The organism is Streptomyces sp. NPDC037100, assembly GCF_055606225.1.
Genome location: NZ_JBVJSX010000005.1, coordinates 149,216 through 261,162 on the forward strand (window position 1 = coordinate 149,216; position 111,947 = coordinate 261,162).

Sequence of the window (111,947 nt, forward strand, 5' to 3'; positions counted from 1 at the left end):
GAGGTGACGGGTCACGGGGACGTGACCGGTACGCAGGAGGTGACGGGTCACGGGGACGTGACCGGTACGCAGGAGGTGACGGGTCACGGGGACGTGACCGGTACGCAGGAGGTGACGGGTCACGGGGACGTGATCGGTGCGCGGGACGGAACCGGGGACGCGGAGGTGCGGCATGCGGACTGACCTCGCCGTGATCGGCGCCGGACCGGCCGGACTCGCCGCCGCTCTGGCCGCCTCCGCGCGCGGTGTACGGGTCGTGCTCGTCGACGCCGCGACGCAGCCCGGCGGCCAGTTCTACCGACAGCCCGCCGCGGGACTCGGCGCCGGGCGGCCCGAGGCGCTGCACCACCGGTGGCGGACCTGGAAGCGGCTGCGGGACGGAATCGCCGGCAGTGCCGTGCGGGTCCTGACGGAACACCACGTGTGGTGTGTGGAGCGGACCCCGGAGAGTTTCACCGTGCACGCCCTGCTCGGGCCGGACCAGGAGGAGCCCGTCGAGGTGCACGCCCGGGCCGTGCTGCTGGCCACCGGCGGCTACGAGCAGGTGCTGCCCTTCCCCGGCTGGACCCTCCCGGGCGTCGTCACGGCCGGGGGAGCCCAGGCCATGCTCAAGGGCGGGCTCGTGGTGCCGGGGCGCCGAGCGGTGGTGGCCGGGACCGGGCCGCTGCTGCTGCCCGTGGCGACCGGGCTCGCCGCAGCCGGTGTCGAGGTCGCCGCGCTCGTCGAGTCGGCCGGCCCCGGGCGCCTCGCCCGGCACGCCCCCGCCCTGGCCGGCAAGCTCCCCGAGGGCGCCGGATACGCGGCCGGGCTGCTGCGCCACCGCGTCCCCGTCCTCACCCGGCACACCGTGGTCAGCGCCCACGGCGACGACCGGCTGACCGGCGTCACCGCCGCCGCCCTCGACACCGAAGGGCACGTCCGGCCCGGCACCGAACGGCGCCTGCCCTGCGACACCCTCGCCGTCGGCCACGGCATGCTCCCGCACACCGACCTCGCCGACAGCCTCGGCTGCCGTCTCGACGGACTCGCCGTGGCCGTCGACACCGAACAGCGCACGGACGTGCCCGGCGTGTGGGCGGCCGGCGAGGCCACCGGCATCGGCGGCGCCCCCCTCGCCCTCGCCGAGGGGCACATCGCCGGCTGCTCCGCGGCCGCCCACCTGCGCGGCACCGCCCCCGCCCCGGCGCCCGCCGCCCTCAAGGCCCGCACGAAGCTCGGACGTTCCGCCGCCGCCCTCGACTCCGCCTACGCACCCCCGGGGCACTGGCCCGAGCAGATCACCGACGACACCGTGATCTGCCGCTGCGAGGAGGTCACCGCCGGGGCCGTGCGCGAGGCCCTGGACCTCGGGGCGGGCGACGAACGCACCGTGAAGCTGCTCAGCCGGGCCGGGATGGGCTGGTGCCAGGGCCGGATGTGCGGCACCGCGATCGCCGCTCTCGCGGGCTGCGCACCCACCCCGGCCAAACGCCCGTTCGCCCGTCCCGTGCCGCTCGGCGTCCTCGCCCGGCAACACTCCCAGGAGGGACCGTCATGACCGAACACCGCCCCTGGCGCGGCGTCCTCGTCGCCACCGCGCTTCCGTTGAACGACGACCTCTCGGTGAACCACGACCGGTACGCCGAGCACTGCGCCTGGCTGGTCGACAACGGCTGCGACGGTGTCGTACCCAACGGCTCCCTCGGCGAGTACCAGGTGCTCACGCCCGAGGAGCGGGCCCGGGTCGTCGAGACGGCCGTCGCCGCGATCGGCGGGGAGCGCGTGATGCCCGGCGTCGCCGCCTACGGGGCCGCCGAGTCCCGCCGCTGGGCCGAGCAGGCCGGCGAGGCGGGCTGCCGCGCGGTGATGCTGCTGCCCCCGAACGCCTACCGCGCCGACGAGCGTGCCGTCCTCGCCCACTACGCCGAGGTCGCCCGGGCGGGCCTGCCGGTCGTCGCGTACAACAACCCGATCGACACCAAGGTCGACCTCGTGCCCGAGCTGCTCGCCCGGCTGCACGGCGAAGGGCACATCCAGGGCGTGAAGGAGTTCTCGGGCGATGTCCGCCGGGCCTACCGGATCGCCGAACTCGCCCCCGAACTGGACCTTTTGATCGGAGCGGACGACGTCCTGCTGGAGCTGGCCGTCGCCGGAGCCAAGGGCTGGGTCGCGGGCTACCCGAACGCGCTGCCCCGGTCCTCGGTCGAGCTGTACCGGGCCGCCGTCGGCGGCGACCTGGACACCGCGCTGCCCCTGTACCGGCAGCTGCATCCGCTGCTGCGCTGGGACTCCCGGGTGGAGTTCGTCCAGGCCATCAAGCTGTCCATGGACCTCGTCGGCCGCCACGGCGGCCCCTGCCGCCCGCCGCGGGTGCCGTTGCTGCCCGAGCAGGAAGCCGCCGTCCGAGCCGCCACCCAGAAGGCCGTCGCGGCCGGATCGAGCTGAGGACCATGCGCAGCAGACTCGTCCTGCACGCCGTCGACTCGCACACCGAGGGCATGCCGACCCGGGTGATCACCGGCGGCATCGGCACCATCCCGGGCGCCACCATGAACGAACGACGGCTGTGGTTCCGTGAACACCGCGACGACATCAAGCAGTTGCTGATGAACGAGCCCCGCGGCCACTCCGCCATGAGCGGCGCGATCCTCCAGCCGCCGACCCGGCCCGACTGCGACTGGGGCGTCGTCTACATCGAGGTCTCCGGCTATCTGCCGATGTGCGGGCACGGCACCATCGGTGTGGCGACCGTCCTCGTCGAGACCGGCATGGTCGAGGTCGTCGAGCCGGTCACCACCATCCGGCTCGACACCCCGGCGGGCCCCGTCGTCGCCGAGGTGGCGGTCGAGGACGGCGCCGCCCGGGCGGTCACCCTGCGGAACATTCCCTCCTTCGCCGTCGGCCTCGACCGCGAGGCCACCGTCGCCGACGGCCGGACGGTGACGTACGACCTCGCGTTCGGCGGCAACTTCTACGCCATCCTGCCGCTGGAGCGGTTCGGCCTGCCCTTCGACCGGTCCCGCAAGGACGAGATCCTCGCCGCGGGCCTGTCCCTCATGGCAGCCGTCAACGCCGAGGACCCGCCCGTCCACCCCGAGGACCCCTCCATCCGCGGCCTCCACCACGTCTACCTGGCCGCCCCGGGCTCGACCGCCCGCCACTCCCGGCACGCCATGGCCATCCACCCGGGCTGGTTCGACCGTTCGCCCTGCGGCACCGGCACCAGTGCCCGCATGGCCCAGCTGCACGCGCGCGGCGAACTCCCGCTGCACACCGAGTTCGTGAACGAGTCCTTCATCGGCACCCGCTTCACCGGCAGACTGCTCGGCACGACCGAGGTCGCCGGCCGCCCGGCCGTGCTGCCCAGCTTCACCGGTCGCGCCTGGGTCACCGGCACCGCCCAGTACCTGCTCGATCCGGAGGACCCGTTCCCGGCGGGATTCGTCCTGTAGACACCCCCACAAGCGCACACGAGAGGAACACCGACCGTCATGGCTCCGCAGCACACCCCCGCCCTGCCCGTGCTGGGCAGCAGGAAGCCCAGCCACCGGGAGCGGGTCGCGGACGCGCTGCGGGCCGCCCTGATCGCCGGTGAACTGCGGCCCGGCGAGGTCTACTCGGCCCCCGGCCTCGCCGCCCGCTTCGGCGTCTCCGCCACGCCGGTGCGCGAGGCCATGCTCGACCTGGCCAAGGAGGGTCTGGTCGACACCGTGCCCAACAAGGGCTTCCGGGTCACCGCCGTCTCCGAGCGGCAGCTCGACGAGTACACCCACATCCGGGCGCTGATCGAGATTCCCACGACGGCGGAACTGGCCCGCACGGCCGACCCGGCGGCCCTGGAGGCGCTCCGTCCGGTCGCCCGGGAGATCGTCGCCTCCGCAGCGGCCGGCGACCTCATCGCCTATGTCGAGGCCGACCTGCGCTTCCACCTCGGCCTGCTGGCCCTCGCAGGCAACGGCCACCTCGTCGACGTCGTACGCGACCTCAGACGCCGCTCCCGCCTCTACGGCCTGACGGCGCTCGTGGAACAGGGGAGGCTGGAGGCGTCGGCCGAGGAGCACCTGGAGATCCTTGAAGCGCTGCTCGCCCGCGACGAGGAGGCCGTACGCGCCGTGATGTCCCGGCACCTGGGGCACGTGCGGGGCCTGTGGGCGGCACCCTGAACAGCCGGACGCCACCCTGAACAGCCGTGCGCCACCTGTTCAACGGCCTCGTTTCGCCGCCTGGACCTGCTCGTACACCCGGGTCCGCAGCTCGGCGAAGCGCGGGTCCACGCGCGTGTGCAGCTGGTCCCGCTCGGCCGGCAGATCGACCTTCATCTGCTCCTGGACGACGGTGGGGGAGTCCGACAGCACGAGCACCCGCTCGCCGAGGTACACGGCCTCGTCGATGTCATGGGTGACGAACAGGATCGTGATCCCGCGCTCCCGCCACAACCGCCTCACGAGGTCCTCCAGTTCGGCCCGGGTCTGGGCGTCCACCGCCGCGAACGGTTCGTCCATCAGCAGCACCTCGGGCTCGTACGCCAGCGCCCGCGCGATGGCCACCCGCTGCTGCATGCCGCCCGACAGCTGCCACGGATATGCTCCGGCGGCGTCCGCGAGCCCCACCGACTCCAGCGCGTCCGCGACCAGTGCGCGGCGCCGCTCCCGGCCGAGCCTCTTCTGCTTCAGGGGCAGTTCGACGTTCTGCCCGACCCGCATCCACGGGAACAGGCTGCGGCCGTACTCCTGGAACACGAACGCCATGCCGGGCGGCGGCCCGTCCACCGGGCGGCCCGCGAGCCGCACCTCACCGGCCGTGGGGGCGAGCAGACCGCCGACGCACTTCAGCAGGGTCGTCTTGCCGCAGCCCGACGGCCCGACGAGACAGACCAGTTCCCCCGCGGCCACGCTGAAGGTCAGATCGCGCACCGCCTCGGTCCGCCGCCCGGAACCCTCGTAGACCTTCCCCAGGCCGTGTACGTCGAGCATGGAGCGCCCTTTCGCGAGGTTCACGGGGACCGCCGGCCGGACTCGCGCAGGCCGTGGTACCAGCCGAGGACCCGCCGCTCGGCCAGCCCGAAGAGCACCGAGAGGAGGAAGCCGAGCAGACCGAGCAGCAGGATCCCCGTCCACATGTCGGGGATGGCGAAACCGCGCTGGAACTGCACGATGGTGAAGCCCAGGCCGTTGCTGGCCGCGAACATCTCGCTGATCACCATCAGGATGATCCCGATCGACAGCGCCTGGCGCAGGCCCGCGAAGATCTGCGGGCTCGCCGAGCGCAGCACCACGTCCCGCAGCCGGGCCACGCCCGTGATGCCGTACGAGCGGGCCGTCTCGGCCAGCACCGGGTCGACCGCGCGGACGCCCTCGACCGTGTTGAGCAGAACCGGCCAGACACAGCCGCTCGCGATCACCGCGACCTTCATCGTGTCGCCGATCCCGGCGAACAGCATGATGACCGGCACCAGGACCGGCGGCGGCACCGCCCGCAGAAACTCCAGCACCGGCTCGCACAGCGCCCGCACCCGCCGCCAGGAGCCGATGACGGTGCCGAGCGCCACCCCCGCGACGGCCGCCGCGGTGTAACCCGCCGCGAGCCGCAGCACGCTGGGCAGCACGTCCCCGCGCAGCCGCTCGCCCGTCCAGACGTCCGGGAAGGCGCCGAAGACGGTGCGCAGCGGCGGCCAGTAGACGTTCGTGCTGCCGGCCGACGCCACCCACCAGACGGTCACCAGCACCGCGGGCAGGGCGAGTGCGCACACCAGCCGCAGCAGGGCCCTCCGCCAAGCTCTCGACGTCGCTCGACCAGGGGGGACCCCCATCACACCGCCACCTCCCCGCGCACCGACGGGTGCCAGGCCAGCGCCCGCCGCTCCACCGCCCTCGCCCCCACGTTGATCAGCAGCCCGAGCACCCCGGTCACCACGATCAGCGCGTACATCTCCGGCACCGCCTGCGAGGTCTGCGCCACCGCGATCCGGGCCCCCAGCCCCGGGGCGCCGATGACCAGTTCGGCGGTGACGGCGAGGATGAGCGCCACGGCGGCGGCCAGCCGCACCCCGGTCATGACGTACGGCAGCGCCGTCGGCCACAGCAGGTGCCGGATCCGCGCCCAGGCACCCAGGCCGTACGAGCGTGCCGTCTCCTCCGCGACCGGGTCGACGTCCCGCACGCCGTACAGGACCTGGATCAGCACCTGCCAGAACGAGGCGTACACGACCAGCAGCAGGACCGAGCGCAGTTCCGTGCCGTACAGCAGCACCGCCAGCGGGATCAGCGCGACCGACGGGATGGGCCGCAGGAACTCGATCGTCGAGGCCGTCACCTCGCGCAGCCACGGCACCACGGAGATCACCACGCCCGCGACGACACCCGCGCTCACCGCGATCGCCAGGCCCAGCGCCCAGCCGGTGAGGGTGTCGCCGAGCGCCGACCAGAAGGCGGTGTCGGAGAGTTCGCGGCCGAGCGCGCCGGCGATGCGGCCGGCCGGCGGGAAGTGCTCCTCGTCGACCAGGCCGAGCCGCGGCACCGCCTCGCCCAGGAGGACGAACACGGCGAACCCGGCCGCGCCGAGGGCCGCGTCGGAGCCCCTCACGGCAGCAGCTCGTCCAGGTCCGGCGCCCTGTCGAACAACCCGTCCCGCTCGCCGAGTTCGGCCAGCCGCTCGATCGACGGCCGGTCCGGCTCGGCCGGATAGCGCGGCAGGGTCAGCTTCTCCAGCAGGGTGGCGGGGATCTTCGTGTAGGTGGTGAGGATCCGCCGGACCTCCTCGGGGTGGCTGTCGGCGTACTTCAGCGACTCGGCGGTCGCCTCCTGGAACTTCCTCACCAGTTCCGGGTTCTTGCCGGCGAACTGCTCGGAGGTGAAGTACATGGCGACGGTGAGGTCCGGTGACACGTCGTGGAAGTTCGAGGCGATCTCCTTGCCGCCCGCGGCCTTCACGGTGGCCAGGGCGGGCTCCGGGGTGCAGGCCGCGTCGACCTGCCCGCCGTCCAGCGCGGCCGGCATCCGGTCGAAGGGCATCTCGACGAACTCCACCTTCGAAGGGTCGCCGCCGTCCTTGCGCACGGACTCCCTGATCGAGGTGTCGCAGATGTTGTTGAGGGTGTTGACCGCCGCCTTCTTGCCCTCCAACTGTTTGGCGGAGGTGAGGGGGGACCCCTTCCCGACGGTGATGGCGGCGAAGTCGGCACCGCCCCGGCCCGTCGACGCGGCACCGTTCGCCACAGCCTTGACGGGCACGTTCTTGGACCGGGCGACCAGCAGCGACGTGGTGTTGCTGAAGCCGAACTGGAACTGGCCGGACATGACTCCGGGCACGATCGCGGCCCCGCCCTGGGCCGGTACCAGCTCCAGTTCGAGGCCGCGATCGGCGTAGAAGCCCTGCTTCTCGCCCAGGTAGACGGGTGCGACGTCCAGGACGGGAACGACACCGACCTTGACGGTGGTGGTTGCGCCCGACGAGCCGGCCGTGTCCTTCCCGCCGGGGTCGGACGAGCCGCAGGCGGTGACGGCGGCCAGGACGGACCCGGCCATGAGACCGGCGAGCAGGCGACGCATGGCTCCCCCTGTGGGACCGGCTGAGGTGCTCCGACAGGCTGTGCGCAGGCAGTACGGAAGTGCTCAGCGGGAACCTAGAGCCCGCCCGGAGCCATGGTCAATGCACGTGCGGTGAAGGCTTGTTGAAACCAGCACCTTCGGGTCAAAGGTCCAGCACGAGCCGCCCGCCGCGGCAGCGGGACACACAGATGAGCATCGTCTCGCCCGCCGCGCGCTCGTCCTCGGTCAGCACCGAGTCGCGGTGGTCGGGCTCGCCGTCCAGGACGTCGGTCTCGCACGTGCCGCAGGTGCCCTCGGTGCAGGAGTACAGGACCTCGACCCCGGCGCCGCGCACGGCGTCGAGCACGGACACCTCCGGCGCGACGGTGAGCGTTCTGCCGCTCCGCGCCAGCTCCACCTCGAACGCGGTGTCGCCTGCGGTCTCCTGCTCCTTCGGCTGGAAACGCTCGACGCGCAGGACCCCGGACGGGCAGCGGGCCTCGACGGCGTCCAGCAGTGGCCCCGGACCGCAGCAGTAGACGAGCGTGCCCTCGGGTACGTCGTCCAGCACCGAGGGCAGGTCCAGCAGGCCCGTCTCGTCCTCCGGGGCGAACGTCACGCGGTCCCCGTAGCGGCCGAGTTCCTCGCCGAACGCCATGGATCCGCGGGTGCGCCCGCCGTACAGCAGCGTCCACTCGGCGCCCGCCGCCTCCGCCGCCGCCAGCATCGGCAGGAGCGGCGTGATGCCGATGCCGCCGGCGACGAAGCGGTAGCGGGGGGCGGGTTCCAGGCGGAAGTTGTTCCGGGGCCCGCGCACCCGAACCTCGGCGCCCTCGCCCAGCTGTTCGTGCACATGGGCCGAGCCGCCCCGCCCGGCGGGCTCGCGCAGCACCGCGATCCGCCAGGCCGACCGGTCCGCCGGATCGCCGCACAGCGAGTACTGCCGTTCCAGGCCGGGCCCGAGCAGCACGTCCACGTGGGCGCCCGGCTCCCAGGCCGGGAGCGGCTCGCCCAGCGGATGGCGCAGGGTCAGGGCGAGCACTCCCTCGGCGGCCAACTCCCGTCGCTGGATGATCAGTTCGGCCTCGTACACGGTCATGAGCCGGCCCCTCGCGGTTCGTCGTCGCTCACATGCCCCTGCGGGTGGGCGAGCATCCACTCCCACATCTCGACCGGGTCCTGCGCGGTGTGCTCACGGCCGCAGTGGCACGTGCCGTGCAGCACGTCGGTGCCGGGCACCCAGTCGATGCGGTAGATCTCGCCGGTCGGAGCCGTCACCGGACCCCCTCCACGGGCTTGTCGCCCTGTTCCACCAGCCGGGCGAGGATGCGGCGGGCGGCCAGGCCGCCGGTGTCGATGTTGATGCTCAGCTCCTGGTAGCCGGTGCGCTCGGTGCCGAGCGTCCTTTGCAGCAGGTTGAGCGCGGTGACGTCCTGCATGACGACCGTGTGGTTGTTCCCGCGCAGGAACTCGGTGACCTCCGCATCGTCCGTGGCCCAGTCGCGCGAGACGGCCCAGAAGTCGTACACCTTGCCGTCGCCCGACGGCGTGATCGCGTACGTGATCTCGGTGTGGAAGCCGTTCGGATCGCTGCCGTCCGCCTCGGGCAGCACCCCGACCGGGGCGATACGGCTGTGCAGCAGATACAGGCACGGCGCGTGGTACTCGATGTCCTGCCAGCGGGTGATCCGGCCCTCGATGCCGGTGGACTTGGCGTAGAACGGCGGGCACTCGGCGTCGTCCATGTGCCGGCTCACCCGGACGATTCCGGCGCCCTCGTCGACCTCGGTGGTGATCGGCGTCTCGGCGACCTCGGGGGTGCCGATGTATCCGCCGTGCAGATACGTCTCGTGGGACAGGTCCAGGAGGTTGTCGACGAGCAGCCCGTAGTCGCAGTCGATGGGCTCCATGCCGCGCACCGTGACCCAGCCGGGGGAGTCCAGGTGCCGGGCCCGGGGGATGGTCTGCGGGTCGGCGAGCGCCGGGTCGCCGATCCACACCCAGATCAGCGAGTCCTGCTCGACGACCGGGTAGGAGGCGACCCGGGCGGTGCGCGGCACCCGCTTCTGGCCCGGCACGTACACGCACGTGCCGGTCGTGTCGTACGTGAAGCCGTGGTAGCCGCACACGATCCGGTCCCCGTCCAGGCGCGTCGGCGCCTCGGACAGAGGGTAACGGCGGTGCACACACCGGTCGTGCAGGACGACCGGCGTGCCCTCCTCCTCCGTCCGGTAGAGCACGAGCGTCTCACCGAGGATCGTCCGGCCGAGCAACTCCCGCCCGACCTCGTGACTGTAGGCGGCGACGTACCACTGGTTCCTGGCGAAGGCGGTCATGTGAGGCATGGGGTTCCCGTCCCTGTCGGCGGGGCGTCGTCGCCCCGCGTGCCGTGGTTGGACTTAGCGTCCTGACGGCCCCGGTCACCGCGCAAGGCGGCTTCTGCCAGACGGAAGGGATTCGGAAAAAGGGCTGGTCAGGGCGTAGGCCCATCTTTTGGTGATCACCGGTACGGTTAACGGCGTGGCGCTGCCGGCCAGGTCGCTCCCGAGGAATCCGAAGACGGCCCGGGCACCTGGATCACGCTGCTCGTGATCGTCAGCGGCATCGGCGTGGTCTTCCCGGCCGGCATGAGCATCGGCCAGGCGTTGCCGGGCGGCCCGGTGCCGCGTCCGCTCCTGGGCGGCCGGTAGTTCCTCCTCGGGGCCCTCGCCTCAGCGCTGATGGGATTGTTCGGGGAGGACGGAGAAGACCGTCACCTCGCGGGCGTAGAGGACGAATGAGTGTGACCGGTCGTAGAAGCCGCCGGTCTCGGCGGAGTGCTCCCGCAGTGCGCGTTCGTAGGGCGGGAAGTGGGTCAGGGCGTCGTCCGGGGAGTCGTAGTACAGGGCGGCGACTCCTTCGTACGCGGGCCTGTCCCGGCCGCCGAAGTGGCGCAGTGCCTGCTCGGCCCCCGGGGCCCGGCGGTGCTGGACGTAGCCGCGCAGGGCCTTGGTGTGAGGCTCCTCCTTGGAGAGTGCCTCCTCGTGCGCGGACAGCCATCGCTCGGTGAAGGTGTCGAGGTCCAGCCCTTCCGGCCTGCGCAGGAAGTGCAGCACCTTGACCGGGTCCGCGTCCGGGGCGGGTTCCGGCGGGGGCATCAGGACCACGGGGGTGGTCAGCAGCGCCACGGCACTGGGCATGTCGTTGAAGTTGGCGCCGTCGGGGCCGATGACCTCGCGTGAGTACGGGTCGGACATCGTGGCGGCCAGGGCCTCCATGTCCTCGAAGTACAGCTCGGTGACGTTGTCCCGGGCGAAGTCGGTCACGTAGGCCGGGTCCTCCTCGCTGCCGAAGGACGAGTCGAACACGTGGTTCTGGAGGTAGCGGCGAATCTGCAGGGGATTGGCTGCCGCCAGTGATCCGTGGACATCGTGCACGTACCGCAGGAACGCCCGGTGCGTCATGCCTGGTTTGCGGCGGATCGCGGCGATCAGGTTCAGCATGGCTGCTCTCCAGCGGGAAGAGGAGGTGACCGGCATCGCGGGGGGAGGGGAGGAGGTCCGCGATGCCGGCCGCGTACGGGGTTCTCGTGGTGAATCCGGCCGGTCAGCCGGCCGGCTGCTGGATCGGTTCCGCAACGGCCACCGTCCGTCGGCGACGGGCGGCGAGGGCGAGTGCGGCCGCGGCGACCGCCCCGGCGAGGGCGAGGACGCCCATGGCGCCCGCCAGGCCGCCGGCAGCAGGGGCGAGGGCGAGCACCACCAGGGGGCAGAGGAACTGGCCGAGGAAGAAGGAGCCCGTCCACAGGCCGGTGCCCCGGCCGCGGTCGGCGTACGCGAGCTTGGACATGGCGAGGGTGAGCAGGCTCGGCAGCATGATGCCGCCGCCGAGGCAGTTGATCACGGCGCCGATGGTCAGGACGACGGGGTTCGGGGCGAGCCAGACCACCGTGAAGCCGACCGCGCACAGGGCGAAGGCGGTGGGCAACCAGGCCTGCGGGCTGCGGCCGGCCTTGGCGAAGACAACGGCGCCGATCACGATCGCGGCACTGGAGACGGCCGTGGCCAGTCCGATCATGCCGGGGTCGGTCACGCCCATGTCGTCCAGGAGGAAGGCCATCTCCACCTGGAGGGTGTAGAAGAGAACCGCGCCGAACACGGTCAGTGCGCAGGTCCCGGCCAGTGGTCGCCACGGGAAGGGCCGCTTGGCCGTCGGCTCCGGGGCGGAGGGGGAGGGGGTGTGCTCGCGGGCGGCCGGGCGGGGCTGGGGCAGGAAGGCGGCCATGGCGGGGGCGAGCAGCAGACTCACGGCGTACGCCCAGAACGGTGTGCGCCAGCCCGCCGAGCCTGCCGCGCCGCCCAGGACGAAGAAGGCCGTCGCGGAGATCGCGGCGCACATCGTCTGCAGGGCGAGATAGCGATCGCGCTGCCGGCCGGAGTAGTAGTCGCCGATCAGCGTGGTGCAGCAGGTCATGATGGCGGCCTCGACGATGCCGACGAGGGCCCTGCTGACGACGATCGCGCCGAGGGATTCCAGCCACAGCGGGGCGGTGCCGAGGATCGCGTACAGCACGGTGGCGATGATCAGCAGGCGTTTGCGGCCGAGCCGGTCGACGATGACGCCGGCGAAGGGGGCCAGCAGCGCCAGGGAGAGGGCGGGGATCGTCAGGGCCATGGGGACCAGTGCGTCGACGCCCGGCACCTTCGCGAAGTGGTCGTGCATCTGCGGCAGGACGGGGGCGATGAGCACCGCGCCGAGGATGGGCAGGCAACTGCCGGCCATCAGCAAGGTGATGCGCAGCCGGTGTCCGGGACCGGTGACGATGTGCTCGGACGTGTCGTCCGTGACGGCCGCGGCCGGGGACGGGGGCATGGGAGCGGGCATGCTGGAACTCCACCTGGCGTGTCGGACGGGGAAGGGGCGCGGCCACCTTGGTGAGGCCGGCCGGTGCACCGGCAGGATCGGGACCTCGGGCACCGATGACTGTCGTCATGTCGCGAAGGGCCGGTTTGCCGGGCGCCTGCGCCGACCCGGCAGTGGTGAGGAGTGCGGCTCCGGCGCCGGGTTGAGATGACTATGAGGGACGGGGCAGGTCCTGCCTAGCCCTCGTCCGATCGAGATCGAAGATGGGGATCATCCAGGTCCTGGATGCCGCGCGCAGGGAGCGGGTGTCCGCCACGTGTCCGCCATGTCCGTTCCGCGGCGCAACGGCGTCGGAGCTACTCCGTGGCGGAGATACGCCCGGGCGTGGACTCCGCCAGCTCCGCGCCCACCCGCGCGGCGGTCTCGCGCAGCCAGACGTGGGCCGCGTCGTGGGTGTGGACCGGGTGCCACCACATCGCTTCCTGCAGGGGGACCGCTTCGTAGGGCGGGTCCATGACGCGTACGGCCGCCACCCCGTCCACCAGCTCGGCCAGGCGCCGCTGCACCAGGGCGATGCGCCGGGTGCCGGCGACCAGGAACGGCAGCACCTGGAAGCTGTCGACGGAGACCTCGACGAGGGGGTCGACGCCGAGCATGCTCAGCTGGCGGGCGGCCGGGGCGTCGTAGGCGCGCTGGTAGATGACCCAGGGCAGCCGGGCCAGGTCGGCCATGGTCAGCCGCTCGCCGACCTCGTCGTTGTCCTCGGCGACGAGGAAGACCCAGCGGTCGGCGAACAGCTCGACGGTGGGGAAACCGCTGATGACGCCGTACGGCATCAGCAGCCCGTCGGCCGTGCTGAGCAGCGTCGCGGTGTCCTCCGTGACCTCGGGCGGGGTCCGCTGGAAGCGCAGCCGTACCCCCGGCGCCTCGGTGTGCACGGTCCGGGCGAGTTCGGCGCCGAACACGGCGAGGGCGTAGTCGGAGGTGAGCAGGGTGAACTCGTGCTCCTCGCTGCCCGGGGCGAAGTCGGCCCTGCTGCTGAAGACCCTTTCCAGCAGGTCGCAGGCGGTGGCGGTGCGGTCGAGCAGGGCGCGGCCGAGGGCCGTCAGTTCGTACTGTCCGCCGACGCGGGAGAGCAGTTCGTCGTCGAAGTGGCGACGCAGGCGGGCCAGGGCCGCGCTCATCGCCGGCTGGCTGAGCCCGACGCGCTGCCCGGCGCGGGTGACGTTGCGTTCCTCCAGCAGGGCCCGCAGGGACAGGACGAGATTGAGATCGAGGCCGTAGAGGGACACGACGCCTCCAGAACGAGGCCGCACGAGGCAGCGACATTTGCGCGGCGGATGATCAGCATTCAAAGAATCGATTTCTCAGATTACGGGATGCCGGGCCAGATTGGTCCCACCGCAATCTGGAGGACATTCCCGTGAAACCCGCAGCCCCCTCCGCGTCCTTCGCCGGACCCTTTGCCCTCGGCACCCTCTCCGCCCCTGACCAGGCAGCTTTCCCCGGTCTGGTGATCCCTGGGGGACGCGTGACGGACCTTCGCACCGCCCTCGGTGACCCCGCTCTGACGACCCGGGAGATCTTCGAACGCTGGGACGAGGTGCTCCCGCGTCTGCGCGCTCTGGCGGCGGACGCGACCGGCGACACCTGGCAGCCGCTCGACGGACTGGGGGTGCACGCCCCCGTCGAGCCTCGCCAGGTATTCCAGTCCGGCGCCAACTACCGGCAGCACGTGATCGACCTGGAGGTCGCCCACCGCGCGCCCGACGACCCGCGCACGGTGGAAGAGGCGCGGGCGGAGATCGCCGCGGTCATGGACCGGCGGGCGGCGGAGGATCTGCCGTACGTGTTCACCGGGCTGCCGAGCGCCATCACCGGGCCGTACGACGATGTCGTCCTGCCCGGGTGGGCGCGGCAGCCGGACTGGGAACTGGAGTTGGCGGCGGTCATCGCCAGGCCGGCCCACCGGGTGCCGGTCGAGAAGGCGCTGGAGTACGTCGCCGGGTACACGATCGCCAACGACCTCACCGACCGCGCCACCGTCTTCCGCCGGGACATGAAGGCCATCGGCACCGACTGGCTGCGCAGCAAGAACGCGCCCGGCTTCACGCCGCTCGGGCCCTGGATCGTGCCGGCCGAGTCGATCGCCGACCCCGGGGACCTGCGGGTCATGCTGAAGCTGAACGGCGAGACCATGCAGGACGAGTCCACCAAGGACATGCTCTTCGATGTCGCGCGGCTGGTGTCGTACGCCTCGCAGACCGCCCAACTCCTCCCTGGGGACCTCGTGTTGACGGGCAGCCCGGCCGGCAACGGTATGCACTGGGGCCGGCTGCTGCAGGGCGGCGACGTCATGGAGGGCTCCATCACCGGGCTGGGCGTGCAGCGCACCCGATGCGTCAAGGAGACACCGTGAACCGGCACGACCCCGAGGGCTCGATCGCCGAGGCCGCCAAGGCGTACTCCAACTGGGGCCGCTGGGGCGAGGACGACGTGCTCGGCACCCTGAACTTCCTCGACGAGGCCAAGCGCCGTGAGGGTGCCGCACTGGTGCGTCGGGGCGTGAGCTTCTCGCTGGCGCAGCGGTTCGACATGAACGGGCCGCAGAAGGGCTGGCGCAGGCGGACCAACCCCGTGCACACGATGCTCGACACCGGCACCGACGCGGCCCTGGGCAACCAGGGGTTCCCGCACGGCATCGGCGGCGCCGACGACGTGATCGCGATGCCGTTGCAGTGCTCCACGCAGTGGGACGGGCTCGGGCACATCTTCGACCACGGCAAGGCGTGGAACGGGCGGGACGCCGAGAAGGTCGTCACCTCCGACGGCGACCTGGTCACCGGCATCGAGCACATGGCGCCGTACGTCGCCGGGCGCGGGGTGCTCCTGGATGTGGGCCGAGTGGTCGGCTCCGAGGGCGAGTTGCCCGACGGTTTCGCGATCACCGAGGACCACCTGACCGCGACCGCCGAAGCCCACGGAGTAGTGGTCGGCCGCGGTGACATTGTCCTGGTACGAACCGGTCGGCTGGCCCGCGCCCGGCGCGAGGGCTGGGGCGACTACGCGGGCGGCGACTCGCCCGGCCTGTCGTTCACCACGGCCGACTGGCTGCACCGTACCGAGATCGCCGCGATCGCCACCGACACCTGGGGCTTCGAAGTGCGGCCCAACGAGTTCGAGGGCGCCTTCCAGCCGCTGCACCAGGTCGCCATTCCCAACATGGGCCTGCTCATCGGCGAGATGTGGGACCCCGACGCGCTCGCCGAGGACTGCGCGGCCGACGGCGTGTACGAGTTCTGGCTCACCGCCGCGCCCCTTCCCATCACCGGAGCCGTCGGCTCCCCCGTCAACCCGGTCGCCGTCAAGTGACCCGACGCGTGACCCGGCCCACGAAGGAGTTGGCCATGGCAGCACCAGCACCAGCACCACACAGAACCGTCCTGGTCATCGGGGGCGGCACCGCCGGCAACGCACTGACCGTCCTGCTGCGGCGGGCGGGCATCGACGTCGACCTCGTCGAGGTCAAGCCCGACTGGAACGTGCGCGGCTCCGGCATCACCCTCCAGGGCAACGCCCTGCGCGTGCTGCGGGAGCTCGGCGTCTGGGGCGAGGTCCGCGAGCACGGCTTCGGCTTCGACTCCCTGGGCCTGACCACGCCCGACGGCACAGTGCTCCACGTCAACCAGGACATCCGCACCGGAGGGGACGACCTCCCGGCCACCCTGGGCATGCAGCGCCCGGTCCTCCAGCGGATCCTCACCGACGCCGTACGGGCATCCGGGGCGCGCGTCCGGCTGGGCACCACCGCCGAGACGCTCACGCAGGACGACACCCATGTCACCGTCCGCTTCAGCGACCGCACCGAGAGGCGTTACGACCTCGTCGTCGCCGCCGACGGCCTGAACTCGGCGACCCGCGCCGCCATCGGCATCGACGACAAACCCGAGCCGACCGGCATGGCCATCTGGCGAGCCCCGGCCCCCCGCCCGGCGGGCGTCACCCGCAGCGACCTCGCCCACGGCGGCCCCTGCTACATCGCCGGCTACACACCCACCAGCAAGGACACCCTCTACGCCTACCTGGTGGAGCCGGTCCGGGACCGCGCCACGATCCCGCCCGAGTCCTACGCCGACGAGATGCGCCGTCTCGCCGAGAGCTACGGCGGCGCCTGGGACGAGATCCGCGCGTCGATCACCGACCCGGCGCAGGTCAACTACACCTGTTTCGACCGCATGCTGGTCGAGGGCTCCTGGCACCGGGGCCGGGTCGTCCTCGTCGGTGACGCCGCCCACTGCTGCCCGCCCACGATGGCTCAGGGCGCGGCGATGTCCCTGGAGGACGCCTGGGTGCTGTCCCAGCTGCTGGCCGGCGGGGCGGACTGGGACGAGGACCTGCTCAGCCGCTACTACGAACGGCGGATCGACCGGGTCCGGCTGGTCGTCGACGCGTCCGTGCAGATCGGTCAGTGGCAGCTGGACGGCGTGCAGGGCGACCTGCCCGGACTGATCGGCGCCGCCATGACCGCGCTCAAGGAACTCCCGTGACGGCACCCACGGTCGACGTGCACGCGCACGTCCTGCTCCCCGAGGTCGACGCCCTGGTGGCCGACCTGCCCGGCCTGGCGGAGGCGAGGGCGCTGGACGCCCGACGTAACGGCCCAGCCGCCCTCGCCGTCAACGGCCCCATGGTGCGCGAGCGCATCGCCCGGCTGACCGACGTCACGGTACGGCTGGCCGCGATGGACGCGCACGGCGTCGACCTCCAGCTGGTCAGCCCGTCACCGTCGCACTACCTCTACTGGGCGGACGAGAAGACGGCCGAGAAGCTGTACCGGCTGGCCAACGAGGCCACGGCCGCGCACTGCGCCCAGGCGCCCGAGCGGTTGCACGGCCTGGGACTCGCGCCCCTCCAGCACCCGTCGATGGCCGTGGACGCCCTGGAACATGCCCTGGAGCAGGGCCTGTCGGGTATCGAGATCTCCAGCCACGCGCCCGGACGGGAGCTGTCGGATCCGGCGTACGAACCCTTCTGGGCCATGGCGGAGACGACCGGCGCGATCCTCTTCCTGCACCCCTTCGGCTGCACCCTCGACGAGCGGCTGGACCGGTGGTACCTGTCCAACACGGTCGGCCAGCCCACCGAGAACGCCGTGGCGCTGTCCCATCTGATCTTCTCCGGCGTCCTGGACCGCCATCCGGGCCTGAAACTGATCGCCGCGCACGGGGGCGGCTATCTCCCCACCCACATCGGCCGCTCCGACCACGCCTGGCAGGCCCGCTCCGACGCGGGCGCGGGCTGCGCCCAGCTGCCCAGCAGTTATCTCAAGCGCCTGTATTTCGACTCGCTGGTCCACGACCCGTACGTGCTGCGGGAGTTGATCCGCGTCGCCGGTGCCGACCGGGTGCTGCTCGGCTCCGACTTCCCCTTCGACATGGGCACCGAGGACCCGGTCGGCGCGCTGCGGGCCGCGCGGCTGACCGACGCCGACTTCGACGCCGTACGAGGCGGCAACGCCGCCGCCCTGCTCTCCAAGGAGTGACACCATGCGCCTGCTCACCCACCTCCGGCACGTCGACCTCGCCGTGCCCGACTACGACAAGCAGCTCGACTTCTACGCCGGCGTCTGGGGCCTGACCAAGGTCGCCGAGGACTCCGGCATCTCCTTCCTGGCCGCCGAGGGCTCCCCCGAGCAGTACGTCGTACGGCTGCGCAAGGCCGACGAGAAGCGGCTGGACCTGGTCTCCTACGGCGCGGCTTCGGCGGCCGATGTGGACACCCTCGCCGAGCAACTCCTCGCCGGGGGAGTGCGGTTGACCTCTCAGCCGGGCAAGGTCGACACACCCGGCGGCGGCTACGGCTTCCGCTTCTTCGACGTCGACGGCCGCACCATCGAGGTCTTGGCCCAGGTGGACGTACGGCAGCATCGCAGGATCGAGGAGAAGGAGTCGATCCCGGTGAAGCTGTCGCACGTGGTCCTCAACTCCCCTGATCTGAACCGGACTCGGGAGTGGTACGAGCGCCACCTGGGCTTCCGGCTCTCCGACACCCTGTCCTCACCCCACATGGGCGAGGTCATGCACTTCATGAGGATCAGCAACCAGCACCACTCCATGGCCATCGCCCAGGGCCCGCACACCTCCCTGCACCACGTCTCCTTCGAGATGCGCGGCCTGGACGAGTACATGCGCGGCTCAGGACGGGTGATGCGGGCGGGCTTCAAGAAGGTCTGGGGGCCGGGCCGGCACATGGCCGGGGACAATACCTTCACCTACTTCCTGGACCCGCACGGCAACACCGTGGAGTACACGACCGAGTTGGAGGTCCTGGACGAGGACACCTGGCATCCGCACGTCTACGACTTCTCCCGGCCCGAGGTCACCGACCAGTGGGGCACGGCGAACCCGATGAACGAACTCATCGCCAAGGAGTCGTTCAACGACGTCGACCGCGGCTGCTTCGTCGCCCCGCCGGTGTAAGGGGCACACCGTCATGCGCATCGCCACTTATCTGTACGGGGGCCGCCGTCACTGCGGTGTCGTGGAGGACGACGTCGTACGGGCCTTTCCGGACGGCACGTCACCGGTCGAGGCCCCAGGGGTCGCCCCCGTGGGCCCGGCCGTCCCGCTCGCGGACGTGCGGCTGCTCCCGCCGCTCGAGCCACCCACCGTGCGGGACTTCGTCACCTTCGAGGAGCACGTCGAAGGCGTACGGCGATCCGTCGACGGTGTCGGCGCAGGCGGGGTGCCCGAGGCCTGGTACGACGCGCCGACCTTCTACTTCACCAACCCGTACGCGATCATCGGCGCCCACGACGACGTGCCGGTGCCGCCCGGGTCGAACGTGCTCGACTTCGAGCTGGAGGTCGCCGCTGTCATCGGCAGGCAAGGGCGGGACCTCACACCCGAGCAGGCGCGCGACCACATCCTCGGCTACACGATCTTCAACGACTGGTCCGCCCGCGACCTCCAGTCCCGCGAGATGCAGGTCCGCCTCGGCCCGTGCAAGGGCAAGGACACGGCCGCCACCCTCGGCCCGTACGTGGTCACCGCCGACGAGCTGGAGCCGTACCGGGACGCCGACGGTTTCCTGCGCCTGGCCCTGACCGCCTCGGTGAACGGCGAGGTGGTCGGCAAGGACCTGCTGTCCAACATGAGCTGGACCTTCGAGGAGATGGTCGCCTACGCCTCGCGGGGCACGGTGGTACGCCCGGGCGACGTGCTCGGCTCGGGCACATGCGGCAACGGCGGCTGCCTGGCGGAGCTGTGGGGTCTGCGCGGTGAGCAGTCACCGACGCCGCTGAAGCCCGGGGACACCGTCACGCTCACCGTCGAGGGCATCGGCACCGTCTCCAACACCGTGGTCGCGGGGGCCGATCCGGTGCCGCTGCCGGCCGCCCGCCGCCGCACCCGGGAGCGGCCGTGACCGACCCGCACCCCAAGCCGCTCCTCGGCAAGGTCGTCGTCGTCACCGGCGCCGCGCGCGGCCAGGGCGCCGCCGAGGCCGAAGCCCTCAGGCGTGAGGGTGCCCGCGTCATCGCGACCGATGTGGAACCCGTGGGCGACTGCCGCCGTCTCGACGTCACCAGCGACAAGGAGTGGGCCGCACTGGCGGCGGAACTGCGGGAGGAGCACGGCCAGGTCCACGGCCTGGTCAACAACGCGGGCATCACCTGGCGGGCCCGCGTCGGCGAGGTGCGGCCGGAGGACTTCGACCGTGTCCACGCGGTCAACGTCACCGGGCCGCTCCTCGCCATCCAGCATCTCGCCCCGCTGATGCCGCCCGGTTCGTCCATCGTGAACGTCGGCTCGGCCGCCGCCCTCACCGGCCACTACCCGGTCGCGTACACCGCCAGCAAATGGGCCCTGCGCGGCCTGTCGAAGTCCGCCGTCACGGAACTCGGCCCGCGCGGTATCCGCGTGAACACCATCCATCCCGGCTTCATCGAGACCGAGATGACCGCCTCGGCCGCGCCCGCCTTCCGCGAGGCCAATGTCCGTGAGACCCCGCTGGGCCGCACCGGCACGGTCGACGAGGTCACTCCGCTGGTGCTGTTCCTGCTCTCCGACGAAGCCTCCTTCATCACCGGCGCCGAGATCCCCGTCGACGGTGGCCTCACCGCGCACGGCGGCGCCAAGTCCATCTCCGACGCACTGCGTCCGGGGGCATCGTGAGGCGGCTGGACGGCAAGGTGGCCCTGATCCCGGGAACGGCCCGAGGGCAGGATCGGGCGGCGGCTCTGCGTTTCGCGGCCGAGGGCGCGCTCGTCATCGGCGACGACCTGCGGAGCCTGTGGATGCTCTGATGGGGCGCGGCTTCCCGGTACTGCGTTCTTCCCGGGGCCCGGGAAGACGCCGACGCCTTCACAGAACCCTGCTGAACGCGGCAGTCCGAGGCCCGTTCGCCGGTCCGGCACCGGCTCGGTGCGGCTACCCGGTCGCGGCTGAGGCCGGTGCGTCCTCCAGGCCGGGCGCTGCCTCGCCGGGCAGCCGGGCGAGGGCGAGGCGCAGGAACGCCTGGGCGGCGGGTGACGTCGGGGCCGGGTCGCGGTGGGCGAGGGCCAGGGGCTGGAGTGCCTGGGGGTCGTCGAGGCGCAGGACGCAGTCGGCGTGGTCGGCGGGGACGATGGCCTCGGCCACCGGCCGGGGCACCACGGTCACGCCGATGCCCTCGAACGCCAGCGAGGCGAGGTCTCCGGCACTGCGCAGCGCGCACACGCCCCGGCGGCGGGCCCGCGCACGGTCGAACGCGGCGTCCACCTGGGCGCGCAGTCCGGTGTCGGGACCGCACTCGAGGAAGCGCTCGTCGGCCAGTTGTGCCAGGTCCGTGACGCTGGTTCCGCGCAGGCGGTGCTGACGGCCCACCACGGCCACCAGCGGCACCAGGCGCAGCAGGTGGTGGGCGATGCCCGGGGGCAGCTGGTGCTCGTGCAGAGCGATGACGGCGACCTCGAGTTCGCCGGTCAGCAACTGGGCGGCGGCCTCCACTCCGTCGGCGTCGGAGAGGGTGACCTCGACGGCGGGGTAGGCCTCCTGGTAGTCCCTCAGCAGGCCGAGCTGGTCGATGTCGCCGGCCGTGAGGGTGACCGAGCCGATGCGCAGCCGACCTCGCACGGGTCCGTCGAGGGAGGCGATCTCGGCGTGCATCTCCTGCACCGCCTTGAGCACGCGGCGCGCGCAGGCGACGAAGGTCTGCCCGGCCTGGGTCAGCCGGACGCTGCGGCTCGTCCGTTCGAACAGCCGGGCCCCGAGCTCGCGTTCGAGCTGGGTGATCTGGTGGCTGAGTCCGGACTGCCCGATGCGGCAGCGCGCCGCGGCCCGGGTGAAGTTGAGCTCGTCGGCGATGGCAACCGCGTACTCCATCTGCCGCAGATCCATCGCAATCTCCGATCATTGCATGCGTGTTTCAGTGTTGGACGCCGAAGACACACCGGGGACATCATGGCCAGTACGAGCTGATCAGCTCGGTCTCGCTGGATTCTTCGACATCTGGTCTCGCGGCAAAGTGCTACGGCCGAGAGTCATCGATCACATTCTTCGCTTGATCCAACCTTGCCACAGGGGAGACAGTCATGGCCACTGCAGCGACGCAGTACAGCGGAACACCCGGACAGCAGCCCGTGGGCACCCAGGCGCCTCCGGAGACCATGCAGTGGCCGGACACGCCGAAGTTCCGGGGGTTCTTCGCTCCGTCGCGGATCGAGGCGGACGTCTACGACCTGGAGGTCGAGGGCAGTATCCCCCCGGAGCTGTCGGGTGCCTTCTACCGTGCGGCAGCGGACACCCAGTACCCGCCGCGGTTCCCGAACGACGTGTACATCAACGGCGACGGCATGATCCACATGGTGCGGCTCGACAACGGGCACGCGGATCTCAAGACCCGCTACGTCCACACCCAGCGCTTCGAGCTGGAACGCGCGGCCCGCCAGGCCCTGTTCGGTGCCTACCGCAATCCCTACACCGACGACCCGTCCGTCGCGGGTATCGACGACGGCAACGCCAACACCTCGATCATCTGGCACGCCGGCAAGCTGCTCGCGCTCAAGGAGGCGGCCCTCCCCTACGAGCTGGACCCGGTCACCCTGGAGACCCGGGGCGTTTACGACTTCTCCGGCCAGATCCCGGGGCGTACCTTCACCGCGCACCCCAAGCACGACCCGCGCACCGGTGAGCTGATCGCGTTCGCGTACAACGCCAGCGGCCTGCCGGACCGGCAGATCCACATCTACGAGATCTCCGCCGAGGGCAAGGTCACCCGCTCCCAGACCTTCGAGGTGCCGTACTCGTCGATGGTGCACGACTGGCTGGTCACCCGGGACCACCTCGTCTTCACCATCTCGCCCATGGTCGCCGACCCGGAGCAGCTCAAGCGGGAGGCCCAGTACTTCGTCTGGGACCCGAACCAGGAGACGTACGTCGCGATCATCCCGCGTGAGGAGGGTGTGCGCGGCATCCGCTGGTTCCGCAGCGAACAGCTCATGGAAACGCACTCGCTGAACGCCTGGACGGACGGCGACACCCTGATCGCCGACCACTTCACCACCGGGTCCGGGTGGTTCTCCCAGTTCCCGAAGACGACCGTGGGCCCGCTGCAGGAGCTCCCGCCGTTCCTGCACCGCTGGACCTTCGACCTCAAGGGCGGCGCGCCGCACTGGGACGACGCCACCGACACCTACACGAGCGAACAGCTCATCGCCTCGCCCGGCGACATGCCCCGCGTCGACCCCCGCATCCTGATGGAGAAGAACCGGCACGCCTGGGTCGGCGGCATGGACCCAGACGAGCCGATGTGCGAGACCGGGCCCATGGGCCCGCCGTTCAACTCCCTCATCCACCGCGACGACCACACCGGCGAGACGACCTTCTGGGCCCCGGGCGAGCACGCCGCGCCCGAGGAGCCGGTGTTCGTGCCGAAGTCGGCCGACGCCGACGAGGGCGAGGGCTACCTGCTCGCACTGGTCGGCCGCCGCGACCAGAACCGCCACGACCTGGTCGTCCTCGACGCCCTCGACGTCGCCGCCGGCCCGATCGCCACCGTGAAGATCCCCTTCCGGCTCCGGTACGGCTTCCACGGCACCTGGGTCCCCGGCAGCGAGCTGAGCAAGTGAGCGGGACCATGCGACTCACCAGGTGTGGCCATGCCTGCATCCGGCTGGAGCGGGACGGTGTCGTCATCGTCATCGATCCCGGTGTCCACTCCGACCCGCGAACCCTCGACGGTGCCCACGCGGTGCTCGTGACGCACGAGCATGTGGACCACTTCGCCGAGCCCGAGCTGCGCTCGGCGGCCGAGGCCGACCCCGCCCTGCGGATCTGGGCGAACCGTTCCGTGGCGGACCGGCTGGACGGGCTCGGTGGCGGCCGGGTCACCGTCGTGGGTGACGGGGACGCCTTCGACATCGACGGCATCGACGTCGAGGCGCACGGCGAACTGCATGCCCCGACCCACCCGGACCTGCCGCGTGTCACCAACGTCGGCTTCCTCGTGGACGGCCCCCACGGCGGCCTCTTCCACCCGGGCGACGCGTTCACCGTTCCCACGCGCCCGGTCGACACGCTCCTCGTGCCTGTCCACGGCCCGTGGTCCAAGACGGGCGAAGTCATCGACTACGTCCGCGAGATCAGCCCCCGGCGGGCCCTGTCCATCCACGACAGCGGTCTCAGCGAGGACGGAAACACGTTGACGGACGGCCTGCTCACCGCGGGCATACGAGACTCCGCCACCGACTACCTGCGGGTGGCGGCCGGAGCCGGGATGGAGCTCGCATGACGGGCTGGCTGGGACTGGAGGAGCGCCGCGCGCTCGTCATCGGGGCCGGAGGTCTGGGCACCGCCTGCGCCCGGGGCCTGGCCGAGGCCGGAGCACGACTGCTGATCGTCGACGCGGACGAGACCAGGCTCAAGGCCCTGCGCGACGATCCGGCCCTCGCGGGCGCCGACGTACGGACCCTCACCGCGGACCTGACGTCGTCCGAGGCGTGCGAGCGGGTGGTCACGGAGGCGGCCCGCGAACTGGGCGGCCTGGACGTGCTGGTGCACGCCGTCGGAACGAACGACCGGCGCCCCGTCGTCGACACCCCGGACGAGGTGTGGGACCGGATCATCACCCTGAACCTGTCCAGTGCCTTCTGGACCGGGCGGGCCGCGGGCCGGCTGATGCGCGAGTCCGGCTCCGGCCGCATGGTGTTCCTCTCCTCCGTCTCCTCCCTGCTCGCCCACCGCCACCACGCCCCCTACGCGGCGTCCAAGGGAGGCCTGGACCAGCTGGTGAAGGTCATGGCCCGCGAATGGGCCGCCGACGGCGTCACCGTCAACGCCGTGGGCCCGGGCTACACCGAGACCGAGCTGACGCGTGCGTACCTGGAGAAGCCGGGGATGCGCGAGGAGATGACGAGCCTGGTCCCTGCCGGGCGCCTGGGCACACCTCAGGACGTGGTCGGCGCCGTGCTGTTCCTGGCCTCCGCCCGCGCGTCGTTCGTCACCGGACAGGTCCTGTACGTGGACGGCGGCCGGACGCTCGTCTGACGTCCGTGAACCTCCCTTGGAAGGAGCGCCGATGACCGCGCGCCTTGCCGGACTGCTGCCCGGTGAGCTGGACGAGCGGCAGACCGAGGTCTACCGGGCCATCGCCGGAGGACCCCGGGCGGCCGGGCCGCAGGCGTTCGCCCTCACCGACGAGGAAGGCCGGCTGCGGGGGCCGTTCAACGCGATGCTGCTCAGCCCGCCCGTCGGGCTCGCCGTCCAGGCGGTCGGGGCGGCGGTGCGCTACGAGTCGGTCCTGACCGACCGGGTGCGTGAGATGGCCATCCTGGTCGTCGCCGCCGAATGGGGCAGCGCCTTCGAACAGGAGGCCCACGAGGCGGTGGGCCGGGCCTGCGGCCTCACCGAAGCCGAGCTGCACACCCTGCGCGCAGGTGCACTGCCGGACCTCCAGGACCCCGCCGAGCGAGCCGCTCTACGGGCGACGGCTGCCCTGGCCTTCGGCGGTGAGCTGAGTGACCAGGAGTACTTCGACACGGTGGCGGCCTGGGGAGAGCGCGGCCTGTTCGAACTCACCACCCTGGTCGGCTACTACGCCCTGCTCGCCCTCCAACTGCGCGTCTTCGCCGGAGAAGGTCCGTCACCGGACAAGCCCCTCACCCACGACACGCTCGAAAGCGGGACATCATGAAACTGATCACCTTCGACGACGGCCGCGTCGGCCGGCTGGAGCTGGAAGAGCGCCTCGTCCTCCCCCTGGAAGTCGGCTCGACACGCGAGTACTTCGAGCGCGACGGCAGGGTCCTGGAGAGCGGGGAGCGGCTGTCGCTGGACGACGTGACGCTGCGCGCGCCGATCGTGCCGAAGAAGTTCTTCCACACCTCCGGCAACTTCCGTGAGCACGAGGACGAGTCGAAGAACGTCGACTGGTCGCACCCCATGCACAAGGGCATCGTCTTCTTCCAGAACGTCGACGCGATCGTCGGCCCGGACGAGCCGGTGATCCACCCCGAGCACCTGACCAGCGAGCTGGACTACGAGCTGGAGATCGCAGTCGTCATCGGCAAACCGGGCAAGTTCTTCGGCGTGGACGACGCGCCCGACCACATCGCCGGATACGTGGTCTTCAACGACATCACCGCCCGCGACATCCAGCGCCGTGAGATGGAGTCGGGCGTCTTTTCCTTCTGCAAGGCCATCGACACCTTCTGCCCGCTCGGCCCGTACATCGTGACGGCCGACGAGATCCCCGACGCGCAGAACCTCGATATGGAGCTGCGGGTCAACGGTGTGGTGAGGCAGAAGTCGAACACCAACCGCATGTCGGTCTCCATCCCGCACCTGGTCGCCTACCACTCCCCGCAGGGCTACAGTGCGGGCGACCTGATCACCACCGGCACCGTGCAGGGCGTCGCGGGCTTCAGCGGTGACCCGGAGATGTACCTCAAGCCGGGCGACGTCGTCGAGGCCGAGGTCGAGCGCCTGGGTGTCCTGCGCACGCCCATCGTCAGTTGGGGCCAGGGGCACGGCACCCCCGTACCCGAGAAGGTGGACTGGTGAGGCTCGCTGTCATCGGCGGCCGGGCCGCCCTCGTCCGCGGCGACCGGGCCGCGGATGTCGGCTGGGCCTCGCGGGGCCGGCTGTCCACCGACCCGATGGTTCTGCTGGAGCAGTGGCCACAGGTCCGCGACTTCGCCGCCGGCCTGTCCGACGAGGCGTACGACATCGAGGTGGACCCGGACGCCCTCCAGGCCCCGGTGCCCCGCCCCCGCCAGGTGTTCGCGGTCGCCCTCAACTACCCCCCGCACGCGACCGAAGCCGGGTACACCCCGCCCGACGAGCCGCTGGTCTTCACCAAGTTCCCCACCTGCATCACCGGCCCGCGCACCACGGTGGAGCTTCCCGCGGGCAAGGTGGACTGGGAGGTCGAGCTGGTCGCGGTGATCGGACGGGAGACGTACCGGGTGGGCGAGGACCGCGCCCGGGACGCTGTGGCCGGTCTGACCGTCGGCCAGGATCTGTCCGAGCGTGTGAGTCAACTCCGCGGCAAGCCAGCCCAGTTCAGTCTGAGCAAGTCCTTCCCCGGCTTCGGCCCCACCGGTCCCGTCCTCGTCACACCGGACGAGTTCGACGACCCGGACGACCTGGAGATCACCGGACTGCTGAACGGCGACGTCGTCCAGCACGACCGTACGAAGTCGATGATCTTCCCCGTCCCCGAGCTCATCGCGCGGCTCTCGGCCGTCGTGCCCCTGCTCCCCGGAGACCTGATCTTCACCGGCACCCCGGCGGGCGTCGGCAACCGGATGAACCCCCCGCGCTACCTCACCGAGGGCGACGAACTGGTCAGCCGGGTCCAGGGCATCGGCGAACTGCGCCAGCGCTTCACCGGACCCACACCTGATCGCCTCCCGTGAAAGGACCCTGCTCATGTCCGAGCACACCCCGCCTCGGCTCCGCCGCTTCGAGAGCCGTACCGTCCTGGTCACTGGTGCGGGCACCGGCTACGGCGCCGAGATCGCCGTACGCGCCGCCCAGGAGGGCGCCCGGGTCGCCGTCCACTACCGCAGCTCCGCCGCCGGGGCCGACAGGACCGTCGCCCGCATCAAGGACGTCGGCGGCGAGGCCTTCACGGTGCAGGGCGACATCGCCGTGCACGCCGACGTCATCCGCATGGCCGACGAGGTCTTCAGCCGTTTCGGCGGCCTCGACGTGCTGGTCAACAACGTCGGTGACGTGGCGGCCGACCAGATGTCCTGGCGCGATGTCACCGAGGAGTCCATCGACCACGTCCTCGCCGTGGACATCAAGGGAACCATGCTCTGCGTCCACGAGTTCGGCTCGCGGATGCTGGAGCAGGGCCACGGCTCGATCGTCAACATCGGATCCACCGTGATCGTGCGCGGCAGCGCGCGTGCCCCGCAGTACGCCGCCGCCAAGTACGGCATCCTCGGCATCACCAAATCCTACGCCCAGGCATTCGCCCCCACCGTGCGGGTCAACACCTTCGCACCGGGCTTCATCGAGACCGAGCGTCTTTTGAACCGCGAGGACTGGAAGAACGGCCGCCGCGAGGAGCTGATCTCCAAGACCCCGCTGGGCCATATCCCCGGCCCGGCCGAACTCGCCGGCACCGCCCTCTTCCTCGCCACCGACGACGCCGCCCACATGACCGGCGCATACCTGAACGCCGACGGCGGCTTCAACATGATCGGCGCCTGACCCTCCCCACCACCCGGACCGAGCAAAGGGAACCGACCGCATGTCACTTCACCGGAACCTCCTGATCGGCGGCAAGGAGATCCCTGCCGCCTCCGGCCGGACCACCGCCGACATCAACCCCTGGACCGGCGAGCCGTACGCCACGGTCGCGGCCGCCGGACCGGAGGACGTACGGGCCGCGGTGGACGCGGCGGACGCCGCCTTCGCCGAGTGGGCGGTGCTCGCGCCCTTCGCCCGGCGGAAGATCCTCCTGGACGCGGCCGACCTGATGGAAAGCCGCGGCGAGCAGGTCGTGGAGCTGATGGCCGGTGAGACGGGCGGCACCCGGGGGTGGGCGCTGTTCAACGTCGCGGTGGCGGCGAACATGCTGCGCGAGGCCGCCACCGCCATCACCGCGCCGCGGGGGGACGTGCTGGCCACCCAGGAGCCGGGCGGACTCAGCCTCGCCGTCCGCGAACCCCTCGGCGTGGTCGCCGCCTTCGCCCCGTGGAATGCGCCGGTCATCCTCGGCACCCGGTCAGCCGCCGCCGCGCTCGCGGCGGGCAACACGGTCGTGGTCAAGGCGAGCGAGGACGCCCCCATCGCGTGCGGTCTCTTCGTCGCCGACGTGCTGCACGACGCCGGGCTGCCCGACGGCGTCCTCAACGTCATCACCAACGACAAGGCGGACGCCGCCGTCATCGCGGAGACACTGATCGCGGACCCGCGCGTCAGGGCCGTCAACTTCACCGGCTCGACCGGCGTCGGGCGGATCATCGGCGCCCTCGCCGCTCAGCACCTCAAGCCGGCCGTGCTGGAACTCGGCGGAAAGAACTCCGTGATCGTGCTGGAGGACGCCGACCTCGGCCACGCGGTGAACGCCGCCGCGTTCGCCTCCGTCATGAACTCCGGTCAGATCTGCATGTGCGCCGACCGCATTCTGGTCCACGCCTCACTGGCCGACGAGTTCACCCGCCGTTTCACGGCGAAGGTCGCAGGGCTGCCCAGCGGTGACCCGGGTCTGGCCACCACCGTCATCGGCCCGCTCGTCGACGAGGCCGCCGCCCAGCGGGTCGCGGCCCTGGTCACCGACGCGGTGGAGAAGGGCGCGCGGGTACTCACCGGCGGCGGAGCGCCGGTGGGGGCCCTGCACCCGGTGACCGTCCTGACCGACCTGCCCGAGGACGCGGCACTGCACCACACCGAGGCCTTCGGACCCGTCGTCACCATCCGGGCCTTCGCGGACGACGACGAGGCCGTGGCCCTGGCCAACGACACCGAGCACGGCCTCAGCTGCGGCATCCTCACCGAGAACGGCACCCACGGCCTGAAGGTGGCCCGCCGCATCCGCACCGGCATCGTCCACCTGAACGACCAGACGGTGGCGGACGAACCCCAGGCCCCCTTCGGCGGCTTCGCCGCCTCGGGCTACGGCCGATTCGGCGGACGCTGGGGCATCGAGTCCTTCTCCAACACCCGCTGGGTCACTGTTTCCACCGAGCAGCCGCACTACCCCTTCTGAACGGAAAACACGCCCCGTCCGAGCGTCAACGGCCCGTACTGAGCCGACCCGCCCAACAGTCGCTCGAGGACGACGGCGATGCCGTCGTCCTCGTTCGACAGGGTGACCTCGTCGGCCACGGCCTTGACGCCGGCATGCGGGCGGCCGCCGCTTCGGGCTCGTTCTGCCGACACCGTGACCACCCAAGGAGATCACATGGCAACTCTGCGCTTCGACACCCGGGTCGTGCAGGACCCCGACCAGGTCTGGGCCGTGCTCACCGACGTGCGCACGATTCCGCAGTGGTTCCCGGCTGTGCAGGAGGCACACTTCGACGGCATGCACCGCCACCTCCGCACGCCCGAGGGGACGCTGAAGGCCCTTGTGGTGACGAAGAACGACGAACTGCGCCGTTACCAGTACCGCTTCGTCGAGGGCATGCCCCTGCCCATCGAATTCCACCTCGGCACCATCGACGTGCTCCCCGACGGTGACGGCTCACGGGTCGTCTACAGCCAGGAGATCCTTCCGGAGGGCCTGGCACCCATCGTCGAGCGGGCCGTCAGCGATGGAATCGCGGGCATCGCCCGCTACTTCGCCGCAGACTAGTACTACAGCCGGTTGTTCAATCCGGGTGCCGGCCTGGTGCAGGAGCCGGTGGACGGTGGCGACCGAGTAGTCGCACTCCTTGGGGCGTGCTCCCCGATACCGTGGAATTGGGTCGAGTGTCCTTGAGAGAGGGCTTTATGGGTGCTGTCCGGCACGGTGGGGTCGTCTCGCAATGACGTGGGCTCCACCCGGGCCCGCCAAGACCACGGGTGGTGTGCGGAACCAACCTCCATCGGCGCCGGCAAGGTCCCCAGGACGGCCATCCTGAAGACCCTTTTCTGCCCTCCACACCCGTCAACTCAGGTGCCGCACAGCCCAGTTGTGGTCGATCGCCTCTGCACCCGCCCTAGCAGGTCACAGCCTTATCGCCCCCACGCAGGCGCAGGTCGGAAAGGTGCGTCGGCTGCACCACCGGTTCCTGGCGAAGGCGGTCATGTGAGGCATGGGCACTGGCTTCCGTCTCTGGTCGTGCCGTCATCGGCGGGGTGGCCCTCCGGGCACCGCAACGGCCCTTCCGTCAGGCGGAAGCCGCTTTCGACAGAAGCGGTTTTCGAATCAAAAAGTGAAATCGAAACAGAATTCTGCACTTTATTGTCGCGGGGCGTTGCCTTAGGCTGAATGCATGGAAAAGACAAGGACGCAGTTCTACGTAGTGAAACGCGGTGACAACCTCACCAAGATCGCGCGGATGCACCACGTGAGTCTGGATCAGATTCTGGAGTGGAACCCGCAGATCGAGGATCCGGACGTCATCCGCCCCGGCCAGCGGATTCGCGTGGCCCCGCCCCCAGAAGCAGGCGGAGAGGACGGTGAGTACGAGACGACCCCTTTCCAGGGGCAGACTTCTTCCAAGCGTCAGTGACCAGTCCCGTCATCGAGGCCATGGGCTATCGCCTCATCGAGGTGGACTGCTCGGCGTATTCCGACGGCCCCGACTCGACGTGGAGCCCGGCGGACCAGAAGTCGTACGCCAAGTGGCAGCGCAAGCTCGGCTTCAGCGGCGCTGACGCGGACGGTATTCCGGGACCGACGTCCTGGAAGAAGCTCCGCGTGCCCGCAGTTTACGAATGACCAGAACCGAGAGCCGGCCGGCCCGTACGCGCAGCCGAATGACAGGTCTGCGTAACGGGCCGCCGCGGTCGGCATGGCGCGCGCGTGCGAAAACGCGGATCGCTTATCTCGAAGCGCAACTCGAGTACGAAAGCGCCAGTCCCCGCCCGGAAGAGCGCACGGCGCTCATCGAAGGAATGCGGGAGCATCTCGAAAGGGCCCGCGCTGCCGTCGGCGAGAGATTCGGCTGGCGCAGTCCGTGGTCGGGCTCGACCGCCCGCGAGGGTGTCTGGTCGAATGTCCGCAGCGCGGAGGTGATGCTGCTTCAGCTGGTGTCCGACGCCGAGGCCGCGGGCCGCGCCAGCGAGGTCATGGCCCTCGTCAAGCGGCATTTGGACATCGACGATCCCCGGCGGGTCAGACTGGCCCAGCGGATCCGGCCCATCATCTCCGGCGACGTGAAGCCCGGCGACCGGGATCTCATGACCCGTGCGCTCGACGCCGCGTACAACGCCCTGGACGACGAACTGGCCCGGGTTCGCAGCCTGCGGAACATCCTGTGGACCGCGACGTTCCTCGTGCTGCTCGGCGTGGCGGGCCTCGCCCTCTACGGCTGGTTCTCGCCCGGCTCGCTCAGCCTCTGCTTCACGCCCCAGAGCGGCCCCGTGCCCGGGGACCGGGTCACCGTCGTCTGCCCCACCGCGGAGCACCACAACGTCCGGCCGGGCACCGACTCCAGCAGTCTGGCAGCGTCGAGGGACATCCTCACCGTCGAGATCGCCGGGCTCGCCGGCGCCGCGCTCACCGTCATCGCATCACTGCGCCGCATCCGGGGCACCGACGCCCCGTACATGCTGCCCCTGGCGTCCGCGGTGCTGAAGTTCCCCACCGGCGCCCTGTCGGCCTTCCTCGGGCTGCTCCTGATTCGCGGCGCCTTCGTCCCCGGGCTGAGCGATCTCGACAGCAGGGCGCAGGTCCTCGGCTGGGCCGCGGCCTTCGGCGCCGCGCAGCACCTGGTGACCCGCCTCGTCGACGACCGCGCCCAGATGACGTTGTCGGAGGTGGGCAGCCCCACCGAGGCCATGACCGACCCGGAGCGGACCGCCGTCAGGGAGAGCCCGGCGGCGGGAGAGCCCGGGACCCTGGGAGTACCGGCCCGGTTCCAGGACGGCGCGGGACCGCACGAGCCGACGCCCGCGGCCGAGTCGGGCGGCGAACCGGCCCCCGACGGCGCACCCCCTCACCGCCGCAGCGGTGCGTGAGCCGTCTCCGGCAGCCGCAGATACACCAGCGACGACACCAGGCAGATCACCGCGACGTACCAGGGGAACAGCCCCGAGTGCCCCTGCTCCTTGAACAGCGTGCCCACGTACGGGGCCGTGCCGCCGAAGAGGGCCACCGTCAGCGAGTAGGGGAAGCCGATGCCCGCCGCGCGGACCCGGGGCGGGAAGATCTCCGCGTTCACGGCCGCGCTGATCGAGGTGAATCCGGTCAACAGCACCATGCCCGCGCAACTCACGAGCAGCAGCACGCCGAACGAGTCGCGCAGGGTGTGCAGCAGGGGCACCGCGAGCAGCGCGAAGCCCAGGCCGAAGAAGAGCAGCAGGGGACGGCGGCCGAAGCGGTCCGAGAGCAGGCCGCCGAGCGGCTGCAGCAGGGCGAAGAACGCCAGTGAGATCGTGCCCGCGAGCAACGCGTCCGACTTCTCGATGCCCGCGTTGAGTTCGGCGTACGTCGGCAGGTAGGACGTCCACGTGTAGTAGGCGATGGTGCCGCCCGCCGTGATGCCGCCGATGAGCAGCGACTCGCGCGGATGCCGGCGCAGCGCCTCGAAGAGGCCCGGCCGCGGCGCCTGCTGCTGCTCGGCGCTGCGGGTCTCCTGTGCGCCCTGCCGGATCCAGAAGCCGACCAGACTCAGCACGGCGCCGAGCACGAACGGCACCCGCCAGCCCCAGCCGTTCATCTGCCCGTCGCTCAGCGTGTCCACCAGCAGGGTGGCTATGCCGGAGGCGACGAGCTGCCCCACCGTCGTCGACACGTACTGGAAGCTGGAGAACAGCCCGCGCCGGCCGGGACCCGCCGACTCCACCAGGAACGTCGTCGAGGCCGCGAACTCGCCGCCCACGGACAGTCCCTGCAGCAGCCGGGCGAGGACGAGGACCACCGGCGCCAGGACACCCACGGCCGCGTAGGTCGGGGTGAGTCCGACCAGCAGGCTGCTGCCGCCCATCAGCAGGATGGTGACCGTGAGGGCGGCCCGCCGCCCGTGCCGGTCCGCCACCGCACCCATCAGCAGCCCGCCCACCGGCCGCATGAAGAACCCCACCGCGAACACCGCGAACGTGGACAGCAGCGGCACCAGCGAGTTGTCCGCGCTCTTCGGGAAGACCTGGGCGGCGATGTACGTGGCCAGAAACGTGTAGGCGTACCAGTCGTACCACTCCACCGCGTTGCCCACCGAGGCGGCGAGGAGCTGGCGAACGGGCCGTTCGGTCGGCGGGGAAACCGTCTGTGTCTCTGTCACGCCCCTCACCCTCCCCCGGCGATGCCCCGGCACACCGTCCGTACCGGCGACTTTCACACGAGTGTCACGCGCCCCTTCCTTGGCGTTTGGTGTCCCTGAAACACTCCTTCCGCGCAGATTCCGTCACGCTCCGGCCATCCCGCACCTCAGGATGAGAGGTCTGTCCTTCATGTCCGAAGTAAACCGGCGCCGCTTTCTCCAGCTCGCGGGTGCCACCACGGCCTTCAGCGCCCTGTCCGCCAGCATCCAGCGCGCCGCCGCCCTTCCGGCGAACCACCGCACCGGGTCGATCGAGGACGTCGAGCACATCGTCGTCCTCATGCAGGAGAACCGTTCCTTCGACCACTACTTCGGAACCCTGAGAGGCGTCCGCGGCTTCGGCGACCCGCGACCGGTCACCCTCGACAACGGCAAACCGGTCTGGCACCAGGAGAAGGACGGCAAGGAGATCCTGCCGTTCCGCCCGGACGCCGACGACCTCGGCATGCAGTTCCTGGAGGGCCTGCCGCACTCCTGGCCCGACGGCCAGCAGGCCTACGACGGGGGCAAGTACGACCGGTGGGTGCCCGCGAAGGGCACCACGACCATGGCGTACCTGACCCGCGAGGACATCCCCTTCCACTACGCGCTCGCCGACTCCTTCACCGTCTGCGACGCCTACCACTGCTCGTTCATCGGCTCCACCGACCCCAACCGCTACTACATGTGGTCCGGGTACACCGGCAACGACGGCACCGGCGGCGGCCCGGTCCTCGGCAACGACGAGCTCGGCTACGGCTGGACGACCTACCCCGAGCGCCTGGAGCAGGCCGGCATCTCCTGGAAGATCTACCAGGACATCGGCGACGGCCTCGACGCCGAGGGCTCGTGGGGCTGGATCCAGGACGCCTACCGCGGCAACTACGGCGACAACTCGCTGCTGTACTTCGACAAGTACCGCGACGCCAAGCCCGGCGACCCCTGGTACGACAAGGCCCGCACCGGAACGAACGCCAAGGCCGGTGAGGGCTACTTCGACCTGCTGCGCGCCGACGTGAAGGCCGGCAAGCTGCCGCAGATCTCCTGGATCGCCGCCCCCGAGGCCTTCTCCGAGCACTCCAACTGGCCCTCGAACTACGGCGCCTGGTACATCGCGCAGGTCCTCGACGCCCTCACCTCCAACCCGGAGGTCTGGTCGAAGACCGCCCTGTTCATCACGTACGACGAGAACGACGGCTTCTTCGACCACGTGGTGCCGCCGCTGCCCCCGAAGGACGCCTCCCGCGGTCTGTCCACCGTCGATGTCTCCCTCGACCTCTTCCCGGGCGACGGCAAGAACACGGCAGGCCCCTACGGCCTCGGCCCCCGGGTGCCGATGCTGGTCGTCTCCCCGTGGAGCAAGGGCGGCTACGTCTGCTCCGAGACCCTCGACCACACCTCGATCCTGCGGTTCATGGAACGCCGCTTCGGCGTCCGCGAGACGAACATCTCGCCCTGGCGGCGCGCCGTCTGCGGTGATCTGACGTCCGCGTTCGACTTCTCCCGCAAGGACGCGCGTCCCGCCCCGCTGCCCGGCACCGACGCGTACGAGCCGCAGGACCGCGAGCGCCACCCCGACTACAAGCCGGTCCCGCCCGCCGACCCGCGCATGCCCCGGCAGGAGCGTGGACTGCGCCGCTCCCGGCCGCTGAAGTACGCCCCGCACGTGGACGCCTCGGTCGACACCGCGGCCGGGAAGCTCACGCTCACCTTCGCCTCCGGCGCGAAGGCCGGCGGCGCCTTCCACGTCACCTCGGCCAACCGCACCGACGGCCCCTGGACGTACACCACCGAGGCCGGCAAGACGCTCGCCGACACCTGGAACTCGGCATACTCCGGCGGCTCCTACGACCTGACCGTGCACGGCCCGAACGGCTTCGTGCGCGTCTTCAAGGGCTCGAACAAGGCGGCCGGCTGCGAGGTCACCGCCCGCCACACCGGCGACGACATCGAGCTCACCTTCACCAACAAGGGCTCCGGCGCGGTCCGTCTGAAGCTCACCGACGCATACGGCGGCCGGCCCGCGACCGTCACCGTCCGCCCGGGCGCGAAGGTGTGCCGGACCGTCGCACTCGCCGCCGGCCACCGCTGGTACGACCTGACCGTCACCGCCGAGGGGGACAGGGCGTTCCTGCGGCGGTTCGCCGGGCACGTCGAGAACGGGCAGCCGGGGGTGAGCGACCCGGCGATCATCACCGCGTAGCGGGAGTGAGGTGCCCCGGATCGTGCGGCCGGGGCACCAGCGCAGGTTCGGGTGTGGCCGAGCCGGGCTCCAGGGCCAGGACGGCGGCCACCGGGTGGTCGTCGTCGACGGGGGCCGCCGCGGGGGCCGTCCGGGTCAGCAGCACCACCCCGGAGGAGGCCAGGCCCGCCCCGGCGAGCGCGAGCAGGACACCCGCCGGCCCGCCCTGAAGGCGTTCGCCGAGCAGCGACAGGCCGATCACCGCGGCGGCCAGCGGGTTGGACAGGGTCACCATCGCGAGGGGCCCGCCCAGACCGCCCCGGTACGCCGTCTGCGACAGCATCAGCCCGCCGGCCGCGAAGGCCGCCACGAGCAGGGCCACGCCGACCACCTGGACGCTCAGCACCGGGCCGGACCGGTCCGTCGCGGCCACGGTCACGGTCTGCGTGAGGGCCGAGGCGACCCCGGAGGCGAGACCGGACGCGGTCGCGTGTCGCAGCCCGGGGCGGGCGCCGGGCCGGGACAGCGCCCCGATGAACGCCGCGGTGGCGCCGGCCACCGCCAGCGCCTCGGGAACGCTCAGCACACCGTCCGGCGCGGGACCGGACGCCGTGACCAGGATCGCTCCCAGGCCCAGGAGGGTCAGGGCGGTGCCCTTCCACTCGGCCGCGCTCACCCGCCGCCCCGCCATCCGCGCCCCCATGGGCACCGCCGCGACCAGGGTGAGCGCGCCGAGCGGCTGGACCACGGTCAGCGGGCCGTACCGGAGGGCGACGACGTGCAGCAGCGCGGCCGACGCGTTCAGCCCGACCGACCACCACCAGGTGCCGTTGCCGAGCAACCGCAGCGTGCCCGCTCCCGGGGAGCGGGAGGCGAGCCGCTCCTGGACGACCGCGGCGGCGGCGTAGGCGACGGCGGAGACGAGGGACAGGGCGACGGCGACCGGCACGGCGTTCATCGGCCGGCCCCCACGAGCGTCTGCTCGTCCCGCGGAGCCGGTACGAGGCTGCTCTGTGCCCGGTCGGCCGTGGTCTGCGTGCGGTGCGGCAGGTGAATCACCGAGAGGGCGAGGCCGAGCAGGGCCCCCGCCACGATCGCGTCGAGCCAGTAGTGGTTCGCGGTGCCGACGATCACCAGCAGTGTCAGCAAGGGATGCGCCGACCAGAGCCAGCGCCACCGTGAGCGGGTGGCCACGATCAGGCCGATCGCGACCATCAACGCCCAGCCGAAGTGCAGCGACGGCATCGCCGCGAACTGGTTCGACAGGGAGTCCGTCGCGGGATTGCCGTACACCGACGGCCCGTACGTCCGCGCCGTGTCGATCAGGCCGGTCGCGGCCGGCATGCGCGGCGGGGCGAGCGGGAACAGCAGATGCAGCACCAGTGCGGCGGCCGTGACCGCGGCCAGGACCCGGCGGGCCCAGACGTAGTGGACCGGCCGGCGCAGGTAGAGCCAGATCAGGAAGGCGGCGGTGGCGGGGAAGTGGACCGCCGCGTAGTAGGTGTTCGCGATGTGGGCCGGGCCGTCACCGTGCAGCAGGAGCGACTGCACCGCTCCCTCGCCGGGGAGATGGAGCGCTCGCTCGACATCCCACACGCGGTGTGCGTTGTGGAAGGCATCGCCGGTGTGGCCGGTGGCCAGCTGCCGGCCGAGCTTGTAGACGAGGAAGAGCCCTGCGACGAGCAGGAACTCCCGGACGAGCGGCGGTCGCGCTATCGCGTCGGACCCCGCCGGCGCAGGCTCGGTACGGGCATTCATCCCCCGGCCCCTTCGGTGACGGTGCTTTTATCGGTACGAGAGCGTACCGATACGCCAGTGTACCGATACGGTCGCGTACCGGTACACTGGCGTATCGATAGACGGAGAACACACCGCGCGCCGGGAATTTTTCCGGCCGCCCGACGAAAGCCAGGAGCACCGCCCATGACGTCGCAGGCTGCGGACCGGCCCGAGCCGCTCGGTGTCACGCGCCGCTCCAAGATCACGCCCGAGCGTGAGCAGGAGTTCTACGACGCCGTGCTGGAGCAACTGGGGGAGTGCGGCTACGACTCCCTCACCATGGAGGGCGTCGCCGCGAGTACCCGGTGCAGCAAGTCCACGCTCTACCGCCAGTGGAAGACCAAGCCCCAGCTGGTCGTGGCGGCGCTGCGCTCGCACCGGCGCACGCGCTGCATCGACACCGGCTCACTCGCCGAGGACCTGAGGGAGGCGGCCCGGGCGGCCGGCGAGCTGTCGGGCCGGGACACCAAGCTGCTCCAGGCCCTCGCCCACGCCGCCGGCCAGGATCCGGAGTTGCACCGCGCGTTGCGCGAGACGCTGGTCGAGCCGGAGATCGCCGCGCTGAAGGAGATCATCCGACGCGGCGTCGAACGCGGAGAGGTGCCCGCCGATCATCCGGCGCTGGAGTACATCCCGGCACAACTGCTCGGCGTCCTGCGGGTGCGGCCCGTCCTGGAGGGCGAGTGGGCCGACCCGGACTACCTGGTCCGATTCGTGGAGGCCGCCGTGCTGCCGGCACTGGGCCTGAACTGAAGCCCGGGCCGCCGTCCGCAGGATGACCGGACGGTGACCCGACCGCGCCGACCCGTGGGGACGGGGGCGGCGCGCACCCCCCGGCCGGGTGGGGTGCCCCTGTGAGCGGCGGGGGCGGCCCACCCGGCCGACCGGTGTGCGGGGCGCCGGGCGTCAGACGTCCTGACCGTTGCCGCTGCCCGTCGACACCTTGATGCCCTTGGTGATGTCGTCGAGCACGGTCTCCTTCTGGTCCGCGTCGACGCCGAACCGTACGACCACCATCAGTTTCGCGTTCGCGGGGGAGGGGAACGCGAGCGACTCCACGATGCCGTCGGCGCCCTTGCGCGTGACGGCCTTCCAGCGGACCAGGTAGCCCTGCTGCCCGGCCACGGTCACAGCCTTGGAGCCGAGCACGTCGTGGGAGGTGATCCCGCCGTAGGACTTGCCGCCGTAGGACTGCTCGGCGTTCGCCGCGATGTCCGCCTTCGCGATCTCCTCGGCGGTGGTGCCCTTGGTGCCCAGCGCCAAGGCCGGCGCCGAGTAGGCGCCGCCCTTTGTACAGGTCGAGGAGGTGTCGCCGGGGCACTTGTAGGAGTCGTCGGACGTCACCTGGGCACCGGCGTCGGCCTGCTGGCCGTACCAGCCCTTCGGGATCGGCAGGCTGATGCCGCTGACCGCATCGGTCACCGACCCGCTCCGGATCTTGGGCGGCTGGGACGGCTCGGGCCGCGGACTCTGCCCACCGGACCCGCCGTCGCCACCGGACCCACCGGACCCGCCGTCGCCACCGGACCCGCCGGATCCACCCGAGCCGCCCGGCCCGCCCGGCCCGCCCTGGCCACCGGGTGCGCCCGGCCCGCCGGGCCCCTGCGAGGTGGGCGAACCGCCGCCGCTGTCCGTCAGCGCGTACACGCCCACACCGATGCTGGCGAGCACGACCACGGCCGCGGCGACGGCGGCGCCTATGCGCAGCCGCCGTCCCCGACTGCCCGGAGGGGTTGTGGGATGGGCGGGGTAGGCAGGGTGAGCGGCAGGGTGGGCGGGGTGAGCGGCGGGGTACGCGGCAGCCGCCGGGTAGGCGCCGCCGCCCGGCTGTCCGCCGCCCCCCGGCTGCCCGGCAGCACCCGGATACCCTGCGGTTCCCGCACCCCAGGTGCCGGCAGCCTGCCCGGTTCCGGGTTGCCCGGCATCGCCCGGCTGCTCGGCGGCTTCAGGCGTCTGTGCCGTCGACGTGCCGTCAGGGGACGTCTGGTCCGTGGGGGCAGGACCGGCGGACGCCGGACCTGTCGGGGGACCCCAGGTCGCGGGCGGCTGCGCCGGGCGGATGCGGTCCGTCCAGGTCCGGCCGTCCCACCAGCGCTCGGTGGCGGGCCCGTCACTTGTCTGTCCGGGATCGGCGTACCACCCGGGAGGAGTCTCCTGCGTCATGCCCCCACCGTATGAGGCGTCGGTGAAAGAGGGATGAGAGGAGTCGGAACCGGCTGTTCCGGCAGCAGTCGCGTCGGCCGCCGGGCGGCCCCTGCGCAAGCCGCGGCCCGTGCCGGGCCGGGGCCGCCGGCCCCGACCCGGTCTCCCGGACGGCCGAAAAGCGCCGCCCCGGCGGGACGGAAGAAGAAGGCGAGGGCGAAGAACGCGTATGTCTTGACCAGAGCTTCGGCCTCGCTCCCGTTCTCCGGCGTGGGGAACACGCCGCGGTGATCGTCGGGAAGTGGCCGTGGACGCCGAACTCGTACCACTCGATGAGATTGCGCACCGAGAGATTGCGCACCGACCCCGCGACCAGTGCCCGTCGGCCGCGCCGCGTGTCCCCTCGCTGCTGAGTGGGCGTCATCTCCCGTGACTTTGCGCGTCGTTGACCCGAAGGCGGCTGGTGACGGGACAAGTGCGTCGCCCTGCCGTACCCGGTGTCACCCGTCACGGCAAGAGGTGCCCCGACCACCCTCCACTCGGGCAATCGGACGGCTACGCTCGATGTCTGTACGTCGTTCGGGCGACTTGGGGAGGTAGCGGGATGACGGAGGTACGGCCCACGGCCGCCGCCTCGGCTTCCCTGTGGGAGCGCGACGAGGAGGTCGCCGCCGTCGAGCGGGCGGTCGACAGCCTGTGCGCGGACCGTTCCTCGTCCGGCGGACTGCTGGTCTTCCGCGGCGAGGCCGGACTCGGCAAGACCGCCCTGCTGGCCGAAACCCGCCGCATCGCCGAGGCCCGCGGCTGCACGGTCTGGTCGGCGCGCGGCGGCGAGACCCTCAGGTCGGTCCCCTTCAACGTGGTACGGCAGTTGCTGCAGCCGGCGCTGGTGTCGATGCTTCCGGAAGAGGCCCGGGAGTACCTCGGCGACTGGTACGACATCGCCGGCCCCGCCCTCGGCATCGCGGAGCCCGGCGACCGGCAGGCCGACCCGCAGGGTGTGTGCGACGGCCTGGTCGCGGCCGTGCGCCGGCTCTCCCGCCGCGACTGGCCGCTGGTGCTGCTGATCGACGACGCACACTGGGCGGACCAGGAGACCCTGCACTGGCTCGCGGGACTTGCCGAGCGCATCGACGAGATGTCCGTCCTGGTCGTCGTCACGCGCCGCCCCGAAGAGGTCTCCGGCGCGAGCGCCCGCCACCTCGACACCGTCGCCGCCGCCGCGCACGGCCCCGCCACGACCCTGAGGGCCCTCACCCCGGACGCGACGGCCGGACTCACCCGTGCCACCCTCGGAACACAGGCCGACGCCGCGTTCTGCCGCGAGGTCTGGGCCGTCACCGCGGGCAACCCCTACGAGACCGTCGAACTCCTCGCCCGAGTACAGGACAACGAACTCGAACCGGTCGAGGCCCGGGCCGGCGAACTGCGCGACCTGAACCGCTCGGCCCGCGGCGGCGGCCTCGTCGCCCGCCTGGAGGAACTGGGCATCGACGCCACCAGGTTCGCCTGGGCCGCCGCCATCCTCGGCACCGGCATCTCCATCGACCTGGTCGCCAAGCTCGCCACCCTGCGACCGGACGATGCCCGCCGCTGCGCCGAACTGCTGAGCACCGCCCGTATCCTCACCGCGCCCGACCCCGCGACCGGCCGCAGCGCCGACGGCGACCTCGAGTTCGTCCACCCGCTGATCGCCACCGCCGTCTACAACTCCATCCCCGACGCCCTGCGCACCGCCATGCACGGCATCGCCGCCCGGATCGTCTCCGACGAGGGACACGGCGCCGCGGCCGCCGCCCGCCACCTCCTGGAGGTCCACCCGGACGACGACGAGGAACTCGTCGGGCAACTGCGCGAGGCCGCCCGCGAGCACCTGGCCGTCGGCGCCCCCGACGCGGCCCGCCGCTGCCTGGAGCGCGCCCTGAAGGAACCGCCCCGGCCCGAGTCGCACCCGCAGGTGCTGTACGAACTGGCCGAGGCCACCTTCCTCACCGCGCCCGCCCGCACCATCGGCCATCTGCGGACCGCGCTCGGCATGCCCGGCCTCCACGGCGGCCAGCGGGTCGACGCCGTCTTCCGGCTCTCCCAGGCGCTGCTCCACAACGACCAGCTGGAGGAAGCCGTCCGCACGGTCGAGGCGGAGGCCGCCCGGCTCCAGCCGGGCCCCGACCGGATGCGGCTGCAGGCCGCGCAGTTCATGTGGGAGGGGCTGCACGCCGGCGAGGCCGCCTCACCCGGCCGCTCCCAGCGGCTCGCCGACCTCGCCCGCCCCTGCACGGGCCGGGACAACTCCGAACGCGCCCTGCTCATCCTGCGCGGCTTCGACGCCCTGATGCACGGCGAGAACGCCGAGGAGGTCGCCGAGCTGTGCGACAGCGCCCTCGTCAACGGCCGCCTCGCCCCCGGACTCGGCTGGACCGACACCGAGTGGGGCATCGAACTGCTGCTGATGCTGGCCAACGCGTACGGCTTCACCGACCGCCTCGACCGCGCCGAGACCCTCTACAACGAAGCGCTGCGCGCCTACGAGACGGCCGGCTGGAGCGGCGGCCACCTCGCCCTGGCCCACGCCTACGTCGGGATCGGCCACCGCAGGCGAGGCCGGCTCAAGGAGGCCGAGGCGTCCCTGCGCGAGGCACTGCGCCTGGCCGAACGCGTCGGCCGCGGCCTGCCCCTGTACTGGACCGCGACCTGCAGCCTGGTCGACACCCTGCTCGCCCGCGGCCAGGTCGAGCAGGCCTGGGACGTCGCCGAACGGCACGGCTTCGCCCCGCCCTACCCGTCCACGATCGTCCTGCCCGATCCCCGCTCGGTGCGCGGCCGGCTGCTGCTGGCCGTCGGCCGCACCAAGGACGGCATCAACGAACTGGAGGCCGCGGAGAAGGCGGCTGCGGCCCGCGGGCACCACAATCCGGTGCTCGTCCCCTGGGCGGCCGACCTCGCCCGCGCCCTGCGCACCGAGGACCCGGCCCGGGCCGCGCGGCTCGCCGTCGACGTCCGTCGCCAGGCCGAGCGCTTCGGCACGGACACGGCGATAGGGGAAGCCCTGCGCTGCGCCGCCGACCTGGAGACGGGCCAGCGAGCGGTCCGGCTCTACGGCCAGGCCGTCACCTACCTGGAGGCCTCGCCCTGCCAGTACGAACACGCGGCGGCCCGCATCGAGTTCGGCATCGCCGCCCGCTCGGCGGCCGACCTGCACCGTGGCCTGGACCTGGCGGTCTCGTGCGGGGCCGACGGACTGGCGGAGCGGGCACGTGCCGCGCTCAGGGCCGGTGTCGGCCCGGCGTAGCGCACACACGGAGCAACTGGCCGGTCCGTGCACGCCGCCATGGCGGGCACGCGAGGCAGGCGTGCGCGAGACCCGGCCGGACTCATGACGCGCAGGGTCGCCCTCCGGCCCTCACGTGGTGCCGTCCTCTTCCGCCAGCACCCGCTGGGCCGTCGCGAACGCCGAGTTCGCCGCCGGCACCCCGCAGTACACGGCCGTCTGGAGCAGCACCGCGCCGATCTCCTCCGGGGTGAGGCCGTTGCGGCGGGCCGCGCGGACGTGCATGGCCAGCTCGTCGTAGTGGCCGTGTGCGACCAGCGCGGTGAGGGTGATCATGCTGCGCTCACGGCGGGACAGCGTCGGGTCGGTCCAGATCTCGCCCCAGGCGTAGCGTGAGATGAAGTCCTGGAAGCGGGCCGTGAACGGTGTCTGGCGGGCCTGTGCCCGGTCGACGTGCTGGTCACCGAGCACCTCGCGCCGTACCGCCATGCCCAGGAGCGCGCCCTGGCCGAGGTGTGCGCGCAGGGCGGTCAGGACCGCCTCCGGGCACTGGGCGGGCGCCAGGTGCGAGGCGCCCGGCAGCTCCACGAGCGTCGCGCCCGGCACGGCGTCGGCGATCTCCCGCAGATGCCCGGGCGGCGTCGCGGGATCCTCGCGGCCGGCGACCAGCAGGGTCGGCACGGCGATCTCCGGCAGCCGGTCGCGCAGGTCGAACGCGGCGAGCGCGTCACAGCAGGCGGCGTACGCCTCCGGGTCGGCGTCCCGGTGGTCCCGGACCAGGCGCGGCACGGTGAAGTCTCCGGCGAACCAGCGCGCGCCGGCGCCGTCCGCCAGCCCGGCCAGCCCCTCCCGCCGCACCAGCGAGGCCCGTTCCTCCCACGGCTTGGACCCGTTGAAGTGGGCCGACGAGCAGATCGCGGCGAGCGACGTCAGGCGCTGCGGATGGTGCACCGCGAGATGCAGCCCCACGGCCCCGCCCAGCGACACACCCGCGTACGCGAACCGCTCGATGCCGAGCGAGTCGGCGAGCGCCAGCACCTGCCCGGCGAGGTCACCGACGCTCGCGCCCGCCCGGATGAGACCGGCCGCCGAACCGCCGTGCCCGGGCAGGTCCCAGCGCACCACCCGATGGGTGATCGACAGCTCGGGCGCCACGTCGTCCCACAGGGCGTACGACGTGCCGAGGGAGGGGCCGAGCAGCAGCGGGGGAGCGGAGGCGGGTCCTTCCGCATGGTGGTTCAGAAGTGTCAACGTCGCTCCAGGGCACGGTCGGTGAGGACTTTGGCGGAGCCCGTGTAATGGGCCGGATCGAGATCCGCGTCGGCCAACTCGGGTGCTGCGGCGAGCGGTTGCCCCTCGGAGGCCAGCCGTGTGAGGAGCTCCTTGGCGCGGGCGCGGCCCAGCACCGGGGTCAGTTCCGCGGACAGCCGTTCCGAGACGATCAACCCGTGGGTCAGATCCAGGTGTTCACGCATGGCCTCGGGCCTGACCCGCAGCCCCTCGGCCAGTTCGGCGGCGTCCCGGGCGGCCCCGCCGACCAACCGCAGCAAATCCCGCAGTGGTTCCCACTCGGCGTGCCAGGCTCCGGCCGGGCGTTCGTCCTCCGCGGCCATCGCTCCGTACAGGGTCGCCGCGAGCTGGGGGGCCCGTCGTGCGGCGGAGGCGATCAGGGTGGACCGTACGGGGTTGGACTTGTGCGGCATGGCGGACGAACCCCCGCCGCTGCCCTCCGCGACCTCGGCGATCTCGGTGCGCGACAGGGTGAGGACGTCCACGGCGAGCTTGCCGAGCGCGCCCGCCGTGAACGCGAGGCACCCGGCGAGGTCGGCGACCGGCGTCCGCAGGGTGTGCCAGGGCAGGCCGGGTGCCCGCAGGCCGAGCTCCCGGGCGTACGCTTCCGGCAGCCCGGCCGGATCGCTCGCGCCGTACGCTCCGAAGGCGGCCAATGTTCCCGCCGCACCGCCGAGTTGGGCGGGCAGCGACTCCCGGACGGCCCGCACCCGGTCCCGTGCGTCCAGCACCAGTGACCGCCACCCGGCCGCCTTCAGCCCGAAGGTCGTCGGTACCGCGTGCTGGGTGAGGGTCCGCCCCGGCATCGCGGTGTCGCGGTGCTCGGCGGCCAGCCGGGACAGCGCCTGTTCGCTGCGGCCGAGGTCGGCGAGGACCACGTCGAGGGTCCGCGCCGCGACCAGCATCGTCGCCGTGTCCATGATGTCCTGGCTGGTCGCGCCGCGGTGGACGTAGGGGCCGTACGCCTCGCCGACGGCCTTCGTCAGATCCGCGACCAGGGGGATGACGGGGTTGCCGCCCGCCCGGGCGCGCTTTGCGAGGGACCGTACGTCGAAGGCACCGGCCCCGGCCGCCTCTGCGACCGCCGTCGCCGCCTCCGCAGGGGCGAGCCCCATGGCGGCCTGGGCACGGGTCAGCGCGGCCTCCGCGTCGAGCAGCGCCCGCAGATACGCCTCGTCGCCGGCCGCGGCCGCGGCCGGCGAGTCGGCCCACCCGGGGGCGAGCAGGCCGGTGTCACCGGGGTGCGCTGTCACGTGAACTCCAGGAAGACCGTCTCGCCTTCGCCCTGAAGGCGGATGTCGAAACGGTACGTGCCGTTGCCCTCCTCCGCGGCGATCAGCGTGTCGCGGCGAGCGTCCTCCAGCCCGGACAGCAGCGGATCGGCCGCGAGCACCGCCGCGTCGCCCGGCAGGTAGATCCGGGTGTACAGGTGCACGAGCAGCCCGCGCGCGAACAGGCACACGCTGAGATACGGGGCGCTGCGCCCCCGGGCGCCGGGCCGCAGCGTACGCGCGTACCAGTGGCCGTTCGCGTCGGTCTGGATACGCCCCCAGCCCGTGAACTCCACGCCGTTGCGCCCGAGGAAGCCTCCGGAGGCCGGGTCGCGCCGCATGGAGCCGTCGGCGGTCGGCAGGCTGCCGTCGGGATCCGGGCCCCACAGCTCGATCAGGGCGTCCGGCAACGGGTTGCCCCCGCCGTCGGTGACGTAGCCGTGCACGGTGACGGTGTCCGGATGCCCGAGGGGCGCGATGTCCTCGCCGCCGCGGAACGGCAGGGCGTGTCCGTAGAACGGTCCGACGGTGTGCGACGGGGTGGGCAGCACGGCCTCGGGCCGACTGGTGTCGATCTTCGTCATGGCCGGTCAGCGCCCTTCTTCGATCCAGGTGGCCTGCGGGCCGTCCAGCACGATGTCCCAGTGGTAGCCCATCGAGAACTCCGGTACCGACAGGCTGTGGTCGTACGTCGCGACCAGCCGCTGCCGTGCCGCGTCGTCCGTCACGGACTGGATGATCGGGTCGTAGGGGAAGAGCGGGTCGCTCGGGAAGTACATCTGGGTCACGAGCCGCTGGGTGAACGCCGTGCCGAAGAGCGAGAAGTGGATGTGCGCCGGCCGCCAGGCGTTGACGTGCTGGCGCCAGGGGTAGGGGCCCGGCTGGACGGTGGTGAAGCGGTAATGGCCGTCGCCGTCGGTGAGGGTGCGGCCCACGCCGGTGAAGTTGGGGTCCAGCGGGGCGTCGTGCTGCTCGCGCTGGTGGGCGTAGCGGCCCGCCGAGTTGGCCTGCCAGATCTCCACGAGCTGGCCGCGCACCGGGCGGCCGTCGCGGTCCAGCAGCCGTCCGGAGACGGTGATGCGCTCGCCGATCGGCTCGCCGTCGTGCTGCCGGGTGAGGTCGTTGTCGATCTCGGTGATGTCCCGCTCCCCGAAGGCCGGGGAGAACAGCTCCACCGCTTCCGGATCCTTGCTGACGTCGATGGTGACCGGCGGCTGCTTGGGGTGCCGGAGCACCGAGGACCGGTACGGCGCGTAGTCGCGGCGCGGCTGGTGCTCGACGGGTCCCCCGTCGGCGAGCCGCTTCTCGTAGGCGGCCCGCTCGGCCGCGATCTCCTGATCGATGTCGTGTTGCGTGAGAGTCATGGGGGTCCCTGAGGTTCTTGAGGATCGTGCCCCGTCAGGGGCGCGGGGAACTGCGCGACCGGCCACAGGCGGCCTGCAGCCGAACACCTAACGTTCCAGAGCGAGCGCAAGCCCTTGGCCCACGCCGATGCACAGCGTGGCGACACCGACGCCACTGCCCCGCCGGGCAAGCTGATGGGCGACGGTCCCGGCGAGCCGGGCCCCGGACGCACCCAGCGGATGACCCAGGGCGATCGCGCCGCCCTGCGGGTTGAGGATCGCGGGATCGAACTCGGGCCACTCGGCCACACACCCCAGGACCTGCGCGGCGAACGCCTCGTTCAGTTCCAGCACGGACAGGTCACCGAATCCCCGGCCGGCCCTGGCGAGCGCACGGTTCACCGCCTCCACGGGCGCGAGCCCGAAGTAGTGCGGGTCGGTGGCGGAGACACCCGTCGCGCTGACGCGGGCCAACGGCTCGCGGCCCGTTACCCGCAATCCCTCCTCGTCGACGAGCAGCAACGCCGCCGCACCGTCGTTCAGCGGGGAGGCGTTGCCCGCCGTCACCGTCCCGCCCTCCTGGCGGAAGGACGGCTTCAGCTTGGCCATCGCCGCCAGGGAGGCATCCGCGCGGACACTTTCGTCGGCGGCGAAGACCACCGGCTCACCCTTGCGCTGCGGGATCGTCACGGGTGCCAGCTCAGCGTCGAACAGGCCCTCCGACTGCGCCCCCGCCGCCTTCTCGTGGCTGCGCAGCGCGAACTCGTCCTGCTGTTCCCGGCTGATCTTGTGCTTGTCCGCGATGAGTTCGGCCGACTCGCCCAGCGGGATCGTCCACTGCGGCTCCATCCGCGGGTTGACCATCCGCCAGCCGAGCGTCGTCGAGTACAGCTCGGTGTGCCCGGCCGGGAAGGGCCTGTCGCTCTTCGGCAGAACGTACGGCGCCCGGGTCATGGACTCGACGCCCCCGGCCAGGGCGATGGACGCGTCGCCGAGCGCGATGGCCCGGGCCGCCTGGATCACGGCCTCCAGGCCGGACGCACACAGCCGGTTGACCGTCACGCCCGGGACGGACGTGGGCAGACCCGCGAGCAGCGCGGCCATCCGGCCCACGTTGCGGTTCTCCTCACCGGCCCCGTTCGCGTTGCCGAAGTACACGTCCTCGACCCGGGCCGGATCCAACTGCGGAGTCCGGTCGAGGAGTTCGCGGATGGCATGCGCGGCCAGGTCGTCCGGGCGCACGCTCGCGAGGCTCCCGTTGTAGCGGCCGATCGGTGTGCGGACCGCGTCGACGATGTAGACGTCCTTCACTTGCATCCCTCCGGAACGGTCAGATCGGCGTCCGTCCGGGCGACGATCTCGTCGGCGGTCACACCCGGCGCGGTCTCCACCAGCACGAGCCCGCCGTCGGTGACGTCCAGGACGCCCAGGTCGGTGATGATCCGGTTCACGCACCCCTTGCCGGTCAGCGGCAGGGAGCACTCGGTGAGGATCTTCGGCGAGCCGTCCTTGGCGGTGTGGGTCATGACGACGACGACCGTACGGGCGCCGTGCACCAGGTCCATCGCCCCGCCGATGCCGGTGATCAGCTTGCCGGGGACCGCCCAGTTGGCCAGGTCGCCCCGCTCGGACACCTGCATGGCACCGAGCACGGCCACGTCGATGTGTCCGCCCCGGATCATCGCGAAGGACAGCGCCGAGTCGAAGAAGGAGGCGCCGTGCAGGACCGTGACCGTCTCCTTCCCGGCGTTGATCAGGTCCGGGTCGACGGCGTCCTCGGTGGGGTAGGGGCCGGTGCCCAGGATGCCGTTCTCCGACTCGAGCACCACTTCGACGCCCGGGGGGAGGTGGTTGGGGATGAGTGTGGGCAGGCCGATGCCGAGATTGACGTACTGCCCGTCCCGCAGCTCCCGCGCCGCCCGCGCGGCCATCTCCTCACGCGTCCAGGCCATCAGGACCTCACCGTCCGCTGCTCGATCTTCTTGTCCGCCGCCTGCTCCGGCGTGAGCGCGAGCACCCGCTGCACGAAGATGCCCGGCAGGTGCACCGCGTCCGGGTCGATCTCGCCGGGCTCCACCAGTTCCTCCACCTCGGCGATCGTGACCTTCCCGGCCGTCGCGGCCAGGGGGTTGAAGTTCCGGGAGGACTTGTTGAAGACGAGGTTGCCGTGCCGGTCGCCGCGCGCGGCCCTCACCAGGGCGAAGTCGGTGCGGATGCCCCGCTCCAGCACGTACTCGGTGCCGTCGAACTCCCGGACCTCCTTCGGCGGCGAGGCGAGCGCCACCCCGCCCTGACCGTCGTAGCGCCAGGGCAGCCCGCCGTCGGCGACCTGTGTACCGACGCCGGCCGGGGTGTAGAACGCGGGGATCCCGGCACCGCCGGCCCGTAGCCGCTCGGCCAGCGTGCCCTGCGGGATCAGCTCGACCTCCAGCTCCCCGGCCAGGTACTGCCGGGCGAACTCCTTGTTGGCGCCGATGTAGGAACCCGTGACCCGGGCGATCCGGCCGGCGGCCAGCAGCACCGCCAGGCCCGAATCCATCGCCCCGCAGTTGTTGGAGACCACCGACAGCCCGGCCACGCCGCGCTCGTACAGCGCCTCGATCAGCACGTTCGGCACACCGCTCAGCCCGAAACCGCCCACCGCGAGCGACGCGCCGTCCGGCACGTCGGCCACCGCCTCCAAGGCTGTGGCGACCACCTTGTCCATCCGAGAAGCCCCATCTCTTTCAAGCGTCCCGACCAAATTAATCAGGGCACTGAGTATTTCTGCGAGCTGACCCTCACGCTGCCACCGAGACGCAAAGGCGTCAAGGCCACGGTCAGCGAGACAGGGAACCTTTGCAGGACGGCAGACAGTGGGCGTCGCGTTGAGTATTCTTCAGTGCACCTACGAACGAGCAAGGGGGGCACATGGCGGCCGCGGACCTCACCACCCACCCCGGGCACCTGGCCCGGCGGCTTCAGCAGGCGCACTACCTGCTGTGGAACGCGATGGTCTCCGAGGAGATCACCTCGCCCCAGTACGCGGTCCTCAACACCCTCGTGGCCGAGCCCGGGCTGGACCAGCGCACGGTGGGGGAGCGGGTGGGGCTCGACCGGTCCACCATCGCCGAGGTGATCACCCGGCTCAGCCGGCGTGGACTGCTCGACAAGGTGCGTGACCCCCAGGACGGCCGCCGCTCCCTGCTGCGCCCGACGGACGAGGGAATGCGCACGCATCGCAAGCTGACCGTGCGCACCGCCCGGATGAACCAGGTGTTCCTCGCCCCGCTGACCGCCGACGAGCGCACCGTGTTCTTCGACCTCATCCGGCGGGTCGCGGACGCGGCCGAGGGGCTCCGCAATCCCGAGGAGCCCCTGGTGGCGCCCCGCTGACGGACGCGGCCCGAGCGGGCCGTCAGGGTGTCCTGGAGAACACCACCCACACCTGGCCCTTCGCGAAGTTCACCGGCGTGCCGTCGCCGGTGGTGAACGAGGTGCCGTCCGTGGCCTCCTCCCGCTTCCAGTTCACGTCCCAGGCGCGTCCGTCGCGCAGCACCTGCGCCGTGCCCGAGCCGACCGTCTCGGTGTAGGGCGTGTTGTTGCCGAGGAAGTCCCGGAAGGCGGACTCGCGCACCTTCACGTACTGCACGACGACCGTCGCGGCCGTCATCCGCTCGCCGTCGGCCGTCGTCGCGGGCGTGCCGTCCATGCCGACCAGCCAGCGGTCGCGGGAGTCCGACCAGGTGAAGGTGAAACGGGCGGCCGGGTAGCGCACGGTCCGGGAAGCCGTCGCCGTGCCGCCGGCAGGCGCCGCTCCGTAGTGGAAACCGGTGGTCAGGGCCGCCTCACCCGGGGGCTTGGGCACGACCCGCTCGGGCCGCAGGTAGAGGTTGTGCGGGGCGGGCTTGTCGGAGCCGCGGACGTAGGCGTCGGCGGCGCCGGCCGGTGTCTCCGCCCGCAGCGGCGCCTTGTCGATCAGCGGCAGGAGCTTCTTCTGCGCGCCGGAGAAGGCGAGCGTGGGCCGGTCGAACTGGCGCAGCAGCTCCAGGTCCGACTCGCGTGCGCTGCGCACCGGCCCCACCGTCTCCGGCAGCCGGGTCGCGTACACCGCCATCAGCCGGCTCAGCCCGCCCTCGACCTGCTCCGCGTAGACCACGTCGGCCGCGTCGACGCCCGTGTGCGGACGGGCCGCGGCCGCGTTGTCGATCTTGACGGCGAGTGCGGAGGGACCGGTCGCCGACGGGGACGCGCCCTGTTCCGACTCCTTCGGGGAGCCCCGTCCGTCGTCACCCGGTCCGCTCCCGGCGGTGCAGCCCGCCGCCAGGGCGGCCGTCGCCGTGGCGGCCAGCAGCGCCGCCGCCGTGGCGCGCCGTCCGCGCGCCCCTCGTCTCAGTCTCACCGTCGCCACCGCGCCCCATGTCCTCGATATGTCTTGATTGTGCGCTTATCTGAACATCGATGGTCATAGTCGATCGTTCCGGCCGGGGAGGTGTCTGTGCCGCGTCCGTCGATCGGCTCAAGGTTCAGCGCAGGCCGTCCGGGTACCCGGACGGCGCCGTACCGACCGACGGGCAGGCTGACGGAGGGAGTGCGAGGCGATGAGGGCAGTGACCTGGCAGGGCAAGCGGGACGTCCGGGTGGAGAACGTGCCCGATCCGACGATCCAGGAGCCGACGGACGCGATCATCCGCATCACCTCCACCGGGCTGTGCGGGTCCGACCTGCACCTGTACGAGGTGCTCACCCCGTTCATGACCCCGGGCGACATCCTCGGCCATGAACCCATGGGCATCGTCGAGGAGGTCGGTGCGGGCGTCCAGGACCTCCAGGTGGGGGACAGGGTCGTGGTGCCGTTCCAGATCGCCTGCGGCAACTGCTGGATGTGTCTGACCGGCCTGCCCACCCAGTGCGAGACCACCCAGGTGCAGGGCGAGGGCATGGGCGCCGCGCTGTTCGGCTACACCCGCCTGTACGGCTCGGTGCCGGGCGCCCAGGCCGAGTACCTGCGCGTCCCGCAGGCGCAGTTCGGCCCGATCAAGGTCCCCGAAGGCCCGGCCGACGACCGTTTCCTCTACCTCTCCGACGTCCTGCCCACCGCCTGGCAGGCGGTCGCCTACGCCGATGTCCCCGAGGGCGGCAGCGTCGCCGTGCTCGGTCTCGGCCCCATCGGCGACATGGCATGCCGTGTCGCGCAGGTGCAGGGTGCCGGGAGGGTGTTCGGTGTGGACCTGGTCCCGGAGCGGCTGCGCCGGGCGAAGGCACGGGGCGTGGAGACCTTCGACCTGAGGTCCTTCGACGACGAGAAGGAACTCGTCGAAGCCATCCGCGACCAGACCGACGGCCGCGGGCCCGACGCCGTGATCGACGCGGTCGGCACCGAGGCCCACGGCAGTGCGGCCGCACGCCTGGTGCAGAACGCCGCCGCGATCCTGCCCCGCAAGCTGGGCGGCCCGATCGCCGAACGCTTCAGCGTCGACCGCCTCGCCGCGCTGCACACCGCCATCGAACTGGTACGCCGCGGCGGCACCATCTCGCTGTCCGGCGTCTACGGCGGCATGGCGGACCCGCTGCCGCTGCTCACCCTGTTCGACAAGCAGATCCAGATGCGAATGGGCCAGGCCAACGTCCGCCGCTGGACCGACGACATCATCCCGTACCTGACCGACGAGGACCCCCTCGGCGTGGACGACTTCGCCACCCACCGGGTGTCGCTGTCGGAGGCGCCGCACGCGTACGAGATGTTCCAGCGCAAGCAGGACGGCGCGGTGAAGGTCATCATGCAGCCGTGAGGGCTGCCAGGTCGAAGCGCCCGTTCTCCACGGAGCGCGTTCAGGAAATCGGCGGTCAGCTTGATCGCGCCGTTCTCCGGCTCAGGTCAGCCGGAGAACGGCGCAGCCGCCGGCCGGTACCTGGTGGGCCGTGGCGCCGGTGATCAGATCGTGGGCCGGCTCCGGGAGGGACACGGCCCGGCTGCCGTGGTTGAGCAGGATCCGCCAGCGGCGGCCGTCCCGAGCGCGGCGGGTGACGGCTTCCACGCTCTGCGGCATGCCGGGCAGTTCCGGGCCGACGCCGGTCTCGTCCAGCAGTCGGGCGATGAGGGCGGCGTAGTCGGTGTCGTCGAGGCGGGTGGAGAGGTACCAGCCCCTGCCACGGCCGAAGCGGTGGCGGGTCAGGGCCGGGCTTCCTGAGAGCATGCCGTCGGTGTAGGCCGCCAGGGTCTGTGCGCCCTCGGTGTGCAGTGCTTCGCTCCACGCGGTGGCGTGCGAGCCGTCGGAGAGCTCGATCCGCTCGTCGCGGCCCAGCGGCCGGTGTTCCTCGACGCGGATGCCAAGGGCCTCGCGCAGCGGTGCGGCGGGGTACCCGCCCAGGTGGGCGTGCAGGCGCTCGTCGACCGTGCCGCTCGCGTGCTGGACGAGCAGCGTCCCGCCGCTTGCGACGTAGTGGCGGAGGTGGTCGGCGGTGGCGTCGGAGAGCAGGAACAGGGCCGGCGCGATGACGAGTCGATAAGAGGTCAGATCTGAGGACGGGTGGGCGAAGTCGACCGTGACGCCCGCGTCCCACAGAGCCCGGTGGGCGCGGCGCAGGGCGGGGTGGTAGGCGAGTTCGGCGGAGGGCAGGCCGTCGGACTCCAGAGCCCACCAGGCGTCGGAGTCGTGCAGCACGGCGGTGCGGGCGGTGACCGTCGAGCCGGCCAGCTCGCCGAGGCGGGCGACGGCCTCACCGGCCGCGGTGACCTCGCGGAAGATGCGGCTGTCCGGACCGGCGTGGGGGACCATCGCCGAGTGCCACTGCTCGGCTCCCGCGCGGGACTGGCGCCACTGGAAGAAGAGGGCTCCTTCGGAGCCGCGGGCGATGTGGCCGAGGGTGTGACGGAGGATGTCGCCGGGGTCCTTGCCGAGGATGCGGTCGCCGGCGTAGACGGTGTTGGTTCCCTGCTCCATGAGCAGCCAGGGGCGACCGCCGCCGAGGGAGCGGGCGCGATCGGCGGTGAAGGCGGTGTCGGCGGCGGCGTCCAGTCCGGGCGCGTCGGGGTAGAAGTCGATGGCGACCAGGTCGACCTCGCGGGCGAAGGCCCACAGGTCCAGGTTCTGGTAGTGGGGCAGCATGAGGTTGGTCGTCACCGGCCGGTCACTGTGCGCGCGGATCGCGTCGCGCTGCTCGCGGTACGCGGCGAGGGTCTCGTCGGACCAGAATCGGCGGAAGTCCAGCGCCTGGCCGGGATTCTTGTGCCACTGGGTGGCGCGCGGCGGCAGCACCTGCTCCCAGGTGGTGTATCGCTGACTCCAGAAGGCCGTGCCCCAGGCCTCGTTGAGAGCGTCCAGCGAGCCGTGCCGGGCGCGCAGCCAGTTCCGGAAGGCGGCCGCGGTGTGCTCGCACCAGCACAGGGTGGCGTACTCGTTGTGGACGTGCCACAGCGCCAGCGCGGGGTGGTGGCCGTAGCGTTCGGCGAGCGCGCCGGCGACGCGGCGGGCCGCGTCGCGATACGCGGGGGCGGCGAGACAGTAGGTGTCGCGGCTGCCGTGGGTGAGGCGGGTGCCCTCCGCAGTGACGGGCAGGGCGTCGGGGTGGAGGAGGGTGAACCAGGGGGGCGGGGAGGCGGTGGGGGTGGCCAGGTCCACGGCGATACCGCCCGCGTGCAGGCGCTCCACGTGGGCGTCCAGCCAGGAGAAGTCGTAGCGGCCCGGCTCGGGCTCCAGCAGGGACCAGGAGAAGACGCCGACGGTGGCCAGGTTGACCCTGGCCCGGCGCATCAGCGCGTCGTCCTCCTTCCAGACCGGCTCGTCCCACTGCTCGGGGTTGTAGTCCCCGCCGAAGGCCAGACCCCCGAGCCGGTCGGTCAGGTGGCGGATCGTCGTCATCTGAGCCTCTTTCACTGGATGCGGGTGGGTGATCGCCCGGGGTGGGCGCGACAGCCGGGGCCGGGCCGCTGCTCTCGCGGACCGTGAACCCGGCGGAAGCAGGAGCAGCTCGCGGTCGGGCGCCTCGCCGCCGGACCTCGCGGTGATGCGGGGGACGAACTGCTCGACGGACTGAGTGGGGAGCTCGCCCGCTCACCTGCCGGGGAAGGAGCGGGCGGGGCCGCTCGCGGTCGTGGTCGTCCGGGCGGTCGTGCGCGCCCTCGGCGGGGGACCGGCACTCGACGGTCAGCAGCGAACTGTCGAGGGTGTGGTCGCGCCGCGTGCGTGCCGCACGGGAGCGTGGAGCGTGAACCGGTCCTGGCCGACGCGGACGTCGGCGAACTCCGCGGCGTACGACGCCCGGACGGCTTCGCACATCGGCCAGGAGCCGTCGGTGAACTTCATCGGGTGCCCTCACCAGGGGTGGTGCGGGCGCGGTGGGCGGCGATCAGCCGCCGGTACCAGCGGTAGCTGTCCTTGGGCGTGCGTACTTGTGTGTCGTAGTCGACCCGGACGATGCCGAAGCGCTGGCCGTAGCCACGGGCCCACTCGAAGTTGTCCAACAGCGACCACACGTAGTAGCCACGCACGTCGACGCCCGCGCGCAGGGCGGCGGCGAGCGCGTCGAGATGGCTGCGGAGGTAGTCGACCCGCTCCACGTCGCGGACCCGGCCGTCGGCATCGACGGCGTCCGCCTCCGCCGAACCGTTCTCGGTGATCAGGAGCGGCGGCAGCGTGGGATAGCGCTCGGCAAGGTCCAGCAGCAGATCCGTGAAGGTGTGCGGGACGACGGGCCAGCCCATGGTGGTGTGGCGGACATCGTCGCGCCAGGTCTCCTCGGCCCGGACGTCGACCGCCGTGCGGGTGGCCGGGGCGGCGTCGCGGTACGGGGCGTCGCGGACGGTGATCGGGCGGTAGTAGTTGATGCCGACGAAGTCGAGCGGCGCGCCGATGAGGTCGAGGTCGCCGTCGAGCCGGTACGAGCCGTCGCCGGAGGGCAGCAGCTCGCCCCAGGTCTCGGCTTCGTGCTCCGGGTAGCGCCCGGCGAACAGCGGCTCGAACCACACGTCGTTGTGGAGCGTCTCGACGCGGCGTACGGCGGCCAGGTCGGCGGGGGAGTCCGTGGCCGGCAGCAGCCGGTCGGGGTTGAGCGTGATCCCGACCTCCCGTGCACCCGCCGCGCGCAGCGCGTGCACGGCCAGCCCGTGGCCGACGAGCAGATGGTGTGCGGCGGCGAGCGCGCCGCGGCCCTCACGGGCGCCCGGGGCGTGGGCGCCCGCCGCGTAGCCGACGAAGGCGCTGCAGAAGGGCTCGTTGAGCGTGATCCAGCGGTCCACCCGGTCGCCGAGCCGGGCGGCGACCACACCGGCGTACTCGGCGAACCGCTCCGCCGTCTCGCGTACCCGCCAGCCGCCCCGGTCCTCCAGGGCCTGGGGGAGGTCCCAGTGGTAGAGGGTGGCGGCGGGGGAGATGCCGGAGGCCAGCAGCTCGTCGACGAGCCGGTCGTAGAAGTCGAGCCCCGCCGCGTTGGCGGGACCGGAGCCGGCCGGCTGGATACGCGGCCAGGCGATGGAGAAGCGGTAGCCGTCCACGCCCAGCTCGCGCAGCAGCGCGATGTCCTCGTGGTAGCGGTGGTAGTGGTCGCAGGCGACGTCACCGGTGGCGCCGTCCGCGACGCGACCGGGCTGGCGGCAGAAGGTGTCCCAGATGGACGGGCCTCTGCCGTCCTCGTCGTACGCGCCCTCGATCTGGTAACCGGCCGTGGCGGCACCGAAGAAGAAGCCGGCGGGGAACTCGGGGAACTCGATGGACTCGATGGACTCGGAGTGACTCACAGGAGAGGAACCGCCCTACTTGACCGACCCGCCGGTGATCCCGGCGGCGATGTACTTCTGGGCGACGACGAGCAGGACCGCGGCCGGTACGGCGGAGAGCACCGCGGTCGCCATGACCGCGCCCCAGTCGCTGACATGCGCGCCGACGAACTGGTAGATGCCGAGCGTGACGGGCTTGACGTCGTCCGTGGTGTTGAGGGTGAGCGCGAACATGAAGTCGGACCAGGCGAAGAGGAAGGTGAACAGTCCGGCGGTGATCAGGGCGTTGCGGCTCACGGGCAGCACGATCCTGACGAACGCGGTGAGGCGGTTCGCCCCGTCCACCATCGCGGCTTCGACGACCTCGCTCGGGATCGACACCATGAACGCCCGCAGCAGTACGACCGCGAACGGCAGACCGAGCGAGGCGTCCGCCAGGATCAGCCCCAGATAGGAGTTGACGAGGCCGAGCTGCGCATAGGCGCTGTAGAGGGCGTTGGCGATGACGATGCCCGGAACCATCTGCGTGATGAGCGTGGCGAAGACGATGCCCTGCCCGCCGCGAAGTCCGAACTGGGCGAGCCCGTACGCGGCGGGCGCGGCGAACGCGAGGCAGACGACGACGGCGCCGAGTGCGACGACGAAGCTGGTGAGCAGCGAGCCGCCCTGGGTGCTGATCGCCGTGTCGAAGTTCTTCAGGGACGGTGAGACGGGGAACCACCGGGTGGCGGCGATGCCCGACTCGGGCTGGAGAGCGGTGTTGAGCATCCAGTACACGGGGAAGAGCAGCACGGCGAGGATCAGCAGCGCGGCGGCGGTGTTCCACACCGAGCGGACGCGGAGAAGGCTCGCCGGTCGTTCCATCGGTCGGTTCATCGACGGTCACTTCCCCTTGCCGAAGTCGGCGCGGTCGGCCCGCAGGTACAGCACGGCGAAGACCGCGCTGATGAGGATCAGGACATTGCCCACCACGGCTCCCTGGCCGAAGTCGAGCCGAAGGAAGGAGAGCTGGTACGTGACGGTGCCCAGGGTCTGTGTGGAGTCCGCGGGCCCGCCCGAGGTCAGCGCCAGGATCAGGTCGAGGATCTTCACCGTCGACATGAAGCCCAGCACGAGCACGACGGTGATCACCGGACGCAGCATCGGCAGCGTGATGCTGCGGAACGTCCGCCAGGGGCCACAACCGTCGAGCGAGGCGGCCTCGTACAGGTCGCGCGGGATCTCCTGGAGGCCGCCGTAGAGGATGACCATGTTGAACGGGATGCCGATCCAGATGTTGACCAGGACCGCCGACAGCAGTGCCACGCCGGGGCTGCTCAGCCACGGCACACCGTCCTGCGGGACCAGGCCGACCGCGTGGAGGGCGGTGTTCAGCATGCCGTGGTCCTGGTCGAGGATGCGCCTCCAGACGACGGCGGAGACGACCATGGGCACGAGCCACGGCAGCAGCAGGACGGCGCGCACGAAGCCGGAGAGCCGGAAGCGGCGGGAGAAGAAGACTGCGAGGGCCAGGCCGACGGTGAACTGGCCGAGCAGCGAGCCGACGGTGAACAGGGCCGTGTGCCACAGGGCGTCGGTGAACAGCTCGTCGGCGAAGACGGCCCGCCAGTTGTCGAGGCCGTTGAACGGGGCCTCGCCGGTGAAGTACGTCTTCGGCGTGTAGCGCTGGAAGCTCATCACGACGTTGCGCAGGAGCGGGTAGCCGAAGAAGAGCGCCATGTAGGCGAGCGCGGGAGCGACGAAGAGCCAGCGCAGCAGCCCGCGGCGCAGCGGAGCGCGGCCGGCGGCGGACTTCGTCGCGGCGGCGCCCGAGGCGGGCGCCGGGGAGGTGATGGTGGTCATGGGCGCTTCCTCACTTCCCCGCCGAAGCCTGCTGCTGGGCCCGGTGCAGGGCCTGTTCGGGACTGGTCCGGCCCGTCAGCACGGACTGGAAGGCGCCCGCGAGCGCGTCGCCGACGACCGGCCACCCGGTGCCGACCTTCGCGGTACGGGAGCGGGCGGTGCTGACGAGCTCGGCGAAGGCGGCGAGCTTCGGGTTGTGCTTCGCGTACGCCTGTGCGGCCCGGGCGCGGGTGGGCACGTTGTTGACCGACTCGCCCCACTCCAGCTGGTGCTTCTCGGAGTTGAGGCAGTTCAGGACCTTGCCGGCGTTCTTCTCGCGGGCGGGGTCCTCGTCGTTCTTCGGTACGGCCATGACGGTGCCGCCGATGGGCGGCACCGCCGGCTTGCCCGCCTCGGGCACCGGAATGCCCGCGACCGCCCAGTCCACGTTCTTCTGGGCGCTGAGGACCGGCACCTGCCACGGCCCGTTGATCATCATGGCGGCGCGGCCCGCGACGAACTGGTCGTTGACGTCCTGCTGGTTCCAGTTGACGACAGACCTGGAGGCGGAACCGTCCGCCACCAGGTCCTTCCAGAGCCGGAGCGCGGCCTCGCCCTTGCCGTTGTCGATCTCGGTCTCGTCGCCGCCCGCGGACCAGAAGAACGGAAGGAACTGGTAGACGCCGTCCGCGTTCGGGCTCGCGCTGAAGGCCATCCCGTACGTGTCACCCGCAGTCAGCTTCTTCGCGGCGGCCCGTAACTCCGCCCAGGTCGTGGGCGGGGCGATGCCCGCGTCCTTGAGGAGCCCGGTGTTGTAGATCAGCGCGAGGGAGTTGACGGAACGGGCGATGCCGTACTGGGTGCCGTCGTACGAGCCGAGGGACTTCGCGCTGCCGGAGAGGCCGGAGGTGTCGACCCCGACCTCGTCGAGCGGCCGCAGCCCCTCGGTCTGCGCGAACTGGGGCAGCTCCGAGCCGTCGAGCTCCAGGATGTCGGTGAGCGAGTCGGACGACGCCATCCGGAGCGCCTTGGAGGCGATCTGGTCGGCGGGCACACTGATCTGCTCGACCTTCAAACCGAGCGGCTTGCCGCAGCGGTCGAAGAACCGCTGGTTGGCGTTGTGCTCGGCGGTGTCGGTCGCCGAGTTGAGCACGGTGACGGTGCCCGGGTCGGGCTGCGCGGCACAGCCGGTCAGCCCTGGCGCGACGAGGGCGCAGGCAAGGGCGGCGGCGAGCCCGGGAACGCGTCCGCGCCTTGTTCTGATGCGTCCTGCTGACAACGGCAAGGCGGTCCTCCGTTACATGTGCGGCTGTGGACATGCAGGTGTCCGGCGATGGGGAGTCGCCGGCCGTGCCGTACGGGCGGTCCGGGTGGTCAGCCGGGCGACGGCGGGGCGACGGCGGGCCCGGCCATCCGCGGCTGGATCACGTGGTGCGGTGTGCCGGAAGGCATGCTCGGGGCACGTGCCGCGAGGGGCTCCTGCGCAGTCGATGACCGGTCGTCGAGGCCGGGACCGATCGCGTCGACGGAGGGGCCGGGACCGATCGCGTCGACGGAGGGGCCGGGACCGATCGCGTCGATGGCGAGCCGGGCCACGGCCGTGGACATCTCCGCGACGGGCAGATCGATCCGCGGCAGATGCCGGATGCCCAGCTCGTCCGGGAGACTGCCGACGAGCACGACGGTCAGGTCGTGGGGGATCCGCAGCCCGGCCGCCGCCACCACGTCCAGCAGGCGGGGGAGGAGGATCAGGTGCTGGACGACCAGCGCGGTCGGGGCCGGCCGCGCGGCCAGCGCCTCGCCCAGCCGCCGCGCGAGGACGTCCGGGTCGTGGTGGGACGGGATCACGCGGACATCGGCCCCACTCTCGACGGCCGTGCGCCGGGCGCCGGCGAGGCCGTGCAGGGCATAGCCACGACGTGCGGCGACCTCGTGGTCGGCCGACGCGAGGAAGAGGATCCGCCGGTGGCCGGCCGCGGCAGTCTCGCGCACGGCGAGGGCGACGGCGGCCTCCCAGTCCAGGTCGGTCCAGGGCAGCGCCGCGTGATCGTCGTGACCGAGCAGCGCCCCGGGAAAGCCCAGTTCACGCAGGACCTCGACACGTGGGTCGCGGTCCTCGACCGCCATCAGCACCGCTGCGTCCGCGAGCCTGCTGCGGGCCACCCGGCGCAGCCCCCCGACGCCGTCGCTGTCCGTCATCAGCAGCACGTCGTACCCGTGCACACGGGCCGCGTCGGTGACGTCGATCGCGAACCGCCCGTCGATCGCCCGGTACGCCCCGGGCACGCGCGGCGTGGCCAGCGCGAGCACCCGGGTCCGCGCGCTGCGCAGCGTACGAGCACTCGCACGCGGGTGGTATCCGAGCTCGTCGATCGCGACCTGCACCGCGCGCCGGGTCTCATCGGAGATCTTGCGCGACCCGCTCAGTACGTACGAGACGGTGCTCGGCGCGACGCCTGCCCGCTCGGCGACGTCCTTGATCGTGGTCATCCCCACCCCCACCCGGCCCGTCTCGGGATCCGTCGGTCCCCTCACACCGATCGAATCGATTCGACACGCGGAAAAGACTCTAGGTACGCCGGGTGGGGAGGGCAATACCTCGAGCGGCACCCGGCTTGCCGTACGAGGAGTTCGCCGGTCCTGAACAGGTGTTCCGGGCGGCGCCGCCCGATGGTTGAGATGTCCGCGACTCTCGAGCAGCTGCCCTGGCGAGACTTCGTTCAGCCGTGCTTCTCGTCTCCCGGAACACACGCTGGGCCGGGGTCGCGCGAGACGTGGAGATCCTCGTCGCTGCGCCCCGGCCTTCGCACGGCCATCGTCCACTTCAGCCAGGTCGGGCGCCGCAGCCGGCGACGTCCGCTCTCATGCTCCCGGGGTCATCCGGCGGCCAGAGTCGTCCACTTCTGGTTGGAGCCGCCGTGGCAGTCCCACAACTGGAGCTGCGTGCCGTCGGCCGTGGAGGAGCCCGGCACGTCGAGGCAGCGGCCGGAGGCGGGGTTGCGGTAACCACCGTTGTAGGGCTGCCACTTCTGGTTGGAGCCGCCGTTGCAGGCCCAGATCTGCACCTTGGTGCCGTTCGCGGTGCCCCAGCCGGCGGCGTCGAGGCACTTGCCCATGGAGCGCAGGGTGCCGTCGGTGTAGGCGGACCAGAGCTGGTTGGCGGTGTTGGCGCAGCCCCAGGTCTGAACGGCGGTCCCGTCAGCGGTACCGGCGCCGTTGACATCCAGGCACTTGCCGGCGATGCCGGAGGACACGCGCGTGGGGCTGGGGGCGGGGTTCCTCAGCCACCCGGCGCCGTCCGCGGCCCGGATGCCGCGATGGAAGGCGTCGGCCATCTTCTGGTACCCCGCGTCGTTGGGATGCAGTGCGTCGGCCAGGTCGGCCGTGGTCAGGCCGCCCATGTCCACGTACGCGACGTGCTTGCCCGCGGCCTGTGCGTCCTTCACGATCTGGGGGATGGCCTGGTTGTACGCGCCACGGTACTGCTCCTCCGAACCGCTGGTGGACACCACCAGGGAAGCCACGAGGACGGTTGCGTCGGGGGCGGCGGCGGTGATCCGGTCGATCAGCGATCTCAGCCGGGCGGTGGCGGTGGAGACCTGGTAGCTCTCGTTGAGGTCGTTGGTGCCGATCTCCAGCGTCACGACGTTTGGCCGGTATCGGGTCAGTGAGGCGTCGGCGAGCGCGGCGATCTGGTGGATCTTGTACCCGGAGTGGCCTTCATTGTCGGGGTCGGACATCGAACCGCCCCGCAACGTGCCCACGAAGTCAAGCGGATGGCCGTCTGCCGCGAGCTTGTTCCACAGCGGCCCCCGGTAACCGTCGCCCTTACTGCTTCCCACTCCCCAGGTGATCGAGTCGCCCAACGGCATGACCCGCAAAGGCGTGGTCGAGGCGGCGGAGGCGGGGCCCACTCCAGCCGCCGTCAACCCGAGCGCCACGGCGACAAGCGTGATCAGGGAGAGCAGCCAAGGCATTCTCATGCAGGAGTCCTCTTCTGCGAGTGATTGCTCGGTCAACGGGGCGAAGCCGTCCGGTGGTTGATGCCTCCAGCCGGGCGAGTACGTGTGGGGCGCCGTCACGACGACACCGGATACGTCCCCTCCAACGGCTGCCGCGGCCACGCGAGTTGCGGATGCCGGTAACCGGCGCTTGTCGGTCGACGGCGACTTGGGCACATCGCTGGTGCGGAAAGGAACAGGGGAAACGCAGGGCCACGCTTGAAGGTCGGTCACGACGCCCTGGGCTGTCAACCATGGTGCAGGGATGAAAGTGCCATGTGACGGGGATGTTCAAGCCGCTTGGTGCACTTTTGCTGTGTATTACGCGCCATCAGACATGCGATGTCTATCGGGGTGTGGGTGAGGTGTTCCTTCACGCAGGCGGTGCTGGGTCAGTGGTGGTGGCCGCCCGGCCGGTCGGCTGGAGGACGCGAAACGAGGGCCGCAGGCGACGTTGCCGGGAAGAATGGCCGCCATGACGTACGAAGGCTCCTCCATCGACCCGGCCAAGCCCAGCATCGCCCGCGTCTACGACTACCTGCTCGGCGGCAAGGACAACTACGCCGTGGACCGTGAGATCGGCGATGTGTTCAAGCGCGACCTGCCCGGTTCGGTGGCCATCGCCTTCGCCAACCGCGCGGCCCTGACCCGGGCGATCAGGGAGATCGCGAAGACCACCGGCATTCGGCAGTTCATCGACTTGGGCAGTGGCCTGCCGACCGCGGACAACGTGCACCAGGTCGCGCAACGGCACGCTCCCGAGTCCCGGGTCGTCTATGTCGACATCGACGACCAAGTGCTGGTCCACGGCCGCGCACTGCTGGAGGACAACGACCGGACCCGCGTCATCGCGGTCGATGTGCGCAACCCCGAAGACGTCCGCTCTCACCCCGCCACGCTCGAAATCATCGATTTCGCTCGTCCCGTCGCCGTCATCCTCAGCGCCATCCTCCACCACGTCAACGATGACGAGGAGCCGGCCGGCATCGTCCGGTACTGGCGCGACCACGTCCCCTCCGGAAGCCACTTCTTCATCAGCCACTTCCGCTCCGGCAACAACCCGGAGACCGCGGAGGCCGAGAAGGTCCTCCAGCAGACGTTCGGCCGCGGCCGGTGGCGCACGGACGCGGAAATCGCCTCCCTGCTGGAGGGCCTGGAGATCCTCGACCCCGGGATCGTCCCCGCGTCCCTGTGGCGACCCGACGAGACCGACAACCCGTGGAACGGTGACGCAAGACGAGAGCTCACGGTCTGGGAACATCTCATCGCCGCCGGACTGGCCCGGAAAGCCTAGACGTGATGGGACGACCTGCGAACACTGGACTTGTTCGAGTGACTCCATCGAGCGATTAAGTCGCTAAGATACGTCCATGGCGCATGTCTCGGCGGCCGAGCGCCGTCCCCAACTGATCAAGGCAGCGATCGACCTCATGGCGAGGGACGGAGTCGCTGCCGGAAGCACCCGTGCGATCGCGGCGGAACTCGGGGTGGCGCAGGCCACCGTGCACTACACCTTCGGTACCAAGGAGGACCTGTATCGAGCGGTCATCGAGCATCTCACTCAGGAGCTGGTGGAGCAGGTGCGGCAGGCGGCGCCGACCGATGCGGGCTTCGAGGAAACCATCGCAGTGCTGGCTTCCGCGCTGTGGCGCACCGTGCGTGACCAGTCGAAAAGCTACCAACTGCTGACTGAGCTCACCATGTTCGCGCTCCGTTCCCCCCACCTCCGTGAGGCTCTCGAGGTGCACAACCTCGGTGTGACGAGCGTGACCGCGGAGCTTGTGGCGAAAGCGGCTGAGCGGACTGGACAGGAACTGGCCCTGTCGGCAGACATGATCGCGAGGTTCTTCCTCGCGGGCTTTGATGGGCTCGTGCTGCAGCGCCTGACCCATCCCGATGACGAGGCTGAGCTGTCGTGCCTGCAGGCCTTGGTTTCCTCCTCGGTGGAGCTGGCTCGTGGACGTGTCGAGATGGTGACCGTTCCGCGCGACCTCGCTACGGGAAGTCCGCCGAACAGCTGATGGCTACTGGCTCGGCTCGCACGACTTAACGAAGCACCACTATCCGCCGAGAATCTCCGCCAGGTCGTAGCGGACCGGCTCCTCCAGTTGCGCGTAGGTGCAGCTCTCGGGAGTCCGGTCCGGGCGCCAGCGGCGGAAACGGGCAGTGTGCCGGAAGCGCTGCCCGTTCTCCATGTGGTCGTACGCCACCTCGGCCACCCGGTCCGGCCGGAGCGGCACCCACGACAGGTCCTTGCGGCCGGACCAGCGGCTCGGCGCTCCCGGCAGCCGGGCCTTCTCGTGAGCGGCCTCCTCGGACCAGGCCGCCCACGGATGCCCTGCCACGTCGTCCAGGCGCAGCGGCTCCAGCTCCTCCACGAGCTCGGCGCGCCGCTTCATCGTGAAGGCGGCGGACACCCCCACGTGCTGGAGGGTGCCCCGCTCGTCGTACAGGCCGAGCAGCAGTGAACCCACGACCGGGCCGCTCTTGTGCAGGCGGTACCCGGCGACCACGACGTCCGCCGTCCGCTCGTGTTTGATCTTGAACATGGCGCGTTCGTCCGGCCGGTAGCGCACGGCCGGCGGCTTGGCGATGACACCGTCGAGCCCGGCTCCCTCGTACTCCTGGAACCACTGCCGCGCCACCTCGATGTCGGTGGTCGCCGGGGCCAGGTGCACCGGCGCCCGCACCCCGGACAGCTCGGCGGTCAGCCGCTCCCGCCGCTCGGTCAGCGGCGCGTCCATCAGCGACTCGTCGCCCAGCGCCAGCACGTCGAACACGACGAGCGACGCCGGGGTCCGCTCCGCCAGCGTCCGCACCCGCGAGTCCGCCGGATGGATCCGCTCCGTCAGCGCGTCGAAGTCCAGGTGCCCCTCCCGCGCGATCACGATCTCCCCGTCCACCACGCACCGCTCGGGCAACCGCTCCCGCACGGCGGTGACGAGCTCGGGGAAGTACCTGGTCAGAGGCTTTCCGGTGCGGCTGCCCAGCTCGACCTCGTCCCCGTCGCGGAACACGATCGCCCGGAAGCCGTCCCACTTCGCCTCGTACTGCATGCCCGCGGGGATCGCCGCCACCGACTTGGCGAGCATCGGCAGGACAGGGGGCATCACCGGCAGGTCCATGGATCGATTCTGCTCTGCTGTTCCCCGAGCCGCCCGATATGCGAGGTGTGCGGGCTACGCCTACCGTGGCGGGCATGGGTGACGCGGTGGAACTGGAGGTGGACGGCCGGACCGTACGGCTGTCCAGCCCGGACAAGATGTTCTTCCCGGAGCGCGGCTTCACCAAGCTGGACCTCGCGCGCTACTACATCGCCGTCGGTCCCGGCATCCTGCGCGCCCTGCGCGACCGGCCGACCACCCTGGAGCGCTACCCGGAAGGCGTGAACGGCGAGAACTTCTTCCAGAAGCGGGCGCCGAAGAACATGCCCGACTGGATCCCGACCGCGCACATCACCTTCCCCAGCGGCCGCAGCGCCGACGAGATGTGCCCCACCGAGGCGGGAGCGGTGGTGTGGGCCGCCCAGTTCGGCACCCTCACCTTTCACCCCTGGCCGGTACGCCGCGACGACGTCGACCACCCGGACGAGCTCCGCATCGACCTCGACCCGCAGCCCGGCACCGACTACGACGACGCCGCCCGCGCCGCCCACGAACTGCGGCAGGTGCTCGACGAGTTCGGCGGACTGCGCGGCTTCCCCAAGACTTCGGGCGGCCGCGGCCTGCACGTGTTCGTGCCCATCGAAGCGCGCTGGACCTTCACCCAGGTCCGGCGCGCCGCCATCGCCGTCGGCCGGGAGATGGAACGGCGGATGCCGGAGCACGTCACCATCAAGTGGTGGAAGGAGGAGCGCGGCGAGCGCATCTTCCTGGACTACAACCAGACGGCCCGCGACCGCACGATCGCCTCCGCCTACTCCGTACGCCCCCGCCCGCACGCCCCCGTCTCCGCACCCCTGCGCTGGGACGAGGTCGGCATCGCGCACCCCCGGGACTTCGACCTCGCGACCATGCCCGCGCGCTTCGCCGAACTCGGCGACGTGCACGCGGACATGGACGACAAGCGCTACTCGCTGGAAGCCCTGCTCGACCTGGCCCGCCGCGACGAACACGATCACGGACTGGGCGATCTGCCGTACCCGCCCGAGTATCCGAAGATGCCGGGGGAGCCCAGACGGGTACAGCCGAGCAGGGCCCGCAAGGAGAAGGAGCCCCCTACAGCTCCTTGATCCGGATGTCGCGGTACGAGACCACGTCCGTCGTGCCGTGCACCTGGAGCCCGATGTAGCCGGAGGCGAACCGCCGCCCGTCCGTGCCCGGGTCGTCCGACCGGGGCGGGCTGAACTCCTGACCGCCGGTGTTGTCGAACTCGTTGATCAGCACACCGTTGCGGAACACCGAGTAGTGCTGGCCTTCCACGCGGATCTCGTAGTCGTTCCAGGTGCCCTTCTGCGTCACGCCGGCACCGGCGAGACCGACGCGGTCGAACCCGTAGACCGATCCCGTCTTGTACATGTCGCCGTCGGGCCGGTCGAGCACCTGCACCTCGTGCCCGTACTTGATGGCGACCCACTCCGGGCGCGACTCCTCGGGGTGGTCGTGGACCCACGGGAAGCGCACGAACACACCGGAGTTGGCGTTGCCCGCCCCCGGGGCGTCGTCACGCCACTGCAGCTTCAGCGAGAAGTCGCCGTACTTGCGCTGCGGGAACCACAGCATGCCCATCCCGGGCGTCGTGGTGCTGGAGGTGATCGTCCCGTCCGGGTTCAGCCCGAACGAACCACCGCCCACCTGCTGCCACTTGGCGAGGGACTCCGCGGTGCCGTCGAAGAGCGAGCGGTAACCCTCGGTCTGCCCCGGCTTGCCGATGCCCGACGCGCGGGCCGCCTTCCGGATCGCCTTGGACTCCCGCTCGTCGATCACGCCTTGTCCGAGCAGCGTGTCCAGGACGGAGTTCACGTGCTTGAGGAACAGTGCCTGGGACGTCCACTCCTTCTCGTCCTCGATCAGCTCGCCGATCCGGCAGCGGTTGTCGGTGACCCGGTTGCGCACCCCGGAGTCGACCGTACCCACGATCACCGTCAACCGCTCGTCGTACTCCGGGCAGTTCGGCGCCGGGACCTGACCGGAGACGACCGTGAAGGTCACCGTGCGGGCCGCCGCGGTGTTCCCGGCCTTGTCCGTCGCCCGGTACGCCACGGTGTGCGCGCCCGCCCGGTCGACCACCACCGGTGCCGTGTACGCGAGGTAGGGCCCGCCGTCGAGCGAGTACTCGATCCTCTCGACGCCCGAACCGTGCGCGTCGGTCGCCGTGACGGTCACCCGGGCGCTGTTGACGTACGCCCCCGCGGAGTTCTTCGTGCCCTCCACGCTCACGCCCGTCACCGGCGGAGTGGTGTCCTCGGGCGGCGCCGCGACGACCGTGAACCGCACGCTCTTCTCCGCCGCCACATTGCCCGCCTTGTCGGTGGCCCGGTAGCGGACGGTGTGCTCACCCACCTGGTGCACCATCACGGGTGCGGTGTACGGCTGCCAGGCGCCCGAACCGACCGCGTACTCGATCGTGTTGACCCCCGACCCCGTGTCGGAGGCCGAGACGGTGACCGTCGCCATGTCGATGAACGCCCCGTCGGCGTCGCGCTCACCGCTCACCGTCGCCGAGGTCTGCGGCGCGGTGGTGTCGTCCGACTGCGGCGCGACGACCGTGAACTGGACGCTCTTCTCCGCGGAGACGTTCCCCGCCTTGTCGAACGCCCGGTAGCGGACCTTGTGGCTGCCGACCTGGTCGACGACCACCGGCGCGGTGTACGGCTGCCAGGCACCCGCGTCGCCGACCGCGTACTCGATCCGGTCGACGCCCGAGCCGCCCTCGTCGGTGGCGTGCAGTGCCAGGCTCGCCGAACCGACGTACGAACCCTGCGTGTTCTGCGTGCCGCTGACGTGCGCCGACGCCTCGGGCGCCGTGGTGTCCTCGCCGGTGCCCTCGGTCACCGTGAGGATGCCCTGCATCTGGCCGTGGCCGGGGATCGTGCAGTGGTAGAAGTACCGGCCGGGCGTGAGCGTGACCTGGGCGGTGTGCTTGCCGCCCTGGGCATCGTTCGGGTTCGCCAGGATGTTGAGCTGCACGTCGCTGTTGAACTCGGGGTCGCTGGTCACGAACGTCAGCGTGTGCGGCATGCCCGTGGTGTTGCCGGTGGCCGCGCTGTTCTCGAAGACGATCGTGGCCGCGCCGGCGACCGCCGTCTTCGGCGCCGAGAGGTACTTGTCGATGTCGTTGCCGGCCGTCCAGGTGAGCACCTGGTCGGCGGCCTCCTTCCCGGGCTGCCCGGCGGCGGGCAGCGCCTGCACGCCGAGCATCATCAGCAGGGCGGCCAGCAGGGCGGCCCAGACTCTTCGGTGCCGGATCACTCGGTCCCCCTCGCCAGCTGGCCGACGGCCGGAGTGGGCCCGCCGCCCTTGTAGGTGACCCGCCACAGCGCCGACTTGGAGTCCGAGGTGAAGAAGCCGCGCCCGTAGTCGAGGACGTACAGCGCGCCGTCCGGACCGAACTTCCAGTCCATCAGGTTCCTGATGCCGTCGTTGCCGACCGGCACGATCTTCTTCAGCGACTCCGCGTGCACCGGCAGACCGCCGTCTCCTTGCGTCTTCGGGTCCATGAGCACCGCGTTGCGCGGCTGGTCGGCGTCGTAGAAGTCACCGACGAACCACTTGCCGTCCCAGTACGCCGGCCACTTCACGGTGCTGTCGGCCGCGACCGTGCCGTAGCGGTAGACCGGCCCGTTCATCGCGGCCTGCCCGCCGCCCTTCAGCCAGGGCAACCTGTACGTGGCCTCCGCCGGCTTGTACGACGGGACGCCGTTCGCGTCCCGCGGGTAGTCCGGGCCGCCGCCCGAGGGTGAGTACCAGATGTTGCTGCCGGTCACCGGCGGCAGATTGACCAGGCCGTCGTTGTTCGGCGACTCGTTCTTCGGGTGGTCGCAGTCGTACCAGCCCAGCGGCTTGGACGGGTCCGGCAGATTGCGGTCCCGGTAGGGCTGCTTGTTGCCCATGCAGTACGGCCAGCCGCGGTTGCCCGCCTCGGTGATGGCGGCGAAGGTGTCGTACTTCGCCGGGCCCCAGGTCGTCGAGGGCGCACTCGCGTCCGGGCCGACCCAGCCCGCGTAGAGCACGTCGGTCGACTTGTCGACGGAGATGCGCGCCGGGTTGCGTACGCCCATCACATAGATCTCGCCGCGGGTCTTGCCGCCGCCCTCGTCGGTCTCCTTCCCGGTGAAGAGATTGCCCTGGGGGAGCGTGTACGTCCCGTCCGGCTCCGGGTGGATGCGCAGGATCTTGCCGTTGAGGTTGTTGGTGTTGCCCGCGGTGCGGCGCGCGTCCGCGAAGGAGACGCCCTTGTAGTTCGGCTCCGGGTTGTTGCCCGAGTAACCGGAGCTGAAGCCACTGGAGTTGTTGTCGCCGGTGGCGATGTACAGGTTGCCCTTGGAGTCCCAGGCCATCCCGCCGCCCGCGTGACAGCAACTGTGGATCTGCACCGGCCACTTCAGCAGGACCTTCTCACTGGCGAGGTCCAGCTTGTTCGTGGTCCGGTCGAGCGTGAACCGGGAGACTCGCCGCTCCGCCATCCGCGTCTCGCGGTTGATCCGCTCGTGCGGCGTGTAGTGCAGATACACCCAGCCGTTCTGCGCGAACCCGGGGTCCAGCTCGATGCCGAGCAGCCCCTCCTCGACCTTGACCAGCTCGTCGCCGCCGCCCTTGTTGCCGAAGACGGTGAGCGCCCCGGCCAGGCTGACCTGCTTGGTCTTCGGGTCGTAGACGTGGATCTCGCCCTTGCCCTTGCCGATGCCGGGGTTGTTCCAGTCGGTGATCACGGGCTGTGAGGAGTCCGCGCCGCCCCGGCCGATGTAGAAGACCCGGCCGTCGGGCGCGGTGACCATCCCGTGCGGCTCGCCGATCTGGTCGTTCAGTCCCGGCTGGTTGGGCTTGGTCAGCCGCTCCGCCGCGTAGTGGGCGTTGATGGTGGCCTTGCAGTCGGCCTGCTCAAGCCGGGTCGTCCACATCAGCGCGCCGCGCAGATGGTCGCGGAAGTCGGCCTCGTCGTACGACGACACCGTCCCGCCCATGCCGGTGTAGAAGGAACGGCCGCCGTCGTAGTCACGGCACCAGCTGACCGGATGGTCCCAGCCGTTGGAACCCGTGCCCGGCCGGTACGTCGACTCCCGGACGCGGGCCACCGTGTGCACGTCGCCCGAGGGGTTCTTCACCCAGTTCAGCCACTGGTCCGGGCGCTTCCACTGCACCGGCAGGCCCTTGGTGGCGGGGTGCGTGCGGTCACCGACCTCGACGGTCGCCCGCTGCACGGCCGTCGGGCTCGACGCGGCGGGACGGGCGCCCACCAGGCCGGTGAACCAGTCCGAGTACGGCTCCGCGCGCGCCGCGTCATGAATGCCGACGAATCCGCCGCCGGCCTCCATGTAGGCCTCCAGACCCGCCTCCTGCTCCGCGTCGAGGACATCGCCCCCGCCGGTCAGGAACACGATCGCGTTGAAGCGGCCGAGCCTCGTCTCGTCCGTGAACACCGAGGCGTCACCGGTGGCCTGCACCTGGAAGCGGCGGTTCGCCGGGCCCGACAGGCCGATGTCCTCAATGGCCTCGATCCCGGCGTTCACGACCGGCGACTCCTCCCCGGCCGCCGCGGAACCGTGGAAGATCAGCACCCGTACGTTCGCGCCGCCCGGCGGCGACTTGATCGACATCGTTGTCAGCGGGGGTTCGGGAAAAGGGCGCGCGTTCGCGGCCGGGCCCGACAGCAGCCCGGCGGTCACGACCCCGGCGGCGACGGACGCCGCCCAGACGCGTCTTGACTTGCTCAACCCTCGTAAGTGCATGGGCACCTCCTCGGTCACAGCAACACCGCCAAGGAAGCTAAACCCCTTTGCATGTCTCGCCAATACCTATGACCGGTATGGCGCCAACTTTGTCTTGAGTGTGGATAAACGGGTGTGCGGCCGGTACCGTCTCACAGGTTCATCACAGGTACGCCTCCGTAAATGCCTTACCAGGGTGGGGAGTTCCGCATGGACAGACGCAGCTTCAACCGGCGGGTCCTGCTGGGTGGCGCGGCCGTCGCGACGTCGCTGTCCGTGGCGCCGGAGGCCGTGAGCGCCGTCGGGCCCGCGAAGACGGCTCCTGCCGGGGGCGAGGTGAAGCGCATCAAGCTCTTCGCCGAGAAGCTCCCCGACGGGCAGATGGGCTACGGCCTGGAGAAGGGCAAGGCGAGCATTCCGGGGCCGCTGATCGAACTCAACGAAGGCGACACGCTGCACGTCGAGTTCGAGAACACCATGGACGTCGGGGTGAGCCTGCACGTCCACGGCCTGGACTACGAGATCACCAGCGACGGCACGAAACTGAACCGCAGCCACGTCGAGCCGGGCGGCACCCGCACCTACACCTGGCGCACTCATGCCCCCGGCCGCCGCAAGGACGGCACCTGGCGCTCGGGCAGCGCGGGCTACTGGCACTACCACGACCACGTCGTCGGCACGGAACACGGCACCGTGGGGCTGCAGAAGGGCCTCTTCGGCCCGGTCGTCGTCCGCCGCAAGGGCGACGTCCTGCCCGATCGCACGCACACCGTCGTCTTCAACGACATGCGGATCAACAACAAGCCGCCGCACTCGGGTCCGAACTTCGAGGCCACGGTGGGCGATCGCGTCGAGTTCGTCGTGATCACGCACGGCGAGTTCTACCACACGTTCCACATGCACGGTCATCGCTGGGCGGACAACCGCACGGGCATGCTGACCGGTCCCGAGGACCCCAGCCAGGTCATCGACAACAAGATCACGGGACCGGCCGACTCCTTCGGCTTCCAGGTGATCGCGGGGGAGGGGGTCGGCGCGGGCGCCTGGATGTACCACTGCCACGTCCAGAGCCACTCCGACATGGGGATGGTCGGACTGTTCCTGGTGAAGAAGCCGGATGGGACCATTCCGGGGTACGAGCCGCACGACCACGGTCAGGAACCGCCCGGCGGCCACGAGCACTGACGGGCGGTCGCTCCCCCGAGCGCACGAGAGCGCTCTCACCGCGCTGCGTCCCAGGGCTATCCTGATCCGCACCCGCAGGTGAGGAGCCCGAAGTGACCGACACAGCGCCGCGTCCCACCCTGGAGGCCGTGGCCGCCCGGGCCGGTGTCTCGCGGGCCACCGTGTCCCGCGTGGTCAACGGCGGGGACGGGGTACGGGACGTCCTCGTGGAGCGGGTCCGCAAGGCCGTCGACGAGCTCGGGTACGTGCCCAACCAGGCCGCCCGCTCCCTGGTCACCCGACGCCACGACGCGATCGCGGTCGTCGTCGCCGAACCGGAGACCCGGGTCTTCGCCGACCCGTTCTTCGCGCTCCAGCTGCGCGGCATCAGCAAGGAGCTCACCGCCCACGACAACCAGCTCGTGCTGCTGCTGACCGAGGGCCGGGACGACCACGCCCGGGTCGGCCGCTACCTCGCCGGCGGGCACGTCGACGGGGCCCTCGTGTTCTCCCTGCACCTGGACGACCCGCTGCCGGAGCTGATCCAGCGGGCCGGTGTCCCCACCGTCTTCGGCGGCCGGCCCGGCTGGGGCGGCGACCGGCGCGACGTGGTCTACGTCGACAGCGACAACCGAGGCGGCGCCCGTGACGCCGTGCGGCACCTGGCAGGGCTCGGCCGCACCCGGATCGCGCACATCACCGGCGCCCTCGACCAGACCTCCGCCGCGGACCGCCTCGACGGCTACCGGGACGTCATGGTGGACGCCGACCCGCGGCTGATCGCCGAGGCCGACTTCACCCCGGCCGGCGGCGAACGGGCGATGCGCGAGCTCCTTGAGCGCTGCCCGGACGTGGACGCGGTGTTCGCCGCCAACGACCTCATGGCCTCCGGCGCGCTGCGCGTCCTGCGCGCCTCCGGCCGCCGCGTCCCCGACGACGTGGCCGTGATCGGCTTCGACGACATGCGGCCCGTCGCGGAACAGACCGACCCCCCGCTCACGACGGTCCGTCAGGACATCGAGGAGATGGGCCGCCTGATGGCCCGCCTGCTGCTGCGCGGCCTCGACCGGGACGCCCCGCGGGAGGGCGTCGGAGCGCCCCCGTCGAGCGTGGTGCTGCCGACGACGCTGGTGCGGCGCGGGTCGGCCTAGCGCCCGCGCCGCCGGGAAGGGTCCGGACGGCGTGCCCCGGTCGGCCTCAGCCCTGCTGCGGCTCGCTGCGGACCACCGCGAAGCGGGCGCCGTAGGGGTCGGTGAGTTTGGCGAGGCGGCCGACGGACGGCAGGTCCGTGGCCGGGAGGCGGACCGTGCCGCCCAGCTCCTCGGCCCTGGCGACGACGGCGTCCGTGTCGGCGACCTCGAAGTACGGCAGCCAGTACGCCTCGTTCTCCGCCGGGTCGTCGGCCAGGGGTACGACACCGCCGAACATGGCGTCCTCGCCCAGTCCGGCGGGAGTGAACGCGGTGTACGCGCCGCCGGCGAAGTCGGCGCCGAAGGTCTCCAGACCCAGCACGGAGTGGTAGAAGGCCGCCGCGGCCGGGACGTCCGCCGTGTACAGCTCGACCCAGCACAGCGAGCCGTGCTCCTGGACGACCTCCAGACCCTTGTTGCGGCCCGGCTGCCACAGCCCGAAGGGCACCCCGGCCTGGTCGGCGAGGATCGCCATCCGGCCCAGGTCCTGGACGTCCATCGGCTGCACCGTCACCGCACCGTGTGCCTGCTCGGCCGCCCGCGCCGTGGCGTCCGCGTCCGGCGCCTGAAAGTACACCGTCCAGGACGGCGGGCCCTGCTCCGGCGTGGTCTGCATGCCCCCGGCGGCCGTCCTGCCGCCGAGCTGGAACAGGCCGTACCCTCCGACCTCCGGGCCGCCCGGCTGGAACCGCCAGCCGAACAGTCCGCCGTAGAAGGCGGCGGCGCCGTCGATGTCGGGGGTGCCGAGATCGATCCAGTTCGGAGCGCCGGTGACATAACGGGTGGTGAGCATCGTCGCCCTCCTCGCGCAGGGGCCCGTCGTCTGCACTGCCGAGTCTCGCACCGCCCGGTGACGACCGCCGCCGGAGCGCCGCCTGGCGTGGCCCCCCGCGTGTGCGCGCGCCGCCGTGCGTCCTTCTGTCCGGCGGGCCATCATCGAGGGCCGGGAGGGGTGAACGCGCTGTTGATCCCGCGTTGATCGAACGTTTTTCGCCGCCCGCGACGCTCTCGGTCATGCACATCGACACCATCACCTCACCCGAACTCGAATGGCAGCACGAGGCATTGTGCGCGCAGACGGGGGCGGACTTCTTCTTCCCCGAGCCGGGCAGTTCGGTGCGGGAGGCGAAGCGGATCTGCGGTATGTGCCCGATCCGGGCGGCCTGCCTGGCGTACGCGCTGGACCACGACGAGCGCTTCGGCGTCTGGGGCGGCCTTTCGGAGAAGGAGCGGCTGCAGCTGCGGCGGGTGCCGCGGTAGCCGCCGCGGGGCCGGGTTCCCGGCCCCGCGCTGTCCGTCGCCGGTAGCGCACGAGGCCCCGGCCGCTCGTGGCGGCCGGGGCCTCGTGGCCGTACGGGCGGGTCGGCGTCAGGCGCCGGCCCGGGCGGCCATGCGCGCCTTGCGGGCGGCCAGCCTCTCGTCGAACTTCGACGCCTCGGAGTCCAGACCGCCCATGAACAGCCCGAGCTCCTCCTGCGCCTTGCGGCCCTCGGGGCCCAGACCGTCGATCTCCATGATCTTCAGGAAGCGCAGCACCGGCTGGAGCACGTCGTCGTGGTGGATGCGCATGTTGTAGATCTCGCCGATCGCCATCTGCGCGGCGGCCCGCTCGAAGCCGGGCATGCCGTGGCCGGGCATCCGGAAGTTCACGATGACGTCGCGCACCGCCATCATCGTCAGATCGGGCGCCAGCTCGAAGGCCGCCTTCAGCAGGTTCCGGTAGAAGACCATGTGCAGGTTCTCGTCGGTGGCGATGCGCGCCAGCATGCGGTCGCAGACCGGGTCCCCGGACTGGTGGCCGGTGTTGCGGTGCGAGACGCGGGTCGCGAGCTCCTGGAAGGCCACGTAGGCGACCGAGTGCAGCATCGAGTGCCGGTTGTCCGACTCGAAGCCCTCGCTCATGTGGGACATCCGGAACTCCTCCAGCTTGTCCGGGTCCACCGCGCGCGAGGTGAGCAGGTAGTCACGCATCACGATGCCGTGCCGGCCCTCCTCCGCGGTCCAGCGGTGCACCCAGGTGCCCCAGGCGCCGTCGCGGCCGAACAGCGAGGCGATCTCGTGGTGGTAGCTGGGCAGGTTGTCCTCGGTGAGAAGGTTGACGACGAGCGCGATGCGTCCGATCTCGGTGACCTTGGACTGCTCCTTCTCCCAGGCCTCGCCGTCCTCGAAGACACCGGGGAAGTTGCGGCCGTCGGTCCACGGCACGTACTCGTGCGGCATCCAGTCCTTGGCGACCTTCAGATGCCGGTTGAGTTCCTTCTCGACCACTTCCTCCAGGGCGTACAGCAGCTGAGCGTCGGTCCAGGCGCCGGCCGGGCTGCCGAGGTGGGGAGTGGTGATCGTCATGGACTCTCCAGGGGGACAAGCGTACGAGCGATGAGCAGTAAACCTACGGCATCGTAGGCTACGTATCCGTAGGTTACGATGCCGTAGGTTAAGTGTGCTGTAAAGGCCGCTGAGCAGCAGGGTCGCCCGGTGATGCGTCAACTCCCCGGACCCGCAGGTCGAGGGGCCGGACCAGGGATACGCGGGCCGCTCAGACGTACAGCTCCCGCAGCCGCACCGAGAGGCACGTCACACATCCTTCGAGCTTCTCGAACTCGCTGATGTCCACGACGACCGGTTCGTACCCGAGGTCGGCGAACAGCTCGGCGGTCTTCGGCGCGCTCGCCGCCATCAGCAGCTTGTCACCGCCGAGCAGGACCACGTGCGACCCCGCCTCCTCCGGGACCGGCAGGAAGCGCGCGAACAGCGACGGCGCGTCCATCTTCGGGATGTGCCCGATGACCGTGCCGTCGGGCAGCGCCGTGACCGCCGACTTCAGGTGCAGCACCTTGTTCACCGGCGCGGAGACGACCCGCGCGCCGAGCGGCTCGAACGCGGCGCGCAGCTGCCGGACGCCGGCGGCGTTGGTACGGCCGCCCCGGCCCACGTAGACCGTGTCGCCGATCTTCAGGACGTCTCCGCCCTCCAGGGTGGCCGGCTCCCAGATCCAGTTCACCGAGCAGCCCAGACCGGCCACGGCCTCCTCCACCCCGGCGGTCTCCTCCCGCCGGGAGTCGGCGCCCGGGCGCGCGATCAGGGCCACGTTCTTGTACATCACGACCGTGTCCTCGACGAACACCGAGTCGGGGCAGTCGTCGGCCGGGTCCACCTCGATGGTCTCCCAGCCGTGCGTGCGCAGGGCCTCCACGTACGCCTCCCACTGCTCGACGGCGAGGTCGGCGTCGACCTTCTCCCGCTCGATGTGCGTCACCAGCCCTTCGGCGAGACGCGGGCTGGGGCGGCGGACGAGGGCCTTCTTGCTGGGCACGAGCGTGACTCCGTATCGGATGGGACGGTCGGGACCGCACCGACGGAGCGCCCGGGATCGACCGGGACCCATCGGGCGTCGGCCGACCATCATGCAGGGCGGACGAGGGCGAGGACAGCCCCGGGGAGGGGCGGAGCGGGTGGAGGGGCCGAGCCACCGCCCACCGGGTACCCGACGATCGCCCCCTCCAACTCAGCCCACCGCCCCGGCCCCCGGCTCCCGCCCGCCCGGCGCCCCGGCCGGGTCCCTCGGCTCAGCTCACCGAGGCGGCCTCCCCGGCTCCCGCCCGCCCGGCGCCCCGGCCGGGTCCCTCGGCTCAGCTCACCGAGGCGGCCTCCCCGGCTCCCGCCCGCCCGGCGCTCCAACCGAGTTCCTCGGCACAGCCCACCGCCCCGGCCCCCGGCTCCCGCCCGCCCGGCGCCCCGGCCGGGTTCCTCGGCTCAGCTCACCGGCCCGGCCTCCTCCAGCCCTCGCCGCTGCGCCGGCGTCACCGCGGCGGCGGTCTCCCCCTGCTCGTCCGTACGCGGGCACTCGATCAGCCGGGCCGCGCGTTGACGTCGGTGTGGCTCCGGCTCACCGGCGGTGCCGCACCGCCCGCCGCAGATGCTCCCCGGTGAACGAACCCTCGGCCTCCAGCAGCCGCCGGGGCGTCCCCTCGAAGACGATCTCGCCGCCGTCCCGGCCGCCGCCCGGGCCGAGGTCGATCACCCAGTCCGCCCGGGCGATCACATCCAGGTTGTGCTCGACCACGACGACCGTGTTGCCCGAGTCCACCAGCCGGTCCAGCAGGGCGACGAGCCCCTCCACGTCCGCCATGTGCAGGCCGGTCGTCGGTTCGTCGAGCACGTAGACCGCCCCGGTACGGTGCAACCGCGTGGCCAGCTTGATGCGCTGCCGCTCGCCCCCGGAGAGGGTGGAGAGTGGCTGTCCGAGCGTCAGATACGTCAGGCCGACGTCCCGCAGGGCGCGCAGCCGCCGCCGTACGCCCGGGTCGTCGAAGAAGCCGAGCGCCTGCTCGGCCGTCATCTCCAGGACGTCCGCGATGGAACTGCCCCGTACGGTCAGCCGGAGCACCTCCTCCTTGAAGCGCCGCCCCTCGCAGGTGTGGCAGCTCGTCGTCACCGGGTCCATGAAGGCCAGGTCGGTGTAGATGAGGCCCCGGCCCTCGCAGGTGCCGCAGGCCCCGCCGGAGTTGAAGCTGAAGAGACCTGCTTCGGTCCCCGTCTCGCGGGCGAAGATCTTGCGGACCGTGTCCATGATCCCCAGGTAGGTCGCCGGGGTGGACCGGCCGGAGATGCCGATCGACGACTGGTCGACGACCACGGCTTCGTCGTGCGCCGCGGTGAACTCCCCGGCCAGGGTGCTCTTCCCGGACCCGGCGACCCCGGTCACCGCCGTGAGCACACCGGCCGGGAACCGTACGGTGACGTCCCGCAGGTTGTGCCGGCCGGCGCCCTTGACCCACAGCTCGCCGACGGGCTCCCGCACCTCGCTCTTGACCGCCGTACGGCGGCGCAGGCACCGCCCGGTGAGCGTGTCGGACGCCGCCAGGTCCTCCGGCGTTCCCTCGAACACCACCCTGCCGCCCCCGGCCCCGGCGCCCGGCCCCATGTCGACGACGTGATCGGCCAGTGCGATGACGTCCGGGTCGTGTTCGACGACCAGCACGGTGTTGCCCTTGTCGCGCAGCCGCAGCAGCAGGTCGCCGAGACGGCCCACGTCCCGCGGGTGCAGCCCGACGCTCGGCTCGTCGAAGATGTACGTCATGCCGGTCAGGCTGGAGCCCAGGTGCCGCACCGTCTTCAGCCGCTGCCCCTCCCCGCCGCTGAGCGTGGCGGTCTCCCGGTCGAGGCTCAGATAGCCGAGGCCGATCGCCTCGATGCGCTCCAGCGCGGTCACGGCGGCCGAGGCGACCGGCCGGGCCACCGGGTCGTCGATCTCCTTCAGTACGGTGATCAGATCCGTGACCTGCATGCGGGTGCAGTCGGCGATCGTCCGGCCGTTGACGCGGGTCGCGAGCGCCGCGGCGTTCAGACGTGCCCCATGGCAGACCGGGCAGGCCCCCTCCGCCAGGTACGCGCGGACCAGGTCCCGGGTCTTCTGGCTCATGGCCGACAGGTCCCGCTTCAGGTACAGCCGCTCGAAGCGGACGGCCAGCCCCTCGTACTCCGTGGTCCAGGTGCCGCCGCTGCCGTTGACGGTGACCTTGCTGCCCGGCCGCCCGCGCATCAGGAACTCGCGTTCCGCGGCGGTGAACCGCCCCACCGGCTTGTGCGGGTCGAGGTCGGTGCTGTTGGTGTACGCCTGCCCCTGCCAGGTGCCGGCGGCGAACGGCGGGAAGCGGACCGCCCCGTCCGCGAGGGAGCGGCCCGGGTCGAGGATGCGGTCCCAGTCGGGTCGCACCGTCCGGCCGAGGCCGTCGCACTCGGGGCACATGCCCGACGGGTCGTTGAACGAGTACGCCGTCGCCGGTCCGGCGCTCGGCGTGCCGTGCCGGGAGAACAGCACCCTGATCACCGAGTACACGTCCGTCATGGTGCCGACGGTCGACCGGGAGTGCCCGCCGACCTGCCGCTGATCGACCACGATCGCGGGGGTGAGGTCCTCCAGGCCGTCCGCGCGCGGCCGCTCGAACTTGGGCAGCCGGTTGCGGACGAACCAGGGGTAGGTCTCGTTGAGCTGGCGCTGCGACTCCACCGCGATCGTGTCGAAGACGACGGACGACTTCCCCGAGCCCGAAACGCCGGTGAACACCGTCAGCCGGCCTTTCGGGATGCGAAGGGTGACGTCCTTGAGGTTGTTCTCGCGGGCTCCGGTCAGGGTGATGGCATCGTGCGCGAAGTCGGTCATGCCACCGACGCTAGGAGGAAATCCCGACAGCGTCTGGCGTGATTTCCCTGAGTTCTCCTCCCTCCAGCAGCAGCCAGCGCGTGATGCCGATCGACTCCAGGAACGGCAGGTCGTGGCTGGCCACGACCAGCGCTCCCTCGTACGACTCCAGGGCCGTGGTGAGCTGCCGGACGCTCGCCATGTCGAGGTTGTTGGTCGGCTCGTCCAGCATGAGCAGCTGCGGTGCGGGCTCGGCCAGCATCAGCGCGGCCAGTGCTGCCCGGAAGCGTTCGCCGCCGGACAGGGTCGCCGCCTTCTGGTCGGCGCGGGCGCCCCGGAACAGGAAGCGCGCCAGCCGCGCCCGGACCCGGTTGTTGGTGGCGCCCGGAGCGAACCGGGCCACGTTCTCGGCGACGGACAGCTCCCCGTCGAGGACGTCGAGCCGTTGCGGCAGGAACCGCAGCGGGACGTGCGTCCGCACCTCGCCCGATTCCGGGGCGAGCTCCCCGGTGATCGTACGCAGCAGCGTGGTCTTGCCCGCGCCGTTGCGCCCGACCAACGCGACCCGCTCCGGCCCGCGCAGCTCGAAACCGCCCTTCACCCGGGCGCCGTACCGGAGCCCGAGATCCTGGAGGGTGAGCACGGTCCGCCCCGGCGGGACGGCCGTGTACGGCAGGTCGACGCGGATCTCGTCGTCGTCCCGTACGGCCTCCACCGCCTCGTCGAGCCGCTCCCGGGCCTCGGCGAGCTTCTCCTCGTGCATGATGCGGTGCTTGCCCGCGGACTCCTGCGCCGCACGCTTGCGCGCCCCCATGACGATCTTCGGCTCGCGCTTGCTGTCCCACATCTTCTGCCCGTACCGCTTGCGGCGGGCCAGTTTGACCTGGGCGTCGGCCAGTTCGCGCTTCTGCTTGCGGAAGTCGGACTCGGCGACGCGCACCATGCGCTCCGCCGCCTCCTGTTCGATCTCCAGTGCCTCCTCGTAGGCCGAGTAGTTGCCGCCGTACCAGGTGATCTCGACCACCCGTCTCGCACCGCCACCCTCGGCCGAGGCGCTGCGCGCCGCCGGATTCACCCGGCGCAGATCGGCGATCTGGTCGACGAGGTCCAGCAGTTCGCGGTCGTGGCTGACGACGACCATCACGCCCGGCCAGGACTGGACGGCCGCGTACAGCCGCCTGCGGGCGTACAGGTCGAGGTTGTTGGTCGGTTCGTCCAGCAGCAGCACGTCCGGCCGGCGCAGCAGCAGTGCGGCAAGGCGCAGCAGGACGGACTCGCCGCCGGACACCTCGCCGACGGTGCGGTCCAGTTCGACGTGACCCAGGCCGAGTTCGCCGAGCGTGGCGAGGGCGCGCTCCTCGACGTCCCAGTCGTCGCCGACGGTCTCGAAATGCGCCTCGGAGACGTCGCCGGACTCGATGGCGTGCAGGGCGGCGCGCTGTGCGGCGACGCCGAGAGCCTCGTCGACACGCAAGGTGGTGTCGAGCGTGACGTTCTGCGGGAGGTAGCCGACCTCGCCGGCCACGCGGACGGTGCCGTCGGCCGGTGCGAGTTCACCGGCGATCAGCTTCAACAGGGTTGATTTTCCCGACCCGTTGACGCCGACCAGACCGGTCCGGCCGGGCCCGAACGCGACGTCCAGGCCCTCGAAGACGGGACTGCTGTCGGGCCAGGTGAACGCAAGGGACGTGACGGTGATGGAAGTGGACATGGGGCCTCACTCGCGGTTGCTTGAAGCGGTCAGGGGCAAACGCGTGTCGAGACACCTGCGACCAGGGGAGGAGGCTCCATGGGCACATCACGGACATGAAAAATGCCCTGCACCGGGAGGACGGCTCGAACGCCGAGGTCGCACGCAGCGCACACCACAGAGGGATGTGACGCGGTGTCTCAGGACCTCAGACGAGCAACGTCCTTCTCCAATCGGCGGCAACAGGACGTTGTACACCGTACGAAGGCCCTGTGGGGCTGTCAACGCATTAACGTGCGACTCGATCTTTCTGCTCCGAGGAGGCCTCCCGTGCCGCACGGCCCGCTCTCGCTGCCGGCCCGGCTCTCTCTGCTGGCCTGGGACGCCGCACGGCCTGCGGCCGGCCGCGCCGCCCTGCGCCCCGACCTGGTGCGCGCCGGTGCCCTCGTCGAGCTGGCCCAGCGCGGGCTGCTGACCGACGCGGACGGTATCGCCACGCCGGTGGACCTGGACGCGAGGGCGGGTGATCCGGTCCTCGACGGGCTGCTGGACCTCGTCCGCGAGTCGTGCCCGCACCCCTGGCGGACCTGGGTGACGCTGCGGGCGCGGGTGACCTCCGACGCCGTGCGGGAGCAGCTGGTGGCCGAGGGGTACCTGCGGGCGGAGAAGCGCCGGGTGCTCGGGGTGTTCCCGTCCGTGGAGTACGCGCTGGAACGTGCGACCGTCGTGGCCGCGCTGCGGGAGGAGACCCGGCAGGTCCTTCGTGGGCCGTTGCCCGCCGCCATCTCCGATCGCGACGCGGCGGTCGCCGTGCTCGCCGCCGCTGCGGACCTCTTCGGCGAAAGCGCTCCCGGACAGCGCACCCGGGAACTGACCGAACGGGCCGGAGCGGCGACGCCCGGCCTGGGGAGTATCGTCCGCGAGGTGAGCCGGGCGGTGACCGCGGGGAGGTCACCGGATCCGGCAGCAGCCCGAGGATGATCCCCCCGCACGGTGGCGGGACGGTCAGCCGCGACGGAACAGGCGGCGCTCGGGTGTCGACGGAGTGTCGTCCGTCGGCGGCGGGAGGTGCTCCCGGCGCAAGCCCGTCAGCTCAGCAGGCGTCTCGCATCAGCTCGGCGAGACCGTGGTCCAGGTCCAGTTGGAGGTGCTCCAGACCGACCGGCACGAGTTCGCTCGTGGCCTCCAGGAACCGGCGGATCTCGCTGGAGCGGACATGGACCACGGCCGTGCCCTCGGGAGCATGGAACTCCAGCACCGTGCGGTCGTAGCCGTAGGGGCGCACGCGCACGTCGCCGTGCCCCTCGGCGCTCTTCTGGCCCGCGGTGAGCAGCTCGCGGGAGAAGGTCCAGCAGACCTCGACGCCCTCCAGCGTGGCCGGGGCGGGGAAGGTCATGCGGACCGCGAAAGGATCACGCCGGTCGTAGTGCAGCGTCGCGGGAATGCTCGGCATACGCGGCGCGGCGGCGACGAGGCGGGCCTCCACGGGCTGCTCGATGACGATGGACAACGCCTTGCTCCCTTGTGACGGCTGGACGGACACTTCCGGGCGGATGAGCCGGGCACTGGAAGAGACGACGGAATCAGCCAATCCGTGCACACGAAATGCGAGTGACCTCTGTCACCGCGTTCATGCACCAGAGTGACGTGGCTCTCCTTGTGTGCCTACAAGGGCACTTGTGGCGCCCACCGCACCGCCCGTGGTACCCGCGAGGCCATCTGGACGGCTCCCGGGCGGTGGGCTAGCTTCCCCCGCCATGAGGCGCATGGGGAGCACGCGACGGACGGGACGGACACGGGGCAGGACGACCGCGATGGCGGCCTGCGCGGCGGCACTGGCGGCCCTGACCGCCGTACCGGCGCAGGCGCAGGGGCCTGAGCACCGGCCGCCGCACTGGGAACTCAAGGACACCGGCACCCCGCAGGCACGCTTCCGGGGCCTCGCCGCCGTCAGCCGGAGCACCGCCTGGGCCGCCGGCACCGGCGGCACCGTGCTGCGCACCACCGACGGCGGGGAGAGCTGGCGGAACGTGTCGCCGCCCGGCGCGGGGGAGTTGCAGTTCCGGGACGTCGAGGCGTTCGACGCCCGCCGGGCCGTGGTGCTGGCCATCGGCGAGGGCGAGGCGTCCCGGGTCTACCGCACCGACGACGGCGGAGCGACCTGGACGGAGTCCTTCCGCAACCCCGACCCCAAGGCGTTCTACGACTGCCTCGCCTTCTTCGACCGCCGTCACGGCCTGGCGATGAGCGACCCGGTGGACGGGAAGTTCCGCATCCTGTCGACCGGCGACGGCGGCCGTACCTGGAAGGTGCTGCCGGACCGGGGGATGCCGGCCGCGCAGGAGGGCGAGGCCGGGTTCGCGGCGAGCGGCCAGTGCCTGGTGACGTCCGGGACGAGGGACGTCTGGCTGGCCACCGGCGGGGCGGCACGCGCGCGGGTCCTGCACTCCTCCGACCGCGGACGCACCTGGACGGCCACCGACTCGCCCCTCCCGGCGGGCGACCCCGCCCGGGGCGTCTTCGCGCTCGCCTTCCGCGACCGCACCCACGGCCTCGCCGTCGGCGGCGACTTCCGCCCCGACCAGACCTCACCGAGCGCCGCCGCGCGCTCCTCCGACAGCGGCCGCACCTGGCGCCCTGCCGCCACACCCCCGCCCGCCTACCGCTCCGGCGTCGCCTGGCTCCCGCACAGCCGCACCGCCGCCCTGGCCGTCGGCCCCACGGGCACCGACCTCACCACGGACGCCGGCCGGACCTGGCGGACCGTGGACACGGGCTCCTACGACACCGTCGACTGCACCCCGGACCACGGCTGCTGGGCCGCCGGCGAGAAGGGCCGGGTTGCCCGCCTGGAGCACTGAGCATGCGGCATGTCGGGTTCGTTGGCAGGGTGGGTACTCGTTCACTGATCGAGAAAGGAAGTGAGCGGGAATGCCACGCGGTTCGAGCTCCAAGCGAGAGCGCCAGTACGAGCACATCAAGGAAAGTGCGAAGGACCGGGGCGAGAGCACCGGCCGCGCGAAGGAGATCGCCGCGCGGACGGTGAACAAGGAACGCGCCCGCTCCGGCGAGTCCAAGACCGCCAGCCGTACTTCCACCCAGGACATGTCCTCCGGCAGGCGGGGCGGTCAGCGGTCGGGGCAGGGCTCCCAGGGGCCCACGTACGACCAGCTGTACCAGGAGGCCAAGCGCAAGGGCGTCGAGGGCCGCTCCAGCATGAACAAGAGCCAGTTGCAGCGCGCGCTGGGCAAGTGAGGCGGATGCCTCAGAGGGTCTCCCGGTAGGCCTCCAGCGCGGGCGCCGTCTTCGTCGCCGTGAACTCGGTGACGCGGTACGCGCACACGCCCGCGGTGACGAACGGGTCCTTTGCGGTGATCTCCTCGATCCGCGCGCGATCCCCCGCGACGGCGATGATCACCCCGCCGTCGCGGGGGTTCTTGCGCCCGGACGCGAGGAAGACCCCCTGCCGGTACTGCTCGTCGAGCCAGACCCCATGGTCCTCCAGTACGGCATCGACGGCTTCCAGCGGGGCGGTGTACGTCAGCTCCAGCACGAACATGACCGGGAGCCTATCCCCGGGCATCCGGCCCGCCGCTGGGGAGCCCGTAGGCTCGGGCCACCATGACGACCGTACGCATCCCCGAAGACTGGCCCACGACCGAGGACCAGGCCCGCGCCGTCCAGGACGAACTGCGCGCACGCGTGATCCTCGGCGAACCGGGACCGCCGCCCGGCTCGGGCCGGGTGACCGGTGTCGACGTCGCGTACGACGACGAACGTGACGTCGTCGCCGCGGCGGCGGTCGTGCTGGACGCGTCGAACCTCGACGTCGTCGCCGAGGCCACGGCCGTGGGCCGGGTCTCCTTCCCCTATGTGCCCGGACTGCTCGCGTTCCGCGAGATCCCCACGGTCCTCGCCGCCCTCGACGCCCTGCCCTGCCCTCCCGGCCTGGTGGTCTGCGACGGCTACGGCCTCGCCCACCCCCGCCGCTTCGGCCTCGCCAGCCACCTCGGCGTCCTGACCGGCCTGCCCACGATCGGCGTCGCCAAGAACCCGTTCGCCTTCACCCACGACGACCCGGACACCCCGCGCGGCAGCTCCTCCGCGCTGCTCGCCGGCTCCGAGGAGGTCGGCCGGGCCCTGCGCACGCGTGACGGCGTCAAGCCGGTCTTCGTCTCCGTCGGCCACCGCGTGACGCTGGACAATGCCTGCGCCCACACCCTGGCGCTGACTCCCTCCTACCGCCTCCCGGAGACCACGCGCAGGGCGGACGCGTTGTGCCGGAGGGCGCTGCGGGAGGCCTACTCCGTCTGATCGGCCACGTGCCAGTGGCCCACCTCCCGGTACTCCGAGTCGTAAATGGCCGCCCCGTCCCCGGGGCTCAGCGCGTAGTGCCGGAGATTGCCTCCCCAGTACCTCAGGATCCGGCCCAGCTCGCCGGCCGGATCCTTCGCCAACGCCGCGTCGTCCATGGTGACTTCGAGAACGAACTTCATGCCTTCAATGGTTTCATTGAAGTCCTGGTTGGCACTTCTGGACCTTCCGCCGAGGCCGGAGTGCGCAAAGCCTCAAGTCGGGGAGCCGGCCGGGGCAGGGCGGGGCGGCGCGATCTGAGTACCGGCTCTGAGTACCTGTGCGGATGCCCGCCCACCTCACCCGTCGGCAGGCTGGGGCGCATGACGACACACCGCGCCCCCAAGCCAGTTGCCGGCCCGACCCAGACCGTCGAGCGGGCCGTCACCATAGGGCTGATCCTCGCCGTGCTGGCCGGGCTCGGCTGGATCGCCGGGATGATCTACACCATCGCCGAGTGGCCGCTGTAGGCCCCCGGCGGGCCCTCAGCGGGTCGACGCGACGCGGAAGCGGATGCCCGCCGCGCGCAGCCGGTCGATCAGCGCGTCGCCCATCGCCGCCGCCGTGGTGACCTGGCCCGCCGTCTTCGGCAGGTCGTCGAAGGCCAGGCACAGCGCCGACTCGGCGAACATCTTGGCCGTCTCGTCGTAGCCGGGATCACCGCCCGAGACCTCCGTGTACACCCGCTTGCCGCCGCCTTCGCCCACGAAGCGCACGGAGAACCAGCTCTTCGCCCGCTTCTCGGGGCTCGGTCCGTCCCCGGGCTTGAGCCGGTCCGACAACCAGCGCCGCGCGGGCGCCACCTGCGCCGCCGCGACCAGCGCGCCCACCGCCGCGACCCCACCCACGGCGACGGGCAGGTGCCGGACGGCCGCGTACTGCCGGTAGCGGAAGTCGGGGCCGTACCGTTCGAGGGCCGCCGCCGAACGCCGCACGATCTGCGGGTCGATGGTCGGCATCGGCAGCGCCCACGCGCCGACCTCCTTGGCGAACCGCGGGCCGCCCACCGGCGCCGACGCCCGCCGGCCCACCAGCCGCGGCTCGTGCCGCCGCCGGTCCCGCGCGGCCGCCGCCATCTCCCGCTGCCGTGCGAACTGGCCGAGCGCGGAGGCGAAGGTACCGCCGGAGAAGGCGGCGTCCGCGGTGACGAAGCCCTCCACGGTCAGCGGCACGTCCTCGGGCAGCTGCTGCACGGTGAAGTACACGCCCAGGTCGTGCGGGATCGAGTCGAACCCGGCGGCGTGCACCAGCCGCGCCCCGGTCTCCCGCGCGCGGGCGTCGTGCCGGACGTACATCAGGTCCACGAACTCCGGTTCGCCACAGAGGTCCAGGTAGTCGGTCCCGGCGTCCGCACACGCGGCGACGAGTTCCTCCCCGTACGTCACGTACGGGCCGACGGTCGTGGCCACCACGCGCGCCTGCCCGGCGAGGTCGCGCAGCGACGCCGGGTCGGAGACGTCCGCCCGCAGCACGCCGATCTCCGCCTCGGCGGGCAGCCGTTCCCGCAGCCGCTCCAGCTTCTGCGCGCTGCGGCCCGCGATCGCCCAGCGCAGCCCCTCGGGCGCGTGGGCGGCCAGATACTCCGCGGTGAGCGCCCCGGCGAAACTGGTCGCTCCGAAGAGCACGATGTCGTACGGACGGTCCGTCCTGCTTTGCCTGCTCATGACACCCCTCGGTCGTGCAGCCCGTGCCGCTGTCGGTGGCCGAGGCTAGCGTGAGGAGTGCGGAGCCCGACGACGAGCCCGGAGGACGACGATGGCCGTGCCCAGGAATGCCCTGAAGAAGTGGGAGAAAGTGCGCGCGTTCGCACTGGGGCTGCCGGATGCCGTCGAGGAGTTCCCCTGGGGCGAGTCCGTCGCGAAGGTCAACAGGAAGGTGTTCGTCTTCCTCGGAGTCCAGGACGGCAGTTACCCCCTGGGGGTGACGGTGAAGCTCACGGACGAGACGGCGCACGCGCACGCGCTGGCCTGCCCCGGCGCCGAACCCGCGGGGTACGGCCTGGGCAAGGCCGGATGGGTGAGCATTCCCCTGGAGCGGCAGGGCGCCCCGGCCGCGGAGGTGCTCTGCGACTGGGTGGAGGAGAGCTACCGGGCCATCGCCCCGAAGCGGCTGATAGTGGTGCTGGACGGGACCTGACCTCGTCCGGCAGATTGCTGAGCGCTTGCTCGTTCGGGTCTTGTGCCGAGTGGAACACGTTCTTAGCATCGCTGGTGTTACATCACATGTGTCACAGCACTGGGGGCTGGATGACCACGGCAAGGACGCCAGGACACGGCCCGCTCACCGGCGTGCGCGTCGTCGAGTTGGCCGGCATCGGGCCCGGCCCGTTCGCCGCCATGCTCCTGGCCGACCTCGGGGCCGACGTCGTGCGCGTGGACCGCCCGGGCGGCCCCGGACTCGGGATCGACCCGGCGTGCGACGTCACCAACCGCAACAAGCGCTCGGTGATCGTCGACCTGAAGTCACCCGACGGCCGGGAACAGGTGCTCGACCTCGCGGCCCGTGCCGACGTCCTGGTCGAGGGCTACCGCCCCGGCGTCGCGGAACGCCTCGGCGTGGGCCCCGAGCCCTGCCACGCCCGCAACCCCCGTCTCGTCTACGGCCGGATGACCGGCTGGGGCCAGGACGGCCCGCTCGCCCAGCGCGCCGGGCACGACATCGCGTACATCGCCCCCACGGGCACCCTCGGCATGATCGGCAGGCCGCAGGAGGCGCCGCCGGCCCCGGCCAACCTGCTCGGCGACTACGCGGGCGGCTCCCTCTACCTCGTCGTCGGCGTCCTCGCCGCCCTCCACCACGCCCGCGCGACCGGCACCGGCCAGGTCGTCGACGCCGCCATCGTCGACGGGACCGCCCACCTCACCACGATGATCCACGGCATGCTCGCCGCCGGCGGCTGGCAGGACCGCCGCGGCGGCAACCTGCTGGACGGCGGCTGCCCCTACTACGGGACCTACGAGACGGCCGACGGCCGGTACATGGCCGTCGGCGCCCTGGAACCCCGGTTCTACGCCGAATTCCTCGGCCTCCTCGGCGTCGAGAACCGAGCCGACGCGCGTAAGGACGTCACCCGCTGGGACGAACTGCGCGAAGAGATCGCCGTCCGCTTCAAAGCGCGGACGAGGGACGAGTGGACGGCCGTCTTCGACGGCTCCGACGCCTGCGTGGCACCCGTGCTGTCGCTGCGCGAGGCCCCGCACCACCCGCACCTGGCCGCCCGCGGCACCTTCACCGACCACGGCGGCATCACCCAGCCCGCCCCGGCCCCCCGCTTCTCCGCGACCCCGACCTCCGTCCGCACCGGCCCGGCCCGGCCGGGCGCCGACACGGCGGACGTCGCCCGGGACTGGGACGTTCCCGGGCTGCTCCCAGCGTCCCGAAACCCTCAGTGAAAGGCCTCCTCGTGAGCACCGAAGCGTATGTGTACGACGCGATCCGCACCCCGCGCGGCCGCGGCAAGGCGAACGGCGCCCTGCACGGCACCAAGCCCATCGACCTGGTCGTCGGACTCATCCACGAGATCCGCGCCCGGTTCCCGGACCTCGACCCGGCCGCGGTCGACGACATCGTCCTCGGCGTCGTCGGCCCGGTCGGCGACCAGGGCTCCGACATCGCCCGGATCGCCGCCATCGCCGCGGGGCTGCCCGACACGGTGGCCGGTGTGCAGGAGAACCGCTTCTGCGCCTCGGGCCTGGAGGCCGTCAACCTGGCCGCCGCCAAGGTGCGTTCGGGCTGGGAGGACCTCGTCCTCGCGGGCGGTGTCGAGTCCATGTCCCGGGTGCCGATGGCCTCCGACGGCGGTGCCTGGTTCAACGACCCCATGACCAACCTCGAGGTCAACTTCGTGCCGCAGGGCATCGGCGCCGACCTCATCGCCACCATCGAGGGCTTCTCCCGCCGGGACGTCGACGAGTACGCGGCCCTCTCCCAGGAGCGGGCCGCCACCGCGATGAAGGACGGCCGCTTCGAGAGGTCCGTCGTCCCGGTCAAGGACCGCAGCGGCCTCGTCGTCCTCGACCACGACGAGTTCCCGCGTCCCGGCACCACGGCCGACTCCCTGGCCAAGCTCAAGCCGTCCTTCGCGGACATCGGCGAACTCGGCGGCTTCGACGCCGTGGCCCTCCAGCAGTACCACTGGGTGGAGAAGATCGACCACGTCCACCACGCGGGCAACTCCTCCGGCATCGTGGACGGCGCCTCGCTCGTCGCGATCGGCTCCAAGGAGGTCGGCGAGCGCTACGGCCTCACGCCCCGCGCCCGGATCGTCTCCGCCGCCGTCTCCGGCTCCGAGCCGACCATCATGCTCACCGGCCCCGCCCCGGCCACCCGCAAGGCCCTCGCCAAGGCCGGACTGACCATCGACGACATCGACCTCGTCGAGATCAACGAGGCGTTCGCGGCGGTCGTGCTGCGCTTCGTCAGGGACATGGGCCTGTCCCTGGACAAGGTCAACGTCAACGGCGGCGCGATCGCGCTCGGCCACCCCCTCGGCGCCACCGGCGCGATGATCCTCGGCACCCTCGTCGACGAACTGGAGCGCCAGGACAAGCGCTACGGCCTCGCCACGCTGTGCGTCGGCGGCGGCATGGGCGTCGCCACCATCGTCGAGCGCATCTGACCCCCTCCCGACGGATCACACGGAGCACCTCCACATGAGCACAGAGCCCACCACCATCCGCTGGGAACAGGACCGCACCGGCCTCGTCACCCTCGTCATCGACGACCCCAACCAGTCCGCGAACACCATGAACCAGGCGTTCCGCGACTCCCTGGCGGCCGTCACCGACCGCCTGGAGGCCGAGAAGGACTCCGTCCGGGGCGTCATCATCACCTCCGCGAAGAAGACCTTCTTCGCCGGCGGCGACCTGCGCGACCTCATCCGCGTCACGCCCGAGACCGCCCAGGAGCTGTTCGACGGCGGCATGGCGATCAAGCGGAACCTGCGCCGCATCGAGACCCTCGGCAAGCCCGTCGTCGCCGCCCTCAACGGCGCGGCCCTCGGCGGCGGTTACGAGATCGCCCTCGCATGCCACCACCGTGTCGCGCTGGACGCGCCCGGCTCCAAGATCGGCTGTCCCGAGGTCACCCTCGGCCTGCTCCCCGGAGGCGGCGGCGTCGTCCGCACGGTCCGGCTGCTCGGCATCGCCGACGCCCTGCTGAAGGTCCTCCTCCAGGGCACCCAGTACAACCCGCGCCGCGCCCTGGAGAACGGCCTCGTCGACGAGGTCGCCGACAGCCAGGAGGACATGCTCGCCAAGGCCCGCGCCTTCATCGACGCCAACCCCGAGTCCCAGCAGCCCTGGGACAAGCCGGGCTACCGCATCCCGGGCGGTACGCCGGCCAACCCCAAGTTCGCCGCGAACCTGCCCGCCTTCCCGGCCAGCCTGCGCAAGCAGACGGGCGGCGCCCCCTACCCGGCCCCGCGCAACATTCTCGCCGCCGCAGTCGAGGGCTCCCAGGTCGACTTCGAGACCGCGCAGGTCATCGAGGCCCGCTACTTCGTGGACCTCGCGGCCGGCCAGACCTCGAAGAACATGATCCAGGCGTTCTTCTTCGACCTCCAGGCCGTCAACTCCGGCGCCAACCGCCCCAAGGGCATCGAGCCCCGCAAGGTCCGCAAGGCCGCCGTGCTCGGCGCCGGGATGATGGGCGCCGGCATCGCCTACTCCTGCGCCCGGGCCGGCATCGACGTCGTCCTCAAGGACGTCTCCCTGGAAGCGGCCCTCAAGGGCAAGGCCTACTCCGAGAAGCTGTGCGCCAAGGCCGTCGCCAAGGGCCGTACGACCCAGGAGAAGGCCGACGCGTTGCTCGCCCGCATCACCCCCACCGCCGAGGTCCAGGACCTGGCCGGCTGCGACGCCGTGATCGAGGCCGTCTTCGAGGACACCTCCCTCAAGCACAAGGTGTTCCAGGAGATCCAGAACGTCGTCGCCCCCGACGCGCTGCTGTGCTCCAACACCTCCACGTTGCCCATCACCGCCCTCGCCGAAGGCGTCGAGCGCCAGGGCGACTTCATCGGCCTGCACTTCTTCTCGCCCGTCGACAAGATGCCGCTCGTCGAGATCATCAAGGGCGAGCGCACCGGTGAGGAGGCCCTGGCCCGCGCCTTCGACCTGGTCAGGCAGATCAACAAGACGCCGATCGTCGTCAACGACTCGCGCGGCTTCTTCACCTCACGCGTCATCGGCCACTTCATCAACGAGGGCGTCGCCATGGTCGGCGAGGGCATCGAGCCCGCCTCCGTCGAACAGGCCGCCGCCCAAGCCGGCTACCCGGCCAAGGTGCTGTCCCTCATGGACGAACTGACGCTGACCCTGCCCCGCAAGATCCGGGCCGAGACGAAGCGGGCGGTCGAGGAGGCGGGCGGCACCTGGACGGCCCACCCGGCCGAGGCCGTCATCGACCGCATGGTCGACGAGTTCGGCCGCACGGGCCGCAGCGGCGGCGCCGGCTTCTACGACTACGGTGACGACGGCAAGCGCACCGGCCTGTGGCCCGGCCTGCGCGAGCACTACACCAAGCCCGGCCACCGGATCCCCTTCCGCGACATGCAGGAACGCATGCTGTTCTCCGAGGCGCTGGACACCGTCCGGCTGCTGGAGGAGGGCGTGCTGACCTCCGTCGCCGACGCCAACATCGGCTCCATCTTCGGCATCGGCTTCCCGGGCTGGACCGGCGGCGTGCTCCAGTACATCAACGGCTACGAAGGGGGCCTGCCCGGCTTCGTGGCCCGCGCACGGGAACTCGCCGAGCGGTACGGCGACCGCTTCGCCCCGCCCGCGCTGCTGGTGGAAAAGGCGGAGAAGGGGGAGCGGTTCAGCGACTCAGCCCGCGCCTGACCCGCCGGACTTCGACGGCCCGGCGACTCAGCCCGCGTCTGACCCGCCGGACTCCGACGGCCCGGCGACTCAGCCCGCGTCTGACCCGCCGGACTCCGACGGCCCGGTGAGCCACTCGCCCAGCTCTTCCTTCAGCGACCGCTGAAAGGCGGTGAGGAGCGCCTGCACCACCAGAGGGTGCATGTGCGCCGACAGGGACCGCACGTCCCGTGCGTCGCGCTCCGCCACCTCGCCGCGGAAGAGCTGGGACAGCTCCCGGGCCGCGGCGCGCGCGTGTTCGATGAGGACCTTGCGTGCCGCGAAGATCGCCTCCTGGGAGAGCGGCACGTCCAGCAGCCCGGCGCCGAGCCGGAGCAGACCGAGGTCGGCCTCGTACTCGCCGTCCGCGGGCCGGACCACGCCCATGGCGACGAGCCGCTCGACATCCCCGTCGCCGAGCGGCCGTCCGGCCCGCCGCTCCAGCTCCGCCCGCGTGACCGTCTCGACGGTCTCCGGCGCCCAGGAGGCCACCACGGCCCGGTGGATGGCGAGGTCGTGCGCGCTCAGGTCCGACGGCAGTTGCCGCAGGTAGCGCTCGATGCCGGCCAGCGTCATGCCCTGCTGCTGCAACTCCTCGATCAGCGCCAGCCGGGCCAGGTGCTCAGGCCCGTAGTGCCCGACCCGCCGCGGCCCGAGCACCGGCGGGGGCAGCAGCCCCTTCGTGCCGTAGAAGCGGACCGTGCGCACGGTGACTCCGGCCCGGGCCGCCAGCTCGTCGATCGTGAGGGTCGGCTCCTCGGTGTCGGTCGTCATGTGCAGCAGTATCGCTGTCTCACCAGTGCTGTGAAACCTCCGGAGACCCATGGGACGTCAGGGACGCCCGGTGTGAAGTCGCGCTCTGTGACGCACGCCACCGCGTGAGCCGCGGAGAGTGGGGGAAGGCGGCCCCTTGGTCTGTGCCTTTACCGAGGGCACGGACCTGATGTACGTCCGGAAGCCGAGCGCGACCCGCTCGGGAGCACCAGAGAGTGGATCCACCGTGAGCAAGGACGCCGTGAACACGGCAGCAGCCGCATCCCGCAGTGACGCGGCCCAGGTGCCCGCGGACGCGGGCGACGCCGGCTACAGCAAGGACCTCAAGCCCCGCCACGTCAACATGATCGCCATCGGAGGCGCGATCGGCACCGGACTCTTCCTGGGCGCGGGCGGCCGCCTCCACACCGCGGGACCGGCCCTGGCGATCGCCTACCTGGTCTGCGGCATCTTCGCCTTCTTCGTGGTCAAGGCCCTCGGTGAGCTCGTGCTCTACCGCCCCTCCTCGGGCTCCTTCGTGTCGTACGCGCGCGAGTTCCTCGGTGAGAAGGGCGCGTACGTCGCCGGCTGGATGTACTTCCTGAACTGGTCGACCACCGGCATCGCCGACATCACCGCGATCGCGCTCTACACGCACTACTGGAGCCTGTTCACCGACATCCCCCAGTGGGTGCTCGCGCTGGTCGCCCTCGCGGTGGTCCTGGTGGTGAACCTGATCTCGGTGAAGATCTTCGGCGAGATGGAGTTCTGGTTCTCGATCATCAAGGTCGCGACGCTCGTCGGCTTCATGCTCATCGGCATCTTCCTGCTCGCCACCCAGCAGAAGGTCGGCGGTGGAACGCCGGGCCTGAGCGTCATCACCGACAACGGCGGCGTCTTCCCGCACGGCATGATGCCGGTCGTCCTGGTCATGCAGGGCGTGATCTTCGCGTACGCCGCGCTGGAGCTGGTCGGTGTCGCCGCGGGCGAGACCGCGGAGCCGGAGAAGGTCGTCCCGCGCGCGGTGAACTCGATCATGTGGCGCGTGGGCCTCTTCTACGTCGGCTCGGTCGTCCTGCTGGCCCTGCTCCTGCCGGGTTCGGTCTACTCGGCCGACCAGAGCCCCTTCGTCACGGTGCTGTCGAAGATCGGTGTCCCGGCCGCCGGCGACGTGATGAACCTGGTGGTCCTCACGGCCGCCATGTCCTCCCTCAACTCCGGCCTGTACTCCACGGGCCGCATCCTGCGCTCCATGGCGATGGCCGGCTCCGCTCCGAAGTTCACCGCCCGCATGAACCGCAGCCAGGTGCCCTACGGCGGCATCCTGCTCACCTGCGCGGTGTGTGTGCTCGGCGTCGGCCTGAACTTCCTCGTGCCGGCCCAGGCCTTCGAGATCGTGCTGAACGTGGCCTCCCTCGGCATCATCAGCACCTGGGTGATCATCATGGTCTGTCACCTGGTCTTCGTCCGCCGCGCCAAGGCCGGCCTGATCAGCCGCCCCTCCTTCCGTCTCCGGGGCACGCCGGTCACGGAGATCGCCACGGTCGTCTTCCTGCTGGCCTGCCTCGGCATGATGTGGAACGACCCCGCGGTCGGCCGCAAGACCCTCCTGCTCGTCCCGCTGATCGCGGCCATGCTGGTCGCCGGCTGGTTCGGCGTCCGCCGCCGCGTGTCGCAGACGGCGGACCAGGAGCTGTCGCAGCTGACGAGGTAGCCGGTCGGGCCGGTCGTACGGACCGGGTGCCTGCGGGACTTCCCTCGCACGGGCTGAGCCGGCTGCCGCCGGCTCAGCCCTGGCTGTCGAACGCCCGCACCAGGCAGTCGCAGAGGCGCTGTGCGAGGGCGCCGTCGGGGTCCAGGCGGGGATTGAAGATCGTGACGGTGAGGCCGACGGCGCCGCCGCCGGACAGGGCCGTGCGCAGGACGGTCTCCAACTCCTGCCAGGTCAGGCCGTCCGGCTGCCGGTAGTCGACGGCGGGCATGAGCGCGTCGTCCAGCACGTCGACGTCGAGATGGACCCAGTACCCGGTGTCCGCGCCGCCGCCGCTCAGCAGCCCGACCGCGCGGCGGGCCGCCTCGGCCGCCCCCAGCGCACGCACGGTGTGCAGATCCATCGCGTGCAGCGCCGGCGGCAGCGGCTGCATCCCGTGGGCCGCGGACTCCTCCGCGTCCCGGAACCCCAGGGCGACGACGTCCTCGACCCGCACGAGCGGGCCCCGGCCCTCCAGGTCGGCCAGCACGCGCGGGCCGCGCCCGGTGGCCAGGGCGAGTTCCATGGAGGCCACCTCGCCGGCCGGCTCGGCCGAGGGCTGGTAGAAGTCGGTGTGGCCGTCCAGGAAGAGCAGACCGTGCCGGTCACGGCGGCGCAGCGCGAGCAGGGTGCCGAGCAGCACGCTGCAGTCGCCGCCGAGCACGACGGGGAACCGGCCGTCGTCGAGGACGTCGCCCACGGCGCCGGCCAGTGCGACGGAGTACGCGGCGATCCCGCCCGGGTTCAGGACCCCCGTTCCCGGGTCCCGCTCCGAGTCGTACGGGGGCGGCTCGGCCCGCCCCGCGTGCACCGCCCCGAGCCCCTCGGCCAGCCCCGCCCCGAGGAGCGCCGCCGGCAGATCCTCCACACCGGTGGGGCGCAGCCCGAGCACGGACGGGGCCTCGATGATCGCCAGTTTCCGCAACGCCGGCTCCCTCGTCGGCAGCCGCGGCCTCACTCGTCACGGCGCATGGGGCCACCGTAGACGGCCGGACCGCGTCCGGCAGGCCGGGTGCCTCCCGACGGGGGTGGCGCCGGACGCCCCGGTGCGGCGAGCCGTCGCAGGCCGGGTGCCTCCTGACGGGGGGCCGACGCCCTGGTGCGGCGAGCCGTCGCAGGCCGGGTGCCTCCTGACGGGGGGGGCCGACGCCCTGGTGCGGCGAGCCGTCGCAGGCCGGGTGCCTCCTGACGGGGGGGCCGACGCCCTGGTGCGGCGAGCCGTCCAGACCGGGTGGCGCCGGACGCCCCGGTGAGGCAAGCCGTCGGACACCCCTGCGCGGCGACGACGTCAGTGCGCGTGCGCCCCGTTCGTCGCCGCGATCCGCTTCCACGACCTGGGCTGCGGAACGCCCTTCGCCGCCTTGGCCACCGCGGCCGCCCGAGCCGCCGGCGCCCCCGGCTTCGACGGCTGGAACAGCCACGTGTCGAACAGCGCGGCCAGCGGCTTGCCCGACACCTCCTCCGCGTACCGCTGGAAGTCCGCCACCGACGCGTTGCCGTGGGCGTACTTCGACGGCCAGCCCCTGAGGATCGCGAAGAACGCCTCGTCGCCGATCTGGTTGCGCAGCGCCTGGACGGCCAGTGCGCCACGGTCGTAGACCGCGATGTCGAACTGGTTCTCCGGGCCGGGATCCCCGGGCTTCACCGTCCAGAACGGGTCGTCGGCGGGATGCGAGGCGTACACGTAGTCGGCGAGCTCCTGCGCCGTGCCCTCGCCCTCGTGCTCGGACCACAGCCACTGCGCGTACCGGGCGAAGCCCTCGTTGATCCAGATGTCCTTCCAGCCCCCCAGCGACACCTCGTCGCCGTACCACTGGTGGGCCAGCTCATGGACGACGACCGACACGTTCGACCCGTTCGCGAACTGCCGCGGGCTGTAGAACGGCCGGGTCTGGGTCTCCAGCGCGTACCCGGTGTCCGTGTTCGGCACGTACCCGCCGAGCGCGTTGTAGGGGTACGGCCCGAAGTACCCGGCGAGCCAGTCCGCGATCTCCCCGGTCCGTTCGATGCTCGCCCGCGCGGCCCCGGCGTTCGCTCCGAGATCCTTGCTGTAGGCGTTGAGGACCGGGATGCCGCCCTCGGTCGTACCGGTCGTGATGTCGAACTTCCCCACCGCGAGCGTGGCGAGGTACGTGGCCTGCGGCTTGTCGGACCGCCAGTTCCAGCGGGTCCAGCCGAGCTTCGAACTTCTCGACGTAAGCGTGCCGTTGGAGATGGCCTGGGTGCCGTCCGGGACCAGCACGGACACGTCGTAGGTGGCCTTGTCCAGCGGATGGTCGTTGCCCGGGAACCACCAGGCCGCAGCCTCCGGTTCGTTCGCCGCGACGCCCCCGTCCGGAGTGCGGTGCCAGCTGGTGAAGCCGTAGGCCTGCTTCGACGACGGCACCCCGCTGTAGCGCACGACGACGGTGACGGGTGAACCCTTGGCCAACGGGCTCTTCGGCGTGATTTCCAGCTCGTGCTCGCCCGACGTGCGGAACGAGGCCTTCGCCCCGTTGACCCGTACCTCGCCGACGTCCAGCAGGAAGTCCAGGTTGAAGCTCGACAGGTCCTGGGTGGTGCGGGCCACGAGGGTGGCCGTGCCCTCCAGCTCGTCCGTGGCCGGCTGGTACTTCAGGCGGAGGTCGTAGTGGGAGACGTCGTATCCGCCGTTGCCGTAGGCCGGGTAGTAGGGGTCGCCGATACCCGGCGCGCCGGGGGAGTAGGAGGCGGCCGATGCCGGGATCGCCAGCAGGACAACGGTCGCCGCCAGGGCTCCCGGCGCGATGATTCTGCGGTGCACGCAAGGCTCCAAGTCGTAGGTTCCCGAGGTCTTCCGGGGTCTGTCCGGAGCCTATTGACTCCCTGTGTCCCTGATCATGTCCATGGCCCCTGCTGTCACACGATCGCCATTCGGCCGACATGAGACACCCGCCCCGACCGCCCGTCCGGACACGCCGGTCCGTCAGCTGCCCTCTTCTGAACGGGAGTTCACCGATGTACCGTCCGGCGCATGCCGAAACGCACGCGCTTCACGACCTGGAGACCGCTCGCGACGGCGGCCACGGCCGCCCTCCTGGCCACCGTGCTCACCCCGGCGGCCGCACAGGCCGCACCGGTCGCCCCGCGCGGGAGCGAACCCGTCCACTCCTACGAGAACGCCATCCGCGAGGCCGTCTGGGTGGACACCGGGCTCGACGGCGACCGTGACGGGAAGACCGACCGGGTCGCCGTCGACATCGTCCGCCCCCGCGAAACCGCCCGGCAGGGCCGCAAGGTCCCCGTCATCATGGACGCCAGCCCGTACTACTCCTGCTGCGGGCGTGGCAACGAGAGTCAGAAGAAGACCTACGACGCGCAGGGCCGTGTCGCACAGATGCCGCTCTACTACGACAACTACTTCGTCCCGCGCGGCTACGCCTTCGTCGGCGTGGACCTGGCCGGTACCAATCGCTCCGACGGCTGTGTCGACGTGGGCGGCCGCTCCGACATCCAGTCCGCGAAGGCCGTCGTCGACTGGCTGAACGGCCGCGCCAAGGCCTACACGAGCCGCACCGGCACCACCCGCGCCCAGGCGGGCTGGACCAACGGCCGCACCGGGATGATCGGCAAGAGCTGGGACGGCACCATCGCCAACGGCGTCGCCGCCACCGGCGTCAAGGGCCTGAAGACCATCGTCCCGATCAGCGCCATCTCCTCCTGGTACGACTACTACTTCCAGCAGGGCGCCCCGCTCTACGACTCCGGCCCCGAGTGGCTGTCGGACTACGTCGACAGTCCCGACGCCCGCGCACGGTGCGCGGCCGTTCAGCAGAAGCTCGTCGACGGCGCCCCGCGCACCGGCGACTGGACCCCGCTGTGGACCGAGCGCGACTACGTGAAGGCCGCGCGCAAGGTCAAGGCGAGCGTCTTCCTGGTGCACGGCATGCAGGACCTCAACGTCCGCATGAAGCACGTCGGCCAGTGGTGGAACGCCCTCGCGAAGCACGGCGTCGAGCGCAAGATCTGGCTCTCCCAGACCGGCCACGTCGACCCCTTCGACTTCCGGCGCGGCACGTGGGTCACGACGCTGCACCGCTGGTTCGACCACGAACTCATGGGCTACGACAACGGCATCGACCGCGAACCCGTGGCCGACATCGAACGCGCACCCGACCGGTGGGACACCTCCGGGACCTGGCCGCCGAGCGGCACCCGGGCCGCCACCCTGCGTCCCGGCCAGGGCTCCCGGCCCGGCGTCGGCACCCTCGGCCTGCACCGCGGCCACGGCACCGAGACCTTCACCGACGACCCGACGCTGAGCGAGACCGACTGGGCCGCGCGGATCGACGAGCCGACACCCGAGAAGGCCGGCTTCAGCACCGGACCTCTCACCCGCGACCTGCGCCTGGCCGGCTCCTCCCGGGTCACCGTCACCGCCACGCCCTCCACCCCGACCGCCCACCTCTCCGCCGTCCTCGTGGACGTCGGCCCCGCCACCATCCGCGACTACGCCGACGCCGGCGAAGGCATCACGACCCTCACGAACCGCACCTGCTGGGGTCCGAGCACCACCGGCGACAGCTCCTGCTTCAAGGAGACGAAGGCCAAGACCGCCGACGTCGGCTACACCGTCGTCAGCCGCGGCTGGGCCGACCTCGGCACCCACGCCTCCGCGCACCAGGGCTCCCCGCTCACTCCGGGCAAGCGGTACACCATCACCCTCGACCTCGCGGCGACCGACCACGTCGTCCGCAAGGGCCACCGCCTCGCGCTGATCGTCGGAGGCACGGACCAGGGCCTCATCGACCCTCCTGCCGACACACCGAAGCTCACGCTCGACCTGTCCCGCACCTCGGCGCGCATCCCGTTCACAGGCGGAGCGGCCGCCTTCGCCCGCGCCACCACGGGCGCCGCCGTCGCCACCCCCGGCGCCACGCTCCTGGACGGCGTGGGGGAGCCGCGCACCGCGCACCGCGTCCCGGGGGGAGGCCGGTGAACCGCGACATCACCCGCATCCGCGCGCTGATCCTCACGACCGCGGCCCTGACGGCCTCCCTGGTCGCCGCACCGGCCCAGGCGGCCTCCGACTCCCCGCCGCGCACCGGCTTCGAGCAGTCGGAGGGCGCCCGCTGGACCACCCAGCCCGAGGAACAGGACTTCCTCCGGGCCGTCGACCGGTCGGGCAGCCGCGTCTCCGTGACCCGCTTCGGCACGACGAAGCAGGACCGCCCGCTCCACCTGGTGCGGATCGGCAACCGCCCGAGCCCCGGCAAGGTCCTGCTCGTCTGCAGTCAGCACGGCGACGAACCCTCCGGCCGCGAGGCCTGCCTTACCACCGTCCGCGACCTCGCCCACGCCCGCGACAGCCGCACCCGCCGCTTCCTGGACCGCACCACGGTCCTGGTCGTGCCCACCGCCAACCCGGACGGCCGGGCCGCGAACACCCGCGGCAACGGCGACGGCGTCGACATCAACCGCGACCACCTCGCCCTCAAGACCGCCGAGGGCCGCGCCCTGGCCGCCCTCATCCGCGACGAGCGCCCCGACATCGTCTACGACCTGCACGAGTACGGCGCCACACCCCGGTTCTACGACAAGGACCTCTTCGACCTGTGGCCGCGCAACCTCAACACCCACGAGGCGGTCCACGACGAGGCGCGGACCCTCTCCGAGGCGTACGTCCGCCCCGCCGCCCAGCGGGCCGGCCGCTCGACCGGCACCTACGGCATCTGGACCGACCCCGAGACCGGTGAGCCGGTCAAGCAGGTCGCCGGCGACGGACAGGAGCGCATTTTGCGCAACATGTCCGGTGTGAAGCACTCCGTGGGACTGCTCATCGAGAGCCGCGTCGACCCGCTCACCGAGGCGGAGAAGGCGGACGAGGCGCTCAACAACCGGCGCCGGGTCACCTCCCAACTGGACGCGCTCAAGGGCATGTTCGGATACGCCGACCAGCGTCGCGCACGCATCGAGGCGACGACGGCCCGGGCCCGGCTCGCGGGCTACGCCGACACCGGCCCCGTCTACGTCGGCGGCGCCGACAACGAGGCCCCCGAACCGGATGAAATCATCCCGAACCCGCCCTGCGGCTACCGGCTCACCGACGCCCAGTACGCCGAGGTGGGCGATGAACTCGCCCTGCACGGCGTGCGGGTGCGCAAGGACCGCGACGGCGTGCTCGTCCCCCTGCGCCAGCCCCTGCGGGCGCTCGTTCCGCTGCTGCTCGACGACCGGGCCGAGTACCACCTGACAGGAGCTTCATACGAAACCACATGTTGAGAGGGGTGAAATTGCGCCACCCGTGGTAGCAGCGTTTACGGAGGACCTACATCCTCCCTCGCTGTCCCGATGAAAGGTTCCGCCTGTGACGCAAGAACGACCAAGCGACAACGACTCCCCGGAGGGAGCCGCGCTGCCGGGGTCGGAAGCGGGCCTGCCCGGTCAGGACCGGCCGCAGACCGACCGCATCGTCTTCGGCGTCACGGCGGTCCTCACCCTCGCCTTCGTGGTCTGGGGCGCGACGGCGACCGACTCGCTCGAAGACGTCTCCACCACCCTGCTCGGCGGACTGATGCACAACGGCGGCTGGGCGTTCATGCTCGCCGCCTCCGGCTTCGTCGTCTTCGCCCTCTGGCTCGCGATCAGCCGCTACGGCCGGATCCACCTCGGTGCGGAGGGCGAGGAGCCCGAGTTCCGCACCGTGTCGTGGGTCGCGATGATGTTCAGCGCCGGCATGGGCATCGGCCTGATGTTCTACGGCGTGAGCGAGCCGCTGTCGCACTACGGCACGCCCCCGCCGGGCACCGACCCGGCCGACTCCGGCGACCGCATGGAGACGGCCATGGCCACCACCCTGTTCCACTGGACGCTCCATCCCTGGGCGATCTACGCCGTGGTGGGTCTCGCCATCGCCTACAGCACCTTCCGCAGGCGCCGCCGGCAGACCATCAGCGCGGTGTTCACCCCGCTCATCGGCAAGAAGAACGCCAACGGCGGCATCGGCCGGGCCATCGACGTCCTCGCGATCATCGCGACCGTCTTCGGCTCCGCCGCCTCCCTGGGGCTCGGCGCACTCCAGATCGGCTCCGGTGTGCAGGAGCTGAAGTGGATGGACAAGGTGAGCACCGGGCTGCTCGTCACGATCATCGCGGTGCTGACCCTGGCCTTCGTCGCGTCCGCGATCTCCGGTGTGGAGAAGGGCATCCAGTGGCTGTCCAACACCAACATGGTGCTGGCGCTGATTCTGGCCCTGTTCGTGTTCGTGGCGGGCCCGACCATCATCGTCCTGGACCTGCTGCCCACCTCCGTCTTCGCCTACCTCGGCGACCTGCCCCAGCTGGCCGGCCGGACCGAGGCGAGCGGCGGCAAGGGCGTCGCCGACTGGCTGGGCAGCTGGACCGTCTTCTACTGGGCGTGGTGGATCTCGTGGACGCCGTTCGTCGGCATGTTCATCGCCCGCATCAGCCGGGGCCGTACGATCCGCCAGTTCGTCGGCGGTGTCATCCTCGTGCCCAGCACGGTCAGCCTGATCTGGTTCGCGATCTTCGGCGGCTCGGCGATGAAGATGCAGGAGGACGGGCAGCTCGGCAAGGAGGCCACCCCGGAAGGCCAGCTCTTCGCCGTGCTCCAGCAGTTCCCCGTCGCCACCGTCACGAGCCTGCTCGTGATGATCCTCGTCGGCATCTTCTTCGTCTCGGGCGCCGACGCGGCCTCCATCGTCATGGGCACCCTGTCGCAGAAGGGGGCGCTCGAACCCGGCCGCTTCGTGGTCGTGTTCTGGGGCGTGGTCACCGGTGCGGTGGCCGCGATCATGCTCCTGGTCGGCAGCGGCCAGGGTGACGCGCTGACCGGTCTGCAGAACCTCACGATCCTCGCGGCCGCGCCGTTCGTCGTCGTGATGGTCTTCATGTGCGTCGCCCTCATGCGCGACCTGCGCCGTGACCCGGTGATCGTGCGCGAGCAGATGGGCTCCGAGGCCGTCGAAATGGCCGTCATGGAAGGCCACAAGAAGTACGACGGCGAGTTCGAGTTCCGCGTCGGCCCGGGCCGCGGCCCGGACGTGGAGGGAGATCCGATCGGCAAGCACTGATCCGCACGGCGAGGGCGGCCCGGGTGTCGAGAACCCGGGCCGCCCGCTGCCGTCCGGACCGTGCGCGTCTCAGCCGCAGACCAGCCGGGCCGCCTCCTGCGCGCATCCCCAGGCCACGGTGACGCCCGCGCCGCCGTGGCCGTAGTTGTGCACCAGGAGCCGCCCGTCCGGCAGGGTGTCACGCTCCAGCCGGACCGCCGGCCGGGCGGGCCGCAACCCCACCCGGTGCCCCAGCACGCGTGCGCCTGCGATCTCCGGCCTGAGGTCCGCACAGCGGCGGACGATCGTCTCGGCCGTCGCGGGATCCGGCTCCAGCGACCACGCGTCCTCCTCGGAGGTGCCGCCGAGGACGAGCCCGCCCGGCTGCGGGAACAGGTACGCGTGCTCCCCGGCCGCGTCGGTGGAGACCAGCCAGGTGTCGATCCCTGGGTTCTCCACCACGACCAACTGCCCCCGCACGGGCCGCACGGAGGGGTCCGGCACGAGCTTCCGCGCGGCGAGCCCCGTGCAGTTGACCACGATGGGCGCGTCCACCTCCGCGAAGGAGGACACCGTACGCGACTCGACCACGCCGCCCGCCGCGACGAACCGCTCCCGCAGCCACGGCAGATGGGCCGGCATGTCGATGAGCGGCAGCCGTGCCCACAGGCCCGTCCCCGCGTACTCGTCGGCCGTGGCCGCCCGCAGCCCCGGCACCCGGCCCGCCAGCCACGCGTCGGCCTCGTCGAGGCGGACCTCGCCCTGCACCCCCTCGGCCATGCGTACGCCGGCCGGTTCGGCCCCTGCCGCCAGCTCCTCGTAGACCTCCAGCGACCGCAGCGCCCACACGCGCGCCGTCGCGACCGGCTCGATCCGGTACGGCCACCACAGCGCGCCCGCGACGGCGGAGGTGGTCGCCTCGACGGCGTCCCGCGTCCACACCCGCACCCGCCGGCCCCGCTCCGCCAGAACCAGGGCGGTCGTCAGCCCGACCACGCCGCCGCCGACCACCACGATCTCGCCACTGGGTGCACGCGTCATGGCCCGGACCGTAGCGGAATCTGTCATGCCGTGCTCACATCACGCGCAGTGTGGGAATACTCACCGTATGTGTGCCGAGTACGCGACCTTCGGCCTGGCGCCCGCGATGCGGGCCGGGGGAGTCCGCAACGACGGTGGTTACCAGGTCCACCGGGACTTCGTGGACTTCATCGTCGACGGACGCCCCCTGTTGTTCCAGCTCTCCGACCTCGAAGCGGTCTCCCCGCTCGCCTCCGACGTCCCGCCCGCGATCTTCGTCGCGCAGGTCCGCAGCCTGCTCCTGGAGAGCCCGGCCCCGCTGCCCGGCGGCCGCCACGTCGTCTACGGCTGCCCCGAGTGCGAGGACCTGGCCTGCGGCGCCGTCACCGCGGTGATCCGCGGCGACGGCGAGGACTTCGTCTGGCGGGACTTCGCCTGGCAGACCGACGAACACGCCGACCTGGAGCTCAACGGCTACCACGGCATCGGCCCGTTCCGCTTCCGCGGCGCCGAGTACCGGACGGCGCTGAGCGCCCTGCTGAACGGCTCCGTGCCCGACCCCCGGCGCCGCGTTCTGCTGATCGGCACCCGCGTCGCCGTCCTCGCGAAGCTGGCCGCCGCCCTGCGCACCATCGGGGTCGGCGCCGACATCACTCAGGACGCCGACGGCGTACCCGCCGACGAACTCCGCGGCTACGGCGCCGTCGTCTTCGGTCACACGGCCGGGGAGCGGGAACGTGCCGCCGTCCGCCGTGCCTTCGAGCGCGCCGGGGTACCGGTCGCCCACGTCGACGGCCTCGCCCCGATCGTGCCTCTCCTCGTCGCCCAGATCGAACACGCGCTGGACCGCAGTCCGGCCGAGCAGCGTCGCCTCACCGGGCTGACCACGACCGACGGCGGCGCGGACGTCGAGGTCACCTCGGCCTGCCGGGTCACCCTGACCGCGTACCGCCTCGACCGGCTCTCCCGCACCCACACCCACGAGGTCTTCGACGGCGTCCTCGAAGAGGGCCGCCACCGGCTCGCCCTCGACGCGAGGGCGGTAAGGGGCCGGTCGTTCGTCGTGGCGCGCACCGCCGAAAGCGTCCTGGTGGCGGCCGTAGGGCAGTGAGCGGCCCGGCGACTAGGATCGACGCCCTGATGACTGCCACCCTCGTCGCCAAGAACCTCGCCGCCGGCCACGGCGACCGCTCCCTGTTCGCCGGGCTCGACCTGGTCGTCGCGCCCGGCGATGTGATCGGCCTGGTCGGGGCCAACGGAGCGGGCAAGTCCACCCTGCTCGCCATGCTCGCCGGCCTCACCGCCCCCGAACAGGGCGACCTGCGCCTGTCCCCGCCGACCGCCACCGTCGGCCACCTCCCGCAGGAACCGGACCGCCGGCCCGGCGAGACCGTACGGGCGTTCCTGGCCCGCCGCACCGGCGTCGCCGAGGCCCAGCGGACCATGGACGAGGCGACCCAGGCCCTGGTCGACGGGGCACCCGGCGCCGACGACGCCTACGCCACCAGCCTGGAGCGCTGGCTCGGCCTCGGCGGCGCCGACCTCGACGAACGCGCCGAGGAGGTCGCCGACTCACTCGGGCTCGCGATCGGCCTGGACCAGCCGATGACGTCCCTGTCCGGCGGCCAGGCGGCCCGCGCCGGACTCGCCTCCCTGCTCCTGTCCCGCTACGACGTCTTCCTCCTCGACGAGCCGACCAACGACCTCGACCTGGACGGCCTGGAACGCCTCGAACGCTTCGTGAACGGCCTGCGGGCCGGGACGGTGGTCGTCAGCCACGACCGCGAGTTCCTCACCCGCACCGTCACCAAGGTTCTCGAACTCGACCTCGCCCAGCAGCAGATCAACCTCTTCGGCGGTGGCTACGAGGCCTACCTGGAGGAGCGGGAGGTCGCCCGCCGGCACGCCCGCGACGAGTTCGAGGAGTACGCCGACAAGAAGGCGGCCCTCCAGGACCGCGCGCAGACGCAGCGCTCCTGGATGGACAAGGGCGTGAAGAACGCGCGCCGCAAGGCGGGCAACGACAACGACAAGATCGGCCGCAAGTTCCGCAGCGAGGCCAGCGAGAAGCAGGCTGCGAAGGCCCGCCAGACCCAGCGCATGATCGAGCGGCTGGACGTCGTCGAGGAGCCCCGCAAGGAGTGGGAGCTGCGGATGGAGATCGCGTCGGCCCCGCGCTCGGGCGCCGTCGTCGCGACCCTGCGGGACGCCGAGGTACGCCGGGACGGCTTCGTCCTCGGCCCTGTCTCCCTGCAGATCGACTGGGCGGACCGGGTGGCGGTGACGGGTGCGAACGGCGCCGGCAAGTCCACGCTGCTCGCCGCCCTCCTCGGCCGCGTCCCGCTGGACGCCGGGCACGCCGCGCTCGGCTCGGGCGTCCTGCTCGGCGAGGTCGACCAGGCCCGCAAGCTGTTCCACGGCGAAGAGTCGCTGCTCGACGCCTTCCGCACGGCCGTCCCGGACACCGAGCCGGTCGAGATCCGCACCCTCCTGGCCAAGTTCGGCCTCAAGACCGACCAGGTCCTGCGCCCCGCGGCGAGCCTCTCCCCGGGCGAGCGCACCCGTGCCGCGCTGGCGCTGCTCCAGGGCCGGGGCGTCAATCTCCTGGTCCTCGACGAGCCGACCAACCATCTCGACCTGCCGGCCATCGAGCAACTGGAGTCCGCCCTCGACGCCTACGAGGGCACCCTCCTGCTGGTCACCCACGACCGCCGCATGCTGGACGCCGTGCACGTCACCCGCCGCCTGGAGGTGGCGGACGGCAAGGTGACCGAGCGCTAGCGGGCCGTCAGTCGCGTGGCCGGTCGCGGATGGTCGAGGACGTACCCCTCGTCGTCGAACTCCAGGTCGCTGCGGAAGTCGCCGGAGGAGTAGCGGGCCCGCCCGCGCCCGAGGTGCGTGTAGGTCTGCCGCGACGGCCGCACCGTCAGGTCCGGCACCGACACCCAGGCCATCAGGAACTCCCGCTCGCCGGGCGTCCGATGGAGCCCGTGCCGGAGCACCGGCATGGTGTTGGTGAGCGGGCACAGCCCGAGATCGCAGTCGAGTGCGCCGTCGACGTCCGGGACGGGCTCGCCGTTCGCGGTCCACCGGCCGTGACCGTCGCGGCGCAGATCGAGGGTGCGGGTCCCGGCCGCCCCGGTCTCCGTGGTGACGCTGAGCCGCCGGGTCACGAACCCCTCGGCGGTCTTGAGTTCGTACGAGACCCAGTAGGGCTCGGGAACGGTCCCGACGGCCCGCCCCCGCGCCCGCAGTGCGCCTTCCCCCAGCTCGGGCCAGGCGGTCTCGAACCCCCTGCTCGCGAACACTTCCCAGGTGATGGCGGACATACCTTCACTCCAGGCATGAAAGAGGGGCGAAGCCCCGCCTTTCAGGGGCACGGGGAACTGCGTGACCAGCCATGACGGACCCGCAGCTCCCCACGACACGAACGGGCATCGCGCTCCGGCGAAGCCGTCAGCGACGCCCGTCCTTCGGATCGGCCAGACCGGCCCGACGCAACGCGTCGGCCATCGCACTGTTGGCCGGCGGCGGAGCCTGACGCTGCCCCCCGCGGCCGCCGCCCTGGCCCCCACGGCCCCCGCCCTGCCGCTGCTGCGGCGGACGCCCGCCGCGCTGCCGGCGCTCACCCGGGCCGCCGCCCTGCCGTCCCTGCTGGGCCGCCTCGTCCTCCAGACGCAGCGTCAGCGAGATCCGCTTGCGCGGGATGTCGACGTCGAGCACCTTCACCTTGACGATGTCACCGGGCTTCACCACGTCCCGCGGGTCCTTCACGAACGTCTTCGACATGGCGGAGACGTGCACCAGGCCGTCCTGGTGGACACCGACGTCGACGAACGCCCCGAACGCGGCGACGTTCGTCACGACGCCCTCCAGGATCATCCCGGAGGACAGGTCGGAGATCTTCTCCACGCCCTCCTTGAAGGCGGCCGTCCTGAAGGCCGGGCGCGGGTCGCGACCGGGCTTCTCCAGCTCCTTCAGGATGTCGGTGACGGTGGGCAGACCGAACTTCTCGTCCACGAAGTCCTGCGGCTTCAGCGAGCGCAGCACGCCGGTGTTGCCGACCAGCGAGGCGACCTCCTGCCCGGCGGTCTTCACCATGCGCCGGACCACCGGGTACGCCTCCGGGTGCACGCTCGACGCGTCCAGCGGGTCGTCACCGCCGCGGATCCGCAGGAAGCCCGCGCACTGCTCGTACGCCTTCGGGCCGAGCCGCGCCACCTTCTTCAGTTCGCCGCGGGCCTTGAAGGGCCCGTTCTGGTCCCGGTGCGCCACGATGTTCTCGGCGAGCCCGGAGGTGATGCCGGAGACCCGGGCGAGCAGCGGGGCCGACGCCGTGTTGACGTCCACGCCCACGCCGTTCACACAGTCCTCCACCACCGCGTCCAGCGAACGCGACAGCTTCACCTCGGACAGGTCGTGCTGGTACTGGCCGACGCCGATCGACTTCGGGTCGATCTTCACCAGTTCGGCCAGCGGGTCCTGGAGCCGGCGGGCGATCGACACGGCGCCGCGCAGCGACACGTCCATGTCGGGCAACTCCTGCGAGGCGAAGGCGGACGCCGAGTACACGGACGCGCCGGCCTCGGACACCATCACCTTCGTCAGGTTCAGCTCAGGGTGCCTGGTGATCAGTTCCCCGGCGAGCTTGTCGGTCTCGCGGGACGCCGTGCCGTTGCCGATGGCGACCAGCTCGACCGCGTGCTCCTTCGCGAGCCGGGCCAGCTTGGCGATGGCCTCGTCCCACCGGTTGGCCGGGACGTGGGGGTGGATGACGTCCGTGGCGACGACCTTGCCGGTGGCGTCGACGACGGCGACCTTCACACCCGTACGGAAACCGGGGTCGAGGCCGAGCGTCGCGCGGGTGCCCGCCGGGGCGGCGAGCAGCAGGTCGCGCAGGTTCGCGGCGAAGACCCGCACCGCCTCGTCCTCGGCGGCCGTGCGCAGCCGCAGCCGGAGGTCGATGCCGAGATGGACCAGGATGCGGGTGCGCCACGCCCAGCGGACCGTGTCCTTCAGCCACTTGTCCCCGGGGCGGCCCCGGTCGGCGATCCCGAACTTGTGGGCGACGATGCCCTCGTACGAGGAGGGCCCGTCCGTCTGCTCCTCGGGCTCCAGGACGAGGTCGAGGACCTCCTCCTTCTCCCCGCGCAGCATCGCGAGGACGCGGTGCGAGGGCAGCTCGGTGAACGGCTCGGCGAAGTCGAAGTAGTCGGCGAACTTCGCGCCCGCCTCCTCCTTGCCCTCCCGCACCTTGGCGGCGAGCCGCCCGCGCACCCACATGCGCTCGCGCAGTTCGCCGATCAGGTCGGCGTCCTCCGAGAACCGCTCGGTGAGGATCGCCCGGGCGCCGTCGAGGGCTGCCTGGGGGTCTGCCACGCCCTTGTCGGCGTCGACGAACGCGGCGGCCGCGGCGAGGGGATCCACGGCGGGATCGCCGAGAAGCCCCTCCGCCAGCGGCTCGAGTCCGGCCTCGCGCGCGATCTGCGCCTTGGTGCGCCGCTTGGGCTTGTACGGGAGATAGATGTCCTCCAGGCGCGCCTTCGTCTCGGCGCCCCGGATGCTCGCCTCCAGCTCCTCGGTGAGCTTGCCCTGCTCGCGCACCGACTCCAGGATCGCCGCCCGCCGCTCCTCCAGCTCCCGCAGATAGCGCAGTCGCTCCTCGACGGTGCGCAGTTGCGCGTCGTCGAGCATCTCGGTCGCTTCCTTGCGGTAGCGGGCGATGAAGGGCACCGTAGAACCGCCGTCGAGCAGTTCCACGGCGGCCCTGACCTGCCGCTCCCGTACGCCGAGCTCCTCGGCGATCCTGCCTTCGATGGACACTGCGTTGATGGACCCGTTGGACCCGGGTGTCGTCACGATCCCGTACCGCCTTCTCCGCTGAGGTTGCGCGGCAATTGTGGCAGGTGGCACCGGCACATGGGGATCAGGGCGGCACCCGGCAGGTCGGGGTCCGGATCAGGCCCTGCGGGTGGAGGACGAGGCCCCGCCGAACAGCCGGGCCAGTGCCCGGAAGGGCAGGGTCACGACGGTGGCGATGGCACCGCCGATCTGGCGCAGCACGTCTGCGATAGCACGGAACACGGAATTCCCCTTTCGTCACTCCCGGCCGCGCCGGCCGGTGGAGTGCGGGTACCTCGCAGACGCGTCACTATGCGTCACCTTTGCCGATCAGATCCGCCGGGAAGGCCCCCGCCCCCAGGGCCGCCTGCGCGAACACCCCGCCCAGCTCGGTCAGCCGGGCCACTCCCTCCGGGCCGAGATGCTCGTACGGGGCGCGGTCCAGTCGGTCCGTCTCCTCCTCGATCTCCCGGCGCAGGGCCACGCCCCGCTCGGTGAGGTCGCCGGAGGCCTCCAGCAGTCCGCGCCCCCGCAGCCGGTCCGTCGCCGCGTCCCATTCGTCCCGGCTCCAGCCCCGGGTGGCGCACACCCACTTCGGGGCCATGCCCTTGCCCGTCGCCGTGTGGGTCACCATCGCCTCCAGGCCGTCGAGACCCGCGGACATCAGGGCGGCCAGGTGCCCGTCACCGCGGTGCTCGCGCAGCAGGGTCGCCGCGTGCCAGTAGGCGAGATGCGGCTCCTCGGGGAAGGGGAGGTCGGCGTGTGCCGAGTACAGCGGCCGCGCCTCGCGCGAGCAGGCCTCGGCGGCGCGCAGCGCGAGCCGTGCGGCCTCGGCCATGTCCGCCGACGCCAGGGCCTCCTCGCCGAGCAGGCGGCGCAGTGTCGCGTCGACCGCACGCGTGCGTGCGGCCAGGACCTGTCCCGGGGTGGCGGTCTCCCACACCGCCGGCACGTACCGGGCCACGAGTTCGTACTTGTAGTTGTAGAAGGCGGCCGTCACGGCCCCGGCCCCGACCGGCCCGAAGGCGGCGGCCCGCACGGCGAAGGTCACGGCACGCGGATCGGTGACCCCGACTGCGCCCAGCTCGCGCCCGAGGTCGGGGGAGAAGTAGTGCGTCGCGTGCAGGGGGTTGAGCACGTTGTGGCAGCGTCGGCCGGCGCGCGGCTCCAGAGCGGCAGTCGTCATGCCCGGCAGGTTACCAACCGCTTGGTATGTGCTCCATGAGCAGGCGCCGCATGACAGGAAAGGTGGGGTACTCGTCCTTGCGGCCATGCGGCGCCCCCGCGAAGAATCGACGGCATGGCCCCCCGCACGGTTCTCGCCGTCCTCTTCGACGGCCTGCGGAGTCTCGATGTCACCGGACCCCTGGAGGTCTTCGCCGGCGCGGACCTGCTCTCCCCGGGCGCGTACCGGATCCGCACGGCCTCTGTCGACGGGGCGCCCGTGCGGACCACCAGCGGCCTGACGCTCGTCCCCGACGAGTCACTGGCCTGCGCGCCCGACCCGGACATCCTCCTGGTCCCCGGCGGCACCGGCAGCCTGCGGCCGGACCCGCGCCTGGTCGGCTGGGTGCGCGAGCGCGGACCGCGCGTCGAGCGCCTGGTCTCGGTGTGCACGGGTGCCGCCGTGCTCGCCGAGGCGGGTCTTCTGGACGGCCGCCGCGCCACGACCCACTGGGCCTACTGCGACCGGCTCGCCCGCGCCCACCCGGCCGTCGAGATCGACCCCGACCCCGTCTATGTACGCGACGGGCACATCGCCACCTCGGCCG

103 protein-coding genes and 2 pseudogenes (1 of these 105 cut by a window edge) are annotated in these 111,947 nt (G+C 71.6%); 52 read left to right on the plus strand and 53 right to left on the minus strand.

Translation table 11 applies throughout. The annotated features are described in order from the left end of the window. The 5 genes and pseudogenes from ACZ7EG_RS18115 to ACZ7EG_RS18135 form a co-directional block, all read left to right on the plus strand. A pseudogene (locus tag ACZ7EG_RS18115) lies at window positions 1-183 on the plus strand (hypothetical protein); the annotation flags it as partial. Then, entirely contained in the window at window positions 173-1,537 is a 1,365-nt protein-coding gene (locus ACZ7EG_RS18120) for an FAD/NAD(P)-dependent oxidoreductase (protein ID WP_471079192.1), read from the plus strand. The pseudogene ACZ7EG_RS18115 and the gene ACZ7EG_RS18120, both read left to right, overlap by 11 nt. Then, window positions 1,534-2,424 (plus strand): dihydrodipicolinate synthase family protein, encoded by an 891-nt coding sequence (locus tag ACZ7EG_RS18125; protein WP_471079194.1) that lies wholly within the window; start codon window positions 1,534-1,536, stop codon window positions 2,422-2,424. The genes ACZ7EG_RS18120 and ACZ7EG_RS18125 overlap by 4 nt, the downstream gene beginning before the upstream one ends. A gap of 5 nt (window positions 2,425-2,429) precedes the next feature. After that, complete coding sequence (locus tag ACZ7EG_RS18130) at window positions 2,430-3,431, plus strand: proline racemase family protein (protein WP_471079197.1); 1,002 nt, start codon at window positions 2,430-2,432, stop codon at window positions 3,429-3,431. A gap of 39 nt (window positions 3,432-3,470) precedes the next feature. Next, a complete protein-coding gene (locus tag ACZ7EG_RS18135) occupies window positions 3,471-4,142 on the plus strand; it encodes a GntR family transcriptional regulator (RefSeq protein ID WP_471079199.1) in 672 nt (223 codons plus the stop codon). A 39-nt stretch (window positions 4,143-4,181) separates the two neighbouring features. On the opposite strand, the gene ACZ7EG_RS18140 is transcribed toward ACZ7EG_RS18135, so the two are convergent. The 10 genes from ACZ7EG_RS18140 to ACZ7EG_RS18185 form a co-directional block, all read right to left on the minus strand. After that, window positions 4,182-4,952 (minus strand): ABC transporter ATP-binding protein, encoded by a 771-nt coding sequence (locus tag ACZ7EG_RS18140; RefSeq protein WP_471079202.1) that lies wholly within the window; start codon window positions 4,950-4,952, stop codon window positions 4,182-4,184. Window positions 4,953-4,972: 20 nt separating this feature from the next. Next, on the minus strand, window positions 4,973-5,788 hold the full coding sequence (locus tag ACZ7EG_RS18145) for an ABC transporter permease (RefSeq protein ID WP_471079205.1): 816 nt from the start codon (window positions 5,786-5,788) through the stop codon (window positions 4,973-4,975). Further along, window positions 5,788-6,561, minus strand: coding sequence for an ABC transporter permease (locus ACZ7EG_RS18150; protein ID WP_471079208.1), 774 nt, complete (start codon window positions 6,559-6,561; stop codon window positions 5,788-5,790). The genes ACZ7EG_RS18145 and ACZ7EG_RS18150 overlap by 1 nt, the downstream gene beginning before the upstream one ends. After that, entirely contained in the window at window positions 6,558-7,526 is a 969-nt protein-coding gene (locus tag ACZ7EG_RS18155; protein ID WP_471079211.1) for an ABC transporter substrate-binding protein, read from the minus strand. The genes ACZ7EG_RS18150 and ACZ7EG_RS18155 overlap by 4 nt, the downstream gene beginning before the upstream one ends. A gap of 142 nt (window positions 7,527-7,668) precedes the next feature. After that, window positions 7,669-8,604, minus strand: coding sequence for a PDR/VanB family oxidoreductase (locus ACZ7EG_RS18160; RefSeq protein ID WP_471079214.1), 936 nt, complete (start codon window positions 8,602-8,604; stop codon window positions 7,669-7,671). Further along, window positions 8,601-8,783, minus strand: a complete 183-nt coding sequence (locus tag ACZ7EG_RS18165) for a hypothetical protein (protein WP_033307662.1) — start codon at window positions 8,781-8,783, stop codon at window positions 8,601-8,603. Before ACZ7EG_RS18165 ends, ACZ7EG_RS18160 begins: the two co-directional genes overlap by 4 nt. After that, window positions 8,780-9,850: a Rieske 2Fe-2S domain-containing protein gene (locus tag ACZ7EG_RS18170; RefSeq protein ID WP_471079218.1), complete on the minus strand. Its 1,071-nt coding sequence runs from the start codon at window positions 9,848-9,850 to the stop codon at window positions 8,780-8,782. Before ACZ7EG_RS18170 ends, ACZ7EG_RS18165 begins: the two co-directional genes overlap by 4 nt. Window positions 9,851-10,216: 366 nt before the next feature. Beyond that, complete coding sequence (locus ACZ7EG_RS18175) at window positions 10,217-10,987, minus strand: EthD domain-containing protein (RefSeq protein ID WP_471079221.1); 771 nt, start codon at window positions 10,985-10,987, stop codon at window positions 10,217-10,219. 103 nt (window positions 10,988-11,090) lie between these two features. Beyond that, window positions 11,091-12,368, minus strand: coding sequence for an MFS transporter (locus ACZ7EG_RS18180; protein ID WP_471079224.1), 1,278 nt, complete (start codon window positions 12,366-12,368; stop codon window positions 11,091-11,093). A gap of 335 nt (window positions 12,369-12,703) precedes the next feature. Beyond that, a complete protein-coding gene (locus ACZ7EG_RS18185) occupies window positions 12,704-13,639 on the minus strand; it encodes a LysR family transcriptional regulator (RefSeq protein WP_471079226.1) in 936 nt (311 codons plus the stop codon). Between the two features lie 131 nt (window positions 13,640-13,770). Between ACZ7EG_RS18185 and ACZ7EG_RS18190 the strand changes: the two genes are divergently transcribed. The 8 genes from ACZ7EG_RS18190 to ACZ7EG_RS18225 are packed head-to-tail and all read left to right on the plus strand — an operon-like array spanning window position 13,771 to window position 20,652. Further along, the gene (locus tag ACZ7EG_RS18190; protein WP_471079229.1) at window positions 13,771-14,766 is read left to right on the plus strand and encodes a fumarylacetoacetate hydrolase family protein; all 996 of its coding nucleotides are present in this window, start codon (window positions 13,771-13,773) and stop codon (window positions 14,764-14,766) included. Beyond that, window positions 14,745-15,719, plus strand: coding sequence for a cyclase family protein (locus tag ACZ7EG_RS18195; protein ID WP_471079232.1), 975 nt, complete (start codon window positions 14,745-14,747; stop codon window positions 15,717-15,719). Before ACZ7EG_RS18190 ends, ACZ7EG_RS18195 begins: the two co-directional genes overlap by 22 nt. Window positions 15,720-15,754: 35 nt before the next feature. After that, window positions 15,755-16,894: an FAD-dependent oxidoreductase gene (locus tag ACZ7EG_RS18200; RefSeq protein ID WP_471079235.1), complete on the plus strand. Its 1,140-nt coding sequence runs from the start codon at window positions 15,755-15,757 to the stop codon at window positions 16,892-16,894. Beyond that, a complete protein-coding gene (locus ACZ7EG_RS18205; RefSeq protein ID WP_471079238.1) occupies window positions 16,891-17,889 on the plus strand; it encodes an amidohydrolase family protein in 999 nt (332 codons plus the stop codon). Before ACZ7EG_RS18200 ends, ACZ7EG_RS18205 begins: the two co-directional genes overlap by 4 nt. 4 nt (window positions 17,890-17,893) lie before the next feature. Continuing rightward, window positions 17,894-18,826 (plus strand): VOC family protein, encoded by a 933-nt coding sequence (locus ACZ7EG_RS18210; RefSeq protein ID WP_471079241.1) that lies wholly within the window; start codon window positions 17,894-17,896, stop codon window positions 18,824-18,826. A gap of 13 nt (window positions 18,827-18,839) precedes the next feature. Next, a complete protein-coding gene (locus tag ACZ7EG_RS18215; protein ID WP_471079244.1) occupies window positions 18,840-19,772 on the plus strand; it encodes a fumarylacetoacetate hydrolase family protein in 933 nt (310 codons plus the stop codon). Next, on the plus strand, window positions 19,769-20,521 hold the full coding sequence (locus ACZ7EG_RS18220) for an SDR family NAD(P)-dependent oxidoreductase (RefSeq protein WP_471079248.1): 753 nt from the start codon (window positions 19,769-19,771) through the stop codon (window positions 20,519-20,521). Before ACZ7EG_RS18215 ends, ACZ7EG_RS18220 begins: the two co-directional genes overlap by 4 nt. Continuing rightward, window positions 20,518-20,652, plus strand: coding sequence for a hypothetical protein (locus ACZ7EG_RS18225; RefSeq protein WP_471079251.1), 135 nt, complete (start codon window positions 20,518-20,520; stop codon window positions 20,650-20,652). Before ACZ7EG_RS18220 ends, ACZ7EG_RS18225 begins: the two co-directional genes overlap by 4 nt. 124 nt (window positions 20,653-20,776) lie before the next feature. Here the strand turns inward: ACZ7EG_RS18225 and ACZ7EG_RS18230 are convergent, their stop codons facing one another. After that, entirely contained in the window at window positions 20,777-21,724 is a 948-nt protein-coding gene (locus tag ACZ7EG_RS18230) for a LysR family transcriptional regulator (protein WP_471079254.1), read from the minus strand. Window positions 21,725-21,918: 194 nt separating this feature from the next. Here ACZ7EG_RS18230 and ACZ7EG_RS18235 point away from each other — a divergent pair, with 194 nt between their 5' ends. Genes ACZ7EG_RS18235 through ACZ7EG_RS18270 form a run of 8 tightly spaced genes read left to right on the plus strand, consistent with a single transcriptional unit; the run spans window position 21,919 to window position 29,549 of the window. Then, window positions 21,919-23,454, plus strand: a complete 1,536-nt coding sequence (locus tag ACZ7EG_RS18235; RefSeq protein ID WP_471079257.1) for a carotenoid oxygenase family protein — start codon at window positions 21,919-21,921, stop codon at window positions 23,452-23,454. 8 nt (window positions 23,455-23,462) lie between these two features. After that, a complete protein-coding gene (locus ACZ7EG_RS18240; protein ID WP_471079260.1) occupies window positions 23,463-24,116 on the plus strand; it encodes an MBL fold metallo-hydrolase in 654 nt (217 codons plus the stop codon). Beyond that, a complete protein-coding gene (locus tag ACZ7EG_RS18245; RefSeq protein WP_471079263.1) occupies window positions 24,113-24,871 on the plus strand; it encodes an SDR family NAD(P)-dependent oxidoreductase in 759 nt (252 codons plus the stop codon). The genes ACZ7EG_RS18240 and ACZ7EG_RS18245 overlap by 4 nt, the downstream gene beginning before the upstream one ends. A gap of 31 nt (window positions 24,872-24,902) precedes the next feature. Next, window positions 24,903-25,517, plus strand: coding sequence for a carboxymuconolactone decarboxylase family protein (locus ACZ7EG_RS18250; protein ID WP_471079266.1), 615 nt, complete (start codon window positions 24,903-24,905; stop codon window positions 25,515-25,517). Next, entirely contained in the window at window positions 25,514-26,386 is an 873-nt protein-coding gene (locus ACZ7EG_RS18255; protein ID WP_471079268.1) for a fumarylacetoacetate hydrolase family protein, read from the plus strand. Before ACZ7EG_RS18250 ends, ACZ7EG_RS18255 begins: the two co-directional genes overlap by 4 nt. Continuing rightward, window positions 26,383-27,243 (plus strand): fumarylacetoacetate hydrolase family protein, encoded by an 861-nt coding sequence (locus tag ACZ7EG_RS18260; RefSeq protein WP_471079271.1) that lies wholly within the window; start codon window positions 26,383-26,385, stop codon window positions 27,241-27,243. Before ACZ7EG_RS18255 ends, ACZ7EG_RS18260 begins: the two co-directional genes overlap by 4 nt. A 13-nt stretch (window positions 27,244-27,256) precedes the next feature. Further along, entirely contained in the window at window positions 27,257-28,048 is a 792-nt protein-coding gene (locus ACZ7EG_RS18265) for an SDR family NAD(P)-dependent oxidoreductase (protein ID WP_471079274.1), read from the plus strand. 40 nt (window positions 28,049-28,088) lie between these two features. Beyond that, the gene (locus ACZ7EG_RS18270) at window positions 28,089-29,549 is read left to right on the plus strand and encodes an aldehyde dehydrogenase family protein (protein ID WP_471079277.1); all 1,461 of its coding nucleotides are present in this window, start codon (window positions 28,089-28,091) and stop codon (window positions 29,547-29,549) included. On the opposite strand, the gene ACZ7EG_RS18275 is transcribed toward ACZ7EG_RS18270, so the two are convergent. After that, window positions 29,537-29,731 (minus strand): hypothetical protein, encoded by a 195-nt coding sequence (locus tag ACZ7EG_RS18275; protein ID WP_471080427.1) that lies wholly within the window; start codon window positions 29,729-29,731, stop codon window positions 29,537-29,539. The genes ACZ7EG_RS18270 and ACZ7EG_RS18275 overlap by 13 nt on opposite strands. A gap of 13 nt (window positions 29,732-29,744) precedes the next feature. Between ACZ7EG_RS18275 and ACZ7EG_RS18280 the strand changes: the two genes are divergently transcribed. From ACZ7EG_RS18280 to ACZ7EG_RS18295, 4 genes are all read left to right on the plus strand, one after another. After that, the gene (locus ACZ7EG_RS18280; protein WP_471079280.1) at window positions 29,745-30,137 is read left to right on the plus strand and encodes an SRPBCC family protein; all 393 of its coding nucleotides are present in this window, start codon (window positions 29,745-29,747) and stop codon (window positions 30,135-30,137) included. A 622-nt stretch (window positions 30,138-30,759) separates the two neighbouring features. Then, entirely contained in the window at window positions 30,760-30,999 is a 240-nt protein-coding gene (locus ACZ7EG_RS18285; RefSeq protein WP_471079282.1) for a LysM peptidoglycan-binding domain-containing protein, read from the plus strand. Further along, window positions 30,996-31,208 (plus strand): peptidoglycan-binding protein, encoded by a 213-nt coding sequence (locus ACZ7EG_RS18290; protein ID WP_471079285.1) that lies wholly within the window; start codon window positions 30,996-30,998, stop codon window positions 31,206-31,208. The genes ACZ7EG_RS18285 and ACZ7EG_RS18290 overlap by 4 nt, the downstream gene beginning before the upstream one ends. Window positions 31,209-31,384: 176 nt before the next feature. Continuing rightward, entirely contained in the window at window positions 31,385-32,449 is a 1,065-nt protein-coding gene (locus tag ACZ7EG_RS18295; RefSeq protein ID WP_471079288.1) for a hypothetical protein, read from the plus strand. Here the strand turns inward: ACZ7EG_RS18295 and ACZ7EG_RS18300 are convergent. Beyond that, on the minus strand, window positions 32,428-33,711 hold the full coding sequence (locus tag ACZ7EG_RS18300) for an MFS transporter (RefSeq protein ID WP_471079290.1): 1,284 nt from the start codon (window positions 33,709-33,711) through the stop codon (window positions 32,428-32,430). The genes ACZ7EG_RS18295 and ACZ7EG_RS18300 overlap by 22 nt on opposite strands. A gap of 169 nt (window positions 33,712-33,880) precedes the next feature. Here ACZ7EG_RS18300 and ACZ7EG_RS18305 point away from each other — a divergent pair, with 169 nt between their 5' ends. Continuing rightward, window positions 33,881-35,932, plus strand: a complete 2,052-nt coding sequence (locus tag ACZ7EG_RS18305) for a phosphocholine-specific phospholipase C (protein WP_471079293.1) — start codon at window positions 33,881-33,883, stop codon at window positions 35,930-35,932. Here ACZ7EG_RS18305 and ACZ7EG_RS18310 read toward each other — a convergent pair. Together ACZ7EG_RS18310 and ACZ7EG_RS18315 are read right to left on the minus strand one after the other, a co-directional pair. After that, window positions 35,922-36,869: a DMT family protein gene (locus ACZ7EG_RS18310; protein WP_471079296.1), complete on the minus strand. Its 948-nt coding sequence runs from the start codon at window positions 36,867-36,869 to the stop codon at window positions 35,922-35,924. The two genes, ACZ7EG_RS18305 and ACZ7EG_RS18310, sit on opposite strands and share 11 nt — an antisense overlap. After that, entirely contained in the window at window positions 36,866-37,669 is an 804-nt protein-coding gene (locus tag ACZ7EG_RS18315) for a phosphatase PAP2 family protein (protein ID WP_471079298.1), read from the minus strand. The genes ACZ7EG_RS18310 and ACZ7EG_RS18315 overlap by 4 nt, the downstream gene beginning before the upstream one ends. A gap of 165 nt (window positions 37,670-37,834) precedes the next feature. On the opposite strand from ACZ7EG_RS18315, the gene ACZ7EG_RS18320 reads away from it, so the two are divergent. Continuing rightward, the gene (locus ACZ7EG_RS18320) at window positions 37,835-38,443 is read left to right on the plus strand and encodes a TetR/AcrR family transcriptional regulator (protein ID WP_471079301.1); all 609 of its coding nucleotides are present in this window, start codon (window positions 37,835-37,837) and stop codon (window positions 38,441-38,443) included. 153 nt (window positions 38,444-38,596) lie between these two features. Here ACZ7EG_RS18320 and ACZ7EG_RS18325 read toward each other — a convergent pair whose 3' ends face one another. Next, window positions 38,597-39,853, minus strand: coding sequence for a DUF2510 domain-containing protein (locus ACZ7EG_RS18325; protein ID WP_471079304.1), 1,257 nt, complete (start codon window positions 39,851-39,853; stop codon window positions 38,597-38,599). Beyond that, window positions 39,853-40,256 (minus strand): annotated as a pseudogene (locus ACZ7EG_RS18330) (hypothetical protein); the annotation flags it as partial. The gene ACZ7EG_RS18325 and the pseudogene ACZ7EG_RS18330, both read right to left, overlap by 1 nt. A 180-nt stretch (window positions 40,257-40,436) precedes the next feature. Here ACZ7EG_RS18330 and ACZ7EG_RS18335 point away from each other — a divergent pair. Further along, the gene (locus ACZ7EG_RS18335) at window positions 40,437-43,121 is read left to right on the plus strand and encodes an ATP-binding protein (protein WP_471079307.1); all 2,685 of its coding nucleotides are present in this window, start codon (window positions 40,437-40,439) and stop codon (window positions 43,119-43,121) included. A 111-nt stretch (window positions 43,122-43,232) separates the two neighbouring features. On the opposite strand, the gene pcaDC is transcribed toward ACZ7EG_RS18335, so the two are convergent. From pcaDC to ACZ7EG_RS18370, 7 genes are all read right to left on the minus strand, one after another. Beyond that, window positions 43,233-44,351 carry a bifunctional 3-oxoadipate enol-lactonase/4-carboxymuconolactone decarboxylase PcaDC gene (pcaDC, locus tag ACZ7EG_RS18340; RefSeq protein WP_471079309.1) on the minus strand — a complete coding sequence of 373 codons (1,119 nt, stop codon included), beginning with the start codon at window positions 44,349-44,351 and terminating at the stop codon, window positions 43,233-43,235. Next, the gene (pcaB, locus tag ACZ7EG_RS18345; protein WP_471079312.1) at window positions 44,348-45,643 is read right to left on the minus strand and encodes a 3-carboxy-cis,cis-muconate cycloisomerase; all 1,296 of its coding nucleotides are present in this window, start codon (window positions 45,641-45,643) and stop codon (window positions 44,348-44,350) included. Before pcaB ends, pcaDC begins: the two co-directional genes overlap by 4 nt. Continuing rightward, window positions 45,640-46,245 (minus strand): protocatechuate 3,4-dioxygenase subunit alpha, encoded by a 606-nt coding sequence (gene pcaG, locus ACZ7EG_RS18350; protein WP_471079315.1) that lies wholly within the window; start codon window positions 46,243-46,245, stop codon window positions 45,640-45,642. The genes pcaB and pcaG overlap by 4 nt, the downstream gene beginning before the upstream one ends. Window positions 46,246-46,251: 6 nt before the next feature. Continuing rightward, complete coding sequence (gene pcaH / locus ACZ7EG_RS18355; RefSeq protein WP_471079318.1) at window positions 46,252-47,025, minus strand: protocatechuate 3,4-dioxygenase subunit beta; 774 nt, start codon at window positions 47,023-47,025, stop codon at window positions 46,252-46,254. Window positions 47,026-47,112: 87 nt separating this feature from the next. Next, on the minus strand, window positions 47,113-48,315 hold the full coding sequence (locus ACZ7EG_RS18360; RefSeq protein ID WP_471079321.1) for a thiolase family protein: 1,203 nt from the start codon (window positions 48,313-48,315) through the stop codon (window positions 47,113-47,115). After that, window positions 48,312-48,956, minus strand: coding sequence for a CoA transferase subunit B (locus tag ACZ7EG_RS18365; protein WP_471079324.1), 645 nt, complete (start codon window positions 48,954-48,956; stop codon window positions 48,312-48,314). Before ACZ7EG_RS18365 ends, ACZ7EG_RS18360 begins: the two co-directional genes overlap by 4 nt. Beyond that, complete coding sequence (locus ACZ7EG_RS18370; RefSeq protein WP_471079327.1) at window positions 48,956-49,711, minus strand: CoA transferase subunit A; 756 nt, start codon at window positions 49,709-49,711, stop codon at window positions 48,956-48,958. The genes ACZ7EG_RS18365 and ACZ7EG_RS18370 overlap by 1 nt, the downstream gene beginning before the upstream one ends. Before the next feature lie 203 nt (window positions 49,712-49,914). Here ACZ7EG_RS18370 and ACZ7EG_RS18375 point away from each other — a divergent pair, with 203 nt between their 5' ends. After that, the gene (locus ACZ7EG_RS18375) at window positions 49,915-50,379 is read left to right on the plus strand and encodes a MarR family winged helix-turn-helix transcriptional regulator (protein WP_471079330.1); all 465 of its coding nucleotides are present in this window, start codon (window positions 49,915-49,917) and stop codon (window positions 50,377-50,379) included. Window positions 50,380-50,401: 22 nt separating this feature from the next. Here the strand turns inward: ACZ7EG_RS18375 and ACZ7EG_RS18380 are convergent, their stop codons facing one another. After that, window positions 50,402-51,394, minus strand: coding sequence for a DUF3048 domain-containing protein (locus ACZ7EG_RS18380; protein WP_471079333.1), 993 nt, complete (start codon window positions 51,392-51,394; stop codon window positions 50,402-50,404). Window positions 51,395-51,584: 190 nt separating this feature from the next. Between ACZ7EG_RS18380 and ACZ7EG_RS18385 the strand changes: the two genes are divergently transcribed. Next, on the plus strand, window positions 51,585-52,775 hold the full coding sequence (locus ACZ7EG_RS18385; protein ID WP_471079338.1) for a zinc-dependent alcohol dehydrogenase: 1,191 nt from the start codon (window positions 51,585-51,587) through the stop codon (window positions 52,773-52,775). Between the two features lie 81 nt (window positions 52,776-52,856). Here ACZ7EG_RS18385 and ACZ7EG_RS18390 read toward each other — a convergent pair whose 3' ends face one another. The 8 genes from ACZ7EG_RS18390 to ACZ7EG_RS18425 form a co-directional block, all read right to left on the minus strand. Beyond that, window positions 52,857-54,845, minus strand: coding sequence for a beta-galactosidase (locus ACZ7EG_RS18390; RefSeq protein WP_471079341.1), 1,989 nt, complete (start codon window positions 54,843-54,845; stop codon window positions 52,857-52,859). Window positions 54,846-55,130: 285 nt separating this feature from the next. After that, window positions 55,131-55,289, minus strand: coding sequence for a hypothetical protein (locus ACZ7EG_RS18395; protein ID WP_471079344.1), 159 nt, complete (start codon window positions 55,287-55,289; stop codon window positions 55,131-55,133). Next, on the minus strand, window positions 55,286-56,719 hold the full coding sequence (locus ACZ7EG_RS18400) for a GH1 family beta-glucosidase (RefSeq protein WP_471079346.1): 1,434 nt from the start codon (window positions 56,717-56,719) through the stop codon (window positions 55,286-55,288). Before ACZ7EG_RS18400 ends, ACZ7EG_RS18395 begins: the two co-directional genes overlap by 4 nt. A gap of 15 nt (window positions 56,720-56,734) precedes the next feature. Continuing rightward, a complete protein-coding gene (locus ACZ7EG_RS18405; protein ID WP_471079349.1) occupies window positions 56,735-57,562 on the minus strand; it encodes a carbohydrate ABC transporter permease in 828 nt (275 codons plus the stop codon). A gap of 18 nt (window positions 57,563-57,580) precedes the next feature. Then, on the minus strand, window positions 57,581-58,540 hold the full coding sequence (locus tag ACZ7EG_RS18410) for a carbohydrate ABC transporter permease (protein ID WP_471079352.1): 960 nt from the start codon (window positions 58,538-58,540) through the stop codon (window positions 57,581-57,583). Between the two features lie 10 nt (window positions 58,541-58,550). After that, the gene (locus ACZ7EG_RS18415) at window positions 58,551-59,804 is read right to left on the minus strand and encodes a sugar ABC transporter substrate-binding protein (RefSeq protein WP_471079355.1); all 1,254 of its coding nucleotides are present in this window, start codon (window positions 59,802-59,804) and stop codon (window positions 58,551-58,553) included. Between the two features lie 89 nt (window positions 59,805-59,893). Further along, on the minus strand, window positions 59,894-61,009 hold the full coding sequence (locus ACZ7EG_RS18420; protein WP_471079358.1) for a LacI family DNA-binding transcriptional regulator: 1,116 nt from the start codon (window positions 61,007-61,009) through the stop codon (window positions 59,894-59,896). A 386-nt stretch (window positions 61,010-61,395) separates the two neighbouring features. Further along, complete coding sequence (locus ACZ7EG_RS18425; protein WP_471079361.1) at window positions 61,396-62,502, minus strand: ricin-type beta-trefoil lectin domain protein; 1,107 nt, start codon at window positions 62,500-62,502, stop codon at window positions 61,396-61,398. Between the two features lie 484 nt (window positions 62,503-62,986). Between ACZ7EG_RS18425 and ACZ7EG_RS18430 the strand changes: the two genes are divergently transcribed. Both ACZ7EG_RS18430 and ACZ7EG_RS18435 read left to right on the plus strand, forming a co-directional pair. Next, complete coding sequence (locus tag ACZ7EG_RS18430; protein ID WP_471079364.1) at window positions 62,987-63,814, plus strand: SAM-dependent methyltransferase; 828 nt, start codon at window positions 62,987-62,989, stop codon at window positions 63,812-63,814. A 76-nt stretch (window positions 63,815-63,890) separates the two neighbouring features. Further along, window positions 63,891-64,541, plus strand: a complete 651-nt coding sequence (locus ACZ7EG_RS18435; protein ID WP_471079367.1) for a TetR/AcrR family transcriptional regulator — start codon at window positions 63,891-63,893, stop codon at window positions 64,539-64,541. A 39-nt stretch (window positions 64,542-64,580) separates the two neighbouring features. Here ACZ7EG_RS18435 and ACZ7EG_RS18440 read toward each other — a convergent pair whose 3' ends face one another. Continuing rightward, window positions 64,581-65,645, minus strand: a complete 1,065-nt coding sequence (locus tag ACZ7EG_RS18440; RefSeq protein WP_471079370.1) for an ATP-dependent DNA ligase — start codon at window positions 65,643-65,645, stop codon at window positions 64,581-64,583. A gap of 74 nt (window positions 65,646-65,719) precedes the next feature. Between ACZ7EG_RS18440 and ligD the strand changes: the two genes are divergently transcribed. Next, a complete protein-coding gene (gene ligD, locus ACZ7EG_RS18445) occupies window positions 65,720-66,751 on the plus strand; it encodes a non-homologous end-joining DNA ligase (protein ID WP_471079374.1) in 1,032 nt (343 codons plus the stop codon). On the opposite strand, the gene ACZ7EG_RS18450 is transcribed toward ligD, so the two are convergent. After that, window positions 66,738-68,882, minus strand: coding sequence for an OmpL47-type beta-barrel domain-containing protein (locus tag ACZ7EG_RS18450; protein WP_471080385.1), 2,145 nt, complete (start codon window positions 68,880-68,882; stop codon window positions 66,738-66,740). The genes ligD and ACZ7EG_RS18450 overlap by 14 nt on opposite strands. 44 nt (window positions 68,883-68,926) lie before the next feature. Further along, window positions 68,927-71,407 (minus strand): ThuA domain-containing protein, encoded by a 2,481-nt coding sequence (locus ACZ7EG_RS18455; RefSeq protein ID WP_471079377.1) that lies wholly within the window; start codon window positions 71,405-71,407, stop codon window positions 68,927-68,929. Window positions 71,408-71,596: 189 nt separating this feature from the next. Here ACZ7EG_RS18455 and ACZ7EG_RS18460 point away from each other — a divergent pair, with 189 nt between their 5' ends. Further along, window positions 71,597-72,571 (plus strand): multicopper oxidase domain-containing protein, encoded by a 975-nt coding sequence (locus ACZ7EG_RS18460; protein WP_471079381.1) that lies wholly within the window; start codon window positions 71,597-71,599, stop codon window positions 72,569-72,571. A 92-nt stretch (window positions 72,572-72,663) separates the two neighbouring features. Further along, entirely contained in the window at window positions 72,664-73,701 is a 1,038-nt protein-coding gene (locus ACZ7EG_RS18465) for a LacI family DNA-binding transcriptional regulator (RefSeq protein ID WP_471079384.1), read from the plus strand. A 46-nt stretch (window positions 73,702-73,747) separates the two neighbouring features. On the opposite strand, the gene ACZ7EG_RS18470 is transcribed toward ACZ7EG_RS18465, so the two are convergent. Continuing rightward, window positions 73,748-74,533 (minus strand): VOC family protein, encoded by a 786-nt coding sequence (locus tag ACZ7EG_RS18470; protein WP_471079387.1) that lies wholly within the window; start codon window positions 74,531-74,533, stop codon window positions 73,748-73,750. Window positions 74,534-74,754: 221 nt separating this feature from the next. On the opposite strand from ACZ7EG_RS18470, the gene ACZ7EG_RS18475 reads away from it, so the two are divergent. Continuing rightward, entirely contained in the window at window positions 74,755-75,000 is a 246-nt protein-coding gene (locus tag ACZ7EG_RS18475; RefSeq protein ID WP_471079390.1) for a WhiB family transcriptional regulator, read from the plus strand. Between the two features lie 108 nt (window positions 75,001-75,108). On the opposite strand, the gene ACZ7EG_RS18480 is transcribed toward ACZ7EG_RS18475, so the two are convergent. The 4 genes from ACZ7EG_RS18480 to ACZ7EG_RS18495 form a co-directional block, all read right to left on the minus strand. Next, window positions 75,109-76,086, minus strand: a complete 978-nt coding sequence (locus tag ACZ7EG_RS18480; RefSeq protein WP_471079393.1) for an acyl-ACP desaturase — start codon at window positions 76,084-76,086, stop codon at window positions 75,109-75,111. Between the two features lie 190 nt (window positions 76,087-76,276). Then, window positions 76,277-77,053 (minus strand): dimethylargininase, encoded by a 777-nt coding sequence (gene ddaH / locus ACZ7EG_RS18485; protein WP_471079396.1) that lies wholly within the window; start codon window positions 77,051-77,053, stop codon window positions 76,277-76,279. A 573-nt stretch (window positions 77,054-77,626) separates the two neighbouring features. Beyond that, window positions 77,627-79,903, minus strand: coding sequence for an ATP-binding cassette domain-containing protein (locus ACZ7EG_RS18490; protein ID WP_471079399.1), 2,277 nt, complete (start codon window positions 79,901-79,903; stop codon window positions 77,627-77,629). Between the two features lie 10 nt (window positions 79,904-79,913). Continuing rightward, window positions 79,914-81,593 (minus strand): ABC-F family ATP-binding cassette domain-containing protein, encoded by a 1,680-nt coding sequence (locus ACZ7EG_RS18495; RefSeq protein WP_471079402.1) that lies wholly within the window; start codon window positions 81,591-81,593, stop codon window positions 79,914-79,916. Between the two features lie 309 nt (window positions 81,594-81,902). Here ACZ7EG_RS18495 and ACZ7EG_RS18500 point away from each other — a divergent pair, with 309 nt between their 5' ends. Continuing rightward, complete coding sequence (locus ACZ7EG_RS18500) at window positions 81,903-82,553, plus strand: GOLPH3/VPS74 family protein (RefSeq protein ID WP_471079405.1); 651 nt, start codon at window positions 81,903-81,905, stop codon at window positions 82,551-82,553. Between the two features lie 112 nt (window positions 82,554-82,665). Here ACZ7EG_RS18500 and ssgD read toward each other — a convergent pair whose 3' ends face one another. Next, the gene (ssgD, locus tag ACZ7EG_RS18505; RefSeq protein WP_362036720.1) at window positions 82,666-83,082 is read right to left on the minus strand and encodes a spore wall synthesis regulator SsgD; all 417 of its coding nucleotides are present in this window, start codon (window positions 83,080-83,082) and stop codon (window positions 82,666-82,668) included. Window positions 83,083-83,386: 304 nt separating this feature from the next. On the opposite strand from ssgD, the gene ACZ7EG_RS18510 reads away from it, so the two are divergent. Both ACZ7EG_RS18510 and ACZ7EG_RS18515 read left to right on the plus strand, forming a co-directional pair. Next, window positions 83,387-84,433 (plus strand): WD40/YVTN/BNR-like repeat-containing protein, encoded by a 1,047-nt coding sequence (locus ACZ7EG_RS18510; protein ID WP_471079408.1) that lies wholly within the window; start codon window positions 83,387-83,389, stop codon window positions 84,431-84,433. Window positions 84,434-84,503: 70 nt separating this feature from the next. Next, window positions 84,504-84,827, plus strand: a complete 324-nt coding sequence (locus tag ACZ7EG_RS18515) for a plasmid stabilization protein (RefSeq protein WP_471079411.1) — start codon at window positions 84,504-84,506, stop codon at window positions 84,825-84,827. Window positions 84,828-84,837: 10 nt separating this feature from the next. Here the strand turns inward: ACZ7EG_RS18515 and ACZ7EG_RS18520 are convergent, their stop codons facing one another. Beyond that, window positions 84,838-85,131, minus strand: a complete 294-nt coding sequence (locus tag ACZ7EG_RS18520) for a YciI family protein (protein WP_471079414.1) — start codon at window positions 85,129-85,131, stop codon at window positions 84,838-84,840. Window positions 85,132-85,193: 62 nt separating this feature from the next. On the opposite strand from ACZ7EG_RS18520, the gene ACZ7EG_RS18525 reads away from it, so the two are divergent. Then, window positions 85,194-85,886, plus strand: a complete 693-nt coding sequence (locus ACZ7EG_RS18525) for an endonuclease V (RefSeq protein WP_471079418.1) — start codon at window positions 85,194-85,196, stop codon at window positions 85,884-85,886. Here the strand turns inward: ACZ7EG_RS18525 and ACZ7EG_RS18530 are convergent. Further along, a complete protein-coding gene (locus ACZ7EG_RS18530) occupies window positions 85,874-86,068 on the minus strand; it encodes a hypothetical protein (protein WP_471079421.1) in 195 nt (64 codons plus the stop codon). The genes ACZ7EG_RS18525 and ACZ7EG_RS18530 overlap by 13 nt on opposite strands. A gap of 180 nt (window positions 86,069-86,248) precedes the next feature. Between ACZ7EG_RS18530 and mmpA the strand changes: the two genes are divergently transcribed. Next, complete coding sequence (gene mmpA / locus ACZ7EG_RS18535; protein ID WP_010042861.1) at window positions 86,249-86,395, plus strand: morphogenic membrane protein MmpA; 147 nt, start codon at window positions 86,249-86,251, stop codon at window positions 86,393-86,395. Window positions 86,396-86,410: 15 nt separating this feature from the next. On the opposite strand, the gene ACZ7EG_RS18540 is transcribed toward mmpA, so the two are convergent. Beyond that, entirely contained in the window at window positions 86,411-87,589 is a 1,179-nt protein-coding gene (locus ACZ7EG_RS18540; RefSeq protein ID WP_471079423.1) for a saccharopine dehydrogenase family protein, read from the minus strand. A gap of 91 nt (window positions 87,590-87,680) precedes the next feature. Between ACZ7EG_RS18540 and ACZ7EG_RS18545 the strand changes: the two genes are divergently transcribed. The 4 genes from ACZ7EG_RS18545 to ACZ7EG_RS18560 all read left to right on the plus strand — a co-directional run bounded on the left by ACZ7EG_RS18545 (window position 87,681) and on the right by ACZ7EG_RS18560 (window position 92,764). Next, entirely contained in the window at window positions 87,681-88,061 is a 381-nt protein-coding gene (locus tag ACZ7EG_RS18545; RefSeq protein WP_471079426.1) for an MmcQ/YjbR family DNA-binding protein, read from the plus strand. Window positions 88,062-88,171: 110 nt separating this feature from the next. Further along, entirely contained in the window at window positions 88,172-89,317 is a 1,146-nt protein-coding gene (locus ACZ7EG_RS18550; RefSeq protein ID WP_471079429.1) for a CaiB/BaiF CoA transferase family protein, read from the plus strand. Between the two features lie 11 nt (window positions 89,318-89,328). Continuing rightward, a complete protein-coding gene (locus ACZ7EG_RS18555) occupies window positions 89,329-90,543 on the plus strand; it encodes an acetyl-CoA C-acetyltransferase (protein WP_350708632.1) in 1,215 nt (404 codons plus the stop codon). Between the two features lie 34 nt (window positions 90,544-90,577). Beyond that, a complete protein-coding gene (locus ACZ7EG_RS18560) occupies window positions 90,578-92,764 on the plus strand; it encodes a 3-hydroxyacyl-CoA dehydrogenase NAD-binding domain-containing protein (protein ID WP_471079432.1) in 2,187 nt (728 codons plus the stop codon). A 69-nt stretch (window positions 92,765-92,833) separates the two neighbouring features. Here ACZ7EG_RS18560 and ACZ7EG_RS18565 read toward each other — a convergent pair whose 3' ends face one another. Next, window positions 92,834-93,556: a MerR family transcriptional regulator gene (locus tag ACZ7EG_RS18565; RefSeq protein ID WP_471079435.1), complete on the minus strand. Its 723-nt coding sequence runs from the start codon at window positions 93,554-93,556 to the stop codon at window positions 92,834-92,836. 226 nt (window positions 93,557-93,782) lie between these two features. On the opposite strand from ACZ7EG_RS18565, the gene ACZ7EG_RS18570 reads away from it, so the two are divergent. Continuing rightward, a complete protein-coding gene (locus ACZ7EG_RS18570) occupies window positions 93,783-95,249 on the plus strand; it encodes an amino acid permease (RefSeq protein ID WP_471079438.1) in 1,467 nt (488 codons plus the stop codon). A gap of 73 nt (window positions 95,250-95,322) precedes the next feature. Here the strand turns inward: ACZ7EG_RS18570 and ACZ7EG_RS18575 are convergent, their stop codons facing one another. Further along, entirely contained in the window at window positions 95,323-96,210 is an 888-nt protein-coding gene (locus ACZ7EG_RS18575; protein ID WP_471079441.1) for an arginase family protein, read from the minus strand. Between the two features lie 363 nt (window positions 96,211-96,573). Next, entirely contained in the window at window positions 96,574-98,067 is a 1,494-nt protein-coding gene (locus ACZ7EG_RS18580) for a M1 family metallopeptidase (RefSeq protein ID WP_471079445.1), read from the minus strand. Between the two features lie 210 nt (window positions 98,068-98,277). Between ACZ7EG_RS18580 and ACZ7EG_RS18585 the strand changes: the two genes are divergently transcribed. The 3 genes from ACZ7EG_RS18585 (at window position 98,278) to ACZ7EG_RS18595 (ending at window position 103,335) form a co-directional block, all read left to right on the plus strand. Next, on the plus strand, window positions 98,278-100,242 hold the full coding sequence (locus tag ACZ7EG_RS18585) for a Xaa-Pro dipeptidyl-peptidase (RefSeq protein WP_471079448.1): 1,965 nt from the start codon (window positions 98,278-98,280) through the stop codon (window positions 100,240-100,242). Window positions 100,243-100,250: 8 nt separating this feature from the next. After that, complete coding sequence (locus ACZ7EG_RS18590) at window positions 100,251-101,525, plus strand: M14 family metallopeptidase (protein ID WP_471080388.1); 1,275 nt, start codon at window positions 100,251-100,253, stop codon at window positions 101,523-101,525. Between the two features lie 85 nt (window positions 101,526-101,610). Next, on the plus strand, window positions 101,611-103,335 hold the full coding sequence (locus ACZ7EG_RS18595; protein ID WP_471079451.1) for a BCCT family transporter: 1,725 nt from the start codon (window positions 101,611-101,613) through the stop codon (window positions 103,333-103,335). Between the two features lie 69 nt (window positions 103,336-103,404). Here ACZ7EG_RS18595 and ACZ7EG_RS18600 read toward each other — a convergent pair whose 3' ends face one another. Then, window positions 103,405-104,355 carry an NAD(P)/FAD-dependent oxidoreductase gene (locus ACZ7EG_RS18600; RefSeq protein WP_471079454.1) on the minus strand — a complete coding sequence of 317 codons (951 nt, stop codon included), beginning with the start codon at window positions 104,353-104,355 and terminating at the stop codon, window positions 103,405-103,407. Between the two features lie 67 nt (window positions 104,356-104,422). On the opposite strand from ACZ7EG_RS18600, the gene ACZ7EG_RS18605 reads away from it, so the two are divergent. Together ACZ7EG_RS18605 and ACZ7EG_RS18610 are read left to right on the plus strand one after the other, a co-directional pair. Continuing rightward, entirely contained in the window at window positions 104,423-105,445 is a 1,023-nt protein-coding gene (locus tag ACZ7EG_RS18605) for an oxidoreductase (protein ID WP_471079458.1), read from the plus strand. Window positions 105,446-105,474: 29 nt separating this feature from the next. Further along, window positions 105,475-107,115 carry an ABC-F family ATP-binding cassette domain-containing protein gene (locus ACZ7EG_RS18610; RefSeq protein WP_471079461.1) on the plus strand — a complete coding sequence of 547 codons (1,641 nt, stop codon included), beginning with the start codon at window positions 105,475-105,477 and terminating at the stop codon, window positions 107,113-107,115. On the opposite strand, the gene ACZ7EG_RS18615 is transcribed toward ACZ7EG_RS18610, so the two are convergent. The 4 genes from ACZ7EG_RS18615 to ACZ7EG_RS18630 form a co-directional block, all read right to left on the minus strand. Then, the gene (locus ACZ7EG_RS18615) at window positions 107,112-107,663 is read right to left on the minus strand and encodes a putative glycolipid-binding domain-containing protein (RefSeq protein WP_471079464.1); all 552 of its coding nucleotides are present in this window, start codon (window positions 107,661-107,663) and stop codon (window positions 107,112-107,114) included. The two genes, ACZ7EG_RS18610 and ACZ7EG_RS18615, sit on opposite strands and share 4 nt — an antisense overlap. Window positions 107,664-107,790: 127 nt before the next feature. Beyond that, window positions 107,791-110,193 (minus strand): Tex family protein, encoded by a 2,403-nt coding sequence (locus ACZ7EG_RS18620; protein WP_471079467.1) that lies wholly within the window; start codon window positions 110,191-110,193, stop codon window positions 107,791-107,793. A 99-nt stretch (window positions 110,194-110,292) separates the two neighbouring features. Next, window positions 110,293-110,418, minus strand: a complete 126-nt coding sequence (locus ACZ7EG_RS18625; RefSeq protein WP_267889763.1) for an LPFR motif small protein — start codon at window positions 110,416-110,418, stop codon at window positions 110,293-110,295. Window positions 110,419-110,485: 67 nt separating this feature from the next. Beyond that, window positions 110,486-111,361: an SCO6745 family protein gene (locus ACZ7EG_RS18630; protein WP_471079470.1), complete on the minus strand. Its 876-nt coding sequence runs from the start codon at window positions 111,359-111,361 to the stop codon at window positions 110,486-110,488. 114 nt (window positions 111,362-111,475) lie between these two features. On the opposite strand from ACZ7EG_RS18630, the gene ACZ7EG_RS18635 reads away from it, so the two are divergent. After that, window positions 111,476-111,947, plus strand: the start of a protein-coding gene (locus ACZ7EG_RS18635) for a GlxA family transcriptional regulator (protein WP_471079473.1). It continues 488 nt past the right edge of the window; 472 of the gene's 960 nt are visible here — the first part of the coding sequence; its start codon is at window positions 111,476-111,478; its stop codon lies off the right edge, out of view.

Coding starts and splice junctions, on each gene's coding strand:
- ACZ7EG_RS18130 (WP_471079197.1), top strand. CDS start 2,430: ATGCGCAGCAGACTCGTCCTGCACGCCGTCGACTCGCACACCGAGGGC.
- ACZ7EG_RS18140 (WP_471079202.1), bottom strand. CDS start 4,952: ATGCTCGACGTACACGGCCTGGGGAAGGTCTACGAGGGTTCCGGGCGG.
- ACZ7EG_RS18280 (WP_471079280.1), top strand. CDS start 29,745: ATGGCAACTCTGCGCTTCGACACCCGGGTCGTGCAGGACCCCGACCAG.
- ACZ7EG_RS18295 (WP_471079288.1), top strand. CDS start 31,385: ATGCGGGAGCATCTCGAAAGGGCCCGCGCTGCCGTCGGCGAGAGATTC.
- ACZ7EG_RS18230 (WP_471079254.1), bottom strand. CDS start 21,724: ATGGATCTGCGGCAGATGGAGTACGCGGTTGCCATCGCCGACGAGCTC.
- mmpA (WP_010042861.1), top strand. CDS start 86,249: ATGACGACACACCGCGCCCCCAAGCCAGTTGCCGGCCCGACCCAGACC.
- ACZ7EG_RS18450 (WP_471080385.1), bottom strand. CDS start 68,882: ATGATGCTCGGCGTGCAGGCGCTGCCCGCCGCCGGGCAGCCCGGGAAG.
- ACZ7EG_RS18210 (WP_471079241.1), top strand. CDS start 17,894: ATGCGCCTGCTCACCCACCTCCGGCACGTCGACCTCGCCGTGCCCGAC.
- ACZ7EG_RS18550 (WP_471079429.1), top strand. CDS start 88,172: ATGACCACGGCAAGGACGCCAGGACACGGCCCGCTCACCGGCGTGCGC.
- ACZ7EG_RS18525 (WP_471079418.1), top strand. CDS start 85,194: ATGACGACCGTACGCATCCCCGAAGACTGGCCCACGACCGAGGACCAG.
- ACZ7EG_RS18565 (WP_471079435.1), bottom strand. CDS start 93,556: ATGACGACCGACACCGAGGAGCCGACCCTCACGATCGACGAGCTGGCG.
- ACZ7EG_RS18540 (WP_471079423.1), bottom strand. CDS start 87,589: ATGAGCAGGCAAAGCAGGACGGACCGTCCGTACGACATCGTGCTCTTC.
- ACZ7EG_RS18120 (WP_471079192.1), top strand. CDS start 173: ATGCGGACTGACCTCGCCGTGATCGGCGCCGGACCGGCCGGACTCGCC.
- ACZ7EG_RS18510 (WP_471079408.1), top strand. CDS start 83,387: ATGGCGGCCTGCGCGGCGGCACTGGCGGCCCTGACCGCCGTACCGGCG.
- ACZ7EG_RS18270 (WP_471079277.1), top strand. CDS start 28,089: ATGTCACTTCACCGGAACCTCCTGATCGGCGGCAAGGAGATCCCTGCC.
- ACZ7EG_RS18255 (WP_471079268.1), top strand. CDS start 25,514: ATGAAACTGATCACCTTCGACGACGGCCGCGTCGGCCGGCTGGAGCTG.
- ACZ7EG_RS18395 (WP_471079344.1), bottom strand. CDS start 55,289: ATGAAGTTCACCGACGGCTCCTGGCCGATGTGCGAAGCCGTCCGGGCG.
- ACZ7EG_RS18370 (WP_471079327.1), bottom strand. CDS start 49,711: ATGGACAAGGTGGTCGCCACAGCCTTGGAGGCGGTGGCCGACGTGCCG.
- ACZ7EG_RS18200 (WP_471079235.1), top strand. CDS start 15,755: ATGGCAGCACCAGCACCAGCACCACACAGAACCGTCCTGGTCATCGGG.
- ACZ7EG_RS18245 (WP_471079263.1), top strand. CDS start 24,113: ATGACGGGCTGGCTGGGACTGGAGGAGCGCCGCGCGCTCGTCATCGGG.
- ACZ7EG_RS18490 (WP_471079399.1), bottom strand. CDS start 79,903: ATGACCGACTTCGCGCACGATGCCATCACCCTGACCGGAGCCCGCGAG.
- ACZ7EG_RS18325 (WP_471079304.1), bottom strand. CDS start 39,853: ATGACGCAGGAGACTCCTCCCGGGTGGTACGCCGATCCCGGACAGACA.
- ACZ7EG_RS18455 (WP_471079377.1), bottom strand. CDS start 71,407: ATGCACTTACGAGGGTTGAGCAAGTCAAGACGCGTCTGGGCGGCGTCC.
- ACZ7EG_RS18475 (WP_471079390.1), top strand. CDS start 74,755: ATGCACATCGACACCATCACCTCACCCGAACTCGAATGGCAGCACGAG.
- ACZ7EG_RS18440 (WP_471079370.1), bottom strand. CDS start 65,645: ATGGACCTGCCGGTGATGCCCCCTGTCCTGCCGATGCTCGCCAAGTCG.
- ACZ7EG_RS18425 (WP_471079361.1), bottom strand. CDS start 62,502: ATGAGAATGCCTTGGCTGCTCTCCCTGATCACGCTTGTCGCCGTGGCG.
- ACZ7EG_RS18160 (WP_471079214.1), bottom strand. CDS start 8,604: ATGACCGTGTACGAGGCCGAACTGATCATCCAGCGACGGGAGTTGGCC.
- ACZ7EG_RS18335 (WP_471079307.1), top strand. CDS start 40,437: ATGACGGAGGTACGGCCCACGGCCGCCGCCTCGGCTTCCCTGTGGGAG.
- ACZ7EG_RS18460 (WP_471079381.1), top strand. CDS start 71,597: ATGGACAGACGCAGCTTCAACCGGCGGGTCCTGCTGGGTGGCGCGGCC.
- ACZ7EG_RS18175 (WP_471079221.1), bottom strand. CDS start 10,987: ATGCTGAACCTGATCGCCGCGATCCGCCGCAAACCAGGCATGACGCAC.
- ACZ7EG_RS18410 (WP_471079352.1), bottom strand. CDS start 58,540: ATGACCACCATCACCTCCCCGGCGCCCGCCTCGGGCGCCGCCGCGACG.
- ACZ7EG_RS18515 (WP_471079411.1), top strand. CDS start 84,504: ATGCCACGCGGTTCGAGCTCCAAGCGAGAGCGCCAGTACGAGCACATC.
- ACZ7EG_RS18310 (WP_471079296.1), bottom strand. CDS start 36,869: ATGAACGCCGTGCCGGTCGCCGTCGCCCTGTCCCTCGTCTCCGCCGTC.
- ACZ7EG_RS18365 (WP_471079324.1), bottom strand. CDS start 48,956: ATGGCCTGGACGCGTGAGGAGATGGCCGCGCGGGCGGCGCGGGAGCTG.
- ACZ7EG_RS18405 (WP_471079349.1), bottom strand. CDS start 57,562: ATGGAACGACCGGCGAGCCTTCTCCGCGTCCGCTCGGTGTGGAACACC.
- ACZ7EG_RS18390 (WP_471079341.1), bottom strand. CDS start 54,845: ATGACGACGATCCGCCACCTGACCGACCGGCTCGGGGGTCTGGCCTTC.
- ACZ7EG_RS18430 (WP_471079364.1), top strand. CDS start 62,987: ATGGCCGCCATGACGTACGAAGGCTCCTCCATCGACCCGGCCAAGCCC.
- ACZ7EG_RS18125 (WP_471079194.1), top strand. CDS start 1,534: ATGACCGAACACCGCCCCTGGCGCGGCGTCCTCGTCGCCACCGCGCTT.
- ACZ7EG_RS18420 (WP_471079358.1), bottom strand. CDS start 61,009: ATGACCACGATCAAGGACGTCGCCGAGCGGGCAGGCGTCGCGCCGAGC.
- ACZ7EG_RS18530 (WP_471079421.1), bottom strand. CDS start 86,068: ATGAAGTTCGTTCTCGAAGTCACCATGGACGACGCGGCGTTGGCGAAG.
- ACZ7EG_RS18480 (WP_471079393.1), bottom strand. CDS start 76,086: ATGACGATCACCACTCCCCACCTCGGCAGCCCGGCCGGCGCCTGGACC.
- ACZ7EG_RS18320 (WP_471079301.1), top strand. CDS start 37,835: ATGACGTCGCAGGCTGCGGACCGGCCCGAGCCGCTCGGTGTCACGCGC.
- ACZ7EG_RS18630 (WP_471079470.1), bottom strand. CDS start 111,361: ATGACGACTGCCGCTCTGGAGCCGCGCGCCGGCCGACGCTGCCACAAC.
- ACZ7EG_RS18470 (WP_471079387.1), bottom strand. CDS start 74,533: ATGCTCACCACCCGTTATGTCACCGGCGCTCCGAACTGGATCGATCTC.
- ACZ7EG_RS18180 (WP_471079224.1), bottom strand. CDS start 12,368: ATGCCCGCTCCCATGCCCCCGTCCCCGGCCGCGGCCGTCACGGACGAC.
- ACZ7EG_RS18315 (WP_471079298.1), bottom strand. CDS start 37,669: ATGAATGCCCGTACCGAGCCTGCGCCGGCGGGGTCCGACGCGATAGCG.
- ACZ7EG_RS18250 (WP_471079266.1), top strand. CDS start 24,903: ATGACCGCGCGCCTTGCCGGACTGCTGCCCGGTGAGCTGGACGAGCGG.
- ACZ7EG_RS18375 (WP_471079330.1), top strand. CDS start 49,915: ATGGCGGCCGCGGACCTCACCACCCACCCCGGGCACCTGGCCCGGCGG.
- ACZ7EG_RS18600 (WP_471079454.1), bottom strand. CDS start 104,355: ATGACGCGTGCACCCAGTGGCGAGATCGTGGTGGTCGGCGGCGGCGTG.
- ACZ7EG_RS18495 (WP_471079402.1), bottom strand. CDS start 81,593: ATGTCCACTTCCATCACCGTCACGTCCCTTGCGTTCACCTGGCCCGAC.
- ACZ7EG_RS18265 (WP_471079274.1), top strand. CDS start 27,257: ATGTCCGAGCACACCCCGCCTCGGCTCCGCCGCTTCGAGAGCCGTACC.
- ACZ7EG_RS18305 (WP_471079293.1), top strand. CDS start 33,881: ATGTCCGAAGTAAACCGGCGCCGCTTTCTCCAGCTCGCGGGTGCCACC.
- ACZ7EG_RS18610 (WP_471079461.1), top strand. CDS start 105,475: ATGACTGCCACCCTCGTCGCCAAGAACCTCGCCGCCGGCCACGGCGAC.
- ACZ7EG_RS18215 (WP_471079244.1), top strand. CDS start 18,840: ATGCGCATCGCCACTTATCTGTACGGGGGCCGCCGTCACTGCGGTGTC.
- ACZ7EG_RS18545 (WP_471079426.1), top strand. CDS start 87,681: ATGGCCGTGCCCAGGAATGCCCTGAAGAAGTGGGAGAAAGTGCGCGCG.
- ACZ7EG_RS18615 (WP_471079464.1), bottom strand. CDS start 107,663: ATGTCCGCCATCACCTGGGAAGTGTTCGCGAGCAGGGGGTTCGAGACC.
- pcaH (WP_471079318.1), bottom strand. CDS start 47,025: ATGACTCTCACGCAACACGACATCGATCAGGAGATCGCGGCCGAGCGG.
- ACZ7EG_RS18235 (WP_471079257.1), top strand. CDS start 21,919: ATGGCCACTGCAGCGACGCAGTACAGCGGAACACCCGGACAGCAGCCC.
- pcaG (WP_471079315.1), bottom strand. CDS start 46,245: ATGACGAAGATCGACACCAGTCGGCCCGAGGCCGTGCTGCCCACCCCG.
- ACZ7EG_RS18135 (WP_471079199.1), top strand. CDS start 3,471: ATGGCTCCGCAGCACACCCCCGCCCTGCCCGTGCTGGGCAGCAGGAAG.
- ACZ7EG_RS18195 (WP_471079232.1), top strand. CDS start 14,745: ATGCGTCAAGGAGACACCGTGAACCGGCACGACCCCGAGGGCTCGATC.
- ACZ7EG_RS18385 (WP_471079338.1), top strand. CDS start 51,585: ATGAGGGCAGTGACCTGGCAGGGCAAGCGGGACGTCCGGGTGGAGAAC.
- ACZ7EG_RS18435 (WP_471079367.1), top strand. CDS start 63,891: ATGGCGCATGTCTCGGCGGCCGAGCGCCGTCCCCAACTGATCAAGGCA.
- ACZ7EG_RS18240 (WP_471079260.1), top strand. CDS start 23,463: ATGCGACTCACCAGGTGTGGCCATGCCTGCATCCGGCTGGAGCGGGAC.
- ACZ7EG_RS18145 (WP_471079205.1), bottom strand. CDS start 5,788: ATGGGGGTCCCCCCTGGTCGAGCGACGTCGAGAGCTTGGCGGAGGGCC.
- ACZ7EG_RS18285 (WP_471079282.1), top strand. CDS start 30,760: ATGGAAAAGACAAGGACGCAGTTCTACGTAGTGAAACGCGGTGACAAC.
- ACZ7EG_RS18560 (WP_471079432.1), top strand. CDS start 90,578: ATGAGCACAGAGCCCACCACCATCCGCTGGGAACAGGACCGCACCGGC.
- ACZ7EG_RS18520 (WP_471079414.1), bottom strand. CDS start 85,131: ATGTTCGTGCTGGAGCTGACGTACACCGCCCCGCTGGAAGCCGTCGAT.
- ACZ7EG_RS18170 (WP_471079218.1), bottom strand. CDS start 9,850: ATGCCTCACATGACCGCCTTCGCCAGGAACCAGTGGTACGTCGCCGCC.
- ACZ7EG_RS18585 (WP_471079448.1), top strand. CDS start 98,278: ATGCCGAAACGCACGCGCTTCACGACCTGGAGACCGCTCGCGACGGCG.
- ligD (WP_471079374.1), top strand. CDS start 65,720: ATGGGTGACGCGGTGGAACTGGAGGTGGACGGCCGGACCGTACGGCTG.
- ACZ7EG_RS18155 (WP_471079211.1), bottom strand. CDS start 7,526: ATGCGTCGCCTGCTCGCCGGTCTCATGGCCGGGTCCGTCCTGGCCGCC.
- ACZ7EG_RS18605 (WP_471079458.1), top strand. CDS start 104,423: ATGTGTGCCGAGTACGCGACCTTCGGCCTGGCGCCCGCGATGCGGGCC.